We start from the raw sequence: 113,332 nt of genomic DNA on the forward strand, positions 1-113,332 counted from the left end.
GCGCCTCGCCGCGCCGGTGCCGCGCTGGGATCAGGAACGGCGCGAGACATTGTATGACAAGGTGCCCACGCCGCGGCTGAGCTGGCACTGGCCGGTGCCCGACCGGCTCGACCGCACGTCGGCGCTCGCCGATATCGGCCTCACCGTGCTGGCCGGCGGCCCCTCCTCGCGGCTTTACAACGAATTGGTGCGCAAGCGGAAACTCGCGGTCGCCGTGTCAGGCGGGGTGCAGGCCTATGAAAAGGTCGGCATGGCCGAGCTGGAGGTGCGCCTTGCCCCCGGCGCCAGGCCCGAGGAGGTGGAGGCCATCGTCAGGCAGACGCTGGCGGATTTCATCGCCACCGGCCCCACCGCCGACGAGGTGAGCCGTGTTGCCACCCGCAATGTCGCCGGCACCATCCGCGGGCTGGAGGCGGTGGGCGGCTTTGGCGGCAAGGCGGTCGCGCTGGCCGAAGGCGCCGTCTATGCCGGCAATCCCGAACAATATCGTGTTGAACTGGGCTGGTATGCCAAGGCGACGCCGGCCGATGTGCAGGCCGCCGCCCGCGACTGGCTGGGCAAGGGCGCCTATGTGCAGACCGTGCTGCCCGGCGACCGCCCCGCTGCCGAGGAGGTGCCGCCGCCGCCCAGGCCCGCCAAGGTGGCCGAGCCGGCACGTGGCCCCGCCCGCATGGCCGAGCCGGCGGTGGGTGCCGCCCCGCTGCTGCAATGGCCGGCGGTGGAACGCTTCACCCTCGCCAACGGCCTCAGGGTCGAATTCGCCCGCCGCACCACCGTGCCGCTGGTGCGCATGATGCTCAGCCTAAATGGCGGCATGGCCGCCGATGAGCGTGGCAAGCTCGGCATCCAGTCGATGGCGCTCAACCTGCTCGACGAAGGCGCCGCCGGCATGACCGGCCCGCAGATTGCCGAGGCGCGCGAGCGGCTGGGCGCCGGCATCGGCACCTCGGCCGGGCAGGACCGCACGCGGCTGACGCTGGATGCCCTCGCGTCCAACCTCGCCCCGTCGCTGAAGCTGTTTGCCGATATCGTGCAGCGCCCGGATTTCCCGCCCGCCGAAATCGAACGGGTGCGCGGCCAGCAGCTGGCGGCCCTGGCGCAGGAGGCCAGCAACCCCATTGGCATCGCCCGGCGCATCCTCACCCCGGCGCTCTATGGCCCCGAACACCCCTATGGCGCGCCGCCCAGCGGGCTGGGCACGCCCGAAAGTGTCAAGGCCATTGCCCGCGATGATCTGATCGCCTGGCACAAGCGTTGGGTACGCCCTGATGCCGGCACCCTGTTCGTGGTCGGCGATATCACCACCGCCGATCTGAAGGCCCAGCTGGAGGCCGCCTTCGGCAACTGGCGCGCCGATCCGGCCGCCGCAGCCGGGGTGGTGATGCCGGCCACGCCGCCGCTGCTGCGCCAGCAGCGCATCATCCTGGTGGACCGGCCGAACAGCCCGCAAAGCCTGATCCTGGCCGGCAGCCTCCTGCCCATCACCGGTGGGCAGGAGCTCTATGCCGAACGCGCCGCCGCTGACATATTGGGCGGCCTGTCCACCAGCCGCATCAACATGGACATCCGCGAGGAGAAGAACTGGGCCTATGGCGCCTTCGCCGGCCTGTCCGATGGCAAGGGCCAGCTCTACAGCATCATCTATGCCCCGGTGCAGACCGACCGCACCGGTGACAGCATCAAGGCGATGATCGGCGACATCGCCGCCATCAAGACCGCCAAGCCGATCACGGGCGAAGAGCGTGACCGGGCAGTGGCCAACAGCGTGCTGGCCCTGCCGGGCGAATTCGAACGCGGCACCGCCTTCCTGTCGGCGATGGAGCGCAACAATCTCTTCGGCCGGCCCGATGATTACTACATCAACGTGGCCAAGCGCATCACGGCGCTGACCACCGCCGATCTCAACCGCGCCGTGCAGCTGTTTGGCACCGACGATCTGCTGTGGGTGATCGTGGGTGACGCCGCCAAGGTGGAGCCGCAACTGAAAGGGCTGGGCCTGCCGGTGGAGGTGCGCAAGGGGCCGTAAGGCGGGGGAGCCTTACACCTCGCCGGCCATAATCCGCCGGATCACCTTTTCAAAGGTGGCTGGGGGCTGGCCGCCCATGACGGCATATTTGCCGTTGAAGATGATGGCCGGCACGGCGTGGACATCCTGTTCCTGCCGCCACCAGTTTTGCGCGGCGTTGACCTCGTCGGCATAGCGGCCGCTGGCCAGCACCTCGCGCGCGGCGGTGGGATCGAGGCCGGCGCTGGCGGCGGCCGTCACCAGCACCTCCCGGTCATTCAACGGCTCAGCGCGGCTGAAGTGCGCTTCGAACAGCGCGGTCTTCAAGGCGTGGGCCTTTCCGGCCTTTTCCGCCCAATGCAGCAGCCGGTGGCAATCATGGGTGTTCCAGATCATCGCATCGGGCCCGCCCTTGAAGCGGAAGCCCAGTTGTTCGCCCATCGCCTTGATCTGGCTGCGGGCGGCCTCACCGGCTTCGGGCGGGCGGCCATATTTGCGGGCGATATGGTCGGCGCTGTTCTCGCCTTCGGGGGGCATGCCGGGGTTGAGTTCAAACGGATGGAAATGCCATTCGGCCGTCACCTCGCCGGCCAGATTGGCCAGCGCCTGTTCCAGGCTCTTCATGCCGATCACGCACCAGGGGCAAACCACGTCAGACACGAAATCGATGCGCAGCGGGGCAGGGGTGGTCATCGCGGCGGCTCCTCAGAAATCATGGCCGGGCGGCACATGGTGCGGCGGGGTGGTGGCAGGATCGCCAAGGGTGCGGCCGGCCACGCGCGTGGCATATCGGCTCCACGGCCGGTTGTGGTGTTCGGCGCGGGTGGCGGCGAGGTTGCCGGCAAAGCGCGGGTCCTGCGGGCGCACCTGGCCATCGATGAACCAGGCCACATCCCAGGCCTGCTGCACCGTCAGGCTGTGGCCATTGCCCAGCGGCATATTGGCCCGGATGAAGGCGGCGGCCTTGTCCACCTGCGCCATGCCGGCGCCCCAGTTGTAACTGCCCGGCCCCCAAAGCGGTGGGTTCACCACCGTTTCGCCATCCTTCAGCCCCTGGCCATCGGCACCATGGCAGGCTGCACAGATTTCGGTGAAAACGGCACGCCCACGCCCATCATCGGGCGGCAGCGGCGGCGGCGCGATGGCCGGAAAGCCGCGCCCCGGCGGCGACACACCAATGCGCTGCCCCTGCGCCAGCCAGCCGGCATAGGCGCTCACCGCCAGCAGCACTTCACCCCCCAGCGGCGGCGGCTTGCCGTTGATCGAATAGATGAAACAATCCTGCACGCGCTTTTCAAAGCTGTTCATGCGGCGGTTCTTGTCGCGCCATACCGGGAAATTGCCAAAGGCCGCCCACAGCGGGGCGGCGCCGGCGATGCGGCCGGCCTCCAGATGGCAATTGGCGCAGCGAAGATCATTGCCGGCAAATTCGGGCGCGGCGGCGCGCGTGTTGGTGATGATATCGAGCCCGCGCCGGATCGCTTCCCCATCAGGGCCGGCGGGGATGGCGGTTTCGGGTGGCGAGCCAATCGATTCTGGGCCGGGATCAGCCGCCGCGATGCCGGCGACGGCGGCCAGGGCCAACAGGGGAACACGCCAGCGCATGCACCATGGCTAGCGCAGGTGCGGGCGCGCGGAAACTCTCAATCGTTGGCGGCGCCGAAGCGTTCGGCATAGCGGCTGGTGATGCGGTCAACCGGCATCACCACGAACACATCCACCGTGTTGAACTGGTGATCGACATAGCCGCCATCGCCCACCATCGCGCCCACCCGCAGATAGCCCTTCACCAGCGGCGGCAGCGCGCGGGCGGCGGCACGGCCATCGATGGCGGCAGGATCGATGCAGTTCATCTCCACCCGATGCGGCGGCAGCGCGGTCGCACGCAATTCGGGCGGGGCGAGATGGTTGTGATACAGCCAGGCCAACTCGGCCAGATGCGCCCGCGGCTCGGCCCCGTGGAGCGAGGCGCAGCCAAACAAATGGCCGATGCCATGCTGCGCCAGATAGGTGGCAATGCCGCGCCACAACAGGGAGATGGTGGCGGTGGTGCGCCAGGCCGGCGCCACGCAGCTGCGCCCCAGCTCCAGCAGCTGCCGGCCGGGGCCCGATTGGGCGATCAGTGCCGACAGATCAAATTCGCCCGCCGAATAGAAGCCGCCATTGGCCATCGCCACATCCTGGCGCAGCAGGCGATAGGTGCCCACCACACGTGGGCGCAGCGCGTCGGCGTGATCGATCACCAGCAGATGGTCGCACACCATGTCATAGGGATCGATGTCGCGCCGGGCGCGGGCAGTCAGCGCATCGGGCCTGGCGCCCATCTCGTCATAGAAAATGCTGTAGCGCAGGGCCTGTGCGGCGGCGATCTCCGCCTCGCTGGTGGCCAGGCGCACATCCAGCACGCCGGCGCGGTGGATCGGCGCGGCATTGGCCAGCAAGGCGGCCGGCAATTCAACGGCGCGGGACAAGGCAAGAGTCATCGCATCAGCTCCACTGCGGTTGCCCCGCCATAACGGACGGCCATGACAGGCCGGTTGCGGATGGATGACAGCCACATGGTGACGCGATGACAGGCCGGTTACGCCGCTGCCGCAGTGTCGTCGGCCACCACCAGCCCGGCGCGCCACAGCCACAGGAAGATCAGCACGCCCGGCAGCGCCAGCGCAGTGGTGAGCCAATAGAAATTCACATAGCCCATCGCCTCGATCAGCGCGCCGGCCGTGCCCGATGAAAAGGCCCGGCCCAGGATGGCGGCGGCCGACGACAGCAGCGCGAATTGCGTCGCGGTGAAGCGCCGGTCACACAGCAGCGCCAGCCAGGCCCCGATGGTGACCCCGCCGATGCCGCTGGCAAAATTTTCAAAGCCTTGCACCGCCGCCAGCGCAATCACGTCATGCCCGATGATGGCCAACAGCGCATAGCCGGCGTTGGTGGCCGCCATCAGGACCAGCGACAGCAGCACCGAGCCGGCCAGCCCCATCCGCTTGTAGAGGAAACCGCCCACAAAGATGCCGGCCAGCATGCCGAACAGGCCAAGGCTGACATCATAGGTTGCAACTTCATCCTTGCTGAAGCCCAGATCATTGTAGAACAGCCGCACCGACAATTGGCACACCGTGTCGCCCAGCTTGTGCACCAGCACAAAGGCCAGCACGATCCACGCACCCTTGCGGCCGAGGAAATCGGCCAGCGGCGCCACGATGGAATCGCGGATGGCGGCGCCCAGCCCCTTGCCCGATCGCGGCGCCGGCGGGCGCTGCGGCTCCCCCAGCCACGCGGCTGCCACCAGCGCCGGCAGGAACAGCAATGGCGCGACCATATAGGCCAGGCTCCAGCCGGCCCGCGTGGCGATGACCAATGCGCCCGCACCCACCAGATAGGCGCCCAGCCGCCAGCCATATTGCGTCATCCCCGAACCGGCGCCCATCTGATCGTCGCGCAACCATTCGATGCGGATGGCATCGATCACGATGTCCAGCGTGGCCCCGGCAAAGCCGACGGTGATGGCGGCGGCGGCAAACAGGCCGATATCGGCGGTGGGATCCAGCGCGCCCAGCCAGGCGATGGCCAGGCTGGCAAACAGGATGGCGACCACGAGCCAGGCGCGGCGCTGGCCAATCAGGCGCGACAGCAGGGGGATGGGCGCACGGTCAATAACTGGCGCCCACAGCGGCTTGAAGCTGTAGACCAGCAGCGCCAGGCCAAAGGCCGTCACGCTTTTCTTGTCGATGCCGCTTTCCGCCAGCCGCGTGGTCAGGGTGGCGGCAATCATCGTGTAGGGCGTGCCCGATGCCATGCCCAGCGCCAGCGCCCCCAGCGGCCCGGCTTCGACATAAGGTTTGATCGCGGCAAGAAAGGATCGGTTGGCGGCCATGCGCGCCACCTTGGCGGCGGCTGGTGCCGTGTCAATGGGCAGGCGGCAGGCGCACCAGCTTGTCGCGGCCGGTTTCCCCCCGCACGATGACCAGCGCGGATCGCGGCACCCCCAGCGCCCGGGCCAGCAGCGCCAGCACGGCGGCATTGGCCTTGCCGGCTTCGGGCGTCGCCGTCACCCGCACCAGAACGGTGCCATCCTGCACGGCGATGGCATCGGCCCCGGCATTGGGCGTGACCCGGATCGCCAGCATGTGGCCGGCGGTGGCACAGGCGCGCAGCGCGGCGGCATCGGGCAGGGCGGGCTTGCGTGCCATCGGCCAAGCCAAGCCGGCGCGTGCGCCTGCGTCAACCTGTTTCGGGGCAGGGGCGTTGCCGTCCAATCAACGCCGCCTGCCCCGTCTGATCCGGCCAGAGTGGGGAGATTGATTGTGAGCCGGTTCAGAAGCGATAGCCGATGGTGATCCCGCCGGTGCGCTGATCGCCGGGCAGGCCGGCCACCAGGCCGGTGCCGCCGGGCGCCGCGGTCAACAGATCGAAATAGCGCGCCTGGAAGGCGTTGCGCACCCAGGCAAAGACCTGCACGCCAGCATCGGACTGCCAGCCCAGCCGGCCGTTGACCAGCACATAGCCCGGCGCATTCAAAAAGGCCGAGGGCGTCGGGCTGGAGGAAAAGCCGGTGCGGGCCAGCACGTCGGTGCCGGCGATCAGGCGGCCGGCATGGCCGAACAGCGTGACCTGAGGGTGGACATCGATGCCCAGCGTGCCGGCCCAGCGCGAAATGCCGGGCAGGCGCTGGCCTGAAACGTCCACCACCTGCGGCCCGCCGGTCAGCTCCAGCGGCGGCGGCGCATCGGTGAAGCGGCGATATGTGCCGTCCAGATAGGTGCCGTTGAAGCTGATGCTGACGGCATCGGAAAGCCGGGCGCTCAGTTCCGCCTCCAGCCCCTGCACCCGCACGGCCGCCGCATTGGCGAGATAGCCGCGCAGCACGCCGATCTGGGCGTTGACCACCGTGGTCTGATAATCGCTGATATCGGTGCGGAAGGCGGCGAGGTTGAGGGTGAGGGCGCGATCAAACAGCCGCGTTTTCAGCCCGGCCTCATAATGGTTCACCCGTTCCGGCCGGATGGTGGCGGCGCCCAGCAACGGGTTGCCGGCGCTATCGGTCGGCAGGCCACCCAGATTGACCCCACCCGGCTTGAAATTGCGGGCATAGGTGACATAGGCCATCACATCATCGGCCAGATCATAGCTGATGGTGGCATCGCCTGACACGTTGAAATCGTTGAACTTCGCCACATAGGCCTGCGGGCCCAGCACGCTGTTCTTCCGCGCGATCAGCACCGGATCGCTGGTGACAAGGCCGCCAGTGACGGTGGCGCGATAATCGGCATCCTTGCGATCCCAATTGAGGCGCAGGCCGCCTTGCAGCTTCAGCCGATCGTTGACCTTCCAGGCGACCTGGCCAAAGCCGGCCAGACTGTCGTTGGTGTAATCCAGTGCCACCGTCTGCCGCAGGCCATCGAGCAGGGCCGGATTGTTGCCGGGGCCCAGCAACCACAGCGCGGCGGCACTGCCCTGTTGCTGCAGCGGATCGTTGCGCAGCGTCTGGCGATAGGCAAACACGCCGCCCACCACCGAAACCGGGCCGTCGCCGCTGCTCGCCCAGCGGATTTCCTGGGTATATTGCTGCTGACGCGAGAAATTGGCCGAAACGGTGGTGATCGGCAGGCCGGTGAAATCGCGGTCGTTCGATGGATACCAGTTCCAGTAACGATAGGCGGTGATGGCGGTCAGCCTGCCCGGGCCGGCATCCCATTCCAGGGTGAGCGCGGCGCCGCCGAAAAACTGCTTGGCGGCGTGCGGCGTGTCGGTATCGACCAGCCGGTCAAACGGGTTGAGGCTGGGCGGGGCATAGCCCGATGCGGCTGCCAGTGATGCGAACTGCCGGTTGGCTGCGCGCAGCGTGGGGGCAGCCCGCACAAAAACCTGCACGCAGCAGCGCGGGTTCTGCTGGTTGTGATCGCCGGCCAGCGTGATGTCCAGATTGTCGGTCACCTTCCACAACAGGCTGCCGCGCAAGCCGAAATTGCGCTGCTGATTCTCGTCCTGCCGGGTGCGGACATTGTAGATGGTGCCATCACGGTGCGTGAACGACACGCCGGCGCGCACCGCCACCCGCTCGCTCAGCGGCCCGCTTACGGTGCCGCGCAGCTGCACAAAGCCCAGTGTGCCGGCGCTGGCCTCGATCTTGCCCTCCGGCGTGAAGCTGGGCGCCTTGGTGCGGATGTTCACCGCGCCGGCCGTGGTGTTCTTGCCATAAAGCGTGCCCTGCGGCCCGCGCAGCACCTCGATCTGTTCCAGATCGATGAAATCAAACGTCGCCGCCGCCGGCCGGCTGTAATAGACGCCGTCGATGTAAAGCCCGACGCCCTGCTCGATGCCATCGTTGGTCAGGCCGAACGGCGCGCCGAGACCGCGGATGGTGATCGCCGAATTGCGCGGGTTCGATGAGGTGAAGTTCACCGACGGGATCAGCTGCACGACACGGCCGAAATTGAAGCTGCCGGTCGCTTCCAGCCGGTCGGCCGCAATGGCGGTGATCGCCACCGGCACATCCTGCAGATTCTGCGAGCGGCGGGTGGCGGTGACGACGATGTCCGGCTCCTCCTGTGCGGCAGCCGGCGGGGCCGCATCGCCGCCGGCCGATGGGTCGGCAGCAACATTGGCAAGCAAAATCAACGGTATGACCAGGCTGGACGGCATGGTGGTAACGCTCCCCCACAAGTTGCGATTCGCAAGTCGATCAAATCCTATGCGATGAATAGGAAATGGCTATCCCTATTTTGACGGTAGGGATTAAAGCTGCGCTGAACCGCCTGAAATCTGCGCTATCCCGAAACCGGCCTCCGGCTGCGCCGACAAAGCCACTTCACCCCGCCCGCCCGCGCGCCTAAGCCTGTGCGCCGCAGATCAGGGAGGGTCGATCATCATGCGCCGTTTCACCGTTCACGCCGCCGCCATCATCGCCGCGCTGGCCTTGCCGCTGGCACCCGCCATCGCGCAGGCACCGGCCGCCGCCACCGCCACCAGCGAGGATGCGCGGCTGACGGCATTTCTGGATGCCGAATTCGCCGAATGGGTGAAGATGCAGCCGCAGCTGGCCACCCGCCTGGGCTTGAAGGCCGGCGGCGAAAAGTGGAACGACATCAGCGACGCCGCTGCCAAGACGCAGCTGGCCTGGCGGCAGGCCAGCGTAGCCCGCATGAAGGCGCAGTTTGACCGCGCCAAACTCTCGCCAGAAGGCCAGGTCAATTTCGACATCTATGCGCTGGAGGCCGAGCGGGCGGCGCTGTCGGAAGCCAACCGCATCTATCGCCCGCCGTTCTACTCGCGGCTCTATTCGGCGCACAGCCAGCTGCCGGATTTCCTGATCAACACCCACAATGTCGCCGATGCGACCGACCTGAAAAATTATATCGCCCGTCTGCGCGGCATGCCCGCGGTGCTCGACATCGCGCTGGAACGGACCCGGGCGAGCGAGGCCGCCGGCATCCGCGTGCCGAAATTCCAGATCGAAACCATCATCGCCGGCGCCACCCAGCTGACCAGCGGCGCCCCCTATGGCGATGGCCCCGATGCCGCCCTGTGGGCCGATGTGAAGGCCAAGACCGAAAAGCTGGTCAGCGCCGGTACCCTGCCGCGCGCCGAGGCCGATGCCCTGCTGGCCGATGCAAAGGCTGCGATCCTTGATCTGAAACCTGCCTATGCCCGCGTTATCGACTGGGCGAAGGCTGATCTCGCCACCGCCCCGTCGGGCAAGGTCGGCGCGCTCACCCTGCCCAATGGCCTTGCCTATTATGCCAACGAGCTGAAGCTCAACACCACGACTGACCTCACCGCCGACCAGATCCATGCCATCGGCCGACAAGAAGTCGCCCGCATCGAGGCGGAGCAGGACGCGCTCGCCCGCCAGGCCGGCGTGAAGGACCGCAACGAATTCTATGCCATGCGCGAACGCATGTTCCCGCCCAAGCCGTTCGACGATGCCGCGCGCGAAGCCTATCTGAAGGAGGCCAACCGCTTTGTCGCCTATGTCCGCAGCAAGCTCGGCCCCTGGTTCGGCGAAGTGCCGGCCTATGGCATCGAGGTGGTGCGCGAACCGGCCTTCAGCGAAGTGCCCGGCGGCGCCGCCCACGCCAGCGCCCCCAGCCCCGATGGCAAGCGCCCGGCGCGCACCTTCGTGCACCTGGTTGGCATGCAGAAGGACCCGGCCGACATGTACACGCTGATGTGTCATGAATCGGTGCCGGGCCACAACATGCAGGGCGATATCCAGGTCCGGCAGAAGGGCGGGCCCAAGTTCCGCGGTGTTACCGGCTATGTCGCGTTCGGCGAAGGCTGGGGCCTTTATGCCGAGCGCATGTGCGCCGAAATGGGCGTGTTCCCCGATATCGCCGCCGATTTCCAGCGGCTGGAAGGCGAATTGTTCCGCGCCGCCCGCCTGGTGACCGACACCGGCATCCACGCCAAGGGCTGGACCGAGGAAGAGGCGGTGAAATATCTGCACGAAAGCGGCCGTGCGCCGCCCGAAATGGCCCGTTCCGAAGTGCGCCGCTACATCACGCTGCCTGGCCAGGCCACCGGCTACAAGATCGGCATGCTGAAGATCATGGAAGTCCGCGCCAAGGCGGAAAAGGCGCTGGGGCCCAAGTTCGACATCCGCGGCTTCCACGATCTCGTCATCGCAAGCGGCTCGCAGCCGCTCTCCATCCTCGAACGCCGGGTGGACGACTGGATCCAGGCGAAGAAAGGCTGAGCTTGCTGGCGGCGGGCCGCACCGCTAGCCTTTTGCCAATCAAGGGGGGACTGTCATGATCCGCACATTGTTTGCCGCCAGCCTGCTGGCGACCGCATCGCCCGTTCTGGCCGCCGCGCCGGAGCCAATGAAGGATGCGGCCGCTGCCATCATCGATGCCAAGGCCGGCGAGCTTGCCACCATGATCGACCAGGTGTTCAGCTATGCCGAACCCGGCTTTCAGGAGGTGCGGACCAGCGCCTATCTGGCCGGCATCCTCGAGAAGAACGGCTTCAAGGTGGAGCGCGGCGTTGCCGGCATTCCCACCGCCTTCACCGCCACCTGGGGTGAGGGCGGGCCCCTCATCGCGCTGGGCAGCGACATCGATGGCCTGCTCGGCCTGTCGCAGACGCCGGGCGTGCCGGGCGCCAAGCCGCTGGTCGCCGGTGCGCCGGGCCATGGCGAAGGCCACAACAGCGGCCTGCCGATGATGATCGTCGCCGCGCTGGCCGCCAAGGATGTGATGCAGAAGAACGGCATCAAGGGCCGCATCATGATCTGGCCCGGCGTTGCCGAGGAATTGGTCGCAACCAAGGCCTATTATGTCCGCGCCGGGATGTTCAAGGATGTGGACGTCAACCTGTTCGCCCATGTGGGGGACAGTCTTGAAACCACCTGGGGGCCGCTGGCCTACACCGCGTCGTTGAGCGTGGAATATAGCTTCAAGGGCCTCACCGCCCATGCCGCCGGCAACCCCTGGGATGGCAAGAGCGCGCTGGACGCGGTGGAGCTGATGGACGCCGGCTGGAACATGAAGCGCGAACATCTGCCGCCCAGCCAGCGCAGCCATTATGTCATCACCGGCGGCGGCAACCAGCCCAACATCGTGCCCGACAAGGCCAGCGTGTGGTATTATTTCCGCGACACCAGCTTGCCGGCGGTCAAGGCCATGTATGATGCCGGCAACCGCATCGCCGAAGGTGCAGCGATGATGACCGAAACCAGCGTCACCCGCCGCATCCTCGGCCATGCCGCCACCAATTATGGCAACCGCCCGCTGGCCGAAGCCGCCTTTGCCAACATGGCCGCCGTGGGCCTGCCGAAATGGACGGAGGCCGATCAGAATTTCGCCCGCGCCGTGCAGAGCGGCTTTGGCCGCAAGACGGCGCCACTGGCCAGCGACGGCCCGCACCTTTGGTCGCCGGAAAACCCCAATCCGGAAAAGAACGGCGGGTCTGACGATATTGGCGACATCATGTGGACGGTGCCGACCATCACCATCGTCTATCCCTCCAACGTGCCCAACATTTCCTATCACAACATCATGGCCGCTGCCGCCATGGCCACCCCGATCGCCCACAAGGGCGCGGTGGCCGGCGCCAAGGTGGCGGCGATGACCCTGCTCGATCTGATGACCACGCCCGAATTGGTCGCCAATGCCAAGCGCTGGCAGCAGGAGGTGCAGTTCAAGACCGAGAAATACGCCCCGCTGCTCAGCCCCGATGATCAGCCCGCCATCCATCTGAATGCCGACATCATGGCCAAGTTGCGCCCGCAGATGGAAAAATATTATTTCGATTCAAGGAAATACAAAACCTATCTGGAGCAGCTGGGCATTGATTATGAAAAGGCCGGTCTGAAAAACTAGCTTTCGCTTGGCCGCAAACCGAGTCAGGCTGTGCCTATGGACATTGCCTTCAAGCATCGTTCCCCAACGCCCGGCCAGCGCGCGCTGGCGGCGGCCATTCCGGCGGCCGCCGGCAGGGTGGCCAGTGGGGTGATGCGCGAAATCCCGGCCAGCGCCTATACCTGCCCCGATCATTTCGCCGCCGAATGGAACCGGGTGTTCAAACGGCTGCCGGTGGTGCTGGCGCCATCGGCGCTGATGCCGCAGCCCAACATGGCGGTGCCGCACGATGGCTTTGGCTTGCCGCTGCTGATCGCCCGCGATGGCAAGGGCGTTTGCCGTGTCTTCATGAACGTTTGCCGTCATCGCGGCACCCGGCTGGTGGAGGGGTGTGACCTGGTCAAATCCCCGGCGCTCGTCTGCCCCTATCACGCATGGAGTTACGGCACTGATGGCAAGCTGAAGGGTCTGCCACGTCCCGAGACGTTCGCCGGGATGGACAAGGCCAGCCGCGGCCTGATCGAACTGCCGGCCCAGGAGGCCGGCGGCCTGATCTGGGCCGGCCTTGACCGTGACGCAGCGCCGGATTTCAGCTTGGCCACCGGGCCGCTGGCGGCCGATTTCGATGCAATCGGTTTTGCCGATCAGCATCTTTATGCCCGGCGCACGCACAAGGTCGCGGCCAACTGGAAGCTGATCATGGATGCCTTCCTGGAAAGCTACCATGTGCTGCGCCTGCACGCGAACACCATCGCGCCCTTCTTCCAGGATGGCGTCACCACCGGCGACCGCATCGGCCCGCACCAGCGCAGCGCCGTCGCCCGCCTCGCCGCGCTCGACGGGGTCGACATTGACGACATGCGCGACCTTCGCCGCACCATGACCTTCACCTACACGCTGGCGCCGGCCACGGTGATCATCGCCAGCCCGGACTATATCAACATCATGGTGCTGATGCCGCGCGGGGTTGGAGAGACGTGGGTCGAGGATTTCATGCTGATCCCCGAGCCGCCGCGTGATGAGAAAGCCGAGCGGCACTGGGCAAAAAGCTGGGCGCTGCTCGATGGCGGCGTGTTTGGTTCCGAAGATTTCCGCGCCGCCGCGCTCGGCCACGAAGGCCTGGCCTCGGGCGCCATCGATCATGTCCTCACCGGCGGGCTGGAACAGGGCATCGGCGCCTTTCACGACATGCTGGCTGGCGTCATGGCCGATTGATTGGGCGATTTCCCGCCCCACCCCTTGCAAAAGCGTGTCGCAATCCTAACACAGTAGGCAGCGGCGCGGCAGACTGTTAAGCTGCGCCGGCAAAAGATGAGGACTGGCATGTCGGACGAAGTTGCAATCAAGCTGGAACCCCCGGTCGCGGTCAACCCGATCGCGCCGCAAAAGGCGGCCGGCCTGGTGCCGCTGAAGGATCAGGAGCGCGCCCAGCTCGATGCCAAGGTCGATGGTTTCATCGATGAACTGATCGCCACCGATGCCGCCAGCCCGGAATTCGGCAAGAAGGTCGATGCGCTGGCCAATCTGGGCGCCACCGAAATCGCCCGCGCCGCCGCCCAGTCCAACCGTTTCCTCGATCGGCCGACCCGCGCCCTCAACAAGGAGGCCGGAATCGGCGCCGATCTCGTGCAGCTGCGCAAGATCGTGGAGGATCTGGATCCCGGCAAATCCGGCAAGCTGCAGGGCCGCAAGAAGCTATTTGGCCTGATCCCCTTCGGCGGTGACAAGCTGCGCTCCTATTTCGACAGCTACAAGAGTGCGCAGGGCAATATCAACGCCATCCTGGGCGCGCTGAAAAGCGGCAAGGACGAGCTGTTGAAGGACAATATCAGCATCGAGGACGAGCGTGCCAAGCTGTGGGACGCGATGGGCAAGCTGGAACAGATGGTCCACATGTCCAAGGTGCTGGATGAAAAGCTGGAGGAAAAGGCCACCGAGCTGGACATCACCGATCCGGCCAAGGCCAAGGCCATCCGCGAGAGCGCGCTGTTCTATGTGCGCCAGCGCACCCAGGACCTGCTGACCCAGTTGGCCGTGTCGGTGCAGGGCTATCTGGCGCTCGATCTGGTCAAGAAGAACAATGTCGAGCTGATGAAGGGTGTGGACCGCGCCAGCACCACCACGGTGGCGGCGCTGCGCACCGCCGTGACCGTGGCCGAGGCGATGACCAACCAGAAGCTGGTGCTGGAACAGATCACCCAATTGAACAGCACCACCGCCGGCATCATCGATTCGACCGGGGAGCTGCTGAAGAGCAACACCGCGATGATCCACGAACAGGCATCGTCGAGCGCCATTCCGGTGGAAACGCTGCAGCGCGCCTTCCAGAATGTCTATCAGACGATGGACGCCATCGACACGTTCAAGATGAAGTCACTGGAAGCGATGAAGACCACGGTCGACACGCTGAGCGTCGAGGTGGAGAAAAGCCGCGCCTATGTGGCGCGCGCGCAAGGCCAGGCCGAAGCCCAGATCGCCGGCCCGCAAACCAGCCTCACGGCCCTCACCTGATATGGCGAGTGTGCCGCCTTTTGACGAAGCCGAAGCCCGGCGCCGGCGCATGGCCCGGGCCGAAGCCATGCAGATGGCGCGCGCCCGGCGCTGGGAACGGCGCAAGGCCAATGTCGCCACCCGGTTGACGCGCGGCGGCATCGCCTTTCTGGCCACGGTGGCAGCGCTCACCGCCTATGGCTGGATATCGGATGGCATGGGCATCGGCCTGTTCCTCTTGAGCCTGCTGATCGTGCCGCTGTCGGGCATTGCCGGCTTTGCCCTGCCGGTGGGCGGGCCCGATGTCGACAAGATGGACGAAGCCGCCCCGGCCGAACTGCCCGCCATCACCGAAGCCTGGCTGGAACGGCAGCGCCGCCACCTGCCGCGCCTTGCCGCGCCGCATCTGGATGGCATCTCGGTGCAGCTGGCCGCGCTGGAACGGCAATTGGCACGCGTGCCGGCCGATCATCCGGTCGCGCAGGACATTGGCCGCCTGTTGGGCAAGCATCTGCCCGAGCTGATCGACCGTTACACCCGCATCCCGCCGATGCAGCGCGCCAATATCGTCGAGCATGATGGCCGCACGCCCGAAGCCACGGTGATCGATGGCCTCAAGGCGGTGGAGGCCGAGCTCACGCGCGCGTCGGCCGCCCTGGCCGAAGCCGACCGCGACGGCCTGCGCGTGCAGGGCAAGTTCCTCGAAGCCCGTTATGGCGAGGGCCAGCGGGTCTGAGCCTCTGGTTAGGGCCGATTGGCCAGATAGGCGATGATCGCCTCCCGCTCGGCGGGATCGGCGACGCGCACATACATGCGGGTGCCGGGCACCATTGCCTGCGGGTTGGTGAGCCAGCGGTCCAGCGCCGGGGCGCTCCACACGAAATCGGCGGCAGCCAGCGCCGGTGAATAGGCAAATCCCGGCAGCTTGCCGGCCGCACGCCCGATCAGGCCGGCGTGGCGGGGCCCGGTGCCGTTGCGATCAATCGCGTGGCAGCGGCTGCAACGCTGGGCATAGAGCGCGGCGCCATCCAGCGCGGCAGCCGGGGTGGCCGCTGCCGCAAGGGCAACGGCCACCACCAGGGCGGATGCGGGGGGCATCATTTGTCGACGATGTCGCGATGCATCGGCGCCAGCGCCGCGATCAGCCGGTTTTGCGCGAAGAAGGGCACATTGCGCTTGTTGAGCGTGATTTGAAGTTCCTCGACCAGGGCATAGAAAGCGCCTTCGGTCACCTTCATCCCGGCGTGCGATTCCGCCATGGTGCGCCCGGTGTAGGTGCAGGGGCCGTTCATCACCACGCAGAATTGTTCCACCAGCAGCGCCTTGATGCGCGTTTGATCGGCGCCTTCGAAATAGGGCCGGGTCTTGGGGTTGGCGAGCCAGCGCTGCATCACGTCATCCATGATGCGCACCAGTCCCTCGCGCCCGCCAAAGTTTTGCAACAGGTTGGTGCCATCGGTGGCGAGTGGCAGGGTGGGTGCCCGCGGCTTGATCGACGGATCGGACACGGCGGGTTCGGCCGGGGCGGCCATGGCGGTGTTGGGCAGGATCAGCAGCGCCAGCGCGCACAGGGCAATATCAAACTTCATGAGGGCTCTCCGGATTTTTGGGGTCAGAAACCGATTTGCAGCGATGCATAGACGCCGTTCTGCCGGGCCAGCGCGATCTGGCCGAGGCGGGCATAGGCGAGGGTGAGCGACATGTTGCGCAGCGGCGCATAGGCGACAAACACATCCCAGGCGTTTTCCTCTCGGAAGGAGGTGCCGCCGAGCGCGCCTTCCAGCCGGTTGGACTTGGTTCGGAATTCGCCGCCCACCGCCAGCTTGCGAGTCAGCAGCAGCGCCGCCGAGGCTTCCAGCTGCGGCTTGTAGGCCTGATCCTGGCCGCCCAGGCCGCCAAAGCCGAGGATGCCATATTGGTTTGCCTTGGTGAGCCGGCCGGTTACGTTGACCAGCAAGCTTTGCGCCAGGAAGATCTTGGTGGCCGAGATGTAGAAATCGGTGCCACGCCGCTTTAGGCCGAGCGCCCCGCCGACCACCGGGGCGTCATCGTTGATCTTGTATTGGGCGCCGATGGCGATCTGGGGCAGCAAACTGTCCTGTTCCAGCACGGCGTCGCCGATCACGCGCAGCTTGGCACCGATGATTGTCTGGCTGATGGTGTAGCGGTTGCCCAACGCCAGGGCGTTGCCGACTTCGCGCAGATTAAAATTCTGCCGCGCCACCGACAGTTCGAGCCGGTTCTTGATATTGATGGCGGCACCATAGGACGCCAGGGTGAAATCCTGGGTGTCGACGCCAGTGATATAAGAGGTGATGCCGAATTCGTTGCGGGTTCCATAGCCGCCGATCAGGGCCCAGGGCACCAGCCCGCCGCCGCCGGCACCTTCGATGGTGGAAACCCCGCCCGTCAACAGCAGGCGGCCGCCGGGATAGAGGAAGGACGGCCGCTTTCGCACCGGCGCCGCCGCGACGGCGCCGCTGCCGGCCTGATCCGCGCCATCAAGGGCGACCATGATGCTGGCATCGTCAAACGGGGTGTCGCCAGCCGCGCTGGCACTGGCGGCGGTGGCGCACAGGCACACCGATGCCGCCAGGGCGGCAAAGTGAATAGACATGAAAATATGCCTCGCGTTGGTTGAGAGATCGGGCCTCCCGGACCCGAATACAGCTACGGCGGCACGGGTGCGCCGGGTTCAGCGCGGGCGAAAAACAAATTGTCGCAGAGGAACTTATCTCAGATGCGCGGTGGTAACGCCTGGGCAAGCATGGCTTCATACACCGCTGCGAGCCCGGCAATGTCGGCCACCGCGACATGCTCATCCACCTTGTGCATCGAATGGCCGGGCAGGCCGAATTCCACCACCGGGCACAGGCGGCGGATGAAGCGGGCGTCGCTGGTGCCGCCGGTGGTCGAAAGCTCCGGTGTGCGGCCAGTGACGGCGTGGACGGCATCCCCCACCAGCGCCGACAGCGCGCCGGGTTCGGTGAGAAAGGCCTCGCCGGAAATCTTTACCTCGACCTGGGCCGAGGGCGCGTGGGCAGCGACCGTGGCACGGATCCAGTCGGCCAAGGCGGCACCGCTATGCTCGTTGTTGAAGCGGATGTTGAGCCGGGCGTGGGCCTGCGCCGGGATCAGGTTGGTGGCCGGATTGCCGACTGAAACATCGGTGATTTCAAGGTTGGAAGGCTGGAACCAGCCGTTGCCCCTATCCAGCACCCGCGCCTTCAGATCGGCCAGGATGGCGACCAGCCGGGTGATCGGATTGTCGGCGCGGGTGGGGTAGGCGACATGCCCCTGCGCGCCGTTGACCGTGATCCAGGCGTTGAGGCTACCGCGCCGACCGATCTTCATCATGTCGCCCAGGGCATGCTGCGAGGTCGGCTCGCCCACCAGGCAGAGATCGGGCACCAGGCCATTGGCCTCCATCCAGTCCAGCATCATCGTGGTGCCGAAGGTGGCCGGGCCTTCCTCATCCCCGGTGATGATGAAGCTGATGCGGCCCTGCAATGGCCCCTTGGCCAGATGGCGTGCGGTGGCGGCGACCATGGCAGCCAGCGCGCCCTTCATGTCGGCGGCGCCGCGGCCAACGATGAAGCCATCGCGGATGTCCCCGGCAAACGGGTCCTCGCTCCAGCCGGCAAGATCGCCGGCAGGCACCACGTCGCTGTGGCCGGCAAAGGCAAAATGTGGGCCCGGCCCGCCGGCCAGCGTGGCGAACAGATTGTCCACCGGGCCATCGGGCGGATGGCCAAACGGCAGACGGGTGCAGGCGAGTCCCAAGCCCGTCAGCGCCGTCTGCAGCACGTCCAGCGCGCCGTCATCGGCCGGCGTCACGCTGGCGCAGCGGATCAGGGCCTGGGTGAGGGCAATGGGATCGTTCGGATCGGGCGTCATGCCCCGGCTTTGCGCACGGATGCGGCCAACCGGTCAAGCCACGCGCTTATCCGCCGCGCGTTTACGCCCAGATCGCTTGTGCCCACCCGTGATTTTGACCTTATGTCCACCCGCGTGCCGCCCGGCACATCGGTCAGCCGGATGACGATATCATCGCGGAACCCCCACCAGGGCACGCGGGCGACCGCTTCGATCCGGCCGGCATCGGCATCGCTGGCAATGATCTCCCACCCCTTGCAGGCGGCCAGCGCCAACCGGAACGCCTTGTCGCGCGGCAGCGGCAGATCAAGCGGACGGATCTGCGGATAGGCGCGGGACTGTTCGGGGGCGAAGGCTGGGTTGTATTCAGGCGGATTGGCATCGGCCCCGCGCAGATCAGGGGTGAGGGCAACAAATTCAGGCGGGTTGGCGGTATCGGTGCTGATGTCGTTAATTGCCGGCTTGTCGGCCGCCATCAGCACGATGGCCGTTGGAATGGTTGCCGCCGCAATGCCTGCAGCCGCTGCAATCACAGTGACGACTCCGCCGCGGCGGCGGATCAGGCGGGCCAGGCAGAACAGGGCGCCAATGCCGGCCAGCACCGCAGCGCCGGCAAACAGGCCCACGGCAGCCTGCCAACTGACCAGGCCGAAGTTGAGCAGCGGCCCGGCGAGCAGCAACAGCAGCGCCGCTGCCAGCGTGGCCCGGGCCATGCGGGGGCCCAGCGGCGCGCGGGCGCTCACCCGCGCTTCACCCCGCCGGGGATGTGATAGCGGGTGAATTCATAGGGTTCGGCCAGTGCAGCCGTCGTCCATTCCTGCATGAACGGATGCGCCAGCACCCGATCCACATAGGCGCGGGCCGTGGCGCTGACCGGCAAATGATAGGTGTCGATGCGGGTACAGACCGGAGCAAACATGATGTCGGCCGCGCCGAACCGGCCGAACAGCCAGGGCTCGCCAGTCTCGGCCCCGAAGCGGCCAAGCGCCTCTTCCCACAGGGTTTCGATCCGGCGCACGTCGGCCATGATCTCGGCCGTGGGCACGAAATCGGGATAGTGATGCTGCAGGTCCATCGGGCAGCCGGCCCGCAATGGGGCAAAGCCGGAATGCATCTCTGCACACATGGCATAGGCCAGCATGCGGGCCGGCACATCGCGTGGCCAGAAGCGGTCATGTCCGGCCTTGTCGGCCAGATGCAGCAGGATCGCCATCGAATCCCACACCGGCTCGCCATGATCCCACAACACCGGCACCTTGCCCGATGGCATATCGGTCTTGGCTTCGCCGCTGATCCAGGCCGGCGAATCCATCACGCGCAGCTCGGTCTCGAACGGCAGCAGGCTCTGCTTGGCGGCCAGCCAGCCGCGCAGCGACCAGCTGGAATAGGTGCGGTTGCCGATGATGATCTTCATGTGGTGCGACCCGTGGCTGAAACGGCGGCGAGCATCGCGCAATCGCGCCGGCCTTGCAACGCTGTCGCCTTCATGCTTTGCCTGTGGGCCATGAACGACTTGCCGCTGGTCATGGTGCTGAATGGGCCCAACCTCAACCTCCTGGGCAGCCGGGAGCCCCATATCTATGGCCACGATACGCTGGACGATATTGCCGCGCGGCTGGAAGACCAGGCGCAGGGCCTGGGGCTGATGGTCGACATCCGCCAGTCCAACCACGAGGGCCATCTGGTCGATTGGCTGCACGAGGCGGGTGCCCGCGGCGCGCTGGCCGTCATCCTCAACGCCGGGGCCTTCACCCACACCAGCATCGCCATCCATGATGCCATCAAGGGCATCACGGTTCCGGTGATCGAGGTGCATCTGTCGAACCCGCATGCCCGGGAAGAGTTCCGGCATGTCAGCTTTGTCGCCAGGGCGGCGAAGGGCAGTATTTCGGGCTTTGGTGCCGCATCCTATGCCCTCGCGCTGGACGCGGCCGCTGCTTTGCGGCATTGAGCCGGACTTTCGAGGGGCAATTTACGGGATCGTCATGGCAGACTCCAAGGGAATCGTGGTTGATACCGGGCTGGTGCGCGAGCTGGCCGAACTGCTGGATTCGACCAATCTGACCGAAATCGAGGTGAAGGATGGCGAGCGGGTGATCCGTGTGGCGCGCACCGCTGCCGCCGTGACCATGGCCGCTGCCGCTCCCGCCTATGCGCCGGCCCCGCCCGCTGGTGGCTGGCCGGCCCCGCCGCCCGCCGTCGCTGCTCCGGCTGCCGCCGCGCCGGCTGGCGATGGCGACATCAAGAATCATCCGGGCCTGGTGAAATCGCCGATCGTCGGCACCGCCTATCTCACCCCGGAACCGGGTGCGCCGCCGTTCATTTCCGAAGGCGCCACCGTGAAGGCCGGCGACACGCTGCTGATCATCGAGGCGATGAAGGTGATGAACCCGATCGCGGCGCCCAAGGGCGGCGTGATCAAGTCCATCCTGGTGAACAGCGAGCAGCCGGTGGAATATGACCAGCCGCTCGTGATCATCGAGTAAGCGTGGCGATGTTCAAGAAGGTTCTGATCGCCAACCGCGGCGAAATCGCGCTGCGCGTGCACCGCGCCTGCCGCGAAATGGGCATCCGCACCGTGGCCGTGCACAGCACTGCCGATGCCGATGCCATGCATGTGCGCCTGGCGGATGAGGCGATCTGCATTGGCCCGCCCTCGGCGACGGACAGCTATCTGAACATCCCGGCGATCATTTCGGCAGCCGAAATTGCCCAGGCCGATGCCATCCACCCCGGCTACGGCTTCCTGAGCGAGAATGCCCGCTTTGCCGAGATCGTGCAGGAGCATCGCATCACCTGGATCGGGCCTGATCCCGAACATATCCGCAAGATGGGCGATAAGGTGGAGGCCAAGCGCACTGCCGCTGCCCTGGGTCTGCCGCTGGTGCCGGGTTCGGATGGGCCGGTGAGCAGTGTCGAGGAAGCCCTCGAAGTCGCGGAAAAAATTGGCTATCCGGTGCTGGTCAAGGCCGCGTCGGGCGGCGGTGGCCGCGGCATGAAGGTGATCCCCGATGCTGCCAGCCTGCCCTCGCTGGTCAGCCAGGCCAAGAGCGAGGCCAAGGCCGCCTTCGGCGACGACACCGTCTATATCGAAAAATATCTGTCGGAACCGCGCCACATCGAATTCCAGATCTTTGGCGATGGCCAGGGCGGTGCGGTGCACATGGGCGAGCGCGATTGTTCGCTGCAGCGCCGCCACCAGAAGGTGCTGGAAGAGGCGCCGTCGCCGGTTCTGAGCGCTGCCGAGCGCGCGCGCATGGGCGAAGTGGTGCGCCAGGCGATCGCCAAGCTGAAGTATCGCGGCGCCGGCACCATTGAATTTCTTTGGGAAAATGGCGAATTCTTCTTCATCGAGATGAACACCCGCCTGCAGGTGGAACATCCGGTGTCGGAAGCCATCACCGGCCTTGATCTGGTGCGCGAGCAGATCCGTGTCGCGGCCGGCCTGCCGCTGTCGGTCACTCAGGAAGACATTCATTTCGAAGGCCATGCCATCGAATGCCGCATCAATGCCGAGGATCCGGCCAGCTTTGCGCCATCGCCCGGCCGCGTCACTGATTTCCACCAGCCCGGCGGCCTGCATGTACGTGTCGATTCAGCACTTTATGACGGTTATCGCATCCCGCCTTATTATGATTCGCTGATCGCCAAACTGATCGTTTACGGCGCCAATCGCGACGAATGCCTGATGCGCCTGCGCCGTGCGCTGGAAGAATTCGTCATCCACGGGCCGAAGACCACCATCCCGCTCCACCAGGCCCTGATCGAGGACCCGGATTTCCAGAAGGGTGATTATTCGATCAAGTGGCTGGAACGCTGGCTGGCGGCCAAGGCGGAAGCGGCCAAGAGTTAGGCCCGCTCGCGTCCACAGTGAATTGCGGTGCCACACCCGGCCTTGGCGGGGGTGTGCGCTGTTGTGTGTTCCGTCGTGAACACAATCGCCCCCAGCGCCGTCTTGAAGCGGATGCGCCGGTTTCTGATCGCACGATTCGGCCAAATCACCCCCCGAAAAATCCTCTTGTGGCCGAAATCCGGTCCTGACCGGGCCTTGCATCCAGGCAATTGTGAAGTTGACAAAGTTGACACATCTGCCGGGTACAGCAATTGAAATCGTGTCACATTGGCAGCCAATGTGACAGTTGGCCGGGATGCCGATTTTACAATTGAGACAGAGCGTTGATCAGCAAGCATGACAGATCGTGCGCGTGTAGGACAGGCCTTGCTGGCGGTGCCCGGATTGCCGCTGGAAATTGCCGGGTGAACGGGGCATGGGGACCACATGAGCCGCGCGATTGCCCATCGGCTTGACCCCGACATGCTGCTGCGCGCCTATGCCAGTGGCATTTTTCCGATGGCCGAGCGGGCCGACAGCAGTGACGTGTTCTGGGTGGAGCCACGGCGGCGGGGCATCCTGCCGCTGGATGGCTTTCACCTGCCGCGCAGCCTCGCCAAGGTGTTGAAGCAGCAGCGGTTCCGCTTCACGGTGGACGAGGCCTTTGGCGATGTGCTGGCCGGCTGTGCCGAACCGGTGCCGGGACGCAGCGAGACCTGGATCAACCCCTTGATTCATGATGCCTATCTGGCCCTGCACGAGCGCGGCCAGGCGCACAGTGTGGAGGCGTGGACGGCCGATGGGGAACTGGCGGGCGGGCTTTATGGCGTGCGGCTGGGCCGGGCCTTCTTCGGCGAATCGATGTTCACCCGGGTGCGGGATGCCAGCAAGGCCTGCCTGGCGGCGTTGGTGGTGCGGTTGCGGCTGGGCGGATTTGTGCTGCTGGACACCCAGTTTCTGACCGGGCATCTGGCCGGGTTTGGCGCGATCGAAATTCCGGCGAAGGATTACCGGGCGAGGCTGGCGGCGGCGCTGGTGGGTTCGGGTGATTTTTTCGTGGATGATGAAGGGCTTGGTCCCAAGGTGGGGCCGTCGGGGAAGCGCATCGTGCAGCTTTTGAGCCAGACATCGTAGCGTGGGTGTTCCATGACGTTGAGGCTGGGGCTTTCGGCGTAGAGCCAGCCTGAGAAGACCCGGCGTAGCGGCGAATTGCCCAGTTTTTCATCAACTTGCAGGAAGGCGCCGGAAAGTTTCGGGCGTTCCCACGGCGGTGTCGTCTCGCAGGTGCGCGCCGTGATGCGGATGCCGGCGAATTCGACATATTGGCCGGGCTTGAGGGTGAAGCTGCGGCTTTGGCCGGTGCGTTTCGACAGCGCGCCGATCACCAGAACCCGGTCTTTCACCGGGGTGACCGTGGCAATTTTCGGGGCATTGGTGGCAGCATCCGGCAGCGCCGGTGGCCGCACGGCCGCATCCGGTGCCCGCGCATCGGGCGCCTGTGCCCGCAGCGGGGCACAGGCCAGCAGCGCCAGCCAGATTGCCTTATTTGGCCGGGGCATCGCCGCCGGACCGGTTCACCACGCTGCCGATCAGGCCCATCAGGTCCGGCGCGCCGGAGGTTTCGACAATCTCGTCACCGGCCTTTAGCATGGCGGTGTCGCCGCCCGGCGTCAGGGCGACATAATTGCCGCCGAGCAGCCCTTCCGACGTGATCGCCGCCGATGAATCGATCGGCAGCTTGAGCCCGCGATCAACCGACAGGCGCAGCACCGCCTGATAGCTGCCCGGATCAAGCTCCAGGCCCACCACCTTGCCGACCTTGACCCCGGCCACCTTGATATCGGTGCCCAGCGACACGCCGGCAATGTTGGGAAAGCGCGCCACCAGCACGGTGCCGTCATTGCCTTCGCCGGCGCCGGTGCGGGCCCAGGCATAGGTGACGAAACCGGCCGCCATCACCACGACCAGCAGGCCGATGATGGCTTCGATCAGATTGTCTTTCAGGGTGCCGGCCATTTTTCCGCCCGATCAGGCGTCGGGCGACCAGGCGCGATAATCGCCGGTGGCGGCGGCGCGGGTGCCGCCGGCGGCGAGCGCGCCGCGTGGGGAATGGGCCAGCGCCGTGCCGGTGGCGGTCGGCGTCCACGGCCGTTCCCAGGCGCGGGTCACCAGCGGCTTTTCCGATGGCGGCGCATCGACCGTGCGGTGGATCCACAAATGCCATTCCGGCGGGATGCGGGTGGCTTCGGGTTCGCCGTTGTAGATCACCCAGCGGCGTTCGCCGGCGCCGCTGCCCGAACGGTAATAGATATTGCCCTGATCATCGCGGCCCACCTCGATCCCGTGGCGGGCGGTGAACAGGCGGGTGGTGAGGCCGGGGCCATTCCACCAGGTGAAGATCATCTTGAGCACGGACATGTCGGACACTTCCTTCGCGTCTGCACAAAACACATTTTGCCGCACCCATGCAACCCCGGCGACTTCCCTTATGGGCGAATGCGGAAAAACGGGGTAACGCCCTCACCCATGATCCGGGTCCATGTGGTGGCCGCCGCGTGAACCGCGCGCTCACCTTCATCTTTGTCACCGTGTTGATCGATGCCATCGGCTTTGGCGTCGTCATCCCGGTGTTTCCGCAGCTGATCGTGCGGCTTTCGGGCCATCCGCTCGCCACCGCGGCCGAAGTGTCGGGCTGGATCGCCTTCATGTATGCCAGCATCCAGTTCGTGATGGGGCCGGTGATCGGCGGCCTGTCCGACCGGTTTGGCCGCCGCCCGGTGTTGCTGGCCAGCCTGGCCGCCTTTGCCGCCGATTATGTGGTGATGGCCTTTGCCCCCACCCTGTGGTGGCTGGTGGCGGCCCGCGTGGTGGCCGGCATCACCGGGGCGACCTTCCCCACCGCCTATGCCTATATCGCCGATGTCACCCCGCCCGAAAAGCGCGGCGCCAATTTCGGCGTTATCGGCATGGCCTTTGGCTTTGGCTTCATCATCGGGCCGGCGCTGGGCGGTTTTGTGGCGCGCTATGGCGATGCGGTGCCCTTCCTGGTCTCGGCCGGGCTGGCGGCGGCCAATTTCCTTTATGGGCTGATCGTGCTGCCCGAATCGCTGCCACCGGAGAAGCGCCGCGCCTTCGAATGGCGGCGGGCCAATCCGGTGGGGGCGTTGCTGCGGCTGAAATCGGCGCATCCGGTGGTGCTGATGCTGGCCGCGACCGTGTTCGTGTGGACGCTGTCGTACCAGTCGCTTTATTCGATCTGGTCCTATCATGGCCAGCTTCGTTATGGCTGGAATGCCGAGCAGGTGGGCTGGAGCCTGGCGGCGGTGGGTGTGACCGGCGCCATCGTGCAGGGCTTCCTGGGCCGCCGGCTGATCCCGCGCTTTGGCCAGCGCCGCATCATCGCGGTGGGCATCGTGTCGGCCGTGGCGGGTTATTCCACCTATGCCATGGCTGATGCCGGCTGGATGGTTTACCTTGGGATCGCGGTTTCGGCCTGCCAGGGCCTGGTGTTCCCGTGCCTGCAGGGCCTGATGTCGGCCGAGATGCCGCCATCGGAACAGGGTGAGTTGCAGGGGGCCGTGGCCTCCATCCAGAGCCTTTCGGCCATCATCGGGCCGCCGTTGATGACGACGGTGTTTGCGCGCTTTTCGGCCGAAGGGGCTCCGGTGCATGCGCCGGGGGCGCCCTTTGTGGTGTCGCTGTTCTTCGTCGGGCTGACGGCGCTGCTGTTCCTGCGGGTGCAGGGCGTGAGCCGGGCGGTGCCGGCGGCGTAAGAGGCATGTGATCCTCCCCCTCTGGGGGAGGTGCCGAGCATGGCGAGGCGGAGGGGGCGGAAGGGCCGTGACCCCGAAACGCGCGCCCCCTCCGTCAGCCTGCGGCTGCCACCTCCCCCAGAGGGGGAGGATCGGGTGAAGCGGAAGGTCAGGCCGGGCGGCGGTTGCGGGCCTGGAACCAGGGGATCATCCGCCCGATCGCGTCTTCCACCAGCGGGGTGTCCACGGCAAAGCTGAAGCGCAGGAAGTGCGCGCCGTCGACCGGATCGAAATCGATGCCGGGGGCGGTGGCGACGCCGGTGTCGAGCAGCAGCTGGCGGGCAAAGTCCATCACATCATCGGTGAGGTGGCGGACATCGGCCCAGATATAGAAGGCGCCATCGGGGGGTGCGATCTGCGTCAGCCCCATGGCCGGCAGCGCCGCCAGCATCAGATCGCGGTTGCGGGCATAGCGGGCGATATGGGCTTCGAGCTCGTCGACACAGTCCATGGCGACAAGGCCGGCGTGTTGCGACAGGCTGGGCGCGGTGAGGAAAAGATTGCCCATGCGGGCGCGCGCCGCACCGAGCAGATCATCGGAGGCGACCAGCCAGCCGAGCCGCCAGCCGACCATCGAGAAATATTTGGAGAAGCTGTTCACCACCAGCGCATTGGGCGCGAATTCCAGCGCGCTGGCGACGGGGCCGACGAAGGATAGGCCGTGGTAAATCTCGTCCGAGATGATGCGGATGCCGCGGGCCGCGCAGACGGCGGCGATGGCGGCCAGTTCGTCGCGGGCGATTACCGTGCCGGTGGGATTGGCCGGGCTGGCGATGATCACCCCGGCCGGCGCCGGATCGAGCGCCGCCAGGTGCGCGGCGGTGAGCTGGTAGCGGCTTTCCGGCCCGCAGGCGATTTCGAGCGGCACCATCGAGAGCGCCAGCACATTGTTGCGATAGGCGACATAGCCGGGCCGGGCCATGGCGATGACATCGCCGGGCCGGAAGGCCGCGGTGAGCGCCATCACGAGCGCCGGGGAGGCACCGCAGCTGAGGATGATGCGTTCGGGGTTGATGCCGAGCCCGTGGCGATCCTGATAGAGTTTGGCGATGCGGGCTTTCAGGGCATCGGATTCCCAATAGCTGCCGGGATCGCTGGCCAGCACGGCCTGGGCGCGGGCGATGGCGGCGGCCGGCGCGCCGGTGGAGGGCTGGCCGAATTCCATGTGGATGATGTGGCGCCCGTCTGCCTCCAGCTCGCGGGCCAGGCGTGAGATGCTGATGGCGTGGAAGGGCTGGACGGGATCGGGGTGGCGGGCGAGGCTCATGGCACGGCGGCATAGCGGCTTTGGCGGCCGGTTGCACCCGCCGCGTTGCACCGCGCCCGTGCGGCTGGCACAAGATGGGCATGATGTTCAGGCTGTTCCTGTTTTTCGTGCTGCTGCTGCCCGTTCCGCTGCGGGCGGCCGAGCCGGTGCCGGTGGCGGCGGCGGCCGATCTGCGGCTGGTGCTGCCGCCGCTGGTGGCCGCAACCGAACAGCGGACGGGTGCGCGCTACAACGTCAGCTTTGGATCATCCGGCCAGATGGTGCAGCAGGCGATCAACGGCGCGCCGTTCCAGCTGCTGCTGCTGGCCGACAGCGCGCTGGCCCAGCGGCTGGCCGATGCCGTGCCGGGGGTGGAGCGCCGCGCCTATGCGCTGGGCCGGCTGGCGCTGGTGGTGCCGCCGGGCAGCGCCATCCGCGATCTGAATGGCCTGAAGGCGGCGATTGCCGCCAGGCGGGTGGCGCATCTGGCCATCGCCAATCCGGCCCATGCCCCCTATGGCGCTGCGGCGCAGGCGGTGCTGGCGCGCGTGGGGATCAAAGGCGCGCCGCTGGTGCTGGGGGACAATGTTGCCCAGGCGCTGGCCTTTGTGACCAGCGGCGCGGCCGATGCCGGCATCGTGGCGCTGCCGCTGGCCCGCGCTGCCGGCGGGGTGACCGTGGTGCCGATCAGCCCCGGCCTGCACCCGGCGCTGGTGCAGACATTGGTGATCATGCCCGGTGCAGCGCCGGCGGCGCGGGCGCTGGCCGATGCCGTAACCGGGCCGGCCGGGCAGGCGGCGCTGGTGGCGGCTGGTTTTGGCAAGCCATGAGGCGTTCGCAATGACCGGCGCCGACCTGGCGGCGTTCCGGCTGAGCCTGGGGCTGGGGCTGGCCACCGTGGCGGCGCTGCTGCCGCTGGCGCTGCTGCTCGGCCGCTGGCTGGGCACCACCCATTGGCGCGGGCGGCCTTTGGCCGAGGCGCTGCTGATCCTGCCGCTGCTGCTGCCGCCCACCGTGCTGGGGCTGGCGCTGCTGATCGGGCTGGGGCCGGAAACGGCGCCGGGCCGGGCCTGGGCGGCGCTGACCGGCGGGCGGCTGGTGTTCAGTTTCTGGGGCATCTGGCTGGCCAGCGTGATCGTCAACCTGCCGCTGGCGGTGCAGCCGGCGGCGCAGGCCTTTCGCGCCATCGGGCCGGCGGTGCGCGGCGCGGCGGCCAGCTGCGGGCTGTCGCCATTGCGCGCCTTTGCCGAGGTGGAGCTGCCGCTGGCCTGGCCGGGGCTGGCCACCGGCGCGGTGCTGGCCTTTGCCCACACGCTCGGCGAATTTGGCGTGGTGCTGATGGTGGGCGGGGCGATTCCGGGGGAGACGGCGACACTGAGCCTCGCCATTTACGATCGGGTGCAGGCGTTTGACATGGGCGGCGCGGCGCGGCTCGCGCTGCTGCTGGCCGCGATCAGCCTGGTGGCCATCCTGATGCTGTTCCTGCTGGGCAGACGGCGTGGCTGAAGGGTTGCGCCTTGCCCTGACGCACGCCGGGCCGATGGCGGTGGCGGCCGCGCTGGCGGTGGCGCCGGGGCAGACGCTGGCGTTGGTCGGGCCATCGGGGGCGGGCAAATCCACGCTGTTGCAGGCGATTGCCGGGCTGGTGCCGGCGACGGGCATTGTGCAGGTGGCAGGGCAGGATTGGCAGGCGTTGCCGGCGTGGCGGCGGCGGGTGGGGCTGGTGGCGCAGGGCGGCGCGTTGTTCCCGCATCTGGATGCGCTGGCCAATGTGATGATCGCGCAAGACCGGCGCGATGAAGCTGCAGCGCGGGCGCTGCTGGCGGCGATGCAGCTGGAGGGTGCGGTGCTGGGCCGGCGGCCGGGGCAGCTTTCGGGCGGGGAGCAGATGCGGGTGGCACTGGCGCGGGCGCTGGCCCGGTCGCCCGACCTGTTGCTGCTGGATGAACCGTTCGCCGCGGTGGACCCGCCGGTGCGGCGCGCGCTGGTGCGGCTGGTCGCCGATGTGCGGGCGCAGACGGCGGCGCCGATGATCATCGTGACCCATGATCTGGCCGAAGCGGCCGGGCTGGCCGACGATGCTGCCTTCATGGTGGCCGGGCGGATCGTGGAGCAGGGGCCGGCGGCGGGGCTGCTGGCCGATGCGGGCAGCGCACTGAACCGCTGGTTGGCCGGATAAGATTACATAAATGCAAGAAATTGCAGTAATTTTGTCACACTTGGCGGCAAACTGTGCAGCTTTGTGGCTTTGATGCATTCACCCCGTTGTTCGCACCTGCAGCAGGCATAGACTCTTGGCAGCCTGCCGGGGGGCAGGCCAAGACATAGGGGAACTTGCATGAAGCGCATGAAGGATATGCTCGCCGGGCGCCTGCTGCTGGCCAGCACCGCCCTGGGCGCCGTGCTGGCGGCTGCGCCGGTGATGGCCCAGGCTGCTGCACCTGCCGCTGCCGCCGCTGCTGACGAAAAGGATGATGCCACCATCCTGGTGATCGGCACCCGCCGCACCGACCGGTCGATCCTGGATTCGGCCTCGCCGGTGGATGTGGTGAGCGCGGCCGATCTGGCGACACAGCCGGCATCGAACATCCTGGATATCGTCAAGAATCTGGTGCCGTCTTTCTATGTTGGCTCCAACGCCATTGCCGATGCCTCCACCTTCGTGCGCGCGCCGTCGTTGCGCGGCCTGTCAGCCGATGAAGTGCTGGTGATGCTGAACGGCAAGCGCCTGGTGCGCTCGGCCCTGGTGCAGGTTTACACCGGCGGTGACACGGCGCTGAGCTTTGGCAGCCAGGGCGCGGACATTTCGACCGTGCCAAGCCTCGCCATCGGCAATCTGCAGATTTTGCGCGATGGCGCGACGGCACAATATGGCTCCGACGCCATTGCCGGCGTGATGAACTATGGCCTGCGCGAGGATGCCGGGTTTGAGATGATCGCGCGTTATGGGCTGACGCATCGCGGCGATGGCGAGAGCTTCCAGATTGCCGGCAATGCCGGGGTGAAGCTGGGCGACCGCGGCTTCGTGAACCTGACCGGCGAATATAATGACGACAAGGGCACGGTGCGCAACGCCACGCGCCCGATCGCGCTGGTGTTTGCCAACCAGAACCCGGGCCTGGCCGCGCAGATCCCGAATTATCCGGGGCCGGCGCAGATTTACGGCACCTCGCCCGGCTACAGCTATCGTTTCCTGCTCAACAGCGCCTATGAGGTGTCAGATCAGGCCAAGCTCTATCTGATGGGCAATTATTCCCATCTGAAGGCGGACCAGAGCTTCAACTATCGCTCGCCGATTGGTGGCACGCTGGGCCTGGTGGGTGGCGGCACTGCCAACATCAACCCGAACGCCGCCTTTGCCACGCCGATCTATCTCACCCGCTGCCCGGCCAATGCCGGCGCGCTGGGCTGCCCCAGCGGCGGCTTCGTGCTCGACAACAATGTCTATCGCTTCACCACCCTCTATCCGGCCGGCTTCACGCCGCGTTTCGTGGGTGAAACCGATCAGCTGTGGGGCGTGTTCGGCATCAAGGGCAAGCTGGACAGCGGCTTCACCTATGATGTGTCGGGCACGGTGGCGCGCAACCAGCTTGACCTGTCGATGTATGGCTCGCTCAGCCCGTCGTTCGGGTCGCAGACGCAGACCAGCTTTGAATTCGGCAAGCTGATCCAGAAGGAAGTCAACCTCAACGCCGATTTCACCTATCCGATCGAGGCGGGCCTGGCCTCGCCGATCACCCTGTCGGCGGGGGCGGAGTTCCGCCGCGAAAGCTACACCCAGACGGAAGGCGATCTGCAATCCTATGCCGGCGGGCCGTTTGCGGTGCAGAACCTCTATGCGCTGCAGGGCAATGGCACCTATCTGCCGGCCGGGCAGGTGACGAAGCCGCCGGGCGCCTCGGGCTACGGCGGCACCAGCCCGACCTTTGCCGGCACCCGTAGCCAGCAGAGCTATGCCATTTATGGCGGGCTTGAAACCGACGTGACCGACGCGCTGAGCCTCGGTGCGATGGGCCGTTACGAACATTACAACACGTTCGGCGGCGCCTTCGTGGGCAAGGGCAACTTCCTGTGGAAGGCCAGCGACACGGTCTCGCTGCGCGGCACCGCCGGCACCGGCTTCCACGCGCCGTCGCCGGGGCAGAACAACACCGCCATCCTCACCACCACCTTCGTGGGCGGGGACCAGGTGCAGGTCGGCACCTATCCGGTGACCAGCAGCATCGCGCAATTCTATGGCGCCAGCTCGCTGCGGCCGGAACGGTCGACCAACTTCGGCGCCGGCATCGTGCTGCAGCCGACCGACAGCCTGAACTTCACAGTCGACGTTTACAGCGTGAAGGTGAAGAACCGCATCGGCATCAGCCAGAACTTCAACGTGACGGCGGCCAATATCGCGGCGCTGCCGGCGCTGGCGGCGGTGGGCGTGGGCGGCGCGGTGAATTATTTCACCAACGCCTTTGACACCCGCACCCGCGGTGTCGATCTGGTCGGCACCTGGCGCGGCGACGTGCTGGGCGGCAAGACCACGGCGACCCTTGCCTACAGCTACAACAAGTCGATCGTGACCCGGCGTGATCCGGCCATCATCAGTGATGCGCTGGTCACCAACATCGGCGGCCTGGCCCCGAACCATCGTGCCAACTTCACGGTGAACTGGGCCAACAATGGCTGGGGTGTGACCGTGCGCGAGGCCTATTATGGCGCGTGGCGGGAAGAGGTGGGCTATCCGGGCCAGAAGTTCGGCGCCAAGTTCACCACCGATATCGACGTGTCCTACACCTTCATGGATCACTACACGGTGTCGATCGGCGCCATCAACGCGTTCAGCGCCTATCCGGACAAGGTGGCCAACACGCCCGACAACCGAATCTTCCAGCTGACCAACAGCCTTGCCGATGGCCAGGTCTATCCCAACGTCGGCGGCCCGTTCGGGTTCAACGGCGGCTTCTATTATGCCAAGCTGCGCGTGAAATATTGATCGCGCCGCCATTGCGGCAAGGAGAGAGGGGGCCCCACCGGCCCCCTCTTTTTGCTTGTGACTCAGCTTTCCGGCACGCTTGACTGTATTGCATTTGCATGACAGTCTTTCTCGGGTTGGAGGGGCAGCAACTGGGGGTCAGCGCCATGCCCAAGCCATTTCTTGCCGTCCTGTGCGGGCTTGCCATGCACCAGATGACGCTGGCAGCGCCAAGCGAACCGCCACCATCACCGCCCATCGAGATCCTGCCGCTGGACACGGCCGCTGGCGCGGCCCTTCGCGGGGCGGGCGGCGAACGCTTGCAGCAGGCGCTTGGCGATGCACAGTTCGTGGCAGTGGGCGAAGACCATGGCTTTTCCGGGCCGCCGCAGCTTGCCGCTGCGCTGGCGGCCGCCTGGAGCCGATTGCCAGGCCCGCCAGTGGCACTGGCAGTCGAGGTGGGGCCGGTGATGACGGCCCATGCCGCGCGCGTGCTGAAGGCAGACGGGTTGCGCGGGCTGGATGTTCTGCTGGATGGCGATCCGGCCGCATTGCCATTTCTGGCCATGGTTGAGGACGCCCGGCTGGCGCAACCCTTTGCTGCGGCCAACCGCCTGTGGGGAATCGATCAGGAGTTTATCGGATCGGCACCGGCGCTTTACGTGATCCTGGCCGAACGCACCCGCAACCCTGTCCTTGCCGAGCGCCTGCGCGGATTGGCCAAGGCGGATCGAGCCGCCTTTTCTTCTGGACGATTTGCCGAGGCGAGTCTGAACCGCACTCCCCTGAACGAACTGGCAGCGCTGAAGGCGGATTTTGCCAGTGATGCCGGGGCTGGTGCCATCATGACCGGCCTTGCAGACAGCGCACGGATCTATCAGCTCAATGAAGCCGGCCGCTATTTCGAGAACAACCAGCAGCGCAGCCAGTTGATGACGCAGCAGTTCCTCGCCCGTTATCACAGTGCCAACGCGCCGCGCGTTCTGATCAAGGCAGGCGCATTCCATCTGGGCCGCGGCATCACCCCAACCGGCATTTTCGATCTGGGATCGATGCTGCCTGGCCTGGCGGCTGCCCGTGGGCGGCAATCGCTGCACATTGCCCATGTGCCGCTTTCCGGCCGGGTGAGGACGATTGCACCAGGGCCGCAAGGCTTTACCAGTATCGTCGATCACCGCGAGGAAGCGGTGGCCCAACTTCTGGCGGCGGGCGGCATCACGCCCGAGCAACTGCCCGCTCAGGGCGAGGTTCTGATCCCGTTGGCGCCGATCCGCGCACGGCTGGGCGGCAAGGGCCGGCGCGAACTTCCGGAATTCGCCCGCTTCATGCTGCTCGGCTTTGATTATCTGGTGACCAGCCGGGACGCAGCGCCGGCCACCCATTTCGAAGCCTGGGCACCGGTTCAGGACAGGGCGCTGGCCAGCACGAGATAGCGCCCCGCCTTGGCGATGCTGACAAGAGCCACGAACCGCCACAGCGGCGTGCGGGCGGCGCCGGCCAGAACGGTGAAGCCATCGCCAATGATCGGCAGCCAGCTGAGCAGCAGGCTCCACACCCCCCAGCGATTGAACAGGGCGGCGTTGCGGTCCCAGCCGGCCGCCGACAATGGGAACCAGCGGCGGTGGCGGAAGCGGTCAGCCGAGCGGCCGAGGCCATAGTTGAGCAGCGCGCCGGCGATATTGCCCAGGCTGGCGACCAGCACCAGCGCCCAGGCCGGTTGCCGGCCGGCGATCAGCAGGGCGGCCAGCACCGCTTCTGATTGGGCGGGCAGGATCGATCCGGCCAGAAACGCGCTGGCAAACAGGCCGGCCAATGCGGCGGCATCGGCAGCCGACGCAATCAATCGGGCTGGCTGAGAGCGGCCGACGCCGGGGTTGGCGCGCTGGTGAGCGTGTGGAAGCCGATGGCGGCCGCATAGGTTTCGCGGATCCCTTCGGCATCGCGTTCGGCAACATGGACGGTGCCAAACGGTGTTTCGGCTGGCTTCAACGGCCAGGCCGGCGCGGCCAGCACCGCGTTGATCGCCGCGAACACCTGGTTGACCTCGCTGCGCGGCGGGGCGCCGGCACTGGCCGGCAGCTTGATCTCGCATTTCCAGCTGAACAGCCTGCCATCAGGCCGGCGTTCCTCGTCCAGCCAGAGGAAGAACAACGGTGGCTGTTGCGCATCCAGGCCGAGGTGCAGCGCCCATTCGCTGTGCAGGGTGCGCCAGCCGTCGGACTGGCCGCCGGTTCGGCGCTTCCCGGGCCATTCCCGGAAGCCCATCTGCGCGGCGCGGGCGGCCGTGGCGGTGACAGCATGATCGGGCCCGCGGCAGATGGCAGCAAAGACCAGGGCCAACTGCGTGGCGCGCGCTGCGGCTTCGGCCGGGCGCAGCGGTTGTGGCCGCGCCGACTGGGCGGCGGCGGGGCAGGCGAGCAGCAGGGCAAGCGCCAAGGGAACAACACGGGCCATGGCCCGCGCCATGCCATGTTATCCCGGCTGCTGCCAGCGTTCGCGCTTGCGATAGAGGGTGGAGGGGCTGACGCCGAGCACGCGGGCGGCGGCGGGCAGGCTGCCGTTTTCGGTGTCGATGGCGGCTTCGATCACCAGCCGCTCGACCTCGTCCAGGGTCAGGCCCTTCAGGGCCTGCAGGGCCGAGAGGAGATCATCGCGCGGCGGCTGTGGCGCGGCGAGCGGTGCGGCGCCGGCGGCGGTTGCTGCCCCCAGCGCGAAGGCGGAGGCCGGCAGGCCCGGCCCGGCGTTGAGCACGGCGGCGCGGCGCATGACATTCTGCAGTTCGCGCACATTGCCCGGCCAGCTGTGGCCTTCCAGTTGCGCCAGCTGCGCGGTGCCGAGCGGATCGAACTGCTTGCCCTCTTCCCGGGCGAACCGGTCGAGAAAGGCCTGGGCCAGTTCGCGCACATCGCCCGGCCGCTCCCGCAGGGGCGGCATGTGCATCGGCACGACGGCGAGGCGATAGAAGAGATCGCCGCGGAAACGGCCTTCGGCAACCTCGCGTTCCGGATCGCGGTTGGTGGCGCAGACGATGCGCACGTCCACCTCTTCCACCCGGTTGGAGCCGACGCGCTGCACCGTTCCGGTTTGCAGGAAACGCAGCAGCTTCACCTGCAGCGGCAGCGCCATTTCGCAGATTTCATCGAGGAACAATGTGCCCTTGTGGGCGGCCTGCACGGCGCCGATGCGATCGGTGATGGCGCCGGTGAAGCTGCCCTTCAGATGGCCGAACAATTCGGATTCGAGCAGATTTTCCGGGATGGCGCCGCAGTTGATGGCGATGAACGGGCCATTGGCGCGGCCCGAGGCGCCATGGATGGCTTCGGCACAGACTTCCTTGCCGGTGCCGCTTTCGCCGGTGATGAACACGGTGGCGCGGCTGGCGGCGACGCAATCGATCAGGCGATAGACCTCCTGCATCGGGGCCGAGCCGCCGATGAACAGGCCGGGGCGCGGCTTGCTGCGCTGGCGCGGCGCGCTGGCGGCGGCAGCCGGCGCTTCGGCTTCGGGCTCGGCAACGGGGGCGGGCCGGCCGGTTTCCAGCGCGCTGGCCAGCACCGAGACCAGCCTGGTGCCGGCAATCGGCTTCACCAGGAAATCAAAGGCGCCCAGCCGCATGGCATCGATGGCGCGGGCCAGCGAGGCATCGGCGGTGGCCACCACCACGGGATAATTGGCGATGATCTGCGGATTGTCGCGCAGCCATTCCAGGCCATGGGCATCGGGCAGCTGCAGATCGAGCAGGATGGCGCCAAATTCCGGATTCTGGCTGATCGCATTCAAGGCACCGGCAGCACTGTCGGCCACCACGGGTTCGTGCCCGGCCTTTTCAACCTGGGCGGCATAGGCCAGCGCCAGCGAGGGCATGTCTTCAACAATGAGAATGCGGTGGCGCGGCATCGGGGGCTCCCGTTCGGGTGATTTGGTTGCCACTTGGTTAAGCATCAGGCGTGCCAACCGCCAAATGCTTGAAATGCAACATGTCTGTTAACCCTTATTGCAGAATGAGATTAGCCATATTTGCAATTTGCGTCAACTAATCTTCGCATTATGCAATTTCCGGCCCGGCCTGATCGGGTCTTGCGCTGAAATCACAGGCATTTCGGTGATTGGCATGGCCTTTGCTGAATGGCGGCAAACCCCTGGAGCTGCCCTGCCATGCCTGCCCGTTCTGCCATCCTCAGCCTGTGCCTTGCCAGCCTTCTCGCCGGCTGTGCCACCATGCCGACGCCGCGCAACCTCGCCGGCGCCCAGTATCAGGCCGAACAGCGCCTGGCCGATGGCCGCGCCGCCCCGTGCCAGCTGCCGGCCGTGCCCGCCGAAACCGCCGGATTGACGCCGGTGGCCAGCACTGCCCTTGCCAGCGGCCCGGCGCTGATCGGGCCGGGCGACCGGTTGAAGCTGGTGGTGAGCGGTGACAGCGAGACGCTGACCGGCCAGCATGTGGTGGGCGCCAATGGCCGCCTGGTCATCCCCGGTGTGGTGGATGTGGCAGTGGCCGGCCGGCCGCTGGCCGAGGTGGCGGCCAGCCTGCGCGCCGCGCTGATCGAACGCGCCGTGGTGCGCGACATTCCCGGCAATGTCGTGCTGGCCCAGGTGGAACAGGCCGGTGTGCAGGTTTCGGTGGAAGGCGCGGTGTTTGAACCCGGCCTGGTGCGCGCTGGCGAGCGCACCGCCGAAGCGCAATCGGTGACGATCACGAACGCCGCCTCCGGCGATTTCAACACCGGCCGTTCGCTGGCCACCGCGCTGCGGCTGGCCGGCGGCATCCGCCCCGATGCGGCGGCCGATGGCGTCTATCTGGTGCGTGGCGGCCAATATACGCGCATCGATCTCATCCCGGCCTTCACCGGCGGAGTGCCGGCCGATCCGCAGCTTGCCGCGGGTGATCGCATCATCGTGCCGTCGACCGGCTGCTTCAACCCGCTGCTGGTGCGGCCGAGCAGTGTGACGGCGCCCGGCATCCGGGTTTACATGTCGAACCTGTCACGCCCGGCGGGCCACAATTCGGCCGCCGCCATCGGCAAGGATTCAACCAGCCTGCCCTATGGCACCCGCCTGGTCGAAGGGCTGTTGTCGGCCAATTGCGTGGGCGGTTCGGCGATGAACGCCGCCCGCCAGGCGGTGCTGATCAGCCGCAATCCGGTCAACCGCCAATCGGTGGTGATCGCCCGTTCGGTCGAGGCGCTGGTGCGCAACGCCAACCGCGATGACTATAACCCCTGGCTGATGCCGGGCGATGGCATCGCCTGTTATGACAGCGGCGCCATGACGGTGGCCGATGCCATTGGCGTGGTGGGCAATGCCCTGGTGCCGGTGGCGCTGGTGCGGGGGCTGACGAAATGACCCCGCGCATGGAGTTGATCGAGGATCGCCGGCTGGTGCGGATGTGGCGGCTGGTGCGCGAAGGCCTGCCCAGCCCCGGCCGCTATCGCCGCTATGCGAAAAGCATCCTCCCGGCGCTGGCGGTGATCTGGGTGTTGACGGCCGCCTATCTGCTGTTGATGCCCAAGCGGTATGACAGCGAGTTCAGCCTGATCCTGCCCGGTTCGGGCAGTGGCGGTTCGATCAATGTCGAAAGCATCGGCCAGGCGCAATCGGCGACCAGTTCGGCCTTTGCCAGCGCCAGCCTGTCGCCCACCGAGAATTACAAGCAGCTGCTGAGCGCCGATGTGACGCTGCGCGATGCCGCCAAGCGCGCCGGGGAGCCGATCGAGACCTTCCCCGAGCCGATCATCAACCTGGTGGACCAGACCAACCTGATCCATGTGACCATGCCGGGCCGCAGCGCCGAACAGGCGCACCGCCGGGCCGAGGCCCTGCGCGCGGCGTTCCTGGCGCGATTGGACATCTTGCGCGCCGATGAGGCGGCCAAGCGTGAGGCCAATGATGTGCGCCATCTGGAGCAGCTGGCCGCCAAGGTGCGCGCCGCGCAGCAGCGGCTGATCGCCTTTCAGGCCAGCCATAGCCTGGCGACGTTGGACCAGTTCAACGCCCGCATCGCTGCGGTGGACACACTGAAGGACAAGGAGCGCGAACTGCGCGTCGCCGCCCGGCTGCAGGCCGGCACGGCGGGGCAGCTGGCCGCCACGCTGGGCGAAGACCCGCGCCGTGCGGATCTGGCCATGCGGCTGCGCGGCGACCCGCTGTTCCAGCAGCTGGCCACCCGCCATGCCGCGGTGGCCGCGCAGGTGGCGGAAAAATCTGGCACGCTGGGCCCGCGCCATGCCGAACTGGCGCGCTTCACCAGCGAGCGTGACCAGCTGCGCGCCAGCCTGGTGCGGCGCGGGCGCGAACTGACCGGGCTGCCGGAAGCCGCCATCCTGGCCAGCATCGATGTGCAGCTGGGCGATGGCCGCTCCGGCCTGATGCAGGCGATGTCGGGCCGGGATGCCGAAGCCGCCGGTTCGCGCGCGGCGCTGGCCGAGCTGCGCGCCGATCTGGCCCGGGCGCAGGCGCAATCGCCGGCGTTGATTGCGCAGGCATCGCAGCTGGCCGATCTGCTGCGCGACCACCGGGTGGCCGAAGCCGTCTTCTCCTCGGCACTGGCGCGGATCGACACCAACAAGCAGGATCCCTTTGCCTCCTACCCGTTGGTGCAGACGCTGGCCGAACCCTCGTTGCCGCGGCTGCCGGCCAGCCCGTCCTTGATCATTGCGCTGGCTGGTGCGATGGCTGCCACCATCCTTGTGTTGCTGGGGTTTGCCCTGTTGTGGCTGCGCCAACCGATCCTGAACCGGCTGCTGGCGAAGGCCTGATCACCGCCACCATCGGCGCCACCTGGGCGCTGTGGCTGGTTGGCGGCCTGTATCTGGCCGGGCCGGTGCTGGGCTGGCTGCTGGCGCTGCTGGTGGCGCGGGCCTATTATCTGGCCCCGGCCCTGCCGGAATGGCAGCGCCCCGCCCGGCCGCCTGGCGCGGTGTGGGCTTGGGCGGCGGGCATGGCGGCGATGCTGTTCATCCTGTTTGCCGGCCATGCCAATTTCAGCCTGGGCACCGGGCAAACGATCAAATCCGCCGTGGGGTGGGCCAAGGGCTGGGCGCTGCTCGCCCTGTTCGTCGCCGCCGGCTTTGCCCTGCCGATCCGCATGGAAACCCTGGCGCGGGCGGTGTGCCGGCTCGGCCGGCAGACCTGGCTGCTGCTGCCGATCTTCCTGATTGCGCCTTATGTCGGCCTGCCGGGCAAATTGTGGGTGTCCCCGCTCAAGATCCTGGGCGGATCGGGGGACGAGTTTTTTGCCGCCATCCTTTACACCATCGAGCCGGGGGTGGGCACGGCGCGCTGGCAGTTTTTCGCGCCCTGGTCGCCGGCGGCCGGCATGGTGGCGGTGGTGCATCTGCTGCTGGCCCTGCGCGAGCCTGACACGCGCTGGCGCTGGACCGGGGTGAGCGCGGCGCTGGCGATGGCCGTGCTGTCGCAATCGCGGCTGGCGCTGGTGGCGTTGGCGCTGATCCTGCCGCTGCTGTGGCTGGTGCAGCGGCTGCGCCAGCCGGCGCTGTGGTTCCTGGCCGGCGCCGGCACACTGGCCGCCGGCTTTGCCGGGCCGCAGCTGATGGCGTTCGTGACCGGCCTGATGGACCAGTTTTCCAGCGCCCGGGCCGACAGTTCGCGGGTGCGCGCTACGCTGGGCCGCATCGCCATCGAACGCTGGCAGAACGAGGCCTGGTGGTTTGGCCATGGCATTGTGGAGCGCGGGCCGCACCTGGTGGAATATATGCCGATCGGCAGCCACCACAGCTGGTATGGCCTGTTGTTCGTGAAGGGCTTTGCCGGGCTGATGGCGCTGGCGCTGCCGATGTTGTGGAGCCTGGTGGCGCTGCTGCGCGCGGCATTGGCCAGCGCCAATGGGCGCACCGGCTTTGCGATGATCCTCGTGCTGTGGCTCTACAGCTTTGGCGAGAATCTGGAGGTGCTGGCCTATCTGGTGTGGCCGGGGCTGGTGGCGATCGGGATTGCGCTGAAGCCTGAGGTCAAGCCCGAGCAGCAAGCCGGCTGATCAGTGCCGCCCATTGCCCGGCGCGGGCGGCGCCACAGCCCTGGGTGGCGGCGCGCCCGGCTTCGCCCATGGCGGCCAGCCGCGCCGGAGTGAGGCCGGCAATGGCCAGCGCCAGGCCGGCATGATTGTTGAAATCCACCACCAGGCCGGCATCGCCCACCTGTTCGGGCAGGCCATCCACGTCCGTCACCAGGATCGGTCGCCCGGCCTCGCGCGCTTCGTTGGCAACCTGGCCATAGGCTTCCCAACGGGAGGGCAATGCCACCACATCCACCCCGGCCAGGAAGCCGGCGACATTGCTGATCTTGCCGGCAAAATGGATGTGCGGATTGTCGGCCGCCAGCCGGCGATAGACAGGTTCCAGATCGCCAAAGCCGCCGATGATGAGATCGCAATGCGGCAGAGCGCCGGCCTGCATGGCGCGGAGCAGATCCTCGAACCCCTTCTGCTCGCAGAAACGGCCATAGGCACCGATGCGCAGCCGTTCGGGCGGGTTGACCGGGGCGACCGACGCCAGCCCCGGATTGTCGGCATAGGGGTGGATCACGCTGATGCGGTCTGCGGCCAGGCCGGTGACACCCTGCAGCCAGTTGGCCTGCCCGTGCGACACGCAGACAACATGATCGACCAGGCGGAGCGCCAGTTTCAGCATCAGCCGGAACCGCCCGGTGCGGCGCACCTTCAGCGCTTCCCAGGCACCGGTATAGCTGTGCTCGACATGGATGATCCGTGCCCGGGGATTGCGCCGGCGCAGGCTGGCCAGCAGTGCGAGGCGCTGCCAGTTGGGCGGAAAATGGGTGACGATGACATCGGCATCCAGCCGGGGGGCCAGGCGCGCATTCGGGCTGATGGCCTCCACCCGGCAATCAGCGACGGCACTGACGGCAGGCGCGCCGAAAATGCCAAGGCCGCGCGACACCCCGCCCAGGGCAAAATCATCGAGCAGGTTGACGAGACGCGGGCGCATCAGGCGGCCAATCGGCCGCCGGCGGCCATGCCGGCCAGCCGGGCAAAGCGTTCCGGGCCCAGCGCGCGACCAGCGAGGGCGGCGACGACGGTGACCAGCGATTTCACCGGTTCTTCCACCAGCGGACGGCGGCTGCTGGCCATCATTTCCTTGAGCAGGGTGACTGCCATGGTGTGATCGCCCAGCTGCACGGCGCGGCGGGCGAGATAGCGCAGTTGATAGGCGCGGGCGCGCGGCAGATGGCGGGCGGCAAAATCGGGGGCATAAGCCTGCAGCCGTTCAACCACGGCCAGCCAGCTTTGATACTGGCGCACCACCTGGGCCGACAGACCGCCGCTGGCGATGCGATATTCGGTCAACGCCGGGGCGATGCCGGCAAAGCGCACATTGCCCAGGATGGCGAGGCGCAGCCACATTTCAATATCTTCGGATTGGCGCAGGCCTTCATCAAAGAAGCAGACGCGGCCGCGCTCGCTGGGGTGATCAAAGGCCACGGCCTCCAGCGCGCTGCGGCGGATCACCGGCGCCGAACCATTGCCCACCGGGTTGCGGCAGAAAATCTGCTCCGGCGTGATGCCGTCAAGGCGCGGCTGCTGCTTGAGGCGCAGCGGCTGGCCTTGTTCATCGATGAAGCGCGATGGGCAATAGGACACGCCGAGATCCGGATTGGCCGAAAGATGCACCAGGTGCAGCGCCAGTTTTTCCGGCAGCCAGCGATCATCGCTGTCGAGGAAGGCGATGATCGGCGCGCGCGCGGCGAGAATGCCGGTGTTGCGCGCGCCGGCGAGGCCGCGATTGGCCTGGGAAACAATGCGGATGCGCGGATCATCGAACGTGCGGCAGATGGCGATGCTGTCGTCGGTGCCGCCATCGTCAACGATGATCAGTTCGAAATCGGCCATGGTCTGGGCCAGCACCGATTGCACGGCTTCGGCGACATAGCGGCGGACATTGTAGACCGGCATCACGACCGAGATGGCGGGGGTGGAGGCAGTCGTCATTGTCGAGGGTTCCTATCGCTTGAATCAGGCAAAGAGGTGGGCGCGCAGCGGGCGCGGCAGCAGCGGGGCGGCCAGCGCGCCGGCAATGGTGGCCAGGCCGCGCCTGGGATCGCCCAGGAAGGCGGCGGCATCGCGGGCGAGGCCGTGGCCGACATGGCGCAGCGCCTGCCGCGCCGGGCCGGCCGAACGCAGGGCGCGGCGGGCGAGATAGCGGCGGTGCAGCGCCTCCATCCGGGCCAGCGCGCGGCCCGCGAGATGGCGCTGCGCCACCTGGCGCCAGCCGGCGTGCATCGCATCAAGATCCATCGACAGGCCATCGGGGCTGAAGCGATAGCCGACCAGCACCGCATCAATGCCGGCCAACCGGCCGCCGGCCGCGATCAGCGCGGCGATCAGCGCCTGGTCTTCGGCATGGCGGAGGCGGGGATCAAAGCCGCCGACGGCCTGGAAGGCGGCACGGCTGACCACCAGGTTGGACATGGTGCACACCGGATTGTCGCCCAGCACATCGATCAAGCCCAGCGGGCCGGCCGGCAGCCGCGATTGGGTCTGATCGGCGGCAATGGCGTCGCCGCCCTCCGGCACGAAGGCGATGCGGGCAAAGCTGCCGGCCAGCGCCGGATCGGCGGCATGGGCGGCCAGATGCTGTTCCAGCTTGGTGGGGGCCCACAGATCATCGGCATCGATGAAGGCGACCAGCGGGGCCCAGGCCACATCAACGCCCATGTTGCGGGCGCTGGCGACGCCGCCATTCACCTTGGAAATCAGACGGATGCGGGGATCGCTGTTGGCAATCGCCAGCGCGGTCATCAGGCTGTCATCGCGCGAGCCATCATCGATGATGATCAGTTCCCAATCGTGGCGGGTCTGTCCCTGCACGCTGGCAATGGTGGCGGCGAGGGTGGCGGCGGCGTTGTACACCGGCATCACGATCGAAACGGCGGGAAAATCAGGGATCAGGCTCATGCCGGTTGCTCCTGGTGGGGGGCGGCCAGGGCTGGCCGCAGGATGGTGACGAGGGTGATGAGGCTGGCGACCAGCGTGCCGGCGACCAGCCCGGTGGCCGCGGCGGTGATGCTGCCGCTCTGTGCGCCGATCCACAGACCGCCCAGCGCGGCGGCACAGACCCAAAGACTGCGCAGCGCGTCGCGGGCGCTGGCGCCATTGGCGCGCAGCCAGTTGGCAGCGATCACCGCGACGAGCTGGCCGATGCCGGCAACGCACAGGATGGCAACCAGCGGGGCTGCGAAGGCCCAATGGGCGCCAAACAGGATGGGCACATAATAGGGTGCGGCCAGCGCCTGCACGGCGATCAGGGTGCCGAACAGCGCCAGCCCGCCGAGCAGCTGGCCGCGCAGGGTGCGCGCCGGATCATCGGCGCGGCACAGCAGCGGGAAGGCCACGGTGCCAAAGGCGCCCGCCAGCGCCGTGACAATGCCGAGCCCGGCGTTGAAGGCGAAATAATAGCTGCCCAGCGCCACCGGGCCGAGCGTGGCCGCGATGATCAGATTGTCCCCCTGGGTGCGCAGGGCGGCCAGGGCATCGGCCAGCAGCACGCCGCCGCCAAAGCGGACGAGGCCGGTGAGCGGGGCAAGACCCTGGGCGGCATCGGGCGCCCACGGCCGGTTGCGGCGGGTGAGCACCAGCCACACGGGCGCAGTGAGCAGTTTCGGCAGCACGATCGCCCACGGGCTGGGCCAGGCCAGCAGCAGCGCGGCGGTGAGCAGTTGATCGGCGACGACCTGGATGGCGGCAGTGCGGGCGATGCCGGCATTGCGGCCCTCGCGCATGGCCAGATGCACCTGCACCAGACCGCCGGGCATGAAGGGATAGACCAGCGCCAGGGCGGCCAGCATCCAGCCGGCATCGGCCTGGCCAAAGCCCAGCGCCAGCACGGCGGCGGCCAGCAGCTGCACCGCCACCACCACCAGCGACCAGGCCCAGAACAGGCGGTGGGCGCTGTTGCAGGTGGCAGCCAGTTCGCTGTCGCTGGCGGCGATGATGCGCTGGCCGGCGCCGATGTTCATGAACACCCGGCACAGTTCAAACAGGCTGAGCGCCAGCGCGGCGGTGCCGACGATGGCCGGCGACAATTGCCGTGCAATAACCAATGTGGTGAGCAGGCGCACGACGCGGCCGATCATTTCGGCGCTGCCAAACGCCGCCAGGCCGCGCATCAGCGGGCCGGTTAGGGCGGTGGCAAATACAGTCCGAAGCTTGTGTGGCACGGGAAGATGGTTCCTGAACGCTGGGTGATGCCATGGTTAATCAAGATGCGTGCCAGATTGTTCATGCATTGAAAAACAATGATAAAAAGTCTTCACAGGGCGAGACAGGGTCAGCGGCTTTGCAATCTGCAGTGCCGCGATGCGAATTGCATCACCGCCGCTGTGCCGGATTGCGAAACCGGAAGCGGGCGCGTGACGACCGGTCAACCCAAATGATTGATTAACCTTAAAAAGTGCCAGATTGGCACGGTGTATGCAGTGCGGGGACAAATTCATCAAGGAGCCCCCGATGTTCAGGAATTTCCGCACCCCGTCCGATGCCTTGCCGCCACCGGCCCCGGCCAATCCGTGGCGCGCCCGGCTTGACCAGGGCGAGCCAACCCGGCTGTTTGGCCTTGAACTGGTGAATGCCCGCCGGGCGGCGATGGCCGAGGAGCTGGCCGCGATGGCCCAGGCCGGCGAATGCGCCACCATCCAGTTCGTCAATGCCCATTGCATCAACAGCCTCGATGATCCGGCCTATCGCCAGGCGCTGGCCGCGGCCGACATGCTGTTGCCCGATGGCAGCGGGCTGAAGCTGGCGGCAAAGCTCGCCGGCCAACCAATGGGCGACAATCTGAACGGCACCGATCTGCTGCCCGAACTGTGCCATCACGCCGCCCGGCGCGGCCAATCGGTGTTTTTCCTGGGCGGCAAGCCGGGGGTGGCCGCTGCCGCCGCCCGCGCCATGGCCACCGCCGAACCGCAGCTGCGCATTGCCGGCACCGCCAATGGCTATTTCGACCGGGCGCAGGATGATGCGATGATCGATCGCATCAATGCATCGGGCGCCGCCATCCTGCTGGTCGGCTTTGGCGTGCCGCTGCAGGAAACCTGGATTGCCGAGGTGCGTCACCGGCTCAACGCCCGCATCGTCATGGGCGTTGGCGGCCTGTTTGATTATTATTCCGGCGCCATTCCGCGCGCGCCGCTGGCGTTCCGGGCGGTGGGCTGTGAATGGGTGTGGCGCCTGCTGCAGGAACCGCGCCGGCTGTTCCGCCGCTATGTCATCGGCAATCCGCTGTTTGTGGCGCGGGCGCTGGCCCATGGCTGGGCGGCGCGCGGGCTGGACCGCGCCGCCTCACTGGCTGGCAAGCGGGCCTTTGATCTGTTGTCGGCCGGGTTGGCGCTGCTGATGCTGGCGCCGATCTTTGCCGCCGTGGCGCTGGCCATACGGCTGGAAGATGGCGGCCCGGTGTTTTTCCGCCAGACCCGCATCGGCGCCGGCGGACGGCCGTTTTCGATGTGGAAATTCCGGTCGATGCATGTCGATGCCGAAGCCCGGCTGGCGGCGATCCGCGCCCTGTCGGATCGGGCCGGCACCAGTTTCAAGATGCGCGATGATCCGCGGGTGACGCGCGTGGGCCGGCTGCTGCGCCGCCTGTCGATCGATGAGCTGCCGCAGCTGATCAACATCGTGGCCGGCGATATGACCGTGGTGGGTCCGCGCCCGGCGCTGGTGCGCGAGGTGCTGGATTATACGCCGGCCCAGCGCCGCCGCCTCGCCGGCCGCCCCGGCCTGACCTGCACCTGGCAGGTGAGTGGCCGCGCGGAAATCCCCTTTGCACGCCAGGCCGAGCTGGACATCGCCTATCTGGAAGGCCGTAGTTTCCTGACCGATCTCAAGCTGATCCTGCAGACAGTGCCGGCGGTGCTGACGGCGCGGGGCGCCTATTGAGGCAGTTCTGCAACAAGATTGGCAAGAACCGCAGCGGTGGCGGCCCGGGCGGATTGCAGACGGTTGGCGAGGCCAGGCTGGGACAGGTCGGCCTCGCACAGGGCCAGAAGGCCGGATGCCCCGAAATTGCCGCACAGGCCCTTCAGGGAATGGCGGGCGCGGCGCTGGCCTTCCTCGTCGCCGCTGTCCCACGCTGCCACCAGCCGGTCGGTCCATTCGGCCAGATCGCGCTGGGCCGCATCCAGCAACAGCGAACGAGTTTCGGGATCAAGATCGGCAAACAGGGCGGTCACCTGTTCGATATCGATGGCCGTATCCTCCGGCCGCAGGCGTTCAGGCATGGCGCTGGCGCTCCGCGAGCAGTGTCTTGGCGATCACCTTGTGCAGTTCCTCGATCCGGATGGGTTTGCCGACATGGCCGCTGGCGCCGGCGGTTAGGATCGGTTCCAGATCCTCCGGCCGGGAATAGGCTGACAGTGCCAGGATGGGCACGGCGGCTTCCGGCCCGGGCAGGGCGCGGATCTGGCGGGTCGCCTCGATGCCGCTCATCACCGGCATCGATACGTCCATCAGCACCAGATCGATGCCGCCGATGGCGGCGCGGTCAACGGCGGCTTCGCCATCGTTGACCAGTTCGACATCGCAGCCCAGCCGGGTGAGCAGGCCGCGCGCCACGATGCGGTTGGTTTCCACATCCTCGGCCACCAAAATCCGCGGGCGGCTGCCGTCGGGCCGCGCCAGCAGCAGCGATGCCGGGCGTTCGGCATGCTGCGGCGCCGTGATTTCGGTGATTGGCAGCTCCACCCAGAAGCGGCTGCCGGGGCCATCGGGATTGCTGTCCACCCCGATTGTGCCGCCCATCAGCTCGACAATGCGGCGGCAGATGGCAAGGCCGAGGCCAGCGCCGCCCTCGCCAACGCCATCAAGGCGCAGCTGGCCGAAATCCTCGAACAATTCCCGGCGCCGGGCTTCGGGAATGCCGATGCCGGTATCGATCACCTCATAGCGGGCGCGGGTGGCATTCAACATCCCCATGCGCACCTGGATACTGCCGGCGCGGGTATATTTGATTGCGTTGCTCAGCATGTTGTCAACGAGCTGGCGCAGGCGGTAGCGATCGGCCAGGATCCAGTCGACGATGCGTTGGCCGGGCACGAAGGCGCCGCGTTCCAGCGTGAGTTCAAGGCCCTTTTCCGCCGCCACCTTCTGCCAGAAGCCAATGGCATCGCGCAGGAAATCCGGGTTATGCATCGGCTGGGGATTCAGCGTGAGCTTGCCGGATTCAGCACGTTCCAAATCGATGATATCGTCCAGCAGCATGCGCAGCTGCTCACTGCTGCCGCGCACATGGCTGATCATGCGGCGCTGGTCGTCGCTCAGTCCGGCATCGTCGAACAATTGCAGCATGCCGATCACGCCGTTCATCGGCGTGCGGATGTCGTGGCTCATCATCGCCAGGAACCGGCTCTTGGCGGCGTTGGCCTGTTCGGCAGCCTGGCGCGCCTGTTCCAGATCGCGGGTCAGGGCTTCCAGTTCGGCCAGGCGCTGCTGGTCACGCTGGCGCAATTCCTCGGCTTCGCGGGCGGCCGCCAGTTCGGCGGTGACATCCTGGATGGTGAGGAACACCAGCACCCGGCCCAGCTCTGCCGGCACGTTCACCTGCGCCTTCAATCGCAGCGTCCGCTCGATGCCGGCACCGGGGTGGATGCGCACCTCGATCATGTCCTCGCACGCCATGCGGTCAAGGCAGGCTGCGCACGCCTCGCTGGCGGCGTGGCCGCGCGGGCAGGCTTGCTCCTGACGGGGGTGGGCGCGCACGGCGATGGCGCGGCGGATCATCTGGGTGGCATAATCGCGCAGTGGCTGGCGATCATCGCGGTGGGTGGTGCGATCAAAAATGTCCAGCGAGGTGAACTCGTCCAGCCCCGGCATGCCAAGCAGGGCCTGAGCATGGGCCGACAATTCGCCGCGCCGCCCTTCGACATCCCACACCATGGTGCCAAAGCCGGCGACGCGCTGCGCCTCCAGCAGCTGCAGGGTGCTTTGATCCAGCTGGCGGCGCAATTGTTCGCGGTTGGCCCGCAGTGCCCGATTGGCATTGTCGAGCACACGGCTCTTGTCTTCCAGCAGCGCCTCGGCCTCGGCACGGGATCGTTCGGCACGGGCCAGCCGCCGGGTGAGCAACTCCACCTCGGCTTCGAGATTGGCAATGCGCGGATCAAAATTGGCCACGGCAGCCTCCCGATGGGTAGGGACAATGCTGGTGCCGGCGGCCCGGCTGGTCAAGAGACGACTCAAGCGCGGTTGATGACGAAGCGGGCAGCGTGCGGTCCGGGTGTTGTCTCGTCGCGCGTGACGACATACTGGGCGGTTTGGCCATAATAGGCAATATAGCCATGCACCAATCCCCATGCCACATCGGCAAATGGCCGATGCGACGCATATGAAATCACCAAATCCTCGCCATCAACACTGGCAATAATCGCCGGGGTGCGGGCATCGGGATAGAGCTTCACCACCTCGGTGTTGTGCTTGTTGTCGATATCACGCAGCAATGACAACGCATCAGTGTAGCCGTTGAACATCTGCGGATAAAGCTGCATGAACCGGGTGGCGAGCCAATAGCCATAATCGTGGCACAGATCATGCGCTGGCCGACCGGTGATCTCGACGAGTTGACCCATCATCGCCAAGGCTTCCTGGTGCGGATAGCTGCCGACCGAGGTGTAGCTGCCCTCGTTTGGCAAATTCGCGCCAGTTATCATCCGGTCGGCCACCGCCGGCGAAAGGCATTCTTCGACCCATCGGATCATTTCCGAGAAGATGACACCCTTCACTATTCGCTCCGTGCAACGGCCCTGCCGTCTGAAAGCAAGGCGCGTGCCAAGTGTATTTGTGGGGTACGAAACGCATGTCGCCTCGGATTCGTTGCAAAACGCGAGAAAATCGTCGCGTTTTGCAAAGGCCGGCATCGCAGATTGCGACAGGCTGATGGGTGCCAACCACCAAGCCGCGCCAGACAGCGGCGCCGGCAGGACCGGATCGGCATATCAATTTTGCGGTGGCGGAGTCGGAGGGATTCGAACCCTCGGATCCAGTTACCCAGATCGGCAGTTTAGCAAACTACTGGTTTCAGCCACTCACCCACGACTCCGAGCGAGGCGGCAGGCTATAGCCATGCCGCATGGGGCTTGGCAACCGTTTAGAATGGCTTTTTTGGGTGGCGGCTCAGCCGCGGTTCAGGCACATCTGGGCAGCAGGGGCAGCGCAACCAACCAACAAGGGGTGATCAGGCGATGCGGGTGACGGCGGTGATGATGGCGATGCTGGCGGCTGGCCCGGCGCTGGCCCAGGAAACGCCGGCGGCGCCCCCGCCTGCCGAGGCGCCGGCGCCAGAGCCGGCCAAGGCGACCACCTATCAGGAAAAGGATGTGCTTTCGGCGGCCGAAGGCGTGTTCGGCAAGGGTGCCGAGGGCCTGGCCGACATTGTGCGCAAGACGTTCAAGGATCGCGGCCAGCCCAACGCCTATATCGTTGGCAAGGAAGCCGGTGGCGCCATCATCGTGGGCGTCCGCTATGGCTCGGGCATGCTCTATCACAAGGTGGAGGGCGAGCGGAAAGTCCATTGGACCGGGCCGAGCGTGGGCTTCGATATCGGCGGCGATGGTTCCAAGGTGTTCGCGCTCGTCTACAACCTCAACGACACCGAGGATCTGTACCGGCGTTATCCGGCGGCCGAGGGCAAGGCCTATGCCATCGGCGGCTTCACCGCCAATTATCTGCAGCGCGACAATATCGTGATCGTGCCGATCAAGCTGGGTGTCGGCTGGCGGCTGGGCCTCAACGCCGGCTACATGAAGTTCAGCAAGAAGGGCAAATGGCTGCCGTTCTGACCCGGCTCAGTGGAAAATCCCGACCGCCAGTTCGGCCCAGACCAGCAGTAGCGCCGCCACCACGATGACGGCGGCGCGGCCGCGCCAGCGGCGGCGGGGAAGGGCGGCGGAAACCTCGAGGCCCAGGCCGGTGAGGCCGAGGAGCAGGGCGGCGGCCACAAAATCCTCCGGGCCCCAGTTCACCTCTGTGCTGAACTGCATGGCAATTGCCGGCAGGGCCAGCAGGCTTGCGGCCATGCTCCAGCCGGCGCGGCGAATAATCGAGGCAGGCGTCATGGTCACGGCGCCGTTTCGACTGCGCCGAGCAGCGGCTGGCCACCGGCCAGCCGGGCGATATTTTCCACCAGCCGCTGCATGATTGCCCGGTTGATATCGGGGTTTGACCAGCTGATGTGCGGCGTCACCTTCACGCGCGGATGCCCGATGAGCGGATGGCCGGCCGGCAGCGGTTCGGGATCGGTGACATCCAGGCTGGCCCACAGCCGGCCCTTGTCAAGCTCCGCCAGCAGCGCCGCCTGATCGATCAGGCCGCCACGGCCCACGTTGACGATATGGGCATCGTTCTTCATCCGGGCCAGCCGCTCGCCATTGATCATGTGCTGGGTGGCCGGCGTGATCGGCGCGGCCAGCACCAGATGATCGGCGCGGGCCACCACATCATCCAGCGGCGCCGTTGCGATCCACGGATCGGGCGAGGGGGCGGCACTGGCGCGGGCGGCAACAATCGTCATGCCAAAGGCGTTGGCCAGATGGCCGATGCGCCGGGCAATGTTGCCCAGCCCAACCAGCCCCAGCGTGCGGCCATGCAGCAGGCCCAGCGGCTGATCGATGAAATTCTGCCGGTCTGGCCAGGCGGTGCCGGGCTGCAGCGTCACCGCGGCCAGCCGCTTGGCATGGGCCAGCATCACGCTGAGCGCATATTCGGCAATCGGAATGGCGGTGGTGCCCGATGCGCTGGCCACGGCCGGTGCCTCCCACAGCCAGGGCGGATAATCATCGGCCCCGGCGCTGGCCAGCTGCACCAATTTCACCTGGCCGGGCCAGCCCGGCGGCCGCGGCGCATCGGCAGCGGCGTGGCGGGAATCATGATCACCCTCGCCATGCAGCACGAACAGCACATCGACATCGGTGGGCAGGGCCCAGCGGTCTTCGGCGGGCACATGGGTGGCTGATGTGATGCCGGGCAGGCCGGCGAGCAGGGCCGACATGGGTGGAGCAAACTGGTGGGCAACGCGCATGGATCATCCCCTTTTGTCACTCCTCTAGCGCGCTGGCCGCTGCGCCGCTACAGGGCGAGCGAACGCCACACAGAGGACGATATGGCCAGCATCACCGTGATCACCCGCGACGGGACCAGCCACAGCCTGCCCGCCACCCCCGGCATGAGCGTGATGGAAATCATCAAGGATGCCGGCATCTCGGAACTGCTGGCGCTGTGCGGCGGCTGCTGTTCCTGTGCCACCTGCCATGTGCATGTGGCGGAAGGCGACATGGCGCGCGCCGGCCCGGCCAATGCCGATGAGGCCGACCTGCTCGATTCGTCGGATCACAACCAGCCGAACAGCCGCCTGTCGTGCCAGATCGCCTTCACGGCGGCGCTGGACGGGCTGACGGTGACCATCGCGCCGGAAGATTGAGGCGCAGCATGGCGGTGCCCGCCGCCCTGCAGCAACAGGCGCGCTTTTGCGCCGCCCTGGGCGCGCCCTTCACCGGGGCGCTGTGCCGGGTGCTGGCCGATGCCGTGCCGCCCGCCAGCCTGACCGGGCAGCGCCTGGCCGCCTGGCCGGGCGAGCCGATGACCGATGCGCTGCCGATGCGGCTGACCGGGGCGCTGCATTGGCTGGTGCGCGCCGGCCGGGTGCCGGGCCTGGCCGCGCTCTATCCGCCGGCGCCGACGCCCGATGATGCGACGCTGGCGGGCGCGCTGGCCGGCCTGTTTGCCGATGCGGCGGCCGATGCCGACGTGGCCGCCTTCCTCGACAGCCCGCCGCAAACCAACGAGGTTGGCCGGGCCGGCGCCCTGATGCCCGGCTTGTTGTGGGTTGCGGCGGCCACCGGTCTGCCGCTGGCCCTGCACGAACTGGGGGCAAGCGCCGGGCTGAACCTCAACATGGACCGGTTTGCCTGTGATCTGGGCGGCGTGCTGGCCGGCGATGCCGGCAGCGACGTGGTGGTGCGCCCGCACTGGCAGGGCCCGCCGCCGCCGGCCGCGCAAATCCGGGTGGTGGCGCGAGCCGGCGTGGACATCGCGCCGCTGGATGCCGCCGATCCGGCCGTGGCGCAGCGGTTGCTGGCCTTCATCTGGGCCGATCAGCCCGAACGGCTGGCGCGCACCGAAGCGGCGATTGCCCTGGCCCGCCGGTTCCCGCCGCCGCTGGCCAAGGGTGATGCCGCCGACTGGCTGGAACAGAATCTGGCGCTGGCCGATGGTGTCGCGTCTGTCGTCTATCACAGCATCGCCTTCCAATATTTCCCGCCGGCCGTGCAGGATCGTATCCGGGCCCGGCTGGCGCTGTTGGGGGCGGAGGCCAGCCCGGCCCGCCCGCTGGCCTGGCTGCGGCTGGAGATGGACGATCCCGTCAACCCGGCGCTGCCGACCATCCGGCTGACGCTGTGGCGCGGTGCGGGCGCGGAGGAGCGCCTGCTCGGCCATGCCCACGCCCATGGCACCTTCGTGCAGTGGGCAGGGGGGCTGGGGGCCAGCTGATGCGTCTGATCCTTGCCTCTGCCTCTCCGCGCCGGCTCGATCTGCTGGCCCGGCTGGGCGTCGTGCCCGATGCGGTGGACCCGGCCGATATTGATGAAGGCGTGGCCCCCGGCGAACGCCCAAGCGATCATGCCCGGCGGCTGGCGCGCGAAAAGGCGCTGGTGGTGGCAGCGCGGCACACGGGCGCCGTGGTGCTGGCGGCCGATACGGTGGTGGCGGTCGGCCGGCGCATCCTGCCCAAGGCAGAGGATGAAGCCACGGCGCGCGCCTGTCTCGCGCTGCTGTCGGGCCGGCGGCACCGGGTGCTGACCGCGCTGGCGGTGGTGGATGCGGGCGGCCGCCTTCGTGAACGTTTGAGCGAGAGCGTGGTGACGTTCCAGCGGCTGCAACCAGCCGACGTGGAGTGGCTGATCAGCCGCGGCGATTGGCAAGGCAAGGCCGGCGGCTATGCCATCCAGGGCGCCGCCGAAGCCTTTGTGCGCGCCCTGCAGGGCAGTCACAGCGGCGTGGTGGGCCTGCCATTGAACGAAACCCGGCTGCTGCTGGCAGCCAGCGGCGCATGACCGCCCTGATCGAGGCGGCGCCGGGCGCGACACGGGCGCTGGAGCTTTCAGGCGAGATCGTGATCGCTGCGCATCTTGATCGGGCCGATGATCCGCTGCCGGTCGGGCTGGTGGCCCCGGCGCGGCTGGTGGCGCGCGATGGCCGGCGCGGGCTGGTCGCCATGGCCGGGGCCGAAGCCGTGGCGGAGCCGCTGCCGGCCGAGTGGCGGCAGGGGGAGACGCGGCTGGCCGAGGTGGTGCGCGCCGCCTGGAGTGACGGCGTGCGCGACAAACAGGCGCGCGTGGCGCTGCACGACGGCCCGGCCCGCTCGGCCCCCGGCCTTGCCGAACGGCTGCCGGGCGCGGTGGTGCTGCCGCCGCATGGGCCAGACCGGCTGGTCGAGGCCGGGTGGGATGCGGTGGTGGAGGAAGCCCTGTTGGGCCGCGTCGATTTTCCCGGCGGGCAATTGCTGCTGGCGCCGACGCCGGCGATGCTGGTGATCGATGTGGATGGCCCGGGCGACCCGCAGGCGCTGGCCGAGGCGGCGGCGCGGGCGGTGGCGGCGGTGGTGCGCCGGCTCGGGCTGGGCGGGCCGATCGTGGTGGATTTCCCCACGCTGGGCGGCCGCGCCGCGCGCGCGGCGGTGGATGCGATCCTGGCCGAAATGCTGCCGCCCCCGTTTGAAAAGACCGCCATCAACGGCTTTGGCCTGGTGCAGATCATCCGCCCGCGCACCCGCCGCAGCCTGGTGGACGAAGCGCGGCGACCGGGCTTTGCCGCGCTGGAACTGCTGCGCCGGGCCATGCGGCTGGTCGGCCCGGTGCGCATCACGGCCGCGCCCGCCGTGGTGGCCTGGCTGCATGACCGCCCGGCCTTGACGGCCGGACTGGCACGGCTGACCGGCGGGGCGGTGCAACTGGAGGCGCGCGACGGCGCCGGGAGAGGTCATGTCCAGCAAGCCTGATTCGCGCCGCTGCGCCTATTGCCATGCCGCGCCGGTGGCCCAGGCCTTCCGCCCCTTCTGCAGCGCCGGCTGCCGGGCGCGTGATCTCAACGCCTGGCTGTCGGATCGCTATGTCATCCCCGGTGGCAGCGATGACGATGAACTTTCTGCATCATCCCCGCTGGACAAGCACGACGAGGCTGGCTAAACGGCCGCCTCCCACGCGGTTCACCCAACCGCCTGAAGCAAGTGGGCCCGGGTAGCTCAGGGGTAGAGCAGGGGATTGAAAATCCCCGTGTCGGTGGTTCAAATCCGCCCCCGGGCACCATTTTCCCAACCAACATGAATGCGATTGCGGTGCGCTTGCGACCAGAGTGATTGTGGTTGCGGCTGTGCGGTGCGTGCGGGTCTGGCAGCAGGGCCATCATGGCTCGTGGCAATTCCTTGCGCTTGATGATCGGCGTTTCCGGCACGCTGGCCAGCATTGCCCTGCTGTGGAGCAACGCACCGCCGCCGTTCTGAGGGGCTGGTTGGGCTTGCGGCTGCCCATGTTGCGGGGCATTGCACTGGCATGTGCAATCTCTATGCACTCACCAAAGGCCAACAGGCGCTGCGTGAACTGGCGGCGACATTGGCGCTGGGGCCGGTGAGCGACCGGCTTGGCAATCTGCCGGTGCTGGAGGGCATTTATCCGGATGGCGAGGCACCAATCATTGGCCTGGCGCGTGGTGAAGGGGCGGGCCCGACGTTGAGCCTGGCGCGCTGGGGCATGCCCAGCCCGGCCTTTGCGCTTGAAGGCAAGAGCGTTGATCGCGGCATCACCAACATCCGCAACACCGCGTCCCCGCACTGGCGGCGCTGGCTGGCGCCGCAATATCGCTGCCTGGTGCCGTTCACATCGTTTGCCGAGCATGTGAAGACGCCGGCCGGTTTCCAGCCGCTGTGGTTTGAGCCGCAGGGCGAGGATCCGCTGGCCTGCTTTGCCGGCATCGCCACGCGCTGGACCGGGGTGCGCAGACGCGCAGAAGGCGAGGTGACGCTGACTCTGTTCGGCTTCTTCACCTGCGAACCCAACGCCGATGTCGCACCGCATCACCCCAAGGCGATGCCGGTGGTGTTGACGGAGACGGCGGAGATGCGCGCCTGGCTGACGGCGGATTGGGCCGAGGCGCAAGCGCTGCAGCGGCCGCTGGCGGACGGGGCACTGCGGCTGATCTAGGCGGCGGGCTGCAGCACGGCGGAATCGAAGATCACCTGCTCCTCCACCGCCATGCCATTGACGATGCGGAACCGGTCCACCCCCAGGTAGGAGATCATGCGGCCGCCCACCCGGCTGTCGCAGCGCCAGCTGATGTAAAGCCGGTCGCCATTGCCGGCGCAATCGAGCGGGGTGACGGTGAGATCAACCGAGGCGGCCAGCATCTGGCCCATCGCGTCGACATAATCTGCGCCCGTCATGGTGGGAAAGCCGGTGAACTGGATCACTGCATCGGGCGCGATCAGTTCAGCCACGCGCGGCCCGCTGGGTGCCGCCCAGAAGGATTGGAAGCGCTGGTAGAAATCCCGGTGTTCGGCGCTGAGCGCGGCAAGCTGGGCGGCGTCCATCATCGTCTCCTGCCTTGGGGTTTGTGGCAAAGTGCGTGCATTATGCACATAATGTCAAGTTGAAAATGTGCGCTGTGCACTTATAGTCGCGACATGGTGGACCGGACGGCCAATTTGTTGGGGGTGTTGGGGCTGGCGGTGGCGGCGCGGATCGAGGCGGCGGCGCGCGAGAGCCTGCGCCACGGCGGTGAGACCCCCGCGGCAGTGGTGGTGATCGGCTATGGCCTTGGCCCTTCCAACGACGAGCTGCGGCGCATTCTGGGCCTGTCTCACCCCGGCTGTGTGCGGCTGGTGGACCGGCTGGAGGCCGATGGCCTGGTGGAGCGGCGGGCAGCGCGCGATGGCCGGGCGGTGGCGTTGTTCCTCACGCCGGCCGGTCACGACCTGCGCGAAACACTGCTCGCTGGCCGCTTGGCGGCGATCCGGCCGATCTTGCAGCCGCTTGACGATGCGGAAGAGGCGGCGCTGGCCGGCCTGCTGCACAAGCTGCTGGCGGCGCTGCCCGGCAGCGACAATGAGCGCTGCCATTTGTGCCGCCTGTGCGATGACCGGGTGTGCAGCGACTGCCCGATCCCGGCCAGCTTCCGCCATTCTGGATTCGGCGAGGAGCGGTTGCCGCAGGAATGATCGGAAAATGCCGAGCCCCGTGTCAAGCACGGGGCGACGCGTCCATCGTTGAGGCTGGATCGGCGATGCTGACCGCCCGATAACGAACGGGTCAAGGGGCCTCGCCCCTTGCCGCCGGAGGCGTTTTTTCCCTTCTTCAGCCCGCGTATTTGATCGAGCAGCCATAGGGCCGCGTCACCGCCGGGGTGGGCGGCTTGCCCGCCAGCACGGCCTTCACGGCGTTCAGGGCCCAAGGTGTGGCCGTGCGCGCATCTGCTTCGATGGCGGTGGGTTTGTCGTCGATGCCGCCCTGATAGGCCAGCGTGCCATCGGCGCGGATGACGAACATGTGGGGCGTTGTCTTGGCGGCATAGAGGCGGCCGATCCTGCCGTCGCCATCGAGCAAATAGTGCGTCGGCGCGGCCTGGTTGGCGGCGATTTCGGCGCGGGCGCCGGGCCCATCGACATGGCCCTGCTTGCCGGGGGCACCGCTGTTGATGCTGAGCCAGACAACGCCCAGGCTGCGGGCTTCGCGTTGTCGGGCCTGCATGGTGCCGCTGTCATAATGGGCGCGCACGAAGGGGCAGCCGCTGTTGGTCCATTCCAGCACCACCGTCTTGCCGCGGAAATCGCTGAGGGACACGCGTTTGCCGTTGGCATCGGTGGCGGTGAAATCCGGGGCGGGCAGGCCGTTGACCGGTTGGGCGATGGCTGGCGCGGCCAGCAGGGTTAGGGCGATGAGGGCGGCGCGCATCGGTATCAGGCCTTCAGGCTGGTCAGCATGTCGGCGGTGAGGATCTGCGGCAGTTCGGTTTCGCCACCAGCGGCATCATAATAGACATAGACCGGAACGCCAGCGCGCTTGTGTTCGGCCAGCCAGGCCGAGATGGCGGGATCAGACCGGGTCCAATCCCCCTCCATCACCGTGATGCCCTTGGCCTTGAAGGCTTCGGCGACGCGGGCATCGGCCATGGCGCCCTTTTCGTTCACCTTGCAGGTGAGGCACCAATCGGCGGTCATGTAGAGGAACACCGGCTTGCGCTGCTCACGCAGTTCGGCCAGCGCGGCGGGGGTGAATTTGACCGCATTCAGCTCGCTGGCGGCGGTGGTGGTGCCGGTGGCGCCGGCCGGCGCGGTGGTGGGGACCAGCAGCACGGCGGCGACCAGGGTGGCGAGGCTGAGCAGGCCAGGAATGGCGAGGGATTTGCCGCCATGCTGGCGCGCGCCCAGCCACCACAGGAACAGGCCGAAGCCGAGCGTGCCGGCCAGCCCGATGGCCATGCCATTCACGCCCACCTGCTGGCCCAGCACCCAGGCGAGTGCGAGTGCGGTGAGGAACATCGGCACCGACAGGATGGCGCGCAGCCGCACCATCCAGGCGCCCGGCTTGGGCAGCCGCTTGCGCAGCGCCGGCACGAAGCCGATCAACAGGAAGGGCAGGGCAAGGCCAAAGCCCAGCCCGGCAAAGACCGACAAGGCCTGCACGGTGGGCAGCACCAGTGCGGCGCCGAGCGCGCCGGCCATGAACGGGCCGGTGCAGGGGGTGGCCACGAACGCTGCGAGTGCGCCGGTGAAGAAGCTGCCCGACAGGCCGCCTTCGCGCGCCTTGTCCTGCCCCAGATTGCCGGTGGACAGGGTGATTTCGAACAGGCCGGCAAGGTTCAAGGCGATGCCGGTGACCAGCAGCAGCAGGAAGGCGATCACGCGCGGATCCTGCAGCTGGAAGGCCCAACCCACCTGGCTGCCAGCAGCGCGCAAGGCGAGCACGACGCCGCCCAATGCGGTGACGACCAGCACGACGCCGGCGGTATAGGCCAGCGCCTCGCCACGCGCCTTGGCGGCATCGACATTGCCGCGCGCCAGCGCCAGCGCCTTCAGCGAGAGGATCGGAAACACGCAGGGCATGACATTGAGGATGAGGCCGCCCAGCACCGCACCGAGCAGCACGAGGGCGAGGCCAGGCTCGCCACCGCCGCCGCCCGCGCCGGCATCGTCACCGCCGCTGCCCAGTGGGGTGCCGGCGGCCGGCACCGTGCCGGGCTTGGCGGTGATGGCAAAGCCGATGGGCGCTTCGCCCGCCATGTCAACGCGCAGCACGCCAGCCACATCGCCTTCAGGGCCGGGCGTTGCGGCATCGGTTTCAATGCGCAGGGCATCGCCCGCGATTGTCACCTTCTGCGGGGTGACATGGGTGATGACCAGATCGCCTTCCGGGAAGAACCAGGCCGATTTCACCTTGTCGAGCCCGGCCAGCGGCACGGCCAGCACAAAGCGGTTGCCCTGTTTGGCCCAGGTGGCGGCAGCTGCCAGCGGCTTGGGCAGGGCGGCCGCAGCGGCGACCAGGCGCGGACCCATGGCGCCATCGGCCGCGCCATCGCCGATCACCAGCGGCAGGCTGAGCGTGGCCGATTCCGGCACGCATTGTTCATGGCTGCACACCAGCCAATCGACCTGCACCTGCACCGGAAAGGCCGTGCCCGCCGCCAGCCCGGCCGGCACGGCGATGCGGGTGGTGAGCACATTGGCCTTTTCATAGACATGGTTCATCAGGCCGGAGACGACCAGCGTGCCGGGCACCGGATAGTTGAGATCGGCCGGCGTCGGCGTGGTGCCGGGCAGCGTCCACGCCACGCGGGTGGGGGCACCGGCATCGCCGGGGTTCTTCCAATAGGTGTGCCAGCCGGCGCGCGGCGTCAGCTCGATGCCGACATCCAGCATCTGGCCGGCGGCGGGGGTGCGGCTGGCGGCGAGCAGCTCCACACGGGTGTGGGGCTGGTCACTCACCGCCTGGGCAGTGGCGGCAACAGGCGCGAGCAGCAGGGCCAGCGCGGCAAGAAGGGCACGGATCATGCGCGCCCTATGCCAGTTGCAGCGCCACGCGAAAAGCCCGGCGCGCCTTGGCCGCAGCCAAGCCGGGCTTTAACCGGCAAGGCGGGCCAGCGCCGCGCGCAAGGCACCATAATGGCCGCAGCCCGGCAGCAGGGTGAGGGTGACGTTGCCGGTGAGGCTGGCGGCGAGCGCCTGCGCCATGGCGGGCGGGGTCCAGCTGTCTGCGCTGCCCTGCCAGATGTGGATGGGTGCGGTGACGGGGCCCACTGGCGGCATGGCGCCGGCGGCATAGGCGCGCACTTCGGCCATGAAGCCGGCCGTGCCCTGGCCCAGCCCGGCGCGCAACACTCCGGCCATGGCGGTGCGAAAGGCCGGATCATGGCGCAGCTGCCGGTCGTTGCCGCTGGCGGTGGCAAACAGCCGGTCAACAAGAAATCCCGGCGCGAAGCGGGCGGCCAGCCCCTGGGCCCGGGCCACCACACCGAACAGCGCCGGCTGATCCCGTGCCAGGCGGAACAGCGCGCCGCCGGCCATGTGCGGCAGGAAATTGCCCAGCGCCAAAGGGGCCGCCGGCGCGACCAGGTGCACCTGCTCGACCCGTTCCCCCAGCTCTGCCGCCACGGCCAGCGCCATCGGTGCCCCCAGCGAAAAGCCGATGAGGGTGATTGGCCCGGCCGTGTGCGCCGCAATCCGGTTGGCCAGAGCAGTGGCTGTGGCCGGGATGTTGCGATCGGGTGCAAAGGCCGTCAGCCCGGGCGGCGCGCAGGCCAGCCATTCCGCCGGGCCACCGGGCTGGCCATGGCAATAGGCGATATCGGTCGGGCGGGCCATGCCACCTGTTTACGGCAGATGGCGGCGCTTGTCTCAGGCCATCAGCGCCCGGCGGCGGCGCAGGCTGGCGCCGATCAGGCCAAAGCCGGCGATCAGCATGGCCCAGCTGGAGGGTTCGGGGATGGCGCCGGTTGCTGGCACGCTGAGCAGCTTGATCTGGGCATTGTTGCTGCTGCGGCTGGGCGACAGATCGAACAGCCAGTTGCCGGTGAGGGTGAAATCGCCACTGATGCCATCAAACAGGCTGATATGCACATCGCCGGCGCTGGCGCTGAAGGCCCCGGTGAGGCCGGTGCCGCAGGTGCCGGGTGCGGAACAACCCAGCGCTGTGGTCGTGCTGCCCTGGGTGAACAACAGGTTCGACAGGGTGACCGTGTTGCTGCCGGCCGAGCGCAGGCGGAATTGCAGGGCGTTGATCTCTGCCACGGAAGCCGCCGTGAAGCTCCAGACATCATCGGGCTGGCCCACGGTGCCATTGACCATGCTGTAGGTGACGGTGGTGCCGGTGCGCGACAGGATGAAACCGATCACGCGATCATCCACCCAGGCGCGGGAAACATCGCTGGACAGGGTGCCGGCGCCCGATGAGCGGGCGATGGAGCCGACATTGGTCAGCGCCTGGGTGACGCCGGTGCCGCCGTCGGCCACCGGGGTGCCGGTGGCAACGGTGGGGCGGTGGAAGCCGCGGGTGCGGCCGGCGCTGGGCGTGCGCACCTCGGCCACTGCGCGTTCCAGTGGCGGCAAATAGCTGGTGGGCGACCCGGTGCCGGTGGTCAGGCCATAATGGGTCTGCAGGAATCCACCGGCGAATTCATAACGCTGATCAGCGGCCTGACCGGCGACAACCCCATTCAGGGTGGTGACGTGCTGGATGGCCAGCGCCGGCGTCGACAACAGCGCCGCTGCAGCCAGCGCAACCATGATGCGATGCATGTGAATCCCCTTGCCTATGTTCAGGGGCTTGTCATCGCGAGCCAGCGGCAGCTGTCAAAGCAATTCGTTAATGATTTGCTAAAAATAACGTATGTGATTTGCGATGCAGCTATCACGGGCGCGCATTGGTTGCCAGATTGAAAATTCTGCAAACAGGCCAAGCCAGGCCGGTTGCCGGCGCCCACGAAAAACGCCGGCGCAGCAGGGCTGCACCGGCGTGATTCGTGTGGGATCCACCCGGAAACCGGGCGGCCCGGATCAGCGCTTGCTGAACTGGAAGCTGCGGCGGGCCTTAGCCTTGCCGTACTTCTTGCGTTCGACAACGCGCGGGTCGCGGGTCAGGAAGCCGGCCTGCTTCACCGGGGTGCGCAGGGCGGGTTCATACTTGGTCAGCGCCTGGGCGATGCCGTGCTTCACGGCACCGGCCTGGCCCGACAGGCCGCCGCCGACCACGGTGGCGACGACGTCATACTGATCGCGACGCTCGGCCACGTCGAACGGCTGATTGATGACCAGACGCAGCGAGGGGCGGGCGAAATAGACGGTCTGATCACGGCCGTTGACGGTGATCTTGCCGGTGCCGGGCTTCAGCCAGACGCGGGCGATGGCGTTCTTGCGCTTGCCGGTGGCATAGGCGCGGCCATAGGCGTCCAGCTCCTGCTCACGCAGGGGGGCCGGGGCGTTGTTGTTGACCGGGGCTTCGGCTTCGAGGCCGGCGAGGTCGGACAGGGACTGGCGATTGTCGGTCATCTGTTAATTCCTCAACCAGCGATGGTGGTGTTCTTGCGGTTCATCGACTTGACGTCGAGCACTTCCGGCTGCTGCGCGGCATGCGGATGCTCGGTGCCGGCAAAGACGCGCAGGTTGCGCATCTGCTGGCGGCCGAGCGGACCACGGGGCACCATGCGCTCCACGGCCTTGATGATCACGCGCTCCGGGAAACGGCCTTCCAGCACCTTGGCCGGGGTGGTTTCCTTGATGCCGCCCGGGTGGCCGGTGTGGCGATAATAAACCTTGTCGGTCGCCTTCTTGCCGGTGAAGCGCACCTTGTCGGCGTTGATGACGATGACATTGTCACCGCAATCGACGTGCGGGGTGAAGCTGGCCTTGTGCTTGCCGCGCAGGCGGTTGGCGATGATGGTGGCGAGACGGCCGACCACGAGCCCTTCGGCATCGATCAGCAGCCACTTCTTTTCAACTTCCGCCGGTTTGGCCGGCGCCGTGGTACGGGTGAGCATGGCGTTGATTCCATTTGGCTAAAATGCAGCAGCCGGAGCATGGGAGCCCCGGCGACGGCCGCGCATATCGTCGAGAATCGCCTGCAGATCAAGGAAAAAGCGGGGTTTTTGGCCTGTGGTATTATGATACCGCATCGTCCGGCAGATCGCCCAACAGAATTGAAAGACGGGCTTGCAGGGGAGTGACGGCATCGGTGGCGGCAAGAAAACGGCCGATTTCAAGCAGCTCGGGATCGCGCCCCTCATCCCCGAAGCGGATTGCGGCAATCTCGGTGGGCAGCAGATGCGCGGCGAGGAACCAGCCGGTCCGCCCCGGCGCGTCCATGGCGGGGAAGGGGCGGGCCCACCAGATGCGGGATTCGGGCAGGATGATGCCGAATTCTTCAGCCAGCTCGCGGCATGCGCACGCCACCGGGCTTTCATCGCCCTCGCGCCCGCCGCCGGGCAGATCGATCAGGCCGGGCCAGGGGATGCCGGGCTTCATGTCGCGGCGATAGGTGAGGATGCGGCCATCGTGCAGGCCGGCCAGTTTGGCGCCGGCAAAATCGCTGCCGTCCCAGGGAATGATCACACGCTGTGCGCCTGAAGATGGCCCAGCATGGTCACCTCAAGCGTTTTCTCGTGGGTGGCTTCCAGCACCACCTCGGGCGCAAAGCCGGCGCGGCGGGCTTCCTCCCAGCGGCCGGCGCACAGGCACCAGCGGTCACCGGGCTTGAGGCCGGGAAAGCCATATTCGGGGCGCGGGGTGGACAGGTCATTGCCGACCGATTGGCTGAAGGCCAGAAACTCCTCCGTTACCACCGCGCACACGGTGTGGAGTCCGCGGTCGGCCTCGTCGGTGTTGCAGCAGCCGTCGCGATACCAGCCCGTGAGCGGCGCCATGGAGCAGGGGGCGAGGGCGGTGCCCAGCACATTCTTCGCAGTCATGCCCGGCCTCTCCGGCTCCAGTGCGCCGCCCATATGGTTGCGGCGACCAGCAGCGCTGCAACACCCTGGTGCGCGACGCCCAATGGAATCGGCACATGGTTGATGATCACCAGCACCCCCAGCACGAATTGCAGCAGCACCAGGCCGCCCAGGGCCAGCGCGCGCACCCCGGCGCCGGCCCGCCACAGCCGCAGTGCGACCAGCAGGATGGTCGCCGCCACCGCCCACGCCAGGCTGCGGTGGAGGAATTGCACGCTCACCGGATCGGCGATGGCATCACGCGCGCTGGCCAAAATCCCGTCGGGCACCAGCGCGCCCAACATCAAGGGCCAGGTGTCGCTGGCATGGCCGGCACGCAGGCCGGCGGTGAAGGCGCCCCACAGGATCTGCACGGCCAGCAACGTGGCCACTGGCCACACCCAGGCCCGCGGCCGGTCGTGCCGGGGCCGATCGCCATCCAGCAGGTCAAGCGCCGTCCAGATGCAGCCGGCCATGATGATTAGCGCGTTGGACAGATGCACCGCCAGCCGTTCCGGTGCCACTTCGGTGCGGTCCACCAGGCCGGATGCCACCATCCACCAGCCGATGGCGCCCTGCAGCCCGCCCAGCGCGAACAGGGCGAGCAGGCGCGGCTTGTAGCCTGGCGGAATCTGCCGCTTGAGCCAGAACCAGGCCAACGGCAGCGCAAAGGCCAGGCCGACCAGCCGGCCGAGCAGGCGGTGGACATATTCCCAGAAGAAAATGCCCTTGAATTCCGCAAGGCTCATGCCGGCGTTCATCAGCTGATACTGGCTGGATTGCTGATAGAGCGCGAACTGGCGCTGCCATTCGGCCTCGGTCAACGGCGGCAGCGTGCCCGACACCACATCCCAGCGGGTGATCGACAGGCCGGATTCGGTCAGCCGGGTGATGCCGCCCACCACCACCATGGCAAACACCAGGGCGGCGATGCCCAGCAGCCAGCCCGCAACGGCGCAGGGGCGGGCATCAGCACGGGGAAGGGCGGCAGCAAGCGTGGCCATTGCCCCGTCCTACCCGCGTTGACCGGCCGGGCCAAGCCTGCGCGCCGCCGGATCAATCCTTCTTGTCGGGATCAACATAGCGGAACGGGTCGGTCGGCTTCGGCTTGGTGGGCAGCGGGCGGGCCGGCAGCGGCTGCGGCGCATTGGCGGCTTCCCACAACAGGCTGGCCAGGATGACCGATGCCTGCCGCAGATCCTCCGGCCGCAAGTGATCGAACGTGTCGACACTGCTGTGGTGCACGGTCGTTTCATAATCCAGCGGGTCCTGGATGAACTGGAACGCCGGCAGGCCAATGGCCGACATGAACTGGTGATCCGTGCCTTCGGTGGGGCTGGCAACCACGGCATCGGCGCCCATGCTGGCAAAGGGCGACAGCCATTCGCGCAAGCTGGGCACGGCGGCAAAATTGCCTTCGGCATGGATGCCGCGGATCTTGCCGCCGCCATTGTCGATGTTGAAATAGGCGCCGAGCAGATTGTAATCGGCCTTCTTCTCGATCGGGAACTGGTCCAGCTTGAAGTCATAGCTCAGCCGCGCCTTCACCGGATCGGGGTTGTTCGGGCGGCTGGCAAAATGGCGCTCGATATAATTGGCCGAGCCATAGAGCCCCTGCTCCTCGCCCGACCACAGGGCAAAGCGAATGGTGCGCTTCGGCTTGACCTTCAGCGTGGCGAGGATGCGCGCCGCTTCCATCACCACGGCCGAGCCGGCACCATTGTCGGCCGCGCCATCGGCGGCCACCCAGCTGTCGAGATGGGCGCCCGCCATGACATAGCCGGCCTTGGCGTCGGCACCGGCGATATCGGCGATGATGTTGTAGCCATTGCGGTCACTGTCATCGAACCGCACCTGCGAATCGATGGTCAGGCTGACTTCGCCCTGGGTCGCCAGCCGGGCGATGCGGCGATAATCCTCAGCGGTCAGCTCGACACCAGGCAGTTTGGGCGTGTCGCGGTGCTGATAGCCTTCGCCGTGCAGCAGGCCATTGTCGCGATAGCTCATGCGCACCCAGCCCAGCGCGCCTTCCTTGGCCAGAAACTCGTCAAGCTGCTGGCCGAACTGGATATGGTTCAGCCAGCCGTCATTGGCATCCGGGCTGGTGACCGGCTGCTCATATTCGTCCCGTTCGCCGATGGCCTTGTCATCCAGCCGCACAAACCCCGGCTTGGTGGCATCGCGCGGCGGGCGCGGGAAGCTGATGGCGACGATCTTGCCCTTCAGCTTGCCGGCCCACTCGGCAAAATGGCTTGGCTTGCTCATCGGTGCGACCACCACCGGCGCGGTGATCCCGCCGGGCGGCGTTGCCGGGGTCCAAGCCACCGGCAGGGCGCGCAGGGCCATGCGGCGCGGCGTCACCATCGTCACACTGGCGCTGTCGATCGACCAACCGCGGCCGAAATCAAAGCCTTCCTTGTGCACATTGGTCAGGCCCCAGGCACTGAACTTGCCCGCGGTCCAGGCTTCGGCGGCGCGCATGCCAGGTGAATTGGTCAGGCGCGGGCCGATGCGGTCCGTCAGATAGGCGGCGGTTTCCACCACCTCGCCGCGGTTCATGCCTTCATCGGTGATGCGTCCAATCATGGCCAGATCGGGCGCAGCCAGTGCCGGGGTGGCGGCAGCAAGCAACAGGGCGGCAAGAACACGCATGGGCAGATCGCTCCGGTCGTTGGTGTGTTGGCCCGATGGTCTAGGCGGCGGCTGGCCGGCTTGGCAATGGCTGCGTCAACCGTGCCAGCTGAACACCTCCTCCACCCCCACGCCGAAGAACCGCGCGATGCGAAAGGCGCTTTCCAGGCTGGGGGAATATTTGCCCTGTTCAATGGCGATCACCGTGTGCCGTGTCACGCCGATCGCTTCGGCCAACTGGGCCTGGCTGATGTTGCCGTGCGCCTCACGCAGGGCACGCACGCGGTTGCCGATGGGGGGTGGCGGCGGCATCAGAAACCGCGCCGCAACAGCCAGGCCGTGCCCAGATGCACCACCGCCTGGCTGACCAACAGGCCGGCAAACAGCGAATGGAACAGCATCATCGCATCGCCATGGCCCATGAACCACAACAGGGCGCCCACCATCACCATGGTCAGCACATGGCCGGCCCATGCGACAGCACGGGTGGTGGCGGCGGTTTCACGCTCATCGGCCGGGGTGCCGGCATCGCCCCGGCTGACAATGGCCAGAACCACCTGCACCGCAATGCTGCCGGCGATGGTGAGGAACAGATAGGCGATGAGCGTGCCCATCGGCAGGGCTTGGCCCGGCTGCCACGCCTCCGGGCCAAGCCGGCCGAAATACCAGGCTGCCATAACGATCATCAGGGCGCCCATGGCCCAACCTGATTTTTCCCGAAACGACATGCCCGACATTGGCTGCAGCCTTTCTGATGTGTCGAAAATCTTCTACATTGCTAACCGATTCGGCCCTGCATGTAAAATATTTTCTACATCTCGCCCGCTTCATCAGCGCCCTTGCCGGCGGGATGTGATAATGTTACACGCCTCGTCATGACAAAGCTTGCCGCCAGCCTGCTTGACCGGATTGCCATCGGGCTGTCGGGTGCGTGCCTGTTGCACTGCATGGCCAGCTTCGTGCTGCTCAGCCTGTTTGCGCTGTCGGGTGGCTGGCTGGATCACCGTGTGCATGTGGTGGGCCTGGCGCTCGCCATGCCGCTGGCGGCGGTGGCGCTGTGGCGCGGCTGGCGCCGGCATGGCCGGCTCGGCATTGGCGCGCTCGGCGCGTTCGGCCTGTCGATGATGGGTCTGTCGCTGCTGGTCAGCCACGGGCAATCAGGAGAGATGCTGGTGTCGATGGCGGGTGTGTCGCTGCTGGCGCTGGCGCACTGGCGCAATCTGCAGGCCCTGCGCACCGCTTGATCGCCATCTTGCACCGGCGGGCGCCAACCCTGATATAGGGGCATGGGAACCGCAATGCATAACTGCGATCACGGGCACAGCCACGGCCAGCACCACAGCCGCGCCGATCTGGCCACCGCGGCCAAGGCCCGGCTGGTGTCGGTGGGGGAACAATGGACCCCGCTGCGCGCCCAGGTGTTTGCCGCGCTGGCCGGCTTTGACCGGCCGGTGTCGGCCTATGATGTCACCGATGCCGTCTCGTCGGCCGCCGGCCGCCGCATCGCCGCCAACAGCGTCTATCGCATCCTTGATCTGTTCGTGGCCAACAATGTCGCGGCGCGGGTCGAAAGCGCCAACGCCTTCATCGCCAATGTCCACCCCGATTGCCCGCATGATTGCATCTTCCTGGTGTGCGACCGCTGCGGCGGGGCGACTCATGTTGATGACGATCAGATTACCACCCAGGTGCGCGCGGCGGCTGCCGCAACCGGCTTCCGCCCGGTGCGCCCGGTCATCGAGGTGCGCGGCGTTTGCGCCGATTGCGCCTGAAATCAAGGATTTGGCTGTTATTTGTTCGCCTGTGTCAAACCGGGCTGACACTGTTGATGACAGGGCTTGCCAACATGGCTAAGGGGAACCCCTTAAGTCACCAGCCACGCGAGCCGTTCTGATGAAGCTTGAAACCCCGCTCCTCGACCAGGTCAACATTCCCGCTGATCTGCGCAAGCTGGAGCCCGGGCAATTGCAGCAGCTGGCCGACGAGCTGCGGCAGGAGATGATCCACGCCGTGTCCTACACCGGCGGGCACCTCGGGTCCGGCCTCGGCGTTGTCGAGCTGACCGTCGCGCTGCACTATGTGTTCAACACGCCGGAAGACAAATTGGTGTGGGATGTCGGCCACCAGGCCTATCCGCACAAGATCATCACCGGCCGGCGTGACCGTATCCGCACGCTGCGCCAGGGCGGCGGCCTTTCCGGCTTCACCAAGCGCAGCGAGAGCGAATATGATCCGTTCGGCGCCGCGCACAGCAGCACCTCGATCTCGGCCGCGCTCGGCTTTGCCATCGCCAACAAGATGATGAACCAGCCGGGCCGCGGCATTGCCGTGATCGGCGATGGCTCGATGTCGGCCGGCATGGCCTATGAGGCGATGAACAACGCCCGGCAGGCCGGCAACCGCCTGATCGTCATCCTCAATGATAACGACATGTCGATCGCCCCGCCGGTGGGCGCGCTGTCGTCCTATCTGTCGCGCCTGCTGTCCAGTCGCAAGTTCCTGGAACTGCGCGAATATCTGAAGCAGATTTCCGGCCGCGTGCTGCCGCCGCCGCTGCAGAAGGCCGCCGCGCGGGTGGATGAATATGCCCGCGGCTTTGCCCAGGGTGGTGGCACTCTGTTCGAGGAACTGGGCTTCTACTATGTCGGCCCCATTGATGGCCACAACATGGACCATCTGCTGCCGGTGCTGGAAAATGTCCGCGATGCCGCCGAAGGCCCGATGCTGATCCATGTCGTGACGCAGAAGGGCAAGGGCTATGCCCCGGCCGAGGCGAGCGCCGACAAATATCATGGCGTGGTCAAATTCGACGTGGTGTCGGGCACCCAGCACAAGCCGAGCCCCAAGGCGCCGGCCTATCAGAATGTCTTTGGCGACATGCTGATCGAGGAAGCCAAGCGCGACCCGACCATCTGCGCCATCACCGCCGCCATGCCGTCGGGCACCGGGGTGGACCGGTTCGCCAAGGCCTTCCCGGACAAGAGCTTTGATGTCGGCATCGCCGAACAGCATGCCGTCACCTTCGCGGCTGGTCTGGCCGCGCAGGGCATGCGGCCGTTCTGCGCCATTTATTCCACCTTCCTGCAGCGCGCCTATGACCAGGTGGTGCATGACGTGGCGCTGCAGAATCTGCCGGTGCGCTTTGCCATCGACCGCGCTGGCCTGGTCGGCGCCGATGGTGCCACCCATGCCGGCTCGTTCGACATCACCTATCTGTCCACCCTGCCCAACATGGTGGTGATGGCGGCGAGCGACGAGGCCGAACTGGCCGACATGGTGCACACCGCCGCCGTGTACGACGATGGCCCGATCGCCCTGCGCTATCCGCGCGGCGAAGGCACCGGCGTTGCCATCCCGGCGACCCGCACGCGGCTGGAAATCGGCAAAGGCCGCATCGTGCGCCAGGGCAACAAGGTCGCCATCCTGTCGCTCGGCACCCGCCTCGCCGAGGCGCTGGCCGCTGCCGATACGCTGGATGCCAAGGGTCTGTCGACCACCGTCGCCGACATGCGCTTTGCCAAGCCGCTCGACATGGCGCTGATCCGCAAGCTGGCCGCCACCCACGAGGTGCTGGTGACGATCGAGGAAGGCGCCATCGGCGGCTTTGGCGGCCATGTCCTCACGCTGGCCAGCGATGAAGGCCTGCTCGATGCCGGGCTGAAGGTGCGCACGCTGCGCCTGCCGGATGTCTATCAGGATCATGACGCGCCGGCCAAGCAATATGCCGAAGCCGGTCTGGATGCCGCCGGCATCGTGCGCACCGTGCTGGATGCCCTGCGCCACAACAGCGTGAACGCCGTGGACGAGGGCGATCTGGGCGGCGCCGCGCGGGCCTGACCGCCGGTCAGGCCCGGTGCCGCTCGGCCAGGGCCTGCAGATTGGTCTCGTGATCGGCGCGGCTGAGGCGATAGCGCGAGACGGCGATGATCATGCATGTCCACACCAGCCAGATGGCGGGCACATAGGTCGCGCCCAGCCGCCACAGGCTGTCGGACCCGACCTTGTCGGGGCTGGCGCCGGTGGGAAATTCCGCCAGGGTGAGCACGAAGCTGGCTGCCATGACGCCCAGGCCCTGCACCGATTTGCGGATGAAGGTGTTGGCGGCAAAGAAAATGCCTTCGTTGCGCTTGCCGGTGCGCACTTCGGCGGCCTCGACCAGATCGGCCAGCATGGATGCGCCCAGCGTCTGGAAACAGATGATGAGGCCGACATCGACCATGGTGACGACCAGCACGATCCACAATATGGCCGGATCGCCGTTGGGCGGCAGCAGCCCGAACAGCCTGAGGATGATCGGCAGCGGCAGGATCAGCCCAGCGAGCAGACCGATCACCACCGCGCCGCGCTGCTTGCCCAGCCGGCGGGTGACCAGCGGGGCCAGGCCGGCGCCAATCGCGGCGGAGGCAAACACCGTCATGGTGACCAGCCCGATCTGCTGCGACGACAGGCCCCAGAAATAGGCCGAGAAATAGAAGCTGAGGCTGGACGAGATGCCGGCCGCGATGGCGCCGAACATGTTGGCGAGGAACAGGGCGGTGAAGTCGCGGTTGGCCAGCGTGTGGAAAATCTCCCGGAAAATCGCCTTGAGGCCCAGGCTGCGTGCGGGCGGCGCGGCGCGCAGATGCTTGATATGGCCGTGGGTGCCGATGGCCGATACCAATATGGCCACCAGGATCAGGGCCGAGGCCAGCATGCCATAGAGCGCATAGGCATCGCGGTTGAACTGGCCGTTGGGGATGGCGGGCGTCGCAAAGGCCGGGAAGATCAGGGTGAAATTCGCCACCGTCATGATGCTGCCGATCACCCAGGCAAAGAACAGCCTGAGGCCGAACAAGGCGCTGCGCCCGTCATAGCTTTTCGCCAGTTCCGGTGTGAGCGCGGTGCTGGGCGTTTCATAGAAGGTGATGGCGGTGCGGATCGCGATGGCCAGGATCAGCAGATACCAGAACAGCGCGCCCTGGCTCCAGCCCACCGGCGGGTTCCAGATCAGGAAATAGGTGCCAGCGGTGGGAAGGGCCGAGGCATAGAGGAACGGATGCCGCCGCCCCCAGCGCGAGCGAAAATTGTCCGACCAATAGCCGACGATGGGATCGCTGATCGCGTCAAACACCAGCGCGATGGTCAGCGCCAGGCCAACCAGCCGGGCATCCAGCCCGATGACCTGGCTGTAGAACAGCAGCAGGAAATAGCTGAAACCGCCATCCTTGATGCCATAGGCCCCGGCGCCAAAGCCAAAGGCCAGGCGGGTGGCCAGCGTGGGCTGGTCGGCTGTTGCCATCGGATCATCCCCTGCGGCACTATCGGCCGCTCGGCCGCACTATCAGGGGCTTGGGGCCGGCTGTAAAGTTGCGGCTGGCCAGAACCCTGCCATAGTGGCATGAACAGGCAGGGGGTGCGGCAATGGCGCGATGGGTGATGATGATGGCCGTTCTGGTCGCGGCGGCGCTGCCCGGCGCGACGCAGGCCCAGGCCCGCTTCCAGGCCGAACTGCCGGCGCCGCGGGTGGATTATTGGCAGAAGCGCGCCGCCGATATCAGCCAGCAGCTGGCCAGCACGCCGGATCTGCGCCCGGTCCGGCTGTTGTTCGTCGGCGATTCCATCACCGATTTCTGGCACCTTGATGCCAACCCCTGGCTGCCGGGCCGCTTTTGCGGCCGATCCGTGTGGGATGAAAGTTTTGGTGGCGCGGTGCCGGCGCTGACCGCCCTGAACCTTGGCGTGTCGGGCGATCGCATCGAACATGTGCTGCACCGGTTGCAGCCGGCCGCCGAAGGCGGTGCCGGCTGGTTGGACCGGACCGATCTGCAGCCGGATGTCGCGCTGGTGATGCTGGGCATCAACAACAGTTTCGATGCCGAAACGCCCGCCGATGCCAGCATCACGCGCGGCATCATCGCCGTCGTGCGCCGCATCCGCGAACGCAAGCCGCAGGCGCGCATCATGATCCAGTCGTTGTTGCCAACCGATGACGATGCCAAGAACCGCGCCGTGGTGCAGCCGGTGAACCGGGCCATGCAGGCCTTTGCCAGCCAGATGCCGGGGGTGCGCTTCATCGATCTCTATCCCGATTTCGTTGATGGCGCCGGCCGCCAGCGCCGCGACCTGTTCAATGATGGCCTGCACCCCAGCCGCGACGGCTATCGCCGCTGGCGCGACCGGCTGCTGGCCTTGCTGAACCCGCCCGCCTGAAGCGGATCAGCTGCCGCCCTTCGCCAACCAGTCCATCAGCCAGCAGGCGGCCGGGCCGGGGGTGTGATCGGGACGGTGCAGCAGCTCGATGGGATAAGTCGTCCCCGGCCAATCCGGCAGCTGCAATTGCACCAGCGTGCCGGCAGCCAGATCCGCCGCCACCATCGGCACCGGCATGTTGCCCCAGCCCGCCCCGCTTTTCAAAAGCGCGTGCTTGGCGCTCATGTCGCCCAGCCGCCAGCTGCGCGGGGACAAAACGCCGAAATCCTTGCCTTCAGTGAGGCGGGAGCGATCGGTGAGCACCAGCTGCAGATGGCGTTGCGCCTCGCCGGGCGCGATGCCGGCGCGGGTGAGGGGGTGGCCGGGGGCGGCCACCGGCACAAGCGGCACGCCGGCCAGGCTGCGCCGCACCAGCCGGTCGTTCACGCCATCCAGCGCGCCGCCAATCGCCAGCGTGGCGCTGCCGTCGAACAGGCGGGCCTGCACCGCGCCCAGCGCCTCCACATGCAGCCGCAGCGCCAGGGTGGGAAAGCGCGCCTGCAGCGCGGTGAGCGCCGCCACCAGCGTTTCGATGGGGAACATCACGCTGACCGACAGCGACAGCTCCGCCTCCTGCCCTTGCGCCAGCGCCGCGACGCCGGCCTGCAGCGCACTCACATTGCCCAGCGTCTCGCGGGCATGGGCCAGCACCAGCCGCCCGGCATCGGTGAGGGCCGGGCGGCGGGTGGTGCCCCGGGTGAACAGGGCGAGGCCCAGCTGCGCCTCCAGCCCATCGAGCTGATAGGCGATCACCGAGGTGGCGCGGCCGAGCGCCCGGCCGGCGGCGGCCATGCTGCCCTGATCGGCAATGGCAACCAGGACGGCCAGCTGATCGAGCGTGGGCGTGCCCACTTTCATATCGATAATCCTGAACAGTGATTTCGATATTATCCAGATTTTCAGGAAAAAGGCGAGAGCCTACACCAGCGCCCATGCCGGATGCCCGGCGAGATGGGAGTGACGACAATGCCGAAAGTCCTGGTGCTTTATTATTCCACCTATGGCCATATCGAAGCGATGGCCAATGCCATGGCCGAAGGCGCCCGCGCCGCCGGCGCCCAGGTTGATGTGAAGCGCGTGCCGGAAACCGTGCCCGAAGCGGTGGCCAGCGCCAATCATTTCAAGCTGGATCAGGCCGCCCCGGTGGCCAGTGTGGATGATCTGCCCAATTATGATGCCATCATCGTGGGCGCCCCCACCCGCTTTGGCCGCATGCCCAGCCAGCTCGCCGCCTTTTTCGATGGCGCCGGCAAGCTGTGGGCAACCGGCGCGCTGAACGGCAAGGTGGGCGGTGCCTTCACCAGCAGCGCCACCCAGCATGGCGGCAATGAAACCACCTTGTTCTCGATCATCACCAACCTTTTGCATTTCGGCCTGACCATTGTTGGCCTGCCCTACAGCCACCAAGGCCAGATGCGCGTGGACGAGCTGGTGGGCGGTGCCCCCTATGGCGCGACCACTGTGGCCGGCGGTGACGGCAGCCGCCAGCCTTCCGAAACCGATCTGGCCGGCGCCCGCCACCAGGGCGAACTGATCGCGAAGACCGCCGCCAAGCTGTTTGGTTGAGATATCATGGCCGGGGGCGTAAAGACCCCGGCCATGAGCACGACCTTCACGCTTGATACCAGCACAAGCCGCGCCCATCCGGTGCCGGAACCGGTGCGGCGGTTGACGGTGCCGGCGATTGCGAAGCGTAAGGGTGCGGAGCCAGTGGTGATGCTCACCGCCTACACCGCGCGCATGGCGCAGCTGCTCGATCCCCACTGCGATCTGCTGCTGGTCGGCGATTCGCTGGGGCAGGTGATCTATGGCCTCGACACCACGGTGAAGGTCACGCTGGAGATGATGATCGCCCATGGCGCCGCCGTGGTGCGCGGCAGCTATCGCAGCGTGGTGGTGATCGATCTGCCGTTCGGCACCTATGAGGAAAGCCCGGAGGCTGCCTATCGCACCGCCGCCCGGGTGCTCCGCGAAACCGGGGCGGCGGCCGTGAAGCTGGAGGGCGGCGCGGTGATGGCGCCGACCATCCGCTTCCTGGTGGACCGCGGCATTCCGGTGATGGCGCATGTCGGCCTCACGCCACAGGCGGTCAATGCGCTGGGCGGCTATGGCGCCCGCGGCCGCAGCGAGGCGGAACGTGCCAAGATCCTGAACGATGCCCAGGCCGTCGCCGCCGCCGGCTGTTTTGCCATGGTGGTGGAAGGTGTGGTCGAAGGGCTGGCCATCGACATCACCCGCTCTGTCCCCTGTGTTACCATCGGCATTGGCGCGGCGGCCGAATGTGATGGCCAGGTGCTGGTGGTGGACGACATGCTGGGCATGTTTGATCGGGTGCCGCGCTTCGTCGAGCGGTTTGACGATCTCGCCGGCCGCATTTCGGCCGCTGCCGCCGATTATGCCGGCCGGGTGCGCGCCCGCCAATTCCCGACCGAGGCGCAGCTTTATCGCTGAGGCTTTACCTGTGCGGCCACATCGGGCATTCACCCGCCGGCAATATCGGCGGTGCCACACCGTCTTGTCCGGAGCATGATCACCTTGGCCAACACCCCCGCCAGCCCTGAAGATGCCTTTCTGCGCGAGGTCGACGAGGAATTTCGCCGGTCCGAATTGCTGAAATATTGGCAGCGCTATGGCCGGATCGGGATTGCCGTGCTGGTGCTGGCGCTGGCCGCGCTCGCCGGCTGGCTCTATTGGCAGGACCGGCAGGAAAAGGCCGCCGGTGCGGCAGGCCAGGCGCTGAGCAAGGCGATCACCCAGCTGGAAGTGGGCGAGGGCGCCCGCGCCCGCCCGGTGCTGGAAGCGATGACCCGCGATGGCCCCGGTGCCTATGCCGGCCTGGCCCGCATGGTGCTGGCCAACGACACGCTGGCCGGTGGCGACAAGGCCAAGGCCCGCGGTCTCTATGAAGCCATCGCGGCCGACGGCCAGTTGCCGCAGACGCTGCGCGATGCCGCGCTGGTGAAGGCGGTGCGGGTGGGGTTTGACCAGATGGCGCCCGGCGAGGTGGTGGCCAAGCTGAAGCCGCTGGCGGTGCCGGGCAACCCGTGGTTCGGCGTGGCCGGCGAACTGGTGGCGGTGGCGCATGTGAAGGCCGGCAAGCCCGAACAGGCCAAGCCGATCCTGATCGCCATGGTGAAGGATGAAGAAATGAGCCCAGGCCTGCGCAGCCGGGCAGCCCAGCTGGCGATTGCCGTGGGCGTGGACGTGGGCGCGCTCGGCATCGGCCAGGCGCCGGCCGGTGCGGCGCAGTGAGGAGCAGGGCGTGAGTGAAGCCAACCGGCGCGGATTGCGCGCTGTTTCCATCCTGCTGATCGCCAGCCTGGCGCTGGCCAGCTGCGGCGCATTCAAGAAGGCCAGCAAGCGGCGCACGCCCACGCTGGGCGAACGCATCCCGATCATGGCGTTTGAAACCCGTGCGGAGGCCGAAGCGGAGTTGAAAGACACCGCCATTGTGCTGCCGGCGGCCGAAACCAACGCCGATTGGGCCCAGCCCGGCGGCTCGCCGGCCAAGGTCGGCGGCCATCTGGCGCTGGCCGACAAGCCGGTGGAAGCCTGGCGCGCCAGCATCGGCAAGGGCAGTAGCGGCACCGCCCGGCTGAACGCTGCGCCGGTGGTGGGCGGCGGCAAGGTCTATACGATGGACATTCTTGGCCAGGTCCGCGCCTTTGATGCCGACACCGGCCGCGTGGCCTGGTCAGCACAATATCGACAGCCCAAGCGCAGCGTGCGCCCGGCCTTTGGCGGCGGCGTTTCCTATGGCGATGGCCGTGTCTATGCCCTCACCGGCTATGGCGTCGCGGTTGCCTATGATGCCGAAACCGGCAAGCAATTGTGGGATCGTGCCCTGGGCCAGCCGCTGCGCGGGGCGCCGACGGTGGCTGGCAACCGCATCTTCGCCGTCAGCCAGGACAATCAGCTCCACGCCCTCAATGCCACCACTGGCGAACTGTTGTGGACGGTGACGGGCACGGTTGAAATCGCCGGCATCCTGGGTGTGGGCGCGCCGGCGGTGCAGCTCGACACGGTTGTGGCCGGCTTCTCGTCGGGCGAATTGAACGCCCTGCGCGCCGAAACCGGCCGCAGCGTGTGGCAGGATCAGCTGGCGCGCACCGGCCGCTCCACCGCCATGGCGGCACTGGCCGACATTGATGGCTCGCCGGTCATCGATCGCGGCCGGGTTTATGCGGTTGGCCATGGCGGCCGCATGGTCGCGCTGGAAATGGCCACCGGGCAGCGCGCCTGGGAACGCAATTTCGCCGGGGTGTGGACGCCCTGGCTGGCCGGCGAATTCATCTATCTGGTGACGGTTGATGGCGAGGTGCTGTGCATCACCCGCAGCGAGGGTAAGGTGCGCTGGGTGCTGCGCCTCGATCAATATCGCAAGGCCAAGAAGAAGAAGGATGCCATCCAGTGGGCCGGCCCGGTGCTGGCCGGTGAGCATCTTTGGGTGGCCGGCTCGAACCGGGAACTGATCGCGGTGGATCCTTATGAGGGCAAGCGCACCGCCACCATCAAGCTGAAGGCGGCGGCCTATCTGCCGCCGGTGGTGGCCGGCGGGCGGCTTTATCAGCTGACGGATGACGGCACGCTGACGGCCTATCGCTGATCTTGTCGCCCGCTTGGGTGGCGCTTGGCCCCGCGCGCTGGTAAGGCCGGCGCGATGAGCATGACCAGCGTTCTTGATATTGATCCCGATGCCCCGCGCGTGGCCATCGTGGGCCGGCCCAACGTGGGCAAATCCACCCTGTTCAACCGGCTGGTGGGCAAGCGCCTGGCGCTGGTGGACGATCAACCCGGCGTGACCCGCGACCGCCGCGAAGGCCGCGCCAGCCTGTTCGATCTGGATTTCGTTGCCGTTGACACCGCCGGCTTTGAAGACGGCAGCGACGAAAGCCTGTCGGGCCGCATGCGCGCCCAGACCGAGGCTGCGGTGGGCCGCGCCACTGTTGCCGTGCTGGTTTATGATGCGCGCGCCGGCATCACGCCGCTCGACCGCCATTTTGCCGGCTGGCTGCGCCGGCGCGGTGTGCCGCTGGTGCTGGTGGCCAACAAGGCCGAAGGGCTGCAGGCCGAAGCCGGTTTGAACGAAGGCCATGAACTGGGCCTGGGTGAGCCCATTGGCCTGTCGGCCGAACATGGCCTTGGCCTTGCCGATCTCTACCAGGCGCTGGCCCCGCATCTTGAGAAAGAGCCGGAGGCCGAGGCCGAACCGGCCGAACTGGCTGAGAGTGACGATGCACCGGAACCGCCGCCCGGCCCGCTGAAGATCGCCATCGTCGGCCGGCCCAACGCCGGCAAGTCCACGCTGATCAACCGGCTGCTCGGCGAACAGCGGCTGGTCACCGGCCCCGAAGCCGGGATCACGCGCGATTCGATTGCGATTGATTGGGAATTTGATGGCCAGCCGGTGCGGTTGGTTGATACCGCCGGGCTGCGCAAGCGCGCGCGGGTGACGGAAAAGCTGGAGAAGCTGTCTGCGGCCGACACCAAGCTGGCAGTGGACTTTGCCGAGGTGGTGGTGCTGCTGCTCGATGCAACGCAAGGGCTGGAATCCCAGGATCTGCGCATTGCCGACATGGTGCTGTCCGAAGGGCGGGCGCTGATCATCGCGCTCAACAAATGGGATGTCGCCGCCGATCAGAGCCGGCTGTTCAACGGTGTGCGCAAGGCGCTGGACGAAGGGCTGAGCCAGATCAAGGGCGTGCCGCTGCTCACCTGTTCGGGCGCCACCGGCAAGGGGCTCGACACGTTGATGAAGGTGGCATTCGAAACCCGCCAGCGCTGGTCGCGCCGGGTGCCGACCTCGGCCCTGAACCGCTGGTTCGAAGCTGCCCTGTCGCGCAACCCGCCGCCGGCGCCGGGCGGCATCCGCATCAAGCTGCGCTATGCCACCCAGGTCGCGACCCGGCCGCCCACCTTCGTGGTGTTCGGCAACCGCACCGATGCGTTGCCCGCCAGCTATGGCCGCTTCCTCACCAACAGCCTGGCCGCCGATCTGGACTTTGGCGGCCTGCCGATCCGGCTGAGCTTCCGCGGCGGGCGCAATCCCTTCAACAAGGGCTGAACAGGCAGACGGGGAGACATGCCGTGGGCACGCTGGTTCTGCACGATTATTGGCGGTCCAGCGCGTCCTGGCGGGTGCGGCTGGCGCTGGCAGCCAAGGGGCTGGAGTCGACACGCCTGCCGGTCAACCTCGTCGATGGCGACCAGCGCAGCCCCGCCCACCTGGCCCGCAACCCGCAGGGCCTGGTGCCCGTGCTGGAGCATGGGCACCTGGTGCTGAGCCAAAGCCTGGCCATCCTCGAATATATTGAGGAAAGCTTTCCAGAGCCCCCGTTGCTGCCGCCGGATCCGGCCGGCCGGGCCCTGGTGCGCAGTGCAGCGATGGTGATTGCGGCCGAAGTCCACCCGCTCGGCAATCTGCGGGTGCAGCGCTGGCTGCGCGGCGAAATGGGCCAGGATGATGCCGCCGTCACCCGCTGGCTCCACCACTGGATGGCCGACGGACTGGGCACACTGGAGGCCTTTGCAGCCCGTTATGGCGACGGCCAATTGTTTAAGAATAGCATAACGATTGCCGATCTTTGCCTCGTGCCGCAGCTTTATAATGCCCGTCGCTTCGGGCTTGAGCTCGGTCTCTGGCCGCGGTTGCTGGCGGCTGAAGCGGGCGTATTGGCCCAGCCATGGGTTGCCGACACAATTCCGGTGCAACCGTAAATTTCTGGCTAACCAATGATTATGGACGATTTTTTCGCAACCGCAGCAGTTGCATTTCCGTAGGTTTTGAATAGAGTTCCGGCCAACAGTGCCATCAGTTTGTCCTCGGGGGATAGCATGTCGAACGTTACGCAGAGCCGCGAAGCCGTGATTCTTAACGGTGCTTTCGGTGGAGAGAGCCGGTTTGCGAAGGGTGTGAAGGCGCGGCGAATCGGGCTGACCATGGCAGCTGCCATGCTGGCCGGCACCGCGCTGGTTCCGGCGTCGGCCGTGACGTTCGATGTGAATGGCGTGACGGTCACCGTCACCGATTTCGTCGGTGCCCCGATCAACGGGGCGGACACCATCCTCAACGATAATGCGACGCTCGGCACGCTCCGTGTCAATGCCAACACTCCCCTCGTCTTCGGCGGCACGCTGACTGACGGCGCCGGCCGCCTTGCCTTCACCAAGGCCGGCAGCAGCACCCTCACGCTGACGGGCACCAGCACGCACACGGGCAACACCTCGGTCACCGCCGGCACGCTGATCCTGGGTTCCAACACGGCATTGTCGGCCGGTTCGATCTTCGGCGTCGCCACCAATGGCGTGCTCGACATGGCGGGCTTCAATGCGACCGTGGCCGGTCTGACCCTCAGCGACGGCACCATCACCAACACTGGCCTTGTCCAGTCGGTGCTGACCATCGATAACCCAACCAACACCAACTATGGCGGCACGATCACCGGCGACATCGCCCTGGTCAAGACGGGCGCTGGTGAGCAGACCCTGTCAATGGCATCCACCTTCACTGGTGGTGTCACCCTGCAGCAGGGCCTGATCCGCATTGGTGCCGACACGGCGCTGGGCACCGGTGCGCTCTCGGTGACCGGCAGCGGCACGCTCGCCACCACCACTGCCAGCCCGATCCTGAGCGTTGCCAACGCCATCAACGTGGCCGCAGGTCAGGTGCTCACCGTGGCCCCCGGCCCGGCTGGCGCAGAGCTCACGCTGAACGGCGTGATTTCCGGCGATGGCGGCATCGCCAAGACCCGCTCCAACGTGCTGATCCTGAATGGCGTCAACGCCTACACCGGCGGCACCGAACTGAACGGCGGCACGCTGCGGCTGGGCAATGCCAATGCGCTAGGCACCGGTGCGCTGTCGGTCACTGGCACCACCACCCTGGCGCAGGCTGATGCGGCAACCAGCCTGACCATCGCCAACGCCATCAACGGCACCGCTGGCCTCACCGTGCTCACGCCGGATGCTGGCCAGACCTTCACGCTGGCGGGCAACATCAACACCACGGGGGCCTTCACCCTTGGTGCCGGCACCGGCGGCACGGTGGCGCTCACGGGTTCCAACGATTTCAACGCGGGCCAGGTCCGCGTGAACAATGGCACGCTGCAGATCAATGGTGCGGCGGCCGTCAACAATGCCAGCCTGCGCTTTGTCGGCGGCACCAAGTTTGACGTGACCGATGCTGCGCCGGTTTCCATCGCCGGCAACGTCGTGCTCAATGGCGACATCAGCATCACCAGCGCCGGCACGCTGGAACTGGACGGCGTTGTGTCGGGCCCCGGCGGCATCACCAAGACCGGCACCAGCACCCTGGTGCTGACCCGCAACGGCAACAGCTTCACGGGCGCGATCACCATCGACGGCGGCCGCCTGGAGGCTCGTTCCGGCGGTGCGCTCGGCGGCGGCGCGGCGGCCATCAACCTTGCCAATGGCACCACGCTGGCAGTTGGAACGGCGGTGCCCGCCGGTCTGGTCACCAACAGCGGCCGCGCAATCAACATTGCCGCTGGTGGTTCCGCGACCATCGATCTGCTCGGCAATCTTGCCACTTTCCAGTTCAGCGATGCCACTGGTCTGGCGATCATCGACGGCACTGATCTCACCCTCAACAACACGATCACCGGCGGCACGCTGAATATCGTGGGCGGCGGCCGTGTTCGTCTGGCTGCGGCCAACACGCTGGAAGCCCTGTCCATCGATCATGCAGCCGTTCGCGTCCAGGATGCCGGTGCGCTCGGCACCGGCCAGATTACCGCCAACGAAGCCGGCCTGAACTTCATTTCGGGCGCGGCGGTCACGCTGAACCAGAATATCCTGGTCCAGGGCGCGCTGGTGGTGCTCGGCACCGATGACGTCACCATCAACGGCGTGCTCTCCAACCGCAGCGCCGTGCCCGGTGAAGAAGGCTTCCTGGCCAAGAATGGCACCGGCACGCTGCGTCTGACCGCTGCCAACACGATTGACAGCGTCCGCTTCTCGGATGGCCGCATCGTCGTCAGCAACAACGCGGCGCTGGGTCAGAATGACGTCACCACCACCGATTTCGCTGGCACCACCCGCACGCTCGAGGCTGGCGTTGATGGCCTGAACATCGCCAACAACATCGCGCTGACCGGTCCGCTCTCTGTTGATACCGCCGGCAACACGCTCACCTTGGGCGGCACCGTCTACAACAGCGGCTCGTTGGTGAAGACCGGCGCCGGCAGCCTCGTGATCACCGGCAACAACACCTATACGGGCGGCACGGTGGTCAACACCGGCACCGTCGTGGCCGGCAGCGACACTGCCTTTGGCACCGGAACGGTCGACCTGGGCAACGGCACCACGCTCGCCCTGCCGACCGAAGTGATCGGCGGCCGCACGCTGGCCAACAATTTCACGCTGGGCAACGCGACGATCGCCACCGGCACCAACCAGCTGACTCTGTCGGGTGTGCTGAGCGGTGCTGGCACCGTGGCCAAGACCGGCACCGGCACCCTGCTGCTGACCGGTGACAGCTCCAACATCGTGACGGGCTTCACCGGCGCGTTCAACCTGCAGGAAGGCACGCTGCGCCTCAATGGCAGCATCGCTGGCGATGTCACCGTGCAGGCCGGCGCCTCGCTGGTCGGCGCCGGCACGGCGGCCGGCACTGTCACCCTCAACGACACGTCCGTGCTCGCTCCGGGCAACAGCCCCGGCACGCTTACCTTCGGCAATCTGGTGCTGGCCAACGGCACCAACCTGAACTTCGAACTGGCCGGCATCGCCGGCGTTCCGGGCACCGATGCCGATCTGATCGTCGTCAACAACAACCTGACCCTGGATGGCGTGCTCAACATCACGCCGCTGGCCGGTTTCAATGTCGGCGTCGGCAACCGGACGCTGATCACCTATGGCAACCTCGTTGCCAACAACGGCCTGACCATCAGCAACCCGGCCCCGGTTGACGTGACCTACACGATCCTGGCCGGCCCGGTGGCATCTGGCCCCGGTGTCGTGCAGCTGAATGTCGCCTTCACCGGCACCTATCGCTGGGATGGCGCCAACCTGGTGCCGAACGGCGTGATCGATGGTGGTTCGGGCACCTTCAACCTGACCAACACCAACTTCACCAACAGCGACGGCACCTTCAATCTCGCCTATGGCAACAACGCCACTGACGATATCGAGTTCGGCGGCACTGCCGGCACCGTTGATGTCGCCAGCGCGATCAACTTCGATCAGATGGGCTTTGTCACCACCGGCTATGTGCTGGGCGGTGTCGGCTCGTTCAACGCCAACAATTCGGCGATCAACGTTGGCGGCAATGATGCCCGCATCAACACCCAAATCGTTGGCGGCGTGCTGGCCAAGAATGGCGCCGGTGCGCTGACCCTGGCCGGCGGCAACAGCTTCAGCGGCTTTGACATCAATGCCGGCACGGTCGTCGCCGCCAGTGACACTGCGCTGGGCGCCGGCAACGTCGCCATGGCCGCCGGCACCACGCTTGTCGCCGAAGGCAACCGCACGCTGGCCAACAACATCGGCCTGGCCGGCTCGGCCACCTTCGATGCCGCCACCAATGATCTGGTGATCAACGGCGCCGTTGGCGACACCGGCCCGCTCAACATCATCTCCACGGGCGGCACCGGCACCCGCGATGGCCGCGTGTTCCTGAACGGTGTCAACACCTACACCGCCGGCACCAACGTCACCGGCAGCAGCGTCATCATCGGCGCCGACTCGGGCCTGGGCGCCGCGGGCAGCCAGCTCACCCTGAACGATGCCGAACTGCGCACCACCGCCACCTTCACCAGCACCCGCGGCATCACGCTGGCGGGCGCCGTGGCTGATACGATCAATGTCGATGGCGGCACCACCTTCACCGCCAATGGCGTCGTGGACGGCGCACAGGCCCTGCAGAAGATCGGCGACGGCACCCTGGTGCTCGGCAATGCCGGCAACAGCTATGCCGGCGGCACCATCATCAATGCCGGCACCGTTTCGGTTGCCAGCAACGGTGCGCTGGGCGCGCTGGGTGGCGGCGTCAGCTTCACCGGCAACTCAACGCTGCAGTTCACCGCCAACGTCACCTCGGCCCGCACGGTCGGCATCGATGCCGGTGTGACCGGCACGATCGACACCCAGGCCAATGATGTGCGCCTGAATGGTGTCATCTCGGGCGCCGGCAGCCTCACCAAGATCGGTGACGGCCGCCTGACGCTGACCGGCACCAACACCTATGCCGGTGGCACCAACCTGAACGCCGGCACCCTGCGCATCGATGACGGCAACGCCATCGGCAGCGGCCTGCTCACCACCCAGGATGGCACCACCTTCGTCGCCGGCCTTTCGGCTGGTGCCGGGACCATCACGCTGGGCAACAACATCAACCTGGCCAGCGGCCAGACCACCATCGATCTCAACGGCAATCTGCTGATCATCAACCCGGTCACCGGCGCGGTCAGCACCAACGGCACCCGCCTGGTGCTGAACGGCACCATCACGGGCCCCGGTGGCTTCACCACCAGTGCGCTCACCGCCGGCCAGATCGTCATCAACGGCAACAACAGCTTCACCGGTGATGTGAACCTGAACAGCGCTGTGGTGGTGGTGAACAACGACAACGCCCTCGGCGTTGGCAACACCGTCAACATCAACGCCGCCGCGGGCATCCGCAACAACACCGGCGGCACCACCCGCACCATCGGCAGCAACGTCGCGATCAACGATCCGAACGCCACCGTTGGCGGCAACGGCAACCTGGTGCTGACCGGCGTCCTGTCGGGCGCTGATGTCAACGTCTTCAACAAGGTCGGCCTGGGCACTGTGACCCTGGCCAACGCTGCCAACACCATCTCCTCGCAAATCGAGGTGGCGCAGGGCGAACTGGCAGTCACCGGCAACCTGACCGATGCCAACCAGCTGACCAACGTGCGCGCCGGCGCCACCCTGTCGGGCACCGGCACCATTGCCGGTATTGTCGAAGTGGCCAATGCCGGCGTGCTGTCGGCCGGTGTCGGCGGCAACGGCCAGACTGGCAAGCTCACCATCGGCACCCTGCTGCTTAACGAACAGTCGTCGCTGGTCTTTGACCTGGGTGACAATTATGTCCTCGGCGGCCCGCTGAACGACACGGTGTCGGTCACCAACCTGCGTCTGGGCGGTCGTCTGACCGTCCGCGAATCGGTTGGCGGCAGCTTCGGTCTCGGCGTCTACAATCTCTTCACCTATCAGGGCGCGCTGCTCGCCGGTTCCACCAACGTGCAGGTGCAAACCCTGCCGGGCGCCTTCACCGGCCTGGTGCAGACGCTGGTTCCGGGCCAGGTCAACCTGATCGTCACCGCGCCGGGCACCTTCGTCCAATATTGGGATGGTGCCGATGCGTCTGGCAACGGTGCGGTCAATGGCGGCTCCGGTACCTGGAGCGCCAATGGCTCCAACTGGACCGGCCTGCCCGACAGCCAGCTGAACACCAACTGGTTCAACAACAGCGTTGCTGTGTTTGGCGGCACCGCCGGCACCGTCACGCTGGCCCAGCTGTTCGCGGCCCAGGGCCTGCAGTTCGTCACCGATGGCTACACGCTGACCGGCGGCATCCTCGACAACCAGAGCACCGGTGTCGGCACCGGCATGTTCGTGTCGACCGGCGCCGGCATCACCGCCACGGTGAACAGCACCCTCCAGGGCGATGGCATCCTGTTCAAGCAGGGCGCCGGCACTTTGGTGCTGGGCGGCACCAACAGCAACTTCTCCGGCGGCACCCAGGTGCAGGCCGGCACGCTGCAGCTGAACACCGCGCTGGCCGCCGGCACCAACAGCATCGCGCTGCTGGGCGGCACCACGCTGGCCAATGGTGGCGGCACGCTGACCATTGCCAATGCGGTGAGCACCACCGGCTCCAACAGCATTGACAGCGGCGCTGGCGCCTTCACGCTCACCGGCGTCCTGTCGGGCAACGGCTCTATCGTGAAGACCGGCACTGGCACCCTCACCCTGTCGGGCGTCAACACCTACATTGGTGGCACGACCATCGATGCCGGCACGCTGGCAGTGACCAACAACAGCAGCATCGGCATCGGCGCGCTGACCATGAACGGCGGCACGACCTTCCAGTCGGCCGCGGCTGGTCTCAGCTTCGCCAACGCGGTGACGCTGAATGGTCTGGGCACCATCGATACGCAGGGCAATGAACTGACCCTGTCGGGCAACATCACCGATGGCGGCATCTCCGGCACGCTGGTGAAGATCGGCAGCGGCAACCTGAACCTGCAGGGCACCAACAGCTACAGCAACGGCACCAACCTGAACGGTGGCAGCATCACGGTGTTCAACAACGCCTCGATCGGCACCGGTGCGCTGGCGATGGCCGGCGGCACCAGCCTGATCGCTGGCGCTGATGGCATCACGCTGGCCAACAATGTCAGCACCGCTGGTGTGGGCACCATCGCCACCGGTGCCAACACGCTCACCCTGGGCGGCGTCATCTCCGGCGCTGGCTCGATCAGCAAGACCGGCACCGGCACGCTGGTGCTGAACGGCGCCAACAGCTACGCTGGCGGCACTGCGCTGACGGCTGGCGCCATCACAGTGGGCACCAACACCGCGCTGGGCACTGGCGGTCTGGTCATGAGCGGTGGCACCACGCTGAACGCGGGTGTTGCTGATCTGGCTCTGGCCAACGCCATCACCACGCAGGGCGTCGGCACGGTGAACACCGGTGCTTTCACCTTCACGCTCAACGGCGTGATTGATGGCGCGGGCTCGATCACCAAGACCGGCACCGGCAACCTGGTTCTGAATGGCGCCAACAGCTACAGCGGCGGCAGCAGCATCAACGGCGGCACGGTCACCGTTGGCACCAACACCGCGCTGGGCACCGGCGCTGTCACCATGGCTGACGGCACCACGCTGGCCAACAACGCCAACAACCTCAATGTGGCCAATGCCTTCACCATCGGCAATGTCACTGTGGCCACCGGCGCCAACAGCTTCACCATGTCGGGCCCCATCGGCGGCGCTGGCCTGTTGACCAAGACGGGCGCGGGCAACCTGATCCTGTCGGGCAGCAACAGCTACAGTGGTGGCACTGCGCTCACCGCGGGCACGTTGACGGTGACCAACAACAACAGCATCGGCACCGGCGCGCTGACCACGACCGGCGGCACCACGCTGCAGGCTGGTGTGGCCGATCCGAGCAACGGTGCGTCCATCACGCTGGCCAACGCCGTCTCGCTCGGCGCTGGCACCACCACTGTCGATCTGCAGGGCACCTTCTATGCCGTGACAGTGACCGGTGCGGTCTCCACCAATGGCAGCGGCCTCACCCTGAACGGGGTGGTGTCGGGTGCCGGCGCACTCAGTGTGACCGACAATGGCCGCCTGAACCTGAATGGCGCCAACACCTACACCGGCGGCACCACGCTTTTGAATGCGGCGATCTTTGTCGGCACGGATACGGCGCTTGGCACCGGTACGCTGGCGATGTCGAGCGGTGTGCTGTCGAACGACAGTGGTTCGCTGCGCACGTTGGCCAACAATGTCACGCTGCTCAACAATTCCGTGGTGAATGGTCCGGATGACATCACGCTGAATGGCGTTGTCAGTGGCGGTGGCGCACTGCTCAAGGCCTCTACCTCTACCCTCACGCTGAATGGCGCCAACGACTACACGGGCAACACCCGCCTGTTCGGTGGCCGCATCACGGTGGGCACCAACACCGCGCTTGGCACGGGTGCGCTCGACGTCCAGGCAAGCTCTGGTCAGACGACCACGCTGGCGGCAGGCACGACTGGCCTGGCACTTGCCAACAATGTGCTGCTCCAGCCGACAGCCAACCTGATCGTGGAAAGCGGAGCCGGCATCTTCACGCTGAACGGCGTGATTTCCGGCGACGGTTCGCTGACCAAGATCCAGTCGGGTACGCTGGTGCTGAACGGTGCCAACAGCTACACCGCCGGCACCACCCTAAACGCTGGCACGATCCAGGTCGGCACCAACACCGCGCTGGGTACCAACACGCTGGCGATGGCGGGTGGCACCACGCTGCAATCGGGTGTGAACAACCTGGTTGTGGCAAACAACATCACCACCGCGGGCGTCGGCACCATCGACACCCAGGCCAACACCTTCACGCTGAACGGTGTGATCTCGGGTGCCGGTTCGATCACCAAGATCGGCAGCGGCAACCTGGTGCTGAACGGTGCCAACAGCTACACCGGCGGCAGCAGCATCAACGCAGGCACGGTGACGGCGGGCAACAATGCGGCCTTCGGCACCGGCCTGGTGACGATGGCCGACGGCACGGTGCTGGCCAACAACACCAACAACCTGGTGATCGCCAACAACTTCAGCATCGGCAATGTGGAGGTCGCCACCGGCGCCAACACCTTCACGATGTCGGGCACCATCGGCGGCGCTGGCCTGTTGACCAAGACGGGTTCGGGCAACCTGATCCTGACCGGCAACAACAGCTACACCGGCGGCACCGCGCTGACCGCAGGCACTATCACCTTCAACACCAACACCTCGTTCGGCACCGGCACGATCACCACCACTGGCGGCACTTCGCTGGTGGCTGGCGTGAACGATCCGTCGAACAACCAGGTGCTCACGCTGGCCAACAATGTGGTTCTGGGTGCGGGTTCGACCAATCTTGACCTGCAGGGCACCACAATCAGCGCGCCGAACGCCGGCGGTGTTGACGTGAACGGCACCATTCTCACGCTGAACGGCGTGGTCTCGGGTGCCGGTGCACTGAACGTGTTCGATAACGGCCGTCTGAACTTGAACGGTGCCAACAGCTATGCCGGCGGCACCACGGTCACCAGCGCAGCCGTCTACGTCGGCAGCGACACGGCGCTCGGCACTGGCGCGGTCACCAGCAACTTCATGGTGTTGGGCAATGACAGTGGCGCGCTGCGCACCCTGGCCAACGCCTTCACCCTGAACGACCTGACCGTCGTCACCGGCCCGAACGACATCACGCTGAACGGTGTGATCGGCGGCGCTTCCGGTCTGGTGAAGACCTCGGCCAGCACCCTGACGCTGAATGCTGCCAACAACTTTGGTGGCAGCACCAGCCTGGTTGGCGGCCGCATCACGGTTGGCAACAACCTGGCGCTCAGCGGCGGCCAACTGACCGTGTTCAACGATGTGAACCCGACAACGCTGGCGGCCGGCACCACCGGTCTGGCGCTTGCCAACAACGTCGTGACCTTCGCTGGCAGCAACCTGATCGTGGAAAGCGGCACCGGCACCTTCACGCTGAACGGCGTGATCTCCGGCGACGGCTCGCTGACCAAGATCCAGTCTGGCACGCTGGTGCTGAACGGCGCCAACAGCTACACTGGCGGCACGGCCCTGAACGCTGGCACGATCCAGGTCGGCAACAACACCGCGCTGGGCACCAACACGCTGGCGATGGCCGATGGCACCACGCTGCAATCGGGTGTGAACAACCTGGTTGTGGCCAATGCCGTCACCACCGCGGGCGTTGGCACCATCGACACCCAGGCCAACAGCTTCACGCTGAACGGCGTGATCTCGGGCGCCGGTTCGATCACCAAGATCGGCAGCGGCAACCTGATCCTGAACGGCGCCAACAGCTACGCCGGTGGCACCGCGCTCAACGCCGGCACCATCACTGTGGGCACCAACACTGCGCTGGGCAGCGGCCGTCTCACGGCGGCTGGCGGCACCTCGCTGGTGGCCGGTGTGTCTGGCCTGAACGTCGCCAATCTTATCACGCTCAACGGGGGGCTGACCGTGGATCCGTCCACCGGCACCTTCCAGCTGTCGGGCGACATCGATGGCACCGGTGGTCTCACCAAGATCAACACCGGCACGCTGATCCTGTCGGGCACCAACAGCTTCGCTGGCGGCGTCAACCTGAACAGCGGCACCATCCAGGTGAACAGCAACAGTGCCCTGGGCACCGGCGGTCTGGTCATGGCTGATGGCACCACCTTGCTGGCGGGTGCTGACAATCTGGCGCTCGCCAACGCGATCACCACGCTGGGCAACGGCACGGTCAACACCCAGGCCTTCACCTTCACGCTGAACGGCGTGATTGGCGGCGCGGGCTCGATCACCAAGACCGGCACGGGCAACCTGGTGCTGAACGGCCTCAACACCTACGCTGGCGGCACGGCGCTGAACGCTGGCACCATCACGGTGGCAACCGACAGCGCACTTGGCACCGGCACGCTGACCATGGCCGGCGGCACCACGCTGACCAGCGCAGTCAACGTCGGTCGCATGCTGAACAGCGAGAATGTGCGCGTCTCCAACGCCATCGTTCTGTCGGCTGGCGTGACGGTTGCCACGGGCACCGGTCTGGCGCTTGAACTGGTCGGTCCGATCTCGGGTGGCGGCAGCATCACCAAGACCGGCAGCGGCCTGTTGGTGCTGAACGGCAACAACAGCTTCAGTGATGGCGTCAGCCTGACCGAAGGCACTCTGCGGACCGGCAGCAACACGGCGCTGGGCACCAGCTCGCTCACCACGTCGGCCGGCACCACGCTGCAGAACGGCGTTGCCGGTGTGACCCTGGCCAATGCCATCACCGTCGGTGGCCCGTTGACCATTGACACCCAGACGTTCGGCTACACGCTGAATGGCGTGATCTCCGGCACTGGCCCGATCACCAAGATCGGTACGGGCAACCTGACGCTGGGTGGCACCAACAGCTTCACTGGTGGCGTCAACCTGAACGTCGGCGGCATCACGCTTACCAACAGCAGCGGCCTCGGCACTGGCACATTGACCACTGCCGCCGGCACCAGCCTGACTGCCGGCACCAACCTGACGCTGGCCAATGCCATCGCGATGGGCGGTGCCTTCACCCTCGACACCGCTGCCAACACGGTGACGCTGAATGGCATCGTCAGCGGCGCGGGCCCGTTGAGCAAGGCTGGCAGCGGTAACCTCGTGCTGAACGCCGCCAACACCTATACGGGCGGAACGGCGCTCAACGCCGGCACCATCACGGTGGCCAACGACAGCGCGCTGGGAACTGGCGCCCTCACGATGGCTGGTGGCACCACCTTGACCAGCGCGGTCAACGTCGGTCGGGCGCTGAACAGTGAAAATGTCCGTGTGTCGAACAGCATCACCCTGGCCGGCAATGCCACGGTTGCTGCGGCCACGGATCTGGCCCTTGAACTGGTCGGTCCGATCTCCGGCACTGGCAGCCTGACCAAGACCGGCACCGGCCTGCTCGTGCTCAACGGCACCAACAGCTTCACGGGCGGCGTTGCGCTCACGGCCGGCACCCTGCGCACCGGCGGCAACGCCGCGCTGGGCACGGCTGGTCTGACCACTTCGGCTGGCACGACGCTGCAGAACGGTGTCAACGGTGTTGCCTTGGCCAATGCAATCTCGGTCGGCGGCGCGCTGACGATCGACACGCAGGCCTTTGGTTACACCTTGAACGGCGTGATCTCCGGCTCGGGCCCGATCACCAAGATCGGTTCTGCGACGCTGATCCTGAACGGTGCCAACACCTACACGGGCGGCACCGCCCTGAACGGTGGCACCATCCGCATCGGCACCGGCACCGCGCTGGGCACCGGCGCGCTGGCGATGGCTGCCGGCACCACCCTGCAGTCCGGCGCGGCTGGCCTCACGGCCAACAACGCCATCAGCATGGCTGGCGGCGCCACGGTCGATGTGAACGGCAATGTGCTGACCCTTGGCGGCGTCATCTCGGGCACCGGCCCGCTGTCGGTCATCGACAGCGCCGCCGCGACCACGGATGCGCTGATCCTCACTGGCACCAACACTTACACCGGCGGCACGGTTGTGACCGGCACCACGGTGCAGGTTGCGGCGGATGCCAACCTCGGCAACACCAGCGGCGGCATCACCCTGGTCGGCGGTGCCCTGCGCACCACCGCCAGCTTCACCACCGCCCGCACGGTGGCGTTGGGCACGGGTGGCGGCACCATCGAAACCGCCACCGGCACCACCCTCACCACCACCGGTGTGGTCAGCGGCACGTCGCTGACCAAGGCCGGGGCGGGCACGCTGGTGCTGAACGGCGTCAACACCTACACGGGTGGCACCGCGCTCACCGCCGGCCAGATCACGGTTGGCACCAACAGCGCGCTGGGCACCGGCACCCTGACGATGACGGGCGGCACCACGCTGGCCGCCGGCGTCACCGGCCTCAACACGGCCAACGCCGTGGTGACCCTGGGTGCTGCCACCATCAACAGCGGTGCCAGCCCGGCCACCTACACCATCAGCGGCGTGATCAGCGGCGCTGGCAGCGTCACCAAGCAGGGCACCGGTGTGCTGACGGTTTCGGCCGCCAACACCTACACCGGCGCCACCACGGTGGCCGCTGGCACCCTGAACGTGACCGGCAGCCTGGTTTCGGCCGTCACCGTCAACAGCGCCGCCGCTCTCACCGGCAACGGCACTGTGGGTGCGCTGAACGTGCTGGCGGGCGGCTCGGTGAACCCCGGCGCGCCGGGCTCGACCGACACTGCCACGCTGACGGTGACCGGTGCTGCGACGCTGGCTGGCACCTACACGGTGAACCTCACCCCGTCGGCCAACGATCGCATCAATGCTGGTGGCGTCCTCACCCTGGGCGGCACGCTGGCTGCGGTGCCGGTGGTTCCGGGCAACTTCGTCACCTTCAACCAGACGTTCACGGTGGCGACCGGCGCCAGCCGCACGGGCACCTTCGCCAGCGCGACCGGCCTCGATCAGTTCGGCATCGCCTTCAACCCGGTGGTCGAATACACCGCCACGTCCGCAAACATCCGGCTGGCACCGCAAAGCCTGGTCACCCTCGGCAACCGCTTCGGCGGCATCTCCGGCAACCAGCTGGAAGTGGCGAACGCCTTCGATCGCGCCGTGGCAGCGGGCTACAACCCGCAGGCGTTCTTCAACGTCTATGCCAACGGTGGCAGCAACCTGCCGCGCACCCTGCGTGAAATGTCGGGTGAACAGCGGGCGACCGAACGGCGTGTGGTGCTCGACAGCAACCGCACCATCCGTGAAGCGGCCCTTGATCGGCTGAACAACGGCATCGCCTCCATGGGCGGCCAGCAGGTGTCCAAGTCGGACGGCGAAAACTCGCTGACCTTCTGGCTGCGCGGCGCCGGTTCGTGGGGCAAGGCCCAGACCAACGGTGCGGCCACGGCCTTCACCAGCGAACAGCGCGGTGTCCTCACCGGTCTGGACTGGAAGGCCAACGGCATCACCGTCGGTGGCATGTTCCACTACACCAGCACGGATGTGGAATATCGGGTGCTGGGTGGCAGCTCGAACGTCGAAACCGTCGGTGGCACCGTCTATGCCGGCTATCGCAAGGATGGCGGCCTGGTGGTGAACGCGGGCGGCACCGTCGCCGGTTCGCGCAGCAATGGCGCCCGCGCCATCACGCTGCCAACCTTCCAGCAGACGCTGCAGGGCCGCACCAATGGCACGACCTACGGTCTGTTCGGCGAACTGGCCTGGGATCTGGCCGGCTCGGCGGATACCCGCATCGAACCGTTCGCTCGCCTGAGCTATGTGAAGGCGGACTTCGGTGGCCTGGTTGAAACCGGCGGCGTCGCAGCGCTGACCGCGGCCAAGCAGAGCAGCGATGTCACCATCACCAACCTCGGCATGCGCTTCGGTGCCAATGTCGCCAGCGGCAAGGTGGCGCTGAACGCCAGCGCGTCGTGGCAGGGCACCAGCGGCGACCGCGATGCGCTGACCGTGATCGGCATCCCGGCTGTCGGCCAGAACGGCAACATCCGCTCGGTGCAGATCGATCGTTCGGCGCTCAACATCACCGCCGACGCCGGTGTGAACCTGTCCGACTCGATCCGCTTCAGCCTCGGCTACTCGGGTCTGGTCGGCAAGCGCAACGACGACCATGGCGCCCGCGCCACCCTGAACTTCGCCTTCTAAGCCGCGAAGCCAAGGGCCAACAGAAAGGCGGCGGTTCCTTCGGGAGCCGCCGTTTTTCGTTGCGGCAATCCGCCTGTCATCCTTGGTGATTGACCTTGCCCCGCCCGCCTCCCTATCGGTGGGCCATGGCCACGCTGTTCAACTTCATGTCCGACAATGCCGCAGCGCCCTGCCCGGAGGTGCTGGCTGGCCTTGCCGCCGCCGCGCCGGCGCAACCCGCCGGCTATGACGGTGATGACTGGTCGCGCCAGCTCGATGCGCTGTTCAGCGATTTGTTCGGCCGGCCCTGCATGGCCCTGCCGGTCAGCACCGGCACCGCCGCCAACGCGCTGGCGCTGGCCACCCTCGTGCCGCCCTGGGGCGCCATTGCCTGCCACAACGAAGCCCATGTGCAGGTCGATGAATGCGGCGCACCGGAGTTTTTCACCGGCGGCGCCAAGCTGCTCCTGTGCCCTGGCGCCGATGGCAAGCTGACGCCCGCAGGTCTCGATGCCGCGCTCGCCAGCCACCGCGGCGATGTCCACCAGGTCCAACTGGGCGCGCTCACCCTCACCCAGGCCACCGAATGCGGCACCGTCTATACCGCCGCCGAAGTGGCGGCGCTCGCGGCACATGCCAGGGTCCGTGGCTGGCGCCTGCACATGGATGGTGCACGCTTTGCCAACGCTGTCGCCCATCTCGGCCATGGCCCGGCCACACTGGTCGCCGATCTCGACGCGCTCAGCTTTGGTTGCATCAAGAATGGCGGGCTCAGCGCCGAAGCCATCGTGCTGTTCGATCTGGCGTTGGCCGATCAAATGCGCTGGCGCCGCAAGCGCGCAGGGCAAATGCCATCAAAGGGCCGCTTCAACGCCGCGCAGATCATCGCGATGGTGGAAAATGATGTCTGGCTGCGCAACGCCCGCACCGCCAATGCCGGCGCGCAGCATCTGGCCCAGGCCGCCGGCAATCGCCTGATGTATCCGGTTCAGGCCAACGAGGTGTTCGTGCAGCTTGCCCCCGGCGAGCCGCAACGCCTGCGCGATGCGGGCTTCCTTTTTTATGATTGGGGCGACGCCGGCTCCAACCAGGTGCGCCTGGTGGTCAGTTGGGACACGCCGGCCGACGGGGTGGAGCAACTGGCCCGCGCCCTGGCCGCCGGCTGATGGCGCCGCCGCCCGCACCCGGCCGCTTCACGCCAAAAGCCTGGGCCGCCTTTGCCGGCTGTACCCTGATCTGGGGCAGCACCTGGTTCGTCATCCGGACCCAGCTCGGCGATGTGCCGCCCAGCTGGTCGGTCACCTGGCGCTTTGCGCTGGGGGCCAGCATCATGCTGCTGCTCTGCCTGTTCACCGGCAAATCGCTGCGCCTCTCGCCTCGCCAGCACGGCTTTGCGCTGCTGGTGGCGGTCACCCAGTTCGTGCTCAACTTCAACCTCGTCTACCGCTCCGAACAATATGTCACCTCGGGCTTGGTCAGCCTCACCTTCGCCTTCCTGCTGGTGCCCAACACGCTGTTCGGCGCGCTCTTCCTCGGCCAGCGCGTCTCGGCGCGCTTCATCGCCGGCAGCATATTGGGCCTCGCTGGTGTCGCCCTGTTGTTCGCGCCGGATCTCGCCCGTCCGGGCGGTGTCAATGTCGGCCATGGCCTGGCGCTGGCCTTTGCCGGCGTGCTCAGCGCCAGTATCGCCAATGTGCTGCAGGCCACGCCCGCCGGCCGCGCCATGCCGCTGGAGGCTGGCCTCGCCTGGGCCATGGCCTGGGGCGCGCTCATTGATGGGGCGGTGGCGCTGGTGGTCGATGGGGCCCCACGCTTTTCCACCGATCCCGTCTATCTGGCTGGACTCGCCTATCTCGGCATCGCCGCGTCCGCTGTGGCGTTCAGCCTCTATTACACGCTGATCCGCACGGTGGGGCCGGGGCAGGCGGCGTGGAACGGCGTGGTGGTGCCGATGGTGGCGATGGGCATTTCCACCGTGGCCGAAGGCTTCGCCTGGACCGCCACGGCCGTGGCCGGCGTCATCCTCGCCCTCATCGGCCTTGCCATCGCGCTGAAGGCCAAGGCGGCCGGGTAGGGACCGTTTGGCGGCGCCCGAGATCAGCTTCTTTACGGTAAATTATCCTGCGTGGATTAGCCAAGGCCCTATGGCCAAGCGCAAGACCAACACGCCAAGATCAGCCGCGACCTTGCCGGTGATCGGCATCGTTGGCGTGTTGCTGGGTGGCGGCGCCGGGTGGATCGCCACAATGCCAAATGGCGAAGGCAGCGGCAACCTGGCGGTCGCCACGGCGGCGGTGGCCGATGTGGTCGAAGCCGTTCGGCCCGAGCCCCGGCCCTACCGCTATTTCGCGGGTTGCAACGACGCCCGCGCGGCTGGTTACGAGAATATCGACCGTGACGAGCCCTCTTACCGGCCAGAGATGGATGGCGATGGCGATGGCATTGCCTGTGAACCCTATCGCTAGCCAGACGCAGCCGCGCGCCCGACCGGCCGGCTGAACCCTCACCGCCCGGCGCTGCGTCGCTTCCCGCTGAACCCCTTCTGCTGCATCTTGGAAAAGCGCGTGGTGCGCGTGCCGGCCTTGCCGCCAGTGGCGCGGCCCTTCACCGGGGCGGTGCGCTGGTCTTGCGGCACGCCCAGTTCGTCCATCTCCAGCCGCCTGATCTGGTCGCGGATGGCGGCTGCCGTCTCGAACTCCAGATCGGCCGCGGCCTTCTTCATCTGCTCTTCCAGCTCGGCGATATAGGCCTTCAGGTTGTGGCCCACCAGATGCTGGGTCTCGTCATCGCCGGTGTCCACCACCAGCCCGTCCTTCATGCTCACATCGGCCAGCACGTCGCCAATGTTGCGCTTGATGGTGGTCGGCGTGATGCCATGCTCCAGATTATAGGCTTCCTGCTTGGCCCGGCGCCGGCTCGTCTCCGCCATCGCCCGTTCCATGCTGCCCGTCACATGATCGGCATAAAGGATCACCCGCCCATCCACGTTGCGCGCCGCGCGCCCGATCGTCTGGATGAGGCTGGTTTCCGATCGCAGAAAGCCTTCCTTGTCGGCATCCAGGATCGCCACCAGCCCGCATTCCGGAATGTCGAGCCCCTCGCGCAGCAGGTTGATGCCCACCAGCACATCATACACGCCCAGCCGCAGATCGCGGATCAGCTCGATTCGCTCCAGTGTCTCCACGTCTGAGTGCATGTAGCGCACGCGCAAGCCCGCCTCGTGCAGGAACTCGGTCAGATCCTCGGCCATGCGCTTGGTGAGCGTTGTCACCAGCGTGCGATAACCGGCCGCCGCGGTCTTCTTCGCCTCCTGGATCAGATCCTCCACCTGGTCTTCCACCGGGCGGATATCCACCGGCGGATCGATCAGGCCGGTGGGGCGGATCACCTGCTCCACAAACACCCCGCCGGTCTTGTCCATCTCCCACGGGCCGGGGGTGGCCGATACGAACAGCGTCTGCGGCCGCATCGCCTCCCACTCGGAAAAGCGCAGCGGCCGGTTGTCGATGCAGCTGGGCAGGCGGAACCCATATTCGGCCAGCGTCACCTTGCGCCGATGGTCGCCCTTGGCCATCGCGCCGATCTGCGGCACCGTCACATGGCTTTCATCGATGAACAGCAGGGCGTTCTCGGGCAGATATTCAAACAGGGTCGGTGGCGGCTCGCCGGGCAGGCGCCCGGTCAGAAATCGGCTGTAATTCTCGATGCCGGCGCAGCTGCCGGTGGCGGCAATCATCTCCAGATCGAAATTCGTCCGCTGCTCCAGCCGCTGCGCCTCCAGCAACTTGCCTTCGGCGTTCAGCTCCTTCAGCCGCTCGGCCAGCTCATGCTTGATGGCCTCGGCCGCCTGCTTCAGCGTCGGCCCCGGCGTCACATAATGGCTGTTGGCGTAAATCTTGATGTGGTCCAGCTTCGCCACCGTCTCGCCGGTCAGCGGGTCAAACTCTGAAATCGCCTCGATCTCGTCACCGAAAAAGCTGATCCGCCAGGCCGAATCCTCATAATGCGACGGGAAAATTTCCAGACTGTCGCCGCGTACCCGGAAATTGCCGCGCGCAAAGGAAAGATCGCCGCGCTTGTACTGCATGGCCACCAGCTTGCGCACCACTTCCTTCAGGTCGGCACTGCCGCCCTTTTTCAGGCTAAATGTCATCGCCGAATAGGTCTCGACCGAACCAATGCCATAAAGGCACGAAACCGACGCGACGATGATCACATCATCCCGTTCCAGCAGCGCGCGCGTGGCCGAATGGCGCATCCGGTCGATGGCCTCGTTCACGCTCGACTCCTTCTCGATATAGGTGTCGCTGCGCGGCACATAGGCCTCGGGCTGGTAATAGTCGTAATAGGAAACGAAATATTCCACCGCATTGTCGGGGAAGAAGCTCTTGAATTCCCCGTACAATTGCGCCGCAAGAATCTTGTTCGGCGCCAGGATCAATGCCGGCCGCTGCACCGCCTCGATCACCTTGGCCATGGTGAAGGTCTTGCCCGAACCGGTCACCCCCAGCAGCACCTGGTCCCGCTCCCCGGCCTCAGCCTGCGCCACCAGCTCGGCAATGGCGGCGGGCTGGTCGCCCGACGGGCTATACTCCGTCTTCATCACGAACGGCCGGCCGCCCTCGCTCTTCTCCGGCCGCGCCGGCCGGTGCGGGGTGAATTCCGCCAGGTCCGTTTCGTCAAGATTGGTGCGAATCTGGATGGCCATGCCCGCCACCATGCCCCATGTGCGCGCTTTGTTCCAGTGCGACCATAAGATCCTCCCTGCCCGCAGGGCGGGGAGGGGGACCACGCGAAGCGTGGTGGAGGGGCGGGGGGGACCGTGCCCCCTATCGCAACATCCGCCGCACCAACTGCCGGTCGCGCAGCACGAAATGATGCCACACCACCGCGCCCACATGCGCCGCAAACGCCAGCGCAAACAGCCCGGCCAACAACTGGTGCGCCCCACGCGCCACATCCAGCGTCAAGGCCTCGGCCATGTGCAGCCCCAACACCGGCGCCCCGGTGCTGCCCGCCAGCCCCAGCCCACTCACCGGCAACGCCAGCAACAGCAGATACAGCGCCCATTTGTTCAACCGCGCCGCGCCGTTCGGGCTCACCGGCCCCGGCGACGCCCCCTGCGCCAGCACCCGGAGCAGCAGCAACAGCAACACCGCCAGCCCGATGCCATTGTGCGCGCCCGCAAATTCCGCCCGCTCCGCCGATGGCGGCAGCACCGCCACAAACAGGCCCATCGGCAACGCCGCCAGCATCAACACCGCACTCACCCAATGCAGCAGGCGCGCAATCTGGCCCCACTGCTGCCGCCGGTTCCAGTCCGCCACCGCCTCAACCGGCCGCCGCCACTGCGCCGGCAGCAACAACAGCAACAGCAGGATCGCCGCCGCGGCGATTACCGCCATGATGTTCAGCACCACGGGCCGCCAATCCGCCCCCCGCGCCGCAAATGTGCCATCGCCATTGGCCAACCAGATGGACCAGCCCATCATCGCCAACGCCGCCGCCGCGCCCAGCTGCGCCGCCACCCGCCACCACCGGCCCGCCGCATTCAGCCCGGCCGCCAGCGCGAGGGCCAGGATCAGATAAAACAATGTCATGGCGCGCTGCGTGGGCGATTGCGCGGCAAGACGCAAGGGAAGCCTCGTCACGGCAGAGAAAAGCAATGCCTCCGGCGGCAAGGGGCGAGGCCCCTTGACCCGTTCGTTTCAGGCCCGCCTCTAACTCATTTCACGAGTCATGCTGGCGTAGGCCAGCATCCACAGTGTTGCCGATGGCGCGCTTGCCTTCGCCGCTCTGTCCTACAGGGTTACCCGTGGGCTATGGTGGCCGTCATGCCAAACCCTTGCCCATCATCTCGCCATGCCACCGGCCAGAACCGGCGTGGAGTGGCCGTGCCAAACACCGCAGATGCGGAAAAACCGGCAAAACTGGCCATGATTTCAACCGCCATTTCCGCAGATTCCGTCAAGGGTGTCAAAATTGGCCGCGCTGACCGTCGGGGCATGACAAGCGCGGCGGCACTGCCTAAAAGCCTCCCATCATGACCCACAGCAGCGACTTTCTCCGCCGGCTTGAAGCGCGCGGTTTCATCCATCAGATCACCGACGCGGCGGCGCTGGATGCGGCGGCGGCGAAGGGGGTGATCACGGCCTATGTCGGCTTTGACTGCACAGCGCCCTCGCTGCACATCGGCAATCTCGTTTCGATCATGATGCTGCGCCATCTGCAGCAGGCGGGGCATCGGCCGATCGTGGTGATGGGCGGCGGCACGACCAAGATTGGCGACCCGTCGGGCAAGGACGAAGCGCGGCAGCTGCTGGGTGACGAGCAGATCCGGGCCAACATGGCCAGCATCCGCCGCATCTTCGAACGCTTCCTGCGCTTTGGCGATGGCCCCAACGATGCGGTGATGATCAACAATGATGAATGGCTGTCGCAGCTTCAGCTGGTGCCGTTCCTGCGGGATTATGGCCGGCATTTCTCGATCAACCGCATGCTCACCTTTGACAGCGTGCGCCTGCGGCTGGAGCGGGAGCAGCCGCTGTCGTTCCTGGAATTCAACTACATGATTTTCCAGGCCTATGATTATCTGGAACTCAATCGCCGCTTTGGCTGCACGTTGCAGATGGGCGGCAGTGACCAGTGGGGCAACATCGTCAACGGCACCGATCTCATCCGCCGGGTGGAAGGGCGCGAGGCCTTTGGCCTGACGACGCCGCTGATCACCCGCGCCGATGGCGCCAAGATGGGCAAGACGGCCAAGGGCGCCGTGTGGCTGCACGAGGATCAGCTGCCGCATTTCGATTACTGGCAGTTCTGGCGCAACACCCATGATGCCGATGTCGGCAAGTTCCTGCGACTGTTCACCGACCTGCCGCTGGACGAGATTGCCCGGCTGGAGGCGTTGGCAGGTGCGGAGATCAACACGGCGAAGGCAGTGCTGGCCACCGAAGCCACCGCCCTGTGCCGGGGCCGCGATGCCGCGCTGGCGGCCGCCGAAACGGCGCGCACCACCTTTGCCGAAGGCGGCGCGGGGGAGGATCTGCCCACCCATGCCGTGCCTGCGCCCATCACCATCATCGATGCGCTGATCGGCCTTGGCTTTGCCGCCTCGAAGAACGAGGCGAGGAAGCTGGTGGCCCAGGGCGGCGCCCGCATCGATGGCGTGGCTGCGGGCGGCGATGCGGCGATGGTTGGCCCGGGCCAGAAGGTCAGCGCAGGCAAGAAGCGGCACGGCCTGATCATCGCCGGCTGATCACTCCGCCGCCGGTGTGGCCGGCAGATCGAGGATCACCTTCAGGCCGGGCTTGTTGTCGTCCAGCGCCAGCGTGCCGCCATGCAGCCGCGCAACCGCGCCGGCCAGCGACAGGCCCAGGCCGGCGCCCTGCAGGCCGGGGCGCTGTGCCCGCCGTGCGGTGTCGAGCCGGCCAAAGCGGCGCAGCGCCTCCATCCGGCGGCTGGCCGGGATGCCTGGCCCATGATCGGCCACCCAGATCAGGGCGCCGCCAGCCTTGGCCGCAACGCCCAGTTCGATGCGCTGGCCGCTGGCGCCATAGCGCAGGGCATTGTCGATCAGGTTGGACAGCGCCCGGCCCAGCAACTGGCGGTGCACCGGCAGCACAACCGGGCTCTCCGCCGCCACCGCCAGCGCCACGCCGGCATCTTCGGCCAGCGGCTCATACATGTCCGCCAGCTCGGCCAGCATGGCGGCGAGGTCCAGCGCCTCAAACCGATCCCGCCCGATGCCGGCTTCGGCGCGGGTGATTTCCAGGCTGTTGTCCAGCATGGCGAGCAGGGCCTGCGCCTCGGCTCCCACCGCATCGAGATCGTCGGCGTTGATGGCGGTGCCCACCGCCATATGCTCGATCCGCGCCTTCAGCCGGGTGAGGGGGGACCGCAGATCATGCGCCAAGCCATCGGTGACGGTGCGCAGTTCATCGATGAGCGCCTCGATCCGGGCAAGCATCACGTTGAAGGCCTGGCCCATGGAATCAAAGGCATCGGCCGGCGGGCCGGGCGGCACGTCCACCCGGGCGTGCAGTTTGCCGGCCGTCACCTCCCGTACCACATCAGCCAGGCCGCTGGCCCGGCTGGCGATGATGCGGGTGATCATCCGGCTGGTGAACAGCGCGATCAGCACGGCAAACGGCAGCACCAGCGCCAGCGTGGTGACCAGCGTGCGCTGCAGCTGCACCTCCGCTTCCAGGCTGCGGCCGACCAGCAGGCGATAGCCATCGGGCATCGGCCGCGCCGTGACGAGATAGGGTTCGATGTCGCCATGATCGGCGTGCATCGCCGGCACCCGATATTGGCGGCGGTCGGCAGGCACCCCGGCCGGCCAACGCGCCAGATTGCCCAGCAGGAGGCTGCCATCGGGCGCTGCGAGATGGATGATCAACGGGCCCGGTACGCCCAACTCGCCATCGAGCAGGGTGACAGCGGCTTCGATGCCGTCCTTCTTCCAGGCCTGTTCGGCAGTGGTGGCGATGGCGGTGATGCGGGCGCTGGCTTCGCTGTCGAGCTGGCTCTGGGTGGCGCGTTCCAGCAGGATCAGCGGCGCCCAGGTGGCGGCCAGCAGCACCAGAAACAGCAACATGCCAATGCGCGCCGTGGTGGTGCCGCGCCACCAGCTGGCGATCAGCAGGGAAAAGCCACTGGGTTTCCAGGGAGAAAGCCCCGGCCGGGGCATGGTGGTCGCGCCTCAGGCCGAAACGGCTTCGCCGCCAACGCGATAGCCGGTGCCGCGCACCGTCTGCACGATGTTGCCGGCGCCGCCTTCATCCAGCTTCTTGCGCAGCCGGCTGACATGCACATCGATCACGTTGGTGCCCGGATCGAAATGATAATCCCACACACCTTCCAGCAGCATGGAACGGGTGACGACCTGGCCCTTGTGGCGGACGAGATATTCCAGTAGGCGGAACTCGCGCGGCTGCAGATCGATGCGGCGGCCAGCATAGGTGACGCGGCGGCTGAGCAGGTCCAGTTCCAGCTCGCCTTCGGTCAGACGGGTGACTTCGCTGGCCGACTGGCCCCGGCGCTGTACCACCTCCAGCCGGGCCAGAAGTTCGGCCATTTCAAATGGCTTGGTGACATAATCATCGGAACCCGCACGCAGGCCGCGCACCCGTTCATCCAGGCTGGCCAGTGCCGACAGCATCACCACCGGTGTGTTGTTGCCAGTGTCGCGCAGCCGGGCGAGCAGCGACAGCCCATCCAGTTCGGGCAGCATGCGATCAAGCACGATGGCGGCATAACTGCCGGCCTGCGCCATATCGAGGCCGGTCCGGCCGTTGTTGGCAATATCGACATGATAGCCCGCTTCACGCAGGCCCCGTGCCACGTGATCGGCCATGGCGGCGTCGTCTTCGATGCACAGGATGTTCAACATGCCTGTGACTTTATGACGCTGAAACAGATAATGACAAGCCCTTCGTTGCGTTGCGGCGAAATTCTTCGCACCGGCGACGAAACTGCTGCTAACAAACGGCATCTGCCAATATTCCGGACCATTTCGTGACCATAGCTCCCCAGCCCGAGCCCGCGCCGCCGCCGCCCTCCAAACGGCCACAGGTGGAACGTTCCGCCCGGCTGCCGCGGCTGTTCCTGTGGCTGGTCGCCATTGCCATCGTGCTGGTGATCATCGCCGGGGTGGTGTGGCGGCTGGCTGGCGACCGCTTGCTGGCCAGCGCCCTGGTGCCTTCTGGTGCGTTTGCCGCTGGTGTTGCCGGTGCGCCCTATGATTATCGCTCGGCGGCCAGTTGGGCAGCGCGGCCGGGCATGGCCAATGATCCCACCGCCTGGCGCCCCGCCGGCATGGCGCCGGCCCCGGGCAAGGTGGCGGTGTTCTTCATCCCGCCCACCGCCGCCTTCAGCACCAGCCAGTGGAACGAACGCTCCAGCGAGCCGGCGGTCGCCGATCGGCTCGCCGGCTTCCTGCGCACCGAGGCAACGGCCCTGGCCGATGCCGGGCCCCTGTGGGCACCGCATTATCGCCAGGCCGTGCTGGGCAGCTTCCTCGCCAGTGAACCGGATGACCGCGCCAGCGCCCGCGCCGCCCATGATCTGGCCTATGCCGATGTGAAGGCCGCCTTTGCCGCCTTTCTGGCCGCGCAGGCGCCCGATGCGCCGATCATCCTTGCCGGCCACAGCCAGGGCAGCTTGCACCTGATGCGCCTGCTGGTGGAGGAGGTGGCGGGCAAGCCATTGGCCAGGCGCGTGGTGGCGGCCTATCTCGTTGGCTGGCCGATTTCCATCACCGCCGATCTGCCGGCGCTCGGTCTGCCGGCCTGTGCCGAGCGGAACCAGGCCAACTGCCTGTTGAGCTGGCAGAGCTTCGCTGAGCCGGCCGAACCCAAATCGCTGCTCCGCGTCTATGAGGCGGGCAACGGGCTGTCTGGCGCGCCGCGGCGTGGCACCGCCATGCTGTGCAGCAACCCGCTCACCGGTGGGCGTGGCGATGCGGCGCCCGGCAGCGCCAACCCCGGCAGCCTGGTGCCGTCGGCCAATCTGAAGGCCGCGCAGTTGGTGACACCCGGCGTGTCGGCGCGCTGCACGCCCCTGGGCCTGCTGCTGATCGGCGAAGCGCCGTCCGGCTACCCGGCCTTCGTCATGCCGGGCAACAATTTCCATGTGTTTGATTATCCGCTGTTCTGGGCTTCTGTGCGCCAGGATGCAGTGGCGCGGGCGGCGGCGTGGACAGCGGCGCACTGATCGCGGCCGTCGCGCCCGATTTCGCCGCCGCGCTGCCAAACGGCGGCCGGCTCGGCGGGCTCGACGTTGGCACCAAGACGATCGGGCTGGCCACCTGCGATGCCGGCTGGTCGTTCGCCAGCCCGGCCCACACCATTGCCCGCACCAAGTTCACCGCCGATTTCGCTGCCCTGAAAGCCTGGGTTGCGCAGGAACGGCTGACCGGCCTGGTGATCGGCCTGCCGCTCAACATGGACGGGACTGACAGTTCGCGCACCCAGTCCGTCCGTGCCTTTGCCCGCAATTTGGCCCCGCTCGCCTTGCCGCTGCTGCTGTGGGATGAACGCTGGTCCACTGCCGCCGTCGAACGCGCCATGATTGCCGAAGATCTGTCCCGCGCCCGCCGGGCGGAACGGGTAGACAGGCTGGCGGCCAGCTATATCCTGCAGGGCGCAATCGATGCCCTCATCCGATGGAGGCCCTGAATGAGTTGCCTTTCGCCCCAAGCCCGTGCCGTGCTCTATGATCACGCCACCGAACGGCCGTTCACCTCGCCGCTGAACGATGAAAAGCGCGCCGGCGATTATCACTGCGCCGGCTGCGGCGCGCTGCTGTACAAGAGCCATGCCAAATACAACTCCGGCTCCGGCTGGCCCAGCTTCTGGGAAGCGGTGGAGGGCGCGGTCGGCACCACCACCGATACCAGCCACGGCATGGTCCGCACCGAAGTGCATTGCGCCGCCTGCAACGGCCATCTCGGCCATGTCTTCCCTGATGGGCCGCCGCCCACCGGCCTGCGCCATTGCATCAACGGCCTCGCCCTCGATTTCGTGCCGGACGAAGCCTGATGAAGCGCCTGCTGCCCCTGCTCTTGGCCGCGCCGCTGCTGCTGGCCCAGGCCCCACCAGCTTCGCCGCCGCCGTCGCTGGCCAACACCAGCGCCGATCAGATCATCGCCGCCGCCCCGCCCAGTGCCTGGCAGGCGATCGACCCAGATGACATCATGGTGATGGACACGGCGGCCGGCCAGATGGTCATCCAGCTGGCGCCGCTGTTCGCCCCGGCGCATGTCGCAGCGATCAAGGCGCTGGTGAAGGCCGGCCGGTTCGATGATGGCCGCATCGTGCGGGTGCAGGACAATTATGTCGTGCAATGGGCCGCCAAGCCGATCGACGGCAAGGAACCGGTGAGTCAGCCACCCGATGTGCGCGAACAGCGCGTGCGCGTGGCGCCGCTGCCAGCCGAATATGAACGCAGCGCCAGTGGCCTGGCCTTCACGCCATCCCCGTTCAAGGACACATATGCCGAAGCCGGCTGGATTTCCGGCTGGCAGGCGGCGCGTGACCGCAAGGCCGGCACGGCCTGGCTGGCCCATTGCTATGGCACCGTTGGCGTTGGCCGCGACATGCCGCCCGACACCGGGGACGGTGCGGAGCTGTACACCGTGATCGGCCATGGCCCGCGCCATCTTGATCGCAACATCGCCAATGTTGGTCGCGTGCTGGCCGGGATCGAACCGCACGCCGCCCTGCCGCGTGGCACCGAGGCGCTGGGCTTTTACAAGGACGAAGCGCAACGCGTGAAGATCGCCCGCGTGCGCCTCGCCAGCCAGATCCCCGGCTTTCCCGCCTGGCAGATGATGGACACCGCCAGCCCCAGTTTCGCCCAGGTGGTGCAGGCCCGTGCCAACCGCACCGGCTTCTTCGTCCGCCCTGCTGGTGCGGCTGACCTGTGCACCTTGAAGGTTCCGGTCAGGCCCGCACCATGACGCCGATCATCAAGCTGCTGCGCGCTGGCGAATGGGTCCAGTTCCAGGCCGACGGGCAATTCGCCGGCTCACCGGACGACCTGCGCGATGGTTATATCCACTTCTCCACGCCCGAACAGGCGGCAGCGACGCTGGCCAAATGGTTTGCCGGTGAACCGGGCGTGATGGCGCTCACCATCGATGCCGACACGCTGGGCGAGGCGCTGAAATGGGAACCGGCCCGCGGCGGCCAGCTGTTCCCCCATCTCTACCGCCCGCTGCGGCTGGACGAGGTGATTGCGGTGCAGCCGGCCTGACCGGCTCAACCGCGCTGCGCTTCCTTCGCCCGGGCAAACCCCTCCCGCGCGCTCGCCCGCGCCCAGAAGGCCCGCGCATTCGGCCCGACCTCCTCCAGATGGCCCAGCGTGCCGGCGAGCAGGAACGCATAGGCGACAGCAATATCGGCCATGGTGAAATCAGCCCCGCACAGCCATGGCCGGCCATCGGCCAACGCCTGTTCCACCCAGATCGTCCGCGCCAGGAACCAGCGTTTGTAATCGCTCGCCACCTTGGGCAGCCGGTTCTCGGACTTTTCCAAAACGGAGTAACGCAGCACCAGTGTCTGCGGAAAGGTCAGCGTCGCATCGGATTGGTGCAGGAAGTTGAGATAGTCGCCATAACGTGGATCACCGGGCAGCACCCGCATCGCACCGGCCTTTTCGGCCAGATATTGGCAGATCGCGGCGCTTTCCGTCATCCGCACCTCCCCATCAGTAAAGAAGGGGATGGTGCCCAGCGGGTTCAGCTCAAGGAACGACGGCTCCGCCCAGCGTGGCGGGAAGGGCAGCAGCACCAGTTCATAGGGCAGACCCAGTTCCTCCAGCGCCCACAACGCCCGAAAGCTGCGCGCATCCCGGCAGTGCCAGAGTTTCATGGTCGACCCCTTCGCATCACCAAATTCTTCCCCATATTCATGGCTGCTTAAACTTGCCCCCGCAATCACGTGACAATGAACAGGATCGTCATCGCCATGATCACCCGCACCAAATTGGCCGCTGGCGTCGCGCTGGGGATTGCTGCCGGCGCCGCGCTGGCCGTTGGCGTCGCCCATGTCAGCGACAGCAAGGTTTCTGCGCAAATCCCGCCGATGGACACCAGCGAGGTGCCGCGCGCCGTACCTGCCGCCGGCCAGGTTGCCCTCAGCTTCGCGCCGGTCGTCAAGGCCGCCGCGCCTGCCGTCGTCAACATCTACACCGCCACGGTCGATCGCCGGCCGCGCTCGCTCAACGAAGCCTTCATGCAGCAATTCTTTGGCGGCGCGCCGGTGCAGCCCCGAGTGTCGCAATCGCTCGGATCGGGCGTGATCGTTGGTGCCGATGGCCTGATCATCACCAACAACCATGTGGTCGAAGGGGCCGATCAGATCCTCGTCGCCCTGGCTGACCGGCGCGAGTTCAAGGCCAAGGTGCTGTTTGCCGATCCCCGGCTCGATCTTGCCCTGTTGAAGGTCGAAACCGAAGGCGCGGCGCTGCCCGTCATCCGCATGGCCGATTCCGATCGGGTGGAGGTGGGCGATGTCACCGTCGCCATCGGCAATCCGTTCGGCGTCGGCCAGACGGTCACGACCGGCATCGTGTCGGCGCTGGCCCGCACCGGCATCGGCGTATCGGACTGGCAATTTTTCATCCAGACCGATGCCGCCATCAATCCCGGCAATTCGGGCGGCGCGCTGCTCGATGCGCAAGGCCGGCTGATCGGCGTGCCCACCGCCATTTACAGCCGCGACGGCGGCTCCAACGGTATCGGCTTTGCCATCCCGTCCAAGATGGTGCGGGTGTTCCTCAACGCGGCCGACAAGGGCAAGCTGGTCTCCGGCTGGATCGGCGTCGAAGGCGAACCATTGACCACCGATACCGCGAAACAGCTTGGCCTTGACCGGCCCGGTGGCCTGCTGGTCACGGCCGTCGTGCCCGGCAGCCCCGGTGCCAGGGCCGGCATCCAGGCTGGGGACGTGGTGAAGAGCGTGGACGGGAAGGAAGTCGCCAACGGCGGCCAACTGCGCTACAGCCTCGCCACCGAGGGGGTGGGCAAGGCGCTCGCCGTCCGCATCTGGCGCGACCGGGCGGAGCGCACCGTCAACGTCACGCTCGCCGCGCCGCCGGAAAACCCGCCGCGCAGCCTTACCAAGCTTGCGGGCCGCTCCATCCTCACCGGCGTCACCCTGGGCAATCTGTCGCCCGCCTATGCCCAGGAATTGGGCGCCGGCCTGCCCGAACAGGGCGTGGTTGTGGTGGCCATCGATGCCAATGCGCCGGCCGCCCGCTTCCTGCGCCCCGGCGCGCTGATCGAAACCCTGGGCGGACAGCCGGTGAAATCCGTGGCCGATGCGGTGAAGCTGTCCGACGCCGGCGCGCTGATCGTTCGCTTCGCGGTTGGTGAGCAGCGCGCCGAATGCGGGGTCAACAATCTGGGCGGCCTGTCCTGCCGCAGTTGAGGCAGGGGCGGGAACGGGCGGTCTGATTTCCGCCAGACACGCTGGGGCGCTGGTGTAAAACCGCCCCAGCACCACAGCCATGGAACCCGCCCATGTTCACCCGTTCCCGCCTTGCCAGCCCCCTGGGCGATCTGGTCGCCGTCACCGCTGCTGATGGCACAATCCACGCACTGGAATTCGCCGACGACGAATCCCGGCTGCACCGTCTCTTCACTCGCCACCATGGCGATGACGCTGTGGCCGACGGCGAAGCGCCCCCGGCGCTGGCCAGCGCGCTGGCCGCCTATTTCGCTGGCCATCTCACCGCCATCGATGCGCTGCCCGTTGCCCGCATCGGCACCCCGTTCCAGCAGGCCGCCTGGGCCGCCCTGCGCGCCATCCCGGCCGGCGAAACCCGCAGCTATGGCCAGCAGGCCGCCGGCATGGGCAAGCCATCGGCCACCCGCGCCGTGGGCCTTGCCAATGGTGCCAACCCCATCGCCATCATTGTGCCCTGCCACCGCGTGATCGGCAGCAATGGCGCCCTCACCGGCTATGCCGCCGGGGTGGAGCGCAAGGCCTGGCTGCTCAGGCACGAAGGCGCCCTGCCACCGCTGCTGGCCTGATCGCGCCATAGCCGGCCCAGGGCCGCAGCCAGCCCACCCGCGCCGTTGCCCAGCAAAAGGCCGCGGTGCCAATGATGGTTGTGCTGATCAGCAGGCTGGCCTTCACCACGGTCGGCACCGCCAGCGGCAGCAGCCACCAGGCGCTGAGCACGATGATCGTCTGGTGGATCAGATAGGCGGGGAACACCGCCTCGGCCAGCGGTTGCCGCCAGCTGTGGTCGCGGTTCAGCCAGATCCGGGCAGCGCCGAGCAGGCCGATGATCATGCCCCAGGCTTGCACGGCGCGCGCCAGCCGGCTGGCCACCAACCATGGGCCGGCCGGATCACCGGGCAGTGCATTGATGCCGGCCACCCCCAACCAGCCGGCAAAACCCAGCACCAGCCCGGCCCGCCACCAGCGCGCCACCCCGGCCCACAACGGGCCATTGGGGCCCATTGCCACCCCCAGCAGGAACGCTCCGCCATAGATCGGGTGGGCGGCCCAATCGGTCACCAGATCATGGGTTTCGGGAAAGCGATCGGCCAGGCCCAGCCGCACGCCGGCAATGGCCAGCATCGGCAGCCACAGGATGCGCCCGCCGGCCAGCAGCCGGGCCGCCGCGCGCTGCAGCGCCACCAGCCCGCTGGCCCGCAGCAATGCCAGCACCATGGAATAGGCCCAGAGATAGACAACGAACCACAGATGGTTCCACGTTGGCAGGATCAGCCCAAGATGGGTTGAAAAGCCGAAATATTCCTCCCGCCAGAAACGCAGGAAGCCGCCGTGCCAGCGGCCATTGGCCTGCACCTCCACCCAGCTCTGCGGCGGCACGATCAGCAGCACGCCGGCCAGCAGCGGCAACAATAGCCGCCATGATCGGCTGGCGGCAAAGCCGTCGCGCCCCTTGGCCAGCATGGCGGCAGAGGCAACGCCGGAGATCAGAAACAACAGGATCAGCCGCCAGGCATTGGTGAACAGCATCACCGGCTCCAGCCAATCCAGCCGGGCCAGCTTGATGTGCCAGCCCCACGTCACAAAGGCCATGCCGCAATGATAGAGGATCAACAGGCCGAACGCGGCAATGCGCAGCCAGTCAAGGTCGAAACGGCGGGTCGGGGTCATGCTCATGCCCATTGCCATGGCCTTGCGCGGCGCGGCGTTCAGGTGCGAAGTGATGGCCGGCAAATGATTGGGGACGGGCGGCAGACAGGTGGGTACAAGCGGCACCGGATCGGGGACAGGCGGCAGCGCGTCGCGCTGGGCGATGCCGCTGGTTGCGCTGCTCTTGCTGCTGAAGGGCGTGGTCGATGCCGAATCCATTGCCGACAGCACGCCCGAACTGGCCACCTGGCAGCCCTACACGCTGGAACTGACCAGCGCCGCCTTCTTCATGGCGCTGCTGTGGCCGTTGTGGCGGCTGTCGCGCCGGCTGCGGCCGCCACATCTGGCCTGGCCCGCCACTGCCGCTGCGCACCTGGCCTTGCTGCCGCCGCTGGTGCTGCTGCACGCCGCCTGGCTCGATGCCAGCCGCCGCCTGTTGTTCGCCGCCCACGGCCGTGGCTACCGCTTTGACTGGACGGCCGAACAATTGCTGTTCGAAGCGCGCAAGGATGCGCTCACACTGGTGGCGCTGCTGGCGCTGGGCTGGCTGTTTGACCGGCTGTTCGCGCCCACCGTGCCGCCGGCGGCGCGCGATGACGCCCCGCCCTTTCGCCTGGCCGTGAAAGACGGCAGCCGCACCCTGTTCCTCGCACCCGACGAAATCAGCCACGCCAGCACGGCCGGCAATTATGTCGAACTCGCCACCGTCCATGGCCCTTTGCTGCACCGGGTGACGATGGCGGCGCTGACCGATGAACTGGCCCCGCACGGCTTCGTCCGCATCCACCGTGCCCATCTTGTGCGCGCGGCTGCCGTGCGCAGCATTGCCAGCGAAGGCAGCGGCGATTTCCGGGTGACGCTGGCCGATGGCACCAGCCTGCCCGGCAGTCGACGCTATCGCGCAGGCCTGACCAAACGGCAATAACCGGCCGCTTTCGGCTTGACGCCAAGATGATATCGCTGATGATCAAGTCATGCTGCAGCGACTCCTTGCCTTTATATTGACATGCATGCTGTCAACGCCAGTGTTGGCGACGTGGCGGGTGGCCGAATCGGCGCACTTCCGTGTTTTTGGCGAGATGTCGGTCGAACAGCTGCGCAAGCGGGTTGAACTGCTCGAAGATTATCGCAACCTCTTGGGCATGTTTACGACCGCCAAGGTGGATGATGCCGCGCCGAAATTGACAGTCTATCTCGTCGACCGGATCAGCGACGCGGTGCCCTTCGGCAAGATCGGCGGTGATGTCGCTGGCTTTTACAGCGCGTCCGATGGCGGCATCGTTGCCTATGCCATGAAAGGCGATTTCGGCCAGTCCACGCTGCTGCACGAATATGCCCATCACCACATGTTTGCCGGCACCGGCCAAAGCTACCCGGCCTGGTATGTGGAAGGGTTCGCCGAATATTTCATGACCGCCATCTTCTACCCGACCCGCGTCGACTTCGGACTGGTTGAACGCGGGCGGGTCTATGCCCTTTCGATGCCCTGGCTGAACTGGGATCGCGTGATCGATCGCAACAACCGCCGGATGAGCTCCGACGAAACTTCCCTGTTCTATGCCCAGAGCTGGCTGCTCACCCATTATCTGTTCCGGGCGCCGCAGGCGCGCGGCAAGCTCAATGCCTATCTGAAGGCCGTGACGGCTGGCGAGAACCCGCTGGCTGCGTTCAAGGTGCATGTGGAACCCGATCTTTCCAACCTCAATCGCACATTGCGCGCCTACACCAGCGGGCGCAGCTTCACCTTCAGCCGGCTTGACCGCAAGGCGCCGGAACCGGTGGCCGTCACCGTGCGCGATCTGCCGGCCTCCGCCGATGATCTGTTGCTGATGATGGCCATGCTCGATACCCGCGGCGGCGCACTGGCGGATCGCAAGGCGGCACTGGCGCGGGTGCAGGCTGCCGCGGCGCGGCACCCCGGCGATGCGCTGGCCACCCGCACGCTGGCGATGGCCGAACTTTTTCTTGGTGACGCGGCCACCGCCGTCACCCTGCTCGATGGTCTGCTGGCGGCCACGCCAGCGGATGCGGACCTGCTCCGCCTCAAGGCGCAAGCCCTGCTGCGCATCGATTCTGCCACCAACCGTGGTGAAGCGCGGCGTCTGCTGGTGCGCGCCGTCAAGGCCGCGCCCGACGATTGGCGGGCCATGCATGTCTATATCCACACCTATGACATCGTGCATGCCGATCTGGTGAACAGCGTGTTCGATGTGGTGCAGTTGATGGCAGGGCTGGCGCCACAGGTGGATGGGGTGACGATCGATTTTGCGACCGTGCTGGTGCGGCGCAACCGCTTCGCCGATGCCGCCAAGGTGCTGGAGCCGCTCGCCTATGCCCCGCACGGTGGCCGGATCGCCAGCTGGGCGATCCTGCTGCGCGATGCGGCCATGGCAAATGACGGCAAGCGGTTCGTGGACCTGCTGGACCAGGGACCGCCCAAGGACGAGCCGACGCCGGCCGCGCCGAAGTGACCCCAGCCCGCCGGCCGTCTTACCCTTCAAACTCCATGATCACCGCGTCGACGGCCAGGCTGTCACCTGGCTTGGCCAGCAGCTTGGCCACCACCCCGGCCTTTTCCGCGCGCAGGATATTCTCCATCTTCATGGCTTCCACCGTGGCCAGCGGCTGGCCGGCTTCGACCTTGTCACCTTCGGCGACCGCGATGGAGACCACCAGACCCGGCATCGGGCAGAGCAGATATTTGCTCATGTCCGGCGGGATCTTGGGGATCATGAAGCGGGCGAGTTCGGCGGCGCGCGGGGTGAGCGTGCGGCACTTGTGCGCTGCACCGCGGGTGGTCAGCTGCAGGAAGCTGCCCTTCCGCTCCACATTGATCGCCACGGCCTCGCCGTTCACCGTGCCGGCGAACACGGCATCGCCAACCCGCCAGCCCGATTGCACCACCAGGTCGCGGCCATCCACCAGCACCTCGTGACTGCCGGCCTCGCCGGTCACCTCCACGGGCACCTGTTCGCCGTCCAGCTCCACCACCCAGTTGATGCCATAACTGGCGCCGTCACCCGAAAGCTGGCCATCGATCAGGCTTTCGCGGGCCACGGTTTCGGCGTGGATGATGGCGGCGGCCGCAATCAGCGCGTCGCGGGTGGCGGGCTGCACCGGGGCGCCGTGGAACCCGTCCGGATATTCCTCGGCGATAAAGCCGGTCGTCACATTGGCACCGGCCTTGAACCGGTCATGCTGCATGATCGCCGACAGGAAATCGATATTGTGGTTGATGCCCTTGATCAGATAGCGATCGAGCGCCTGTCCTTGCGCGGCGATGGCGTCCGCCCGGGTCGGGCCCCAGGTGATCAGCTTGGCGATCATCGGGTCATAGAACATGCTGATCTCGGCGCCTTCCACCACGCCGGTATCGATGCGCACCAGATTGCCCTGCTCGTCGCGGCCGGCCTCCGGCGGCTGGCAGCGGCTCAGCCGGCCGATGGAGGGCAGGAAACCGCGATACGGGTCTTCGGCATAGACGCGGGTTTCGA

The 113,332-nt window shown here is 66.9% G+C and carries 100 protein-coding genes, 2 tRNA genes and 2 pseudogenes (2 of these 104 cut by a window edge); 53 read left to right on the forward strand and 51 right to left on the reverse strand.

From position 1 onward, the window contains the following. A protein-coding gene (locus AC6BOR_RS12745; RefSeq protein WP_498058764.1) for a M16 family metallopeptidase crosses the window boundary here: on the forward strand, window positions 1–2,026 show its 3' portion. Its footprint begins 758 nt before the window's first position; 2,026 of the gene's 2,784 nt are visible here — the last part of the coding sequence; its start codon lies beyond the left edge, outside the window; its stop codon occupies window positions 2,024–2,026. Between the two features lie 12 nt (window positions 2,027–2,038). Here AC6BOR_RS12745 and AC6BOR_RS12750 read toward each other — a convergent pair whose 3' ends face one another. The 6 genes from AC6BOR_RS12750 to AC6BOR_RS12775 all read right to left on the reverse strand — a co-directional run bounded on the left by AC6BOR_RS12750 (window position 2,039) and on the right by AC6BOR_RS12775 (window position 8,650). Continuing rightward, window positions 2,039–2,698: a DsbA family oxidoreductase gene (locus AC6BOR_RS12750; RefSeq protein WP_498058765.1), complete on the reverse strand. Its 660-nt coding sequence runs from the start codon at window positions 2,696–2,698 to the stop codon at window positions 2,039–2,041. 12 nt (window positions 2,699–2,710) lie between these two features. After that, window positions 2,711–3,610, reverse strand: coding sequence for a c-type cytochrome (locus AC6BOR_RS12755; protein WP_498058766.1), 900 nt, complete (start codon window positions 3,608–3,610; stop codon window positions 2,711–2,713). A gap of 38 nt (window positions 3,611–3,648) precedes the next feature. Next, window positions 3,649–4,488, reverse strand: coding sequence for a GNAT family N-acetyltransferase (locus AC6BOR_RS12760; RefSeq protein WP_498058767.1), 840 nt, complete (start codon window positions 4,486–4,488; stop codon window positions 3,649–3,651). A 98-nt stretch (window positions 4,489–4,586) separates the two neighbouring features. Beyond that, window positions 4,587–5,882 (reverse strand): AmpG family muropeptide MFS transporter, encoded by a 1,296-nt coding sequence (locus AC6BOR_RS12765; protein WP_498058768.1) that lies wholly within the window; start codon window positions 5,880–5,882, stop codon window positions 4,587–4,589. A gap of 31 nt (window positions 5,883–5,913) precedes the next feature. Beyond that, complete coding sequence (locus AC6BOR_RS12770) at window positions 5,914–6,198, reverse strand: DUF167 domain-containing protein (protein WP_498058769.1); 285 nt, start codon at window positions 6,196–6,198, stop codon at window positions 5,914–5,916. A 124-nt stretch (window positions 6,199–6,322) separates the two neighbouring features. Continuing rightward, window positions 6,323–8,650 carry a TonB-dependent receptor gene (locus AC6BOR_RS12775; RefSeq protein ID WP_498058770.1) on the reverse strand — a complete coding sequence of 776 codons (2,328 nt, stop codon included), beginning with the start codon at window positions 8,648–8,650 and terminating at the stop codon, window positions 6,323–6,325. Between the two features lie 226 nt (window positions 8,651–8,876). Here AC6BOR_RS12775 and AC6BOR_RS12780 point away from each other — a divergent pair, with 226 nt between their 5' ends. The 5 genes from AC6BOR_RS12780 (at window position 8,877) to AC6BOR_RS12800 (ending at window position 15,535) form a co-directional block, all read left to right on the forward strand. After that, the gene (locus tag AC6BOR_RS12780) at window positions 8,877–10,703 is read left to right on the forward strand and encodes a DUF885 domain-containing protein (RefSeq protein ID WP_498058771.1); all 1,827 of its coding nucleotides are present in this window, start codon (window positions 8,877–8,879) and stop codon (window positions 10,701–10,703) included. 55 nt (window positions 10,704–10,758) lie between these two features. Then, window positions 10,759–12,330: an amidohydrolase gene (locus tag AC6BOR_RS12785; protein WP_498058772.1), complete on the forward strand. Its 1,572-nt coding sequence runs from the start codon at window positions 10,759–10,761 to the stop codon at window positions 12,328–12,330. Between the two features lie 36 nt (window positions 12,331–12,366). Beyond that, entirely contained in the window at window positions 12,367–13,524 is a 1,158-nt protein-coding gene (locus AC6BOR_RS12790) for an aromatic ring-hydroxylating oxygenase subunit alpha (protein WP_498058773.1), read from the forward strand. A 108-nt stretch (window positions 13,525–13,632) separates the two neighbouring features. Beyond that, window positions 13,633–14,820 carry a toxic anion resistance protein gene (locus AC6BOR_RS12795; protein WP_086116813.1) on the forward strand — a complete coding sequence of 396 codons (1,188 nt, stop codon included), beginning with the start codon at window positions 13,633–13,635 and terminating at the stop codon, window positions 14,818–14,820. 49 nt (window positions 14,821–14,869) lie between these two features. After that, window positions 14,870–15,535 carry a hypothetical protein gene (locus AC6BOR_RS12800; protein WP_498058774.1) on the forward strand — a complete coding sequence of 222 codons (666 nt, stop codon included), beginning with the start codon at window positions 14,870–14,872 and terminating at the stop codon, window positions 15,533–15,535. 8 nt (window positions 15,536–15,543) lie between these two features. Here AC6BOR_RS12800 and AC6BOR_RS12805 read toward each other — a convergent pair whose 3' ends face one another. The 6 genes from AC6BOR_RS12805 to AC6BOR_RS12830 form a co-directional block, all read right to left on the reverse strand. After that, window positions 15,544–15,900, reverse strand: coding sequence for a c-type cytochrome (locus tag AC6BOR_RS12805; protein ID WP_498058775.1), 357 nt, complete (start codon window positions 15,898–15,900; stop codon window positions 15,544–15,546). Next, window positions 15,897–16,388: a group I truncated hemoglobin gene (locus AC6BOR_RS12810; RefSeq protein ID WP_498058776.1), complete on the reverse strand. Its 492-nt coding sequence runs from the start codon at window positions 16,386–16,388 to the stop codon at window positions 15,897–15,899. Before AC6BOR_RS12810 ends, AC6BOR_RS12805 begins: the two co-directional genes overlap by 4 nt. Before the next feature lie 23 nt (window positions 16,389–16,411). Further along, window positions 16,412–17,416, reverse strand: a complete 1,005-nt coding sequence (locus AC6BOR_RS12815; RefSeq protein ID WP_498058777.1) for a DUF3034 family protein — start codon at window positions 17,414–17,416, stop codon at window positions 16,412–16,414. Window positions 17,417–17,535: 119 nt separating this feature from the next. Further along, entirely contained in the window at window positions 17,536–18,696 is a 1,161-nt protein-coding gene (gene dapE, locus AC6BOR_RS12820; protein WP_498058778.1) for a succinyl-diaminopimelate desuccinylase, read from the reverse strand. Continuing rightward, complete coding sequence (locus AC6BOR_RS12825; protein WP_498058779.1) at window positions 18,693–19,388, reverse strand: DUF1499 domain-containing protein; 696 nt, start codon at window positions 19,386–19,388, stop codon at window positions 18,693–18,695. Before AC6BOR_RS12825 ends, dapE begins: the two co-directional genes overlap by 4 nt. A 26-nt stretch (window positions 19,389–19,414) precedes the next feature. After that, window positions 19,415–20,089 carry a glutathione S-transferase gene (locus tag AC6BOR_RS12830; protein WP_498058780.1) on the reverse strand — a complete coding sequence of 225 codons (675 nt, stop codon included), beginning with the start codon at window positions 20,087–20,089 and terminating at the stop codon, window positions 19,415–19,417. 90 nt (window positions 20,090–20,179) lie between these two features. On the opposite strand from AC6BOR_RS12830, the gene aroQ reads away from it, so the two are divergent. The 4 genes from aroQ to aat all read left to right on the forward strand — a co-directional run bounded on the left by aroQ (window position 20,180) and on the right by aat (window position 23,641). Beyond that, window positions 20,180–20,626 carry a type II 3-dehydroquinate dehydratase gene (gene aroQ / locus AC6BOR_RS12835; RefSeq protein WP_498058781.1) on the forward strand — a complete coding sequence of 149 codons (447 nt, stop codon included), beginning with the start codon at window positions 20,180–20,182 and terminating at the stop codon, window positions 20,624–20,626. A gap of 34 nt (window positions 20,627–20,660) precedes the next feature. Next, window positions 20,661–21,161, forward strand: a complete 501-nt coding sequence (gene accB / locus AC6BOR_RS12840) for an acetyl-CoA carboxylase biotin carboxyl carrier protein (protein WP_498058782.1) — start codon at window positions 20,661–20,663, stop codon at window positions 21,159–21,161. Between the two features lie 8 nt (window positions 21,162–21,169). Beyond that, window positions 21,170–22,528, forward strand: coding sequence for an acetyl-CoA carboxylase biotin carboxylase subunit (gene accC / locus AC6BOR_RS12845; RefSeq protein ID WP_498058783.1), 1,359 nt, complete (start codon window positions 21,170–21,172; stop codon window positions 22,526–22,528). Window positions 22,529–22,954: 426 nt separating this feature from the next. Beyond that, on the forward strand, window positions 22,955–23,641 hold the full coding sequence (aat, locus tag AC6BOR_RS12850) for a leucyl/phenylalanyl-tRNA--protein transferase (protein ID WP_498058784.1): 687 nt from the start codon (window positions 22,955–22,957) through the stop codon (window positions 23,639–23,641). Window positions 23,642–23,676: 35 nt separating this feature from the next. Here the strand turns inward: aat and AC6BOR_RS12855 are convergent. The 3 genes and pseudogenes from AC6BOR_RS12855 to AC6BOR_RS12865 all read right to left on the reverse strand — a co-directional run. Beyond that, window positions 23,677–24,066: pseudogene (locus AC6BOR_RS12855) on the reverse strand (DUF2155 domain-containing protein); the annotation flags it as partial. Further along, window positions 24,050–24,523: an outer membrane lipid asymmetry maintenance protein MlaD gene (gene mlaD / locus AC6BOR_RS12860; RefSeq protein WP_498058785.1), complete on the reverse strand. Its 474-nt coding sequence runs from the start codon at window positions 24,521–24,523 to the stop codon at window positions 24,050–24,052. The pseudogene AC6BOR_RS12855 and the gene mlaD, both read right to left, overlap by 17 nt. A gap of 12 nt (window positions 24,524–24,535) precedes the next feature. Next, on the reverse strand, window positions 24,536–24,925 hold the full coding sequence (locus tag AC6BOR_RS12865) for an NADH:ubiquinone oxidoreductase subunit NDUFA12 (RefSeq protein ID WP_086116824.1): 390 nt from the start codon (window positions 24,923–24,925) through the stop codon (window positions 24,536–24,538). A gap of 137 nt (window positions 24,926–25,062) precedes the next feature. On the opposite strand from AC6BOR_RS12865, the gene AC6BOR_RS12870 reads away from it, so the two are divergent. Next, window positions 25,063–26,280: a TCR/Tet family MFS transporter gene (locus AC6BOR_RS12870; RefSeq protein WP_498058786.1), complete on the forward strand. Its 1,218-nt coding sequence runs from the start codon at window positions 25,063–25,065 to the stop codon at window positions 26,278–26,280. A gap of 148 nt (window positions 26,281–26,428) precedes the next feature. Here AC6BOR_RS12870 and AC6BOR_RS12875 read toward each other — a convergent pair whose 3' ends face one another. Next, entirely contained in the window at window positions 26,429–27,586 is a 1,158-nt protein-coding gene (locus AC6BOR_RS12875; RefSeq protein WP_498058787.1) for a pyridoxal phosphate-dependent aminotransferase, read from the reverse strand. An 80-nt stretch (window positions 27,587–27,666) separates the two neighbouring features. Here AC6BOR_RS12875 and modA point away from each other — a divergent pair, with 80 nt between their 5' ends. The 5 genes from modA to AC6BOR_RS12900 all read left to right on the forward strand — a co-directional run bounded on the left by modA (window position 27,667) and on the right by AC6BOR_RS12900 (window position 33,958). Next, window positions 27,667–28,395, forward strand: coding sequence for a molybdate ABC transporter substrate-binding protein (gene modA / locus AC6BOR_RS12880; RefSeq protein WP_498058788.1), 729 nt, complete (start codon window positions 27,667–27,669; stop codon window positions 28,393–28,395). Window positions 28,396–28,405: 10 nt separating this feature from the next. Continuing rightward, complete coding sequence (gene modB / locus AC6BOR_RS12885) at window positions 28,406–29,071, forward strand: molybdate ABC transporter permease subunit (protein WP_498058789.1); 666 nt, start codon at window positions 28,406–28,408, stop codon at window positions 29,069–29,071. Further along, window positions 29,064–29,744: an ATP-binding cassette domain-containing protein gene (locus AC6BOR_RS12890; RefSeq protein WP_498058790.1), complete on the forward strand. Its 681-nt coding sequence runs from the start codon at window positions 29,064–29,066 to the stop codon at window positions 29,742–29,744. The genes modB and AC6BOR_RS12890 overlap by 8 nt, the downstream gene beginning before the upstream one ends. Window positions 29,745–29,903: 159 nt before the next feature. Beyond that, window positions 29,904–32,546, forward strand: a complete 2,643-nt coding sequence (locus AC6BOR_RS12895; RefSeq protein WP_498058791.1) for a TonB-dependent receptor plug domain-containing protein — start codon at window positions 29,904–29,906, stop codon at window positions 32,544–32,546. Window positions 32,547–32,644: 98 nt separating this feature from the next. Continuing rightward, entirely contained in the window at window positions 32,645–33,958 is a 1,314-nt protein-coding gene (locus tag AC6BOR_RS12900) for a hypothetical protein (protein ID WP_498058792.1), read from the forward strand. On the opposite strand, the gene AC6BOR_RS12905 is transcribed toward AC6BOR_RS12900, so the two are convergent. From AC6BOR_RS12905 to AC6BOR_RS12915, 3 genes are read right to left on the reverse strand one after another with little or no spacing between them, the layout of a single operon-like run. Next, window positions 33,928–34,368, reverse strand: coding sequence for a YqaA family protein (locus AC6BOR_RS12905; protein ID WP_498058793.1), 441 nt, complete (start codon window positions 34,366–34,368; stop codon window positions 33,928–33,930). The genes AC6BOR_RS12900 and AC6BOR_RS12905 overlap by 31 nt on opposite strands. After that, window positions 34,365–34,979: a hypothetical protein gene (locus AC6BOR_RS12910; RefSeq protein ID WP_498058794.1), complete on the reverse strand. Its 615-nt coding sequence runs from the start codon at window positions 34,977–34,979 to the stop codon at window positions 34,365–34,367. The genes AC6BOR_RS12905 and AC6BOR_RS12910 overlap by 4 nt, the downstream gene beginning before the upstream one ends. 18 nt (window positions 34,980–34,997) lie before the next feature. Then, window positions 34,998–36,422, reverse strand: coding sequence for a sigma-54-dependent transcriptional regulator (locus AC6BOR_RS12915; RefSeq protein WP_498058795.1), 1,425 nt, complete (start codon window positions 36,420–36,422; stop codon window positions 34,998–35,000). A gap of 258 nt (window positions 36,423–36,680) precedes the next feature. Here AC6BOR_RS12915 and AC6BOR_RS12920 point away from each other — a divergent pair, with 258 nt between their 5' ends. From AC6BOR_RS12920 to AC6BOR_RS12930, 3 genes are read left to right on the forward strand one after another with little or no spacing between them, the layout of a single operon-like run. Next, entirely contained in the window at window positions 36,681–37,868 is a 1,188-nt protein-coding gene (locus tag AC6BOR_RS12920; protein ID WP_498058796.1) for a polysaccharide biosynthesis/export family protein, read from the forward strand. Next, window positions 37,865–39,280: a GumC family protein gene (locus AC6BOR_RS12925; RefSeq protein WP_498058797.1), complete on the forward strand. Its 1,416-nt coding sequence runs from the start codon at window positions 37,865–37,867 to the stop codon at window positions 39,278–39,280. The genes AC6BOR_RS12920 and AC6BOR_RS12925 overlap by 4 nt, the downstream gene beginning before the upstream one ends. After that, window positions 39,235–40,518 (forward strand): O-antigen ligase domain-containing protein, encoded by a 1,284-nt coding sequence (locus AC6BOR_RS12930; protein WP_498058798.1) that lies wholly within the window; start codon window positions 39,235–39,237, stop codon window positions 40,516–40,518. Before AC6BOR_RS12925 ends, AC6BOR_RS12930 begins: the two co-directional genes overlap by 46 nt. On the opposite strand, the gene AC6BOR_RS12935 is transcribed toward AC6BOR_RS12930, so the two are convergent. From AC6BOR_RS12935 to AC6BOR_RS12950, 4 genes are read right to left on the reverse strand one after another with little or no spacing between them, the layout of a single operon-like run. Then, window positions 40,493–41,485 carry a glycosyltransferase family 4 protein gene (locus AC6BOR_RS12935; RefSeq protein WP_498058799.1) on the reverse strand — a complete coding sequence of 331 codons (993 nt, stop codon included), beginning with the start codon at window positions 41,483–41,485 and terminating at the stop codon, window positions 40,493–40,495. The two genes, AC6BOR_RS12930 and AC6BOR_RS12935, sit on opposite strands and share 26 nt — an antisense overlap. Continuing rightward, complete coding sequence (locus AC6BOR_RS12940; protein ID WP_498058800.1) at window positions 41,485–42,486, reverse strand: glycosyltransferase family 2 protein; 1,002 nt, start codon at window positions 42,484–42,486, stop codon at window positions 41,485–41,487. The genes AC6BOR_RS12935 and AC6BOR_RS12940 overlap by 1 nt, the downstream gene beginning before the upstream one ends. Before the next feature lie 24 nt (window positions 42,487–42,510). Beyond that, the gene (locus AC6BOR_RS12945; protein WP_498058801.1) at window positions 42,511–43,452 is read right to left on the reverse strand and encodes a glycosyltransferase family 2 protein; all 942 of its coding nucleotides are present in this window, start codon (window positions 43,450–43,452) and stop codon (window positions 42,511–42,513) included. Continuing rightward, a complete protein-coding gene (locus AC6BOR_RS12950; protein ID WP_498058802.1) occupies window positions 43,449–44,663 on the reverse strand; it encodes an oligosaccharide flippase family protein in 1,215 nt (404 codons plus the stop codon). The genes AC6BOR_RS12945 and AC6BOR_RS12950 overlap by 4 nt, the downstream gene beginning before the upstream one ends. 340 nt (window positions 44,664–45,003) lie before the next feature. Here AC6BOR_RS12950 and AC6BOR_RS12955 point away from each other — a divergent pair, with 340 nt between their 5' ends. Further along, on the forward strand, window positions 45,004–46,431 hold the full coding sequence (locus AC6BOR_RS12955) for a WecB/TagA/CpsF family glycosyltransferase (protein ID WP_498058803.1): 1,428 nt from the start codon (window positions 45,004–45,006) through the stop codon (window positions 46,429–46,431). Here the strand turns inward: AC6BOR_RS12955 and AC6BOR_RS12960 are convergent. The 4 genes from AC6BOR_RS12960 to AC6BOR_RS12975 all read right to left on the reverse strand — a co-directional run bounded on the left by AC6BOR_RS12960 (window position 46,425) and on the right by AC6BOR_RS12975 (window position 49,585). After that, on the reverse strand, window positions 46,425–46,772 hold the full coding sequence (locus AC6BOR_RS12960) for an Hpt domain-containing protein (protein ID WP_498058804.1): 348 nt from the start codon (window positions 46,770–46,772) through the stop codon (window positions 46,425–46,427). The genes AC6BOR_RS12955 and AC6BOR_RS12960 overlap by 7 nt on opposite strands. Next, window positions 46,765–48,663 (reverse strand): ATP-binding protein, encoded by a 1,899-nt coding sequence (locus tag AC6BOR_RS12965; protein WP_498058805.1) that lies wholly within the window; start codon window positions 48,661–48,663, stop codon window positions 46,765–46,767. Before AC6BOR_RS12965 ends, AC6BOR_RS12960 begins: the two co-directional genes overlap by 8 nt. 62 nt (window positions 48,664–48,725) lie before the next feature. Next, window positions 48,726–49,268, reverse strand: a complete 543-nt coding sequence (locus AC6BOR_RS12970) for a heme NO-binding domain-containing protein (RefSeq protein WP_498058806.1) — start codon at window positions 49,266–49,268, stop codon at window positions 48,726–48,728. 225 nt (window positions 49,269–49,493) lie between these two features. Next, a tRNA-Ser gene (locus AC6BOR_RS12975) sits at window positions 49,494–49,585 on the reverse strand. Between the two features lie 166 nt (window positions 49,586–49,751). On the opposite strand from AC6BOR_RS12975, the pseudogene AC6BOR_RS12980 reads away from it, so the two are divergent. Then, window positions 49,752–50,324 (forward strand): annotated as a pseudogene (locus AC6BOR_RS12980) (DUF1134 domain-containing protein); the annotation flags it as partial. Between the two features lie 6 nt (window positions 50,325–50,330). On the opposite strand, the gene AC6BOR_RS12985 reads toward AC6BOR_RS12980, so the two are convergent. Together AC6BOR_RS12985 and AC6BOR_RS12990 are read right to left on the reverse strand one after the other, a co-directional pair. Continuing rightward, window positions 50,331–50,606 (reverse strand): hypothetical protein, encoded by a 276-nt coding sequence (locus AC6BOR_RS12985; RefSeq protein WP_498058807.1) that lies wholly within the window; start codon window positions 50,604–50,606, stop codon window positions 50,331–50,333. Further along, entirely contained in the window at window positions 50,603–51,562 is a 960-nt protein-coding gene (locus AC6BOR_RS12990; protein WP_498058808.1) for an NAD(P)-dependent oxidoreductase, read from the reverse strand. Before AC6BOR_RS12990 ends, AC6BOR_RS12985 begins: the two co-directional genes overlap by 4 nt. Window positions 51,563–51,643: 81 nt before the next feature. On the opposite strand from AC6BOR_RS12990, the gene AC6BOR_RS12995 reads away from it, so the two are divergent. The 7 genes from AC6BOR_RS12995 (at window position 51,644) to AC6BOR_RS13025 (ending at window position 55,736) form a co-directional block, all read left to right on the forward strand. Continuing rightward, entirely contained in the window at window positions 51,644–51,961 is a 318-nt protein-coding gene (locus AC6BOR_RS12995; RefSeq protein ID WP_094472599.1) for a 2Fe-2S iron-sulfur cluster-binding protein, read from the forward strand. Between the two features lie 8 nt (window positions 51,962–51,969). Then, on the forward strand, window positions 51,970–53,031 hold the full coding sequence (locus AC6BOR_RS13000) for a DUF2332 domain-containing protein (RefSeq protein WP_498058809.1): 1,062 nt from the start codon (window positions 51,970–51,972) through the stop codon (window positions 53,029–53,031). Then, window positions 53,031–53,594, forward strand: coding sequence for a Maf family protein (locus tag AC6BOR_RS13005; protein ID WP_498058810.1), 564 nt, complete (start codon window positions 53,031–53,033; stop codon window positions 53,592–53,594). The genes AC6BOR_RS13000 and AC6BOR_RS13005 overlap by 1 nt, the downstream gene beginning before the upstream one ends. After that, window positions 53,591–54,538, forward strand: a complete 948-nt coding sequence (locus tag AC6BOR_RS13010) for a ribonuclease E/G (protein WP_498058811.1) — start codon at window positions 53,591–53,593, stop codon at window positions 54,536–54,538. Before AC6BOR_RS13005 ends, AC6BOR_RS13010 begins: the two co-directional genes overlap by 4 nt. Beyond that, window positions 54,522–54,725 carry a DNA gyrase inhibitor YacG gene (gene yacG, locus AC6BOR_RS13015; protein ID WP_094472596.1) on the forward strand — a complete coding sequence of 68 codons (204 nt, stop codon included), beginning with the start codon at window positions 54,522–54,524 and terminating at the stop codon, window positions 54,723–54,725. Before AC6BOR_RS13010 ends, yacG begins: the two co-directional genes overlap by 17 nt. 45 nt (window positions 54,726–54,770) lie before the next feature. Continuing rightward, a tRNA-Phe gene (locus AC6BOR_RS13020) sits at window positions 54,771–54,845 on the forward strand. A 243-nt stretch (window positions 54,846–55,088) separates the two neighbouring features. Then, window positions 55,089–55,736, forward strand: a complete 648-nt coding sequence (locus tag AC6BOR_RS13025) for an SOS response-associated peptidase (RefSeq protein WP_498058812.1) — start codon at window positions 55,089–55,091, stop codon at window positions 55,734–55,736. Here AC6BOR_RS13025 and AC6BOR_RS13030 read toward each other — a convergent pair. After that, entirely contained in the window at window positions 55,733–56,125 is a 393-nt protein-coding gene (locus AC6BOR_RS13030) for a nuclear transport factor 2 family protein (RefSeq protein WP_498058813.1), read from the reverse strand. The two genes, AC6BOR_RS13025 and AC6BOR_RS13030, sit on opposite strands and share 4 nt — an antisense overlap. Before the next feature lie 90 nt (window positions 56,126–56,215). Between AC6BOR_RS13030 and AC6BOR_RS13035 the strand changes: the two genes are divergently transcribed. After that, complete coding sequence (locus AC6BOR_RS13035) at window positions 56,216–56,749, forward strand: MarR family winged helix-turn-helix transcriptional regulator (protein WP_498058814.1); 534 nt, start codon at window positions 56,216–56,218, stop codon at window positions 56,747–56,749. A 136-nt stretch (window positions 56,750–56,885) separates the two neighbouring features. Here the strand turns inward: AC6BOR_RS13035 and AC6BOR_RS13040 are convergent, their stop codons facing one another. The 12 genes from AC6BOR_RS13040 to AC6BOR_RS13095 all read right to left on the reverse strand — a co-directional run bounded on the left by AC6BOR_RS13040 (window position 56,886) and on the right by AC6BOR_RS13095 (window position 66,821). Further along, window positions 56,886–57,482, reverse strand: a complete 597-nt coding sequence (locus AC6BOR_RS13040) for a thioredoxin family protein (protein ID WP_498058815.1) — start codon at window positions 57,480–57,482, stop codon at window positions 56,886–56,888. 5 nt (window positions 57,483–57,487) lie between these two features. Then, window positions 57,488–59,578, reverse strand: a complete 2,091-nt coding sequence (locus AC6BOR_RS13045) for a protein-disulfide reductase DsbD family protein (RefSeq protein ID WP_498058816.1) — start codon at window positions 59,576–59,578, stop codon at window positions 57,488–57,490. A 69-nt stretch (window positions 59,579–59,647) separates the two neighbouring features. Beyond that, window positions 59,648–60,388: an alpha/beta fold hydrolase gene (locus tag AC6BOR_RS13050; RefSeq protein WP_498058817.1), complete on the reverse strand. Its 741-nt coding sequence runs from the start codon at window positions 60,386–60,388 to the stop codon at window positions 59,648–59,650. A 33-nt stretch (window positions 60,389–60,421) separates the two neighbouring features. Next, complete coding sequence (locus AC6BOR_RS13055) at window positions 60,422–61,321, reverse strand: PEPxxWA-CTERM sorting domain-containing protein (RefSeq protein ID WP_498058818.1); 900 nt, start codon at window positions 61,319–61,321, stop codon at window positions 60,422–60,424. A 258-nt stretch (window positions 61,322–61,579) separates the two neighbouring features. After that, window positions 61,580–62,071: a 30S ribosomal protein S9 gene (gene rpsI, locus AC6BOR_RS13060; protein WP_086117118.1), complete on the reverse strand. Its 492-nt coding sequence runs from the start codon at window positions 62,069–62,071 to the stop codon at window positions 61,580–61,582. An 11-nt stretch (window positions 62,072–62,082) separates the two neighbouring features. Next, entirely contained in the window at window positions 62,083–62,559 is a 477-nt protein-coding gene (rplM, locus tag AC6BOR_RS13065) for a 50S ribosomal protein L13 (protein WP_086117119.1), read from the reverse strand. A gap of 121 nt (window positions 62,560–62,680) precedes the next feature. Beyond that, window positions 62,681–63,130 (reverse strand): NUDIX domain-containing protein, encoded by a 450-nt coding sequence (locus AC6BOR_RS13070; RefSeq protein WP_498058819.1) that lies wholly within the window; start codon window positions 63,128–63,130, stop codon window positions 62,681–62,683. After that, window positions 63,127–63,486 (reverse strand): DUF2237 family protein, encoded by a 360-nt coding sequence (locus AC6BOR_RS13075; RefSeq protein WP_498058820.1) that lies wholly within the window; start codon window positions 63,484–63,486, stop codon window positions 63,127–63,129. Before AC6BOR_RS13075 ends, AC6BOR_RS13070 begins: the two co-directional genes overlap by 4 nt. Continuing rightward, entirely contained in the window at window positions 63,483–64,508 is a 1,026-nt protein-coding gene (locus tag AC6BOR_RS13080) for a COX15/CtaA family protein (protein ID WP_498058821.1), read from the reverse strand. The genes AC6BOR_RS13075 and AC6BOR_RS13080 overlap by 4 nt, the downstream gene beginning before the upstream one ends. A gap of 52 nt (window positions 64,509–64,560) precedes the next feature. Then, window positions 64,561–66,156 (reverse strand): M20/M25/M40 family metallo-hydrolase, encoded by a 1,596-nt coding sequence (locus AC6BOR_RS13085; RefSeq protein ID WP_498058822.1) that lies wholly within the window; start codon window positions 66,154–66,156, stop codon window positions 64,561–64,563. 75 nt (window positions 66,157–66,231) lie between these two features. Beyond that, window positions 66,232–66,447, reverse strand: a complete 216-nt coding sequence (locus tag AC6BOR_RS13090) for a helix-turn-helix transcriptional regulator (RefSeq protein ID WP_498058823.1) — start codon at window positions 66,445–66,447, stop codon at window positions 66,232–66,234. Then, window positions 66,447–66,821 carry a hypothetical protein gene (locus tag AC6BOR_RS13095; protein ID WP_498058824.1) on the reverse strand — a complete coding sequence of 125 codons (375 nt, stop codon included), beginning with the start codon at window positions 66,819–66,821 and terminating at the stop codon, window positions 66,447–66,449. Before AC6BOR_RS13095 ends, AC6BOR_RS13090 begins: the two co-directional genes overlap by 1 nt. Before the next feature lie 189 nt (window positions 66,822–67,010). Here AC6BOR_RS13095 and AC6BOR_RS13100 point away from each other — a divergent pair, with 189 nt between their 5' ends. From AC6BOR_RS13100 to dxs, 3 genes are all read left to right on the forward strand, one after another. Next, window positions 67,011–67,379, forward strand: coding sequence for a MerC domain-containing protein (locus tag AC6BOR_RS13100; RefSeq protein WP_498058825.1), 369 nt, complete (start codon window positions 67,011–67,013; stop codon window positions 67,377–67,379). A 42-nt stretch (window positions 67,380–67,421) separates the two neighbouring features. After that, window positions 67,422–67,907, forward strand: coding sequence for a Fur family transcriptional regulator (locus AC6BOR_RS13105; RefSeq protein WP_498058826.1), 486 nt, complete (start codon window positions 67,422–67,424; stop codon window positions 67,905–67,907). Window positions 67,908–68,028: 121 nt separating this feature from the next. Beyond that, window positions 68,029–69,972, forward strand: a complete 1,944-nt coding sequence (dxs, locus tag AC6BOR_RS13110; RefSeq protein WP_498058827.1) for a 1-deoxy-D-xylulose-5-phosphate synthase — start codon at window positions 68,029–68,031, stop codon at window positions 69,970–69,972. 7 nt (window positions 69,973–69,979) lie between these two features. On the opposite strand, the gene AC6BOR_RS13115 is transcribed toward dxs, so the two are convergent. Then, on the reverse strand, window positions 69,980–71,413 hold the full coding sequence (locus AC6BOR_RS13115; protein WP_498058828.1) for an MFS transporter: 1,434 nt from the start codon (window positions 71,411–71,413) through the stop codon (window positions 69,980–69,982). 137 nt (window positions 71,414–71,550) lie between these two features. Between AC6BOR_RS13115 and AC6BOR_RS13120 the strand changes: the two genes are divergently transcribed. After that, a complete protein-coding gene (locus AC6BOR_RS13120) occupies window positions 71,551–72,324 on the forward strand; it encodes a GDSL-type esterase/lipase family protein (RefSeq protein ID WP_498058829.1) in 774 nt (257 codons plus the stop codon). A gap of 6 nt (window positions 72,325–72,330) precedes the next feature. Here the strand turns inward: AC6BOR_RS13120 and AC6BOR_RS13125 are convergent, their stop codons facing one another. Continuing rightward, a complete protein-coding gene (locus AC6BOR_RS13125; RefSeq protein WP_498058830.1) occupies window positions 72,331–73,221 on the reverse strand; it encodes a LysR family transcriptional regulator in 891 nt (296 codons plus the stop codon). A gap of 108 nt (window positions 73,222–73,329) precedes the next feature. On the opposite strand from AC6BOR_RS13125, the gene wrbA reads away from it, so the two are divergent. From wrbA to AC6BOR_RS13175, 10 genes are all read left to right on the forward strand, one after another. After that, the gene (gene wrbA / locus AC6BOR_RS13130; protein ID WP_498058831.1) at window positions 73,330–73,929 is read left to right on the forward strand and encodes an NAD(P)H:quinone oxidoreductase; all 600 of its coding nucleotides are present in this window, start codon (window positions 73,330–73,332) and stop codon (window positions 73,927–73,929) included. 33 nt (window positions 73,930–73,962) lie between these two features. Beyond that, the gene (panB, locus tag AC6BOR_RS13135) at window positions 73,963–74,814 is read left to right on the forward strand and encodes a 3-methyl-2-oxobutanoate hydroxymethyltransferase (protein ID WP_498058832.1); all 852 of its coding nucleotides are present in this window, start codon (window positions 73,963–73,965) and stop codon (window positions 74,812–74,814) included. 75 nt (window positions 74,815–74,889) lie between these two features. Beyond that, a complete protein-coding gene (locus AC6BOR_RS13140) occupies window positions 74,890–75,615 on the forward strand; it encodes a tetratricopeptide repeat protein (RefSeq protein ID WP_498058833.1) in 726 nt (241 codons plus the stop codon). A 10-nt stretch (window positions 75,616–75,625) separates the two neighbouring features. Beyond that, window positions 75,626–76,969: a PQQ-like beta-propeller repeat protein gene (locus AC6BOR_RS13145; RefSeq protein ID WP_498058834.1), complete on the forward strand. Its 1,344-nt coding sequence runs from the start codon at window positions 75,626–75,628 to the stop codon at window positions 76,967–76,969. A gap of 60 nt (window positions 76,970–77,029) precedes the next feature. Further along, entirely contained in the window at window positions 77,030–78,427 is a 1,398-nt protein-coding gene (der, locus tag AC6BOR_RS13150; protein ID WP_498058835.1) for a ribosome biogenesis GTPase Der, read from the forward strand. Between the two features lie 23 nt (window positions 78,428–78,450). Beyond that, entirely contained in the window at window positions 78,451–79,080 is a 630-nt protein-coding gene (gene maiA, locus AC6BOR_RS13155) for a maleylacetoacetate isomerase (protein ID WP_498058836.1), read from the forward strand. Window positions 79,081–79,302: 222 nt separating this feature from the next. Next, window positions 79,303–93,237, forward strand: a complete 13,935-nt coding sequence (locus AC6BOR_RS13160) for an autotransporter-associated beta strand repeat-containing protein (RefSeq protein ID WP_498058837.1) — start codon at window positions 79,303–79,305, stop codon at window positions 93,235–93,237. Window positions 93,238–93,362: 125 nt separating this feature from the next. Further along, entirely contained in the window at window positions 93,363–94,382 is a 1,020-nt protein-coding gene (locus AC6BOR_RS13165) for a threonine aldolase family protein (RefSeq protein WP_498058838.1), read from the forward strand. Further along, on the forward strand, window positions 94,382–95,290 hold the full coding sequence (locus tag AC6BOR_RS13170) for a DMT family transporter (protein WP_498058839.1): 909 nt from the start codon (window positions 94,382–94,384) through the stop codon (window positions 95,288–95,290). The genes AC6BOR_RS13165 and AC6BOR_RS13170 overlap by 1 nt, the downstream gene beginning before the upstream one ends. Window positions 95,291–95,360: 70 nt before the next feature. Continuing rightward, window positions 95,361–95,681: an excalibur calcium-binding domain-containing protein gene (locus AC6BOR_RS13175; RefSeq protein WP_498058840.1), complete on the forward strand. Its 321-nt coding sequence runs from the start codon at window positions 95,361–95,363 to the stop codon at window positions 95,679–95,681. A 38-nt stretch (window positions 95,682–95,719) separates the two neighbouring features. Here AC6BOR_RS13175 and uvrB read toward each other — a convergent pair whose 3' ends face one another. Continuing rightward, entirely contained in the window at window positions 95,720–97,924 is a 2,205-nt protein-coding gene (gene uvrB / locus AC6BOR_RS13180) for an excinuclease ABC subunit UvrB (RefSeq protein WP_498058841.1), read from the reverse strand. 121 nt (window positions 97,925–98,045) lie between these two features. After that, window positions 98,046–98,816, reverse strand: coding sequence for a cytochrome b/b6 domain-containing protein (locus AC6BOR_RS13185; protein ID WP_498058842.1), 771 nt, complete (start codon window positions 98,814–98,816; stop codon window positions 98,046–98,048). A gap of 443 nt (window positions 98,817–99,259) precedes the next feature. On the opposite strand from AC6BOR_RS13185, the gene tyrS reads away from it, so the two are divergent. Beyond that, window positions 99,260–100,474, forward strand: a complete 1,215-nt coding sequence (tyrS, locus tag AC6BOR_RS13190) for a tyrosine--tRNA ligase (protein ID WP_498058843.1) — start codon at window positions 99,260–99,262, stop codon at window positions 100,472–100,474. Here tyrS and AC6BOR_RS13195 read toward each other — a convergent pair whose 3' ends face one another. Both AC6BOR_RS13195 and AC6BOR_RS13200 read right to left on the reverse strand, forming a co-directional pair. Next, on the reverse strand, window positions 100,475–101,908 hold the full coding sequence (locus AC6BOR_RS13195) for an ATP-binding protein (protein WP_498058844.1): 1,434 nt from the start codon (window positions 101,906–101,908) through the stop codon (window positions 100,475–100,477). It abuts the gene before it with no gap. A 12-nt stretch (window positions 101,909–101,920) separates the two neighbouring features. Continuing rightward, window positions 101,921–102,610: a response regulator transcription factor gene (locus tag AC6BOR_RS13200; protein ID WP_498058845.1), complete on the reverse strand. Its 690-nt coding sequence runs from the start codon at window positions 102,608–102,610 to the stop codon at window positions 101,921–101,923. A 182-nt stretch (window positions 102,611–102,792) separates the two neighbouring features. On the opposite strand from AC6BOR_RS13200, the gene AC6BOR_RS13205 reads away from it, so the two are divergent. From AC6BOR_RS13205 to AC6BOR_RS13225, 5 genes are read left to right on the forward strand one after another with little or no spacing between them, the layout of a single operon-like run. After that, window positions 102,793–103,932, forward strand: a complete 1,140-nt coding sequence (locus AC6BOR_RS13205) for a DUF3089 domain-containing protein (protein WP_498058846.1) — start codon at window positions 102,793–102,795, stop codon at window positions 103,930–103,932. Then, window positions 103,929–104,396, forward strand: coding sequence for a Holliday junction resolvase RuvX (gene ruvX / locus AC6BOR_RS13210; protein WP_498060661.1), 468 nt, complete (start codon window positions 103,929–103,931; stop codon window positions 104,394–104,396). Before AC6BOR_RS13205 ends, ruvX begins: the two co-directional genes overlap by 4 nt. Continuing rightward, window positions 104,397–104,759, forward strand: a complete 363-nt coding sequence (gene msrB / locus AC6BOR_RS13215) for a peptide-methionine (R)-S-oxide reductase MsrB (RefSeq protein WP_498058847.1) — start codon at window positions 104,397–104,399, stop codon at window positions 104,757–104,759. Further along, the gene (locus AC6BOR_RS13220) at window positions 104,759–105,679 is read left to right on the forward strand and encodes a peptidylprolyl isomerase (protein WP_498058848.1); all 921 of its coding nucleotides are present in this window, start codon (window positions 104,759–104,761) and stop codon (window positions 105,677–105,679) included. The genes msrB and AC6BOR_RS13220 overlap by 1 nt, the downstream gene beginning before the upstream one ends. Continuing rightward, a complete protein-coding gene (locus AC6BOR_RS13225) occupies window positions 105,676–105,975 on the forward strand; it encodes a DUF952 domain-containing protein (RefSeq protein WP_498058849.1) in 300 nt (99 codons plus the stop codon). The genes AC6BOR_RS13220 and AC6BOR_RS13225 overlap by 4 nt, the downstream gene beginning before the upstream one ends. A 5-nt stretch (window positions 105,976–105,980) precedes the next feature. Here AC6BOR_RS13225 and AC6BOR_RS13230 read toward each other — a convergent pair whose 3' ends face one another. Further along, window positions 105,981–106,592, reverse strand: a complete 612-nt coding sequence (locus AC6BOR_RS13230) for a glutathione S-transferase family protein (RefSeq protein WP_498058850.1) — start codon at window positions 106,590–106,592, stop codon at window positions 105,981–105,983. Window positions 106,593–106,667: 75 nt separating this feature from the next. On the opposite strand from AC6BOR_RS13230, the gene AC6BOR_RS13235 reads away from it, so the two are divergent. Both AC6BOR_RS13235 and AC6BOR_RS13240 read left to right on the forward strand, forming a co-directional pair. Continuing rightward, the gene (locus AC6BOR_RS13235; RefSeq protein WP_498058851.1) at window positions 106,668–108,152 is read left to right on the forward strand and encodes a Do family serine endopeptidase; all 1,485 of its coding nucleotides are present in this window, start codon (window positions 106,668–106,670) and stop codon (window positions 108,150–108,152) included. Window positions 108,153–108,244: 92 nt separating this feature from the next. Further along, window positions 108,245–108,757 carry a methylated-DNA--[protein]-cysteine S-methyltransferase gene (locus tag AC6BOR_RS13240; RefSeq protein ID WP_498058852.1) on the forward strand — a complete coding sequence of 171 codons (513 nt, stop codon included), beginning with the start codon at window positions 108,245–108,247 and terminating at the stop codon, window positions 108,755–108,757. Here the strand turns inward: AC6BOR_RS13240 and AC6BOR_RS13245 are convergent. Beyond that, the gene (locus AC6BOR_RS13245) at window positions 108,720–109,865 is read right to left on the reverse strand and encodes an acyltransferase family protein (protein WP_498058853.1); all 1,146 of its coding nucleotides are present in this window, start codon (window positions 109,863–109,865) and stop codon (window positions 108,720–108,722) included. The genes AC6BOR_RS13240 and AC6BOR_RS13245 overlap by 38 nt on opposite strands. A gap of 82 nt (window positions 109,866–109,947) precedes the next feature. Between AC6BOR_RS13245 and AC6BOR_RS13250 the strand changes: the two genes are divergently transcribed. Then, window positions 109,948–110,763: a LytTR family DNA-binding domain-containing protein gene (locus AC6BOR_RS13250; protein WP_498058854.1), complete on the forward strand. Its 816-nt coding sequence runs from the start codon at window positions 109,948–109,950 to the stop codon at window positions 110,761–110,763. Window positions 110,764–110,848: 85 nt separating this feature from the next. Beyond that, entirely contained in the window at window positions 110,849–112,309 is a 1,461-nt protein-coding gene (locus AC6BOR_RS13255) for a hypothetical protein (protein WP_498058855.1), read from the forward strand. 19 nt (window positions 112,310–112,328) lie between these two features. On the opposite strand, the gene AC6BOR_RS13260 is transcribed toward AC6BOR_RS13255, so the two are convergent. Continuing rightward, a protein-coding gene (locus tag AC6BOR_RS13260) for an acetyl-CoA carboxylase biotin carboxylase subunit (RefSeq protein ID WP_498058856.1) crosses the window boundary here: on the reverse strand, window positions 112,329–113,332 show its 3' portion. 1,003 nt of this gene lie beyond the right edge of the window; the window shows 1,004 of its 2,007 coding nt (coding positions 1,004–2,007); its start codon lies beyond the right edge, outside the window; its stop codon occupies window positions 112,329–112,331.

The sequence above is a fragment of the Sandarakinorhabdus sp. FBCC-B8862 genome (genome assembly GCF_059745315.1).

What these genes read in the sequence shown, in the direction of transcription:
- AC6BOR_RS13005 (WP_498058810.1), top strand. Translation starts at nt 53,031, where the DNA reads ATGCGTCTGATCCTTGCCTCTGCCTCTCCGCGCCGGCTCGATCTGCTG.
- AC6BOR_RS13230 (WP_498058850.1), bottom strand. Translation starts at nt 106,592, where the DNA reads ATGAAACTCTGGCACTGCCGGGATGCGCGCAGCTTTCGGGCGTTGTGG.
- AC6BOR_RS13100 (WP_498058825.1), top strand. Translation starts at nt 67,011, where the DNA reads ATGACAAAGCTTGCCGCCAGCCTGCTTGACCGGATTGCCATCGGGCTG.
- AC6BOR_RS12795 (WP_086116813.1), top strand. Translation starts at nt 13,633, where the DNA reads ATGTCGGACGAAGTTGCAATCAAGCTGGAACCCCCGGTCGCGGTCAAC.
- AC6BOR_RS13240 (WP_498058852.1), top strand. Translation starts at nt 108,245, where the DNA reads ATGTTCACCCGTTCCCGCCTTGCCAGCCCCCTGGGCGATCTGGTCGCC.
- accC (WP_498058783.1), top strand. Translation starts at nt 21,170, where the DNA reads ATGTTCAAGAAGGTTCTGATCGCCAACCGCGGCGAAATCGCGCTGCGC.
- AC6BOR_RS12915 (WP_498058795.1), bottom strand. Translation starts at nt 36,422, where the DNA reads ATGCCGCGCCACCGCATTCTCATTGTTGAAGACATGCCCTCGCTGGCG.
- yacG (WP_094472596.1), top strand. Translation starts at nt 54,522, where the DNA reads ATGTCCAGCAAGCCTGATTCGCGCCGCTGCGCCTATTGCCATGCCGCG.
- AC6BOR_RS12960 (WP_498058804.1), bottom strand. Translation starts at nt 46,772, where the DNA reads ATGCCTGAACGCCTGCGGCCGGAGGATACGGCCATCGATATCGAACAG.
- AC6BOR_RS13010 (WP_498058811.1), top strand. Translation starts at nt 53,591, where the DNA reads ATGACCGCCCTGATCGAGGCGGCGCCGGGCGCGACACGGGCGCTGGAG.
- AC6BOR_RS13175 (WP_498058840.1), top strand. Translation starts at nt 95,361, where the DNA reads ATGGCCAAGCGCAAGACCAACACGCCAAGATCAGCCGCGACCTTGCCG.
- AC6BOR_RS13160 (WP_498058837.1), top strand. Translation starts at nt 79,303, where the DNA reads ATGGCAGCTGCCATGCTGGCCGGCACCGCGCTGGTTCCGGCGTCGGCC.
- AC6BOR_RS13225 (WP_498058849.1), top strand. Translation starts at nt 105,676, where the DNA reads ATGACGCCGATCATCAAGCTGCTGCGCGCTGGCGAATGGGTCCAGTTC.
- AC6BOR_RS13195 (WP_498058844.1), bottom strand. Translation starts at nt 101,908, where the DNA reads ATGCCCCGGCCGGGGCTTTCTCCCTGGAAACCCAGTGGCTTTTCCCTG.
- AC6BOR_RS12805 (WP_498058775.1), bottom strand. Translation starts at nt 15,900, where the DNA reads ATGATGCCCCCCGCATCCGCCCTGGTGGTGGCCGTTGCCCTTGCGGCA.
- AC6BOR_RS13115 (WP_498058828.1), bottom strand. Translation starts at nt 71,413, where the DNA reads ATGGCAACAGCCGACCAGCCCACGCTGGCCACCCGCCTGGCCTTTGGC.
- AC6BOR_RS13220 (WP_498058848.1), top strand. Translation starts at nt 104,759, where the DNA reads ATGAAGCGCCTGCTGCCCCTGCTCTTGGCCGCGCCGCTGCTGCTGGCC.
- AC6BOR_RS13035 (WP_498058814.1), top strand. Translation starts at nt 56,216, where the DNA reads ATGGTGGACCGGACGGCCAATTTGTTGGGGGTGTTGGGGCTGGCGGTG.
- AC6BOR_RS12940 (WP_498058800.1), bottom strand. Translation starts at nt 42,486, where the DNA reads ATGACGACTGCCTCCACCCCCGCCATCTCGGTCGTGATGCCGGTCTAC.
- AC6BOR_RS13105 (WP_498058826.1), top strand. Translation starts at nt 67,422, where the DNA reads ATGGGAACCGCAATGCATAACTGCGATCACGGGCACAGCCACGGCCAG.
- AC6BOR_RS12830 (WP_498058780.1), bottom strand. Translation starts at nt 20,089, where the DNA reads ATGAAGATCATCATCGGCAACCGCACCTATTCCAGCTGGTCGCTGCGC.
- AC6BOR_RS13255 (WP_498058855.1), top strand. Translation starts at nt 110,849, where the DNA reads ATGCTGTCAACGCCAGTGTTGGCGACGTGGCGGGTGGCCGAATCGGCG.
- AC6BOR_RS12780 (WP_498058771.1), top strand. Translation starts at nt 8,877, where the DNA reads ATGCGCCGTTTCACCGTTCACGCCGCCGCCATCATCGCCGCGCTGGCC.
- AC6BOR_RS13075 (WP_498058820.1), bottom strand. Translation starts at nt 63,486, where the DNA reads ATGACTGCGAAGAATGTGCTGGGCACCGCCCTCGCCCCCTGCTCCATG.
- AC6BOR_RS13050 (WP_498058817.1), bottom strand. Translation starts at nt 60,388, where the DNA reads ATGGCCCGCCCGACCGATATCGCCTATTGCCATGGCCAGCCCGGTGGC.
- panB (WP_498058832.1), top strand. Translation starts at nt 73,963, where the DNA reads ATGAGCACGACCTTCACGCTTGATACCAGCACAAGCCGCGCCCATCCG.
- AC6BOR_RS13170 (WP_498058839.1), top strand. Translation starts at nt 94,382, where the DNA reads ATGGCGCCGCCGCCCGCACCCGGCCGCTTCACGCCAAAAGCCTGGGCC.
- AC6BOR_RS13080 (WP_498058821.1), bottom strand. Translation starts at nt 64,508, where the DNA reads ATGGCCACGCTTGCTGCCGCCCTTCCCCGTGCTGATGCCCGCCCCTGC.
- AC6BOR_RS12995 (WP_094472599.1), top strand. Translation starts at nt 51,644, where the DNA reads ATGGCCAGCATCACCGTGATCACCCGCGACGGGACCAGCCACAGCCTG.
- AC6BOR_RS12865 (WP_086116824.1), bottom strand. Translation starts at nt 24,925, where the DNA reads ATGTCCGTGCTCAAGATGATCTTCACCTGGTGGAATGGCCCCGGCCTC.
- AC6BOR_RS12825 (WP_498058779.1), bottom strand. Translation starts at nt 19,388, where the DNA reads ATGGCCCGGGCCACGCTGGCAGCGGCGCTGCTGTTGCTGCTCGCCGGG.
- dxs (WP_498058827.1), top strand. Translation starts at nt 68,029, where the DNA reads ATGAAGCTTGAAACCCCGCTCCTCGACCAGGTCAACATTCCCGCTGAT.
- AC6BOR_RS12900 (WP_498058792.1), top strand. Translation starts at nt 32,645, where the DNA reads ATGACAGTCTTTCTCGGGTTGGAGGGGCAGCAACTGGGGGTCAGCGCC.
- AC6BOR_RS12810 (WP_498058776.1), bottom strand. Translation starts at nt 16,388, where the DNA reads ATGAAGTTTGATATTGCCCTGTGCGCGCTGGCGCTGCTGATCCTGCCC.
- AC6BOR_RS12815 (WP_498058777.1), bottom strand. Translation starts at nt 17,416, where the DNA reads ATGTCTATTCACTTTGCCGCCCTGGCGGCATCGGTGTGCCTGTGCGCC.
- AC6BOR_RS13125 (WP_498058830.1), bottom strand. Translation starts at nt 73,221, where the DNA reads ATGAAAGTGGGCACGCCCACGCTCGATCAGCTGGCCGTCCTGGTTGCC.
- AC6BOR_RS13185 (WP_498058842.1), bottom strand. Translation starts at nt 98,816, where the DNA reads ATGACATTGTTTTATCTGATCCTGGCCCTCGCGCTGGCGGCCGGGCTG.
- msrB (WP_498058847.1), top strand. Translation starts at nt 104,397, where the DNA reads ATGAGTTGCCTTTCGCCCCAAGCCCGTGCCGTGCTCTATGATCACGCC.
- AC6BOR_RS12925 (WP_498058797.1), top strand. Translation starts at nt 37,865, where the DNA reads ATGACCCCGCGCATGGAGTTGATCGAGGATCGCCGGCTGGTGCGGATG.
- AC6BOR_RS12895 (WP_498058791.1), top strand. Translation starts at nt 29,904, where the DNA reads ATGAAGCGCATGAAGGATATGCTCGCCGGGCGCCTGCTGCTGGCCAGC.
- AC6BOR_RS12760 (WP_498058767.1), bottom strand. Translation starts at nt 4,488, where the DNA reads ATGACTCTTGCCTTGTCCCGCGCCGTTGAATTGCCGGCCGCCTTGCTG.
- AC6BOR_RS13140 (WP_498058833.1), top strand. Translation starts at nt 74,890, where the DNA reads ATGATCACCTTGGCCAACACCCCCGCCAGCCCTGAAGATGCCTTTCTG.
- der (WP_498058835.1), top strand. Translation starts at nt 77,030, where the DNA reads ATGACCAGCGTTCTTGATATTGATCCCGATGCCCCGCGCGTGGCCATC.
- AC6BOR_RS12910 (WP_498058794.1), bottom strand. Translation starts at nt 34,979, where the DNA reads ATGGCCCGTGTTGTTCCCTTGGCGCTTGCCCTGCTGCTCGCCTGCCCC.
- tyrS (WP_498058843.1), top strand. Translation starts at nt 99,260, where the DNA reads ATGACCCACAGCAGCGACTTTCTCCGCCGGCTTGAAGCGCGCGGTTTC.
- AC6BOR_RS13055 (WP_498058818.1), bottom strand. Translation starts at nt 61,321, where the DNA reads ATGCATCGCATCATGGTTGCGCTGGCTGCAGCGGCGCTGTTGTCGACG.
- AC6BOR_RS12775 (WP_498058770.1), bottom strand. Translation starts at nt 8,650, where the DNA reads ATGCCGTCCAGCCTGGTCATACCGTTGATTTTGCTTGCCAATGTTGCT.
- mlaD (WP_498058785.1), bottom strand. Translation starts at nt 24,523, where the DNA reads ATGGCCGGCACCCTGAAAGACAATCTGATCGAAGCCATCATCGGCCTG.
- AC6BOR_RS12750 (WP_498058765.1), bottom strand. Translation starts at nt 2,698, where the DNA reads ATGACCACCCCTGCCCCGCTGCGCATCGATTTCGTGTCTGACGTGGTT.
- AC6BOR_RS13085 (WP_498058822.1), bottom strand. Translation starts at nt 66,156, where the DNA reads ATGCGTGTTCTTGCCGCCCTGTTGCTTGCTGCCGCCACCCCGGCACTG.
- AC6BOR_RS12785 (WP_498058772.1), top strand. Translation starts at nt 10,759, where the DNA reads ATGATCCGCACATTGTTTGCCGCCAGCCTGCTGGCGACCGCATCGCCC.
- aat (WP_498058784.1), top strand. Translation starts at nt 22,955, where the DNA reads ATGAGCCGCGCGATTGCCCATCGGCTTGACCCCGACATGCTGCTGCGC.
- aroQ (WP_498058781.1), top strand. Translation starts at nt 20,180, where the DNA reads ATGAACGACTTGCCGCTGGTCATGGTGCTGAATGGGCCCAACCTCAAC.
- AC6BOR_RS13040 (WP_498058815.1), bottom strand. Translation starts at nt 57,482, where the DNA reads ATGCGCGCCGCCCTCATCGCCCTAACCCTGCTGGCCGCGCCAGCCATC.
- AC6BOR_RS13120 (WP_498058829.1), top strand. Translation starts at nt 71,551, where the DNA reads ATGATGATGGCCGTTCTGGTCGCGGCGGCGCTGCCCGGCGCGACGCAG.
- AC6BOR_RS12790 (WP_498058773.1), top strand. Translation starts at nt 12,367, where the DNA reads ATGGACATTGCCTTCAAGCATCGTTCCCCAACGCCCGGCCAGCGCGCG.
- AC6BOR_RS13030 (WP_498058813.1), bottom strand. Translation starts at nt 56,125, where the DNA reads ATGATGGACGCCGCCCAGCTTGCCGCGCTCAGCGCCGAACACCGGGAT.
- accB (WP_498058782.1), top strand. Translation starts at nt 20,661, where the DNA reads ATGGCAGACTCCAAGGGAATCGTGGTTGATACCGGGCTGGTGCGCGAG.
- AC6BOR_RS13095 (WP_498058824.1), bottom strand. Translation starts at nt 66,821, where the DNA reads ATGATCGTTATGGCAGCCTGGTATTTCGGCCGGCTTGGCCCGGAGGCG.
- AC6BOR_RS12920 (WP_498058796.1), top strand. Translation starts at nt 36,681, where the DNA reads ATGCCTGCCCGTTCTGCCATCCTCAGCCTGTGCCTTGCCAGCCTTCTC.
- AC6BOR_RS13045 (WP_498058816.1), bottom strand. Translation starts at nt 59,578, where the DNA reads ATGATCCGTGCCCTTCTTGCCGCGCTGGCCCTGCTGCTCGCGCCTGTT.
- modB (WP_498058789.1), top strand. Translation starts at nt 28,406, where the DNA reads ATGACCGGCGCCGACCTGGCGGCGTTCCGGCTGAGCCTGGGGCTGGGG.
- AC6BOR_RS12955 (WP_498058803.1), top strand. Translation starts at nt 45,004, where the DNA reads ATGTTCAGGAATTTCCGCACCCCGTCCGATGCCTTGCCGCCACCGGCC.
- AC6BOR_RS12875 (WP_498058787.1), bottom strand. Translation starts at nt 27,586, where the DNA reads ATGAGCCTCGCCCGCCACCCCGATCCCGTCCAGCCCTTCCACGCCATC.
- AC6BOR_RS13165 (WP_498058838.1), top strand. Translation starts at nt 93,363, where the DNA reads ATGGCCACGCTGTTCAACTTCATGTCCGACAATGCCGCAGCGCCCTGC.
- AC6BOR_RS12800 (WP_498058774.1), top strand. Translation starts at nt 14,870, where the DNA reads ATGGCCCGGGCCGAAGCCATGCAGATGGCGCGCGCCCGGCGCTGGGAA.
- AC6BOR_RS13000 (WP_498058809.1), top strand. Translation starts at nt 51,970, where the DNA reads ATGGCGGTGCCCGCCGCCCTGCAGCAACAGGCGCGCTTTTGCGCCGCC.
- rplM (WP_086117119.1), bottom strand. Translation starts at nt 62,559, where the DNA reads ATGCTCACCCGTACCACGGCGCCGGCCAAACCGGCGGAAGTTGAAAAG.
- AC6BOR_RS13235 (WP_498058851.1), top strand. Translation starts at nt 106,668, where the DNA reads ATGAACAGGATCGTCATCGCCATGATCACCCGCACCAAATTGGCCGCT.
- rpsI (WP_086117118.1), bottom strand. Translation starts at nt 62,071, where the DNA reads ATGACCGACAATCGCCAGTCCCTGTCCGACCTCGCCGGCCTCGAAGCC.
- AC6BOR_RS13245 (WP_498058853.1), bottom strand. Translation starts at nt 109,865, where the DNA reads ATGAGCATGACCCCGACCCGCCGTTTCGACCTTGACTGGCTGCGCATT.
- AC6BOR_RS12755 (WP_498058766.1), bottom strand. Translation starts at nt 3,610, where the DNA reads ATGCGCTGGCGTGTTCCCCTGTTGGCCCTGGCCGCCGTCGCCGGCATC.
- wrbA (WP_498058831.1), top strand. Translation starts at nt 73,330, where the DNA reads ATGCCGAAAGTCCTGGTGCTTTATTATTCCACCTATGGCCATATCGAA.
- AC6BOR_RS13025 (WP_498058812.1), top strand. Translation starts at nt 55,089, where the DNA reads ATGTGCAATCTCTATGCACTCACCAAAGGCCAACAGGCGCTGCGTGAA.
- AC6BOR_RS13200 (WP_498058845.1), bottom strand. Translation starts at nt 102,610, where the DNA reads ATGTTGAACATCCTGTGCATCGAAGACGACGCCGCCATGGCCGATCAC.
- AC6BOR_RS12770 (WP_498058769.1), bottom strand. Translation starts at nt 6,198, where the DNA reads ATGGCACGCAAGCCCGCCCTGCCCGATGCCGCCGCGCTGCGCGCCTGT.
- dapE (WP_498058778.1), bottom strand. Translation starts at nt 18,696, where the DNA reads ATGACGCCCGATCCGAACGATCCCATTGCCCTCACCCAGGCCCTGATC.
- modA (WP_498058788.1), top strand. Translation starts at nt 27,667, where the DNA reads ATGATGTTCAGGCTGTTCCTGTTTTTCGTGCTGCTGCTGCCCGTTCCG.
- AC6BOR_RS12935 (WP_498058799.1), bottom strand. Translation starts at nt 41,485, where the DNA reads ATGCGCCCGCGTCTCGTCAACCTGCTCGATGATTTTGCCCTGGGCGGG.
- AC6BOR_RS12945 (WP_498058801.1), bottom strand. Translation starts at nt 43,452, where the DNA reads ATGAGCCTGATCCCTGATTTTCCCGCCGTTTCGATCGTGATGCCGGTG.
- AC6BOR_RS13090 (WP_498058823.1), bottom strand. Translation starts at nt 66,447, where the DNA reads ATGCCGCCGCCACCCCCCATCGGCAACCGCGTGCGTGCCCTGCGTGAG.
- AC6BOR_RS12950 (WP_498058802.1), bottom strand. Translation starts at nt 44,663, where the DNA reads ATGCGCGGCCTGGCGGCGTTTGGCAGCGCCGAAATGATCGGCCGCGTC.
- AC6BOR_RS12990 (WP_498058808.1), bottom strand. Translation starts at nt 51,562, where the DNA reads ATGCGCGTTGCCCACCAGTTTGCTCCACCCATGTCGGCCCTGCTCGCC.
- uvrB (WP_498058841.1), bottom strand. Translation starts at nt 97,924, where the DNA reads ATGGCCATCCAGATTCGCACCAATCTTGACGAAACGGACCTGGCGGAA.
- AC6BOR_RS12765 (WP_498058768.1), bottom strand. Translation starts at nt 5,882, where the DNA reads ATGGCCGCCAACCGATCCTTTCTTGCCGCGATCAAACCTTATGTCGAA.